78 protein-coding genes and 2 pseudogenes (1 of these 80 running past the window's edge) are annotated in these 115,343 nt (G+C 45.3%); 33 read left to right on the top strand and 47 right to left on the bottom strand.

The features are described 5' to 3' along the window. The first annotated feature begins 218 nt into the window (after window positions 1-218). Window positions 219-1,118, top strand: a complete 900-nt coding sequence (locus H6F98_RS21615; protein ID WP_192220782.1) for a LysR substrate-binding domain-containing protein — start codon at window positions 219-221, stop codon at window positions 1,116-1,118. On the opposite strand, the gene H6F98_RS21620 is transcribed toward H6F98_RS21615, so the two are convergent. The 3 genes from H6F98_RS21620 to H6F98_RS21630 all read right to left on the bottom strand — a co-directional run bounded on the left by H6F98_RS21620 (window position 1,087) and on the right by H6F98_RS21630 (window position 3,518). Then, window positions 1,087-1,728 carry a Uma2 family endonuclease gene (locus H6F98_RS21620; RefSeq protein WP_192220783.1) on the bottom strand — a complete coding sequence of 214 codons (642 nt, stop codon included), beginning with the start codon at window positions 1,726-1,728 and terminating at the stop codon, window positions 1,087-1,089. The two genes, H6F98_RS21615 and H6F98_RS21620, sit on opposite strands and share 32 nt — an antisense overlap. 100 nt (window positions 1,729-1,828) lie before the next feature. Next, the gene (locus H6F98_RS21625; protein WP_192220784.1) at window positions 1,829-2,602 is read right to left on the bottom strand and encodes an ABC transporter permease; all 774 of its coding nucleotides are present in this window, start codon (window positions 2,600-2,602) and stop codon (window positions 1,829-1,831) included. Continuing rightward, window positions 2,595-3,518, bottom strand: a complete 924-nt coding sequence (locus H6F98_RS21630) for an ABC transporter ATP-binding protein (protein ID WP_192220785.1) — start codon at window positions 3,516-3,518, stop codon at window positions 2,595-2,597. Before H6F98_RS21630 ends, H6F98_RS21625 begins: the two co-directional genes overlap by 8 nt. A 774-nt stretch (window positions 3,519-4,292) precedes the next feature. Between H6F98_RS21630 and H6F98_RS21635 the strand changes: the two genes are divergently transcribed. The 3 genes from H6F98_RS21635 to H6F98_RS21645 all read left to right on the top strand — a co-directional run bounded on the left by H6F98_RS21635 (window position 4,293) and on the right by H6F98_RS21645 (window position 8,321). Beyond that, window positions 4,293-7,376 carry a tetratricopeptide repeat protein gene (locus H6F98_RS21635; RefSeq protein ID WP_199348792.1) on the top strand — a complete coding sequence of 1,028 codons (3,084 nt, stop codon included), beginning with the start codon at window positions 4,293-4,295 and terminating at the stop codon, window positions 7,374-7,376. 220 nt (window positions 7,377-7,596) lie between these two features. Beyond that, on the top strand, window positions 7,597-7,842 hold the full coding sequence (locus tag H6F98_RS21640) for a UPF0175 family protein (protein WP_192220786.1): 246 nt from the start codon (window positions 7,597-7,599) through the stop codon (window positions 7,840-7,842). Then, complete coding sequence (locus H6F98_RS21645; protein WP_192220787.1) at window positions 7,839-8,321, top strand: DUF3368 domain-containing protein; 483 nt, start codon at window positions 7,839-7,841, stop codon at window positions 8,319-8,321. Before H6F98_RS21640 ends, H6F98_RS21645 begins: the two co-directional genes overlap by 4 nt. A 69-nt stretch (window positions 8,322-8,390) precedes the next feature. On the opposite strand, the gene H6F98_RS21650 is transcribed toward H6F98_RS21645, so the two are convergent. The 5 genes from H6F98_RS21650 to H6F98_RS21670 form a co-directional block, all read right to left on the bottom strand. After that, complete coding sequence (locus tag H6F98_RS21650) at window positions 8,391-9,170, bottom strand: Uma2 family endonuclease (protein ID WP_192220788.1); 780 nt, start codon at window positions 9,168-9,170, stop codon at window positions 8,391-8,393. Window positions 9,171-9,222: 52 nt separating this feature from the next. Further along, window positions 9,223-10,131 (bottom strand): alpha/beta fold hydrolase, encoded by a 909-nt coding sequence (locus H6F98_RS21655; RefSeq protein ID WP_192220789.1) that lies wholly within the window; start codon window positions 10,129-10,131, stop codon window positions 9,223-9,225. A gap of 67 nt (window positions 10,132-10,198) precedes the next feature. After that, the gene (locus H6F98_RS21660; RefSeq protein ID WP_192220790.1) at window positions 10,199-11,179 is read right to left on the bottom strand and encodes a DUF1517 domain-containing protein; all 981 of its coding nucleotides are present in this window, start codon (window positions 11,177-11,179) and stop codon (window positions 10,199-10,201) included. Window positions 11,180-11,428: 249 nt separating this feature from the next. After that, on the bottom strand, window positions 11,429-11,650 hold the full coding sequence (thiS, locus tag H6F98_RS21665) for a sulfur carrier protein ThiS (RefSeq protein ID WP_192220791.1): 222 nt from the start codon (window positions 11,648-11,650) through the stop codon (window positions 11,429-11,431). Continuing rightward, window positions 11,640-12,731, bottom strand: a complete 1,092-nt coding sequence (locus H6F98_RS21670; RefSeq protein ID WP_192220792.1) for a thiamine phosphate synthase — start codon at window positions 12,729-12,731, stop codon at window positions 11,640-11,642. Before H6F98_RS21670 ends, thiS begins: the two co-directional genes overlap by 11 nt. Window positions 12,732-13,659: 928 nt before the next feature. On the opposite strand from H6F98_RS21670, the gene H6F98_RS34495 reads away from it, so the two are divergent. From H6F98_RS34495 to H6F98_RS21700, 6 genes are all read left to right on the top strand, one after another. After that, window positions 13,660-14,820, top strand: coding sequence for a PleD family two-component system response regulator (locus H6F98_RS34495; RefSeq protein WP_192220793.1), 1,161 nt, complete (start codon window positions 13,660-13,662; stop codon window positions 14,818-14,820). A 153-nt stretch (window positions 14,821-14,973) separates the two neighbouring features. After that, window positions 14,974-16,098, top strand: a complete 1,125-nt coding sequence (locus tag H6F98_RS21680) for a chemotaxis protein CheW (RefSeq protein ID WP_192220794.1) — start codon at window positions 14,974-14,976, stop codon at window positions 16,096-16,098. A gap of 72 nt (window positions 16,099-16,170) precedes the next feature. After that, entirely contained in the window at window positions 16,171-17,523 is a 1,353-nt protein-coding gene (locus tag H6F98_RS21685) for a methyl-accepting chemotaxis protein (RefSeq protein ID WP_192220795.1), read from the top strand. A 184-nt stretch (window positions 17,524-17,707) separates the two neighbouring features. Further along, window positions 17,708-20,140 carry a hybrid sensor histidine kinase/response regulator gene (locus H6F98_RS21690; protein WP_396812870.1) on the top strand — a complete coding sequence of 811 codons (2,433 nt, stop codon included), beginning with the start codon at window positions 17,708-17,710 and terminating at the stop codon, window positions 20,138-20,140. Continuing rightward, window positions 20,141-21,202 (top strand): chemotaxis protein CheB, encoded by a 1,062-nt coding sequence (locus H6F98_RS21695; protein ID WP_192220796.1) that lies wholly within the window; start codon window positions 20,141-20,143, stop codon window positions 21,200-21,202. It abuts the gene before it with no gap. A 189-nt stretch (window positions 21,203-21,391) separates the two neighbouring features. Further along, the gene (locus tag H6F98_RS21700) at window positions 21,392-22,870 is read left to right on the top strand and encodes a CoA-acylating methylmalonate-semialdehyde dehydrogenase (RefSeq protein ID WP_192220797.1); all 1,479 of its coding nucleotides are present in this window, start codon (window positions 21,392-21,394) and stop codon (window positions 22,868-22,870) included. Here H6F98_RS21700 and H6F98_RS33665 read toward each other — a convergent pair. The 5 genes and pseudogenes from H6F98_RS33665 to urtA form a co-directional block, all read right to left on the bottom strand. Then, on the bottom strand, window positions 22,867-24,447 hold the full coding sequence (locus tag H6F98_RS33665) for a response regulator (protein ID WP_242058639.1): 1,581 nt from the start codon (window positions 24,445-24,447) through the stop codon (window positions 22,867-22,869). The genes H6F98_RS21700 and H6F98_RS33665 overlap by 4 nt on opposite strands. 91 nt (window positions 24,448-24,538) lie before the next feature. Continuing rightward, window positions 24,539-24,937 (bottom strand): Hpt domain-containing protein, encoded by a 399-nt coding sequence (locus tag H6F98_RS34650; protein ID WP_396812947.1) that lies wholly within the window; start codon window positions 24,935-24,937, stop codon window positions 24,539-24,541. Window positions 24,938-25,126: 189 nt separating this feature from the next. Further along, window positions 25,127-25,624 (bottom strand): annotated as a pseudogene (locus tag H6F98_RS34655) (response regulator); the annotation flags it as partial. 33 nt (window positions 25,625-25,657) lie between these two features. Next, a pseudogene (locus H6F98_RS33670) lies at window positions 25,658-29,986 on the bottom strand (PAS domain-containing protein); the annotation flags it as partial. Between the two features lie 572 nt (window positions 29,987-30,558). Next, the gene (gene urtA, locus H6F98_RS21720; protein ID WP_192220799.1) at window positions 30,559-33,342 is read right to left on the bottom strand and encodes an urea ABC transporter substrate-binding protein; all 2,784 of its coding nucleotides are present in this window, start codon (window positions 33,340-33,342) and stop codon (window positions 30,559-30,561) included. A gap of 649 nt (window positions 33,343-33,991) precedes the next feature. On the opposite strand from urtA, the gene H6F98_RS21725 reads away from it, so the two are divergent. Then, the gene (locus H6F98_RS21725) at window positions 33,992-34,681 is read left to right on the top strand and encodes a carbonic anhydrase (protein WP_192220800.1); all 690 of its coding nucleotides are present in this window, start codon (window positions 33,992-33,994) and stop codon (window positions 34,679-34,681) included. Window positions 34,682-34,780: 99 nt separating this feature from the next. Here H6F98_RS21725 and H6F98_RS21730 read toward each other — a convergent pair whose 3' ends face one another. From H6F98_RS21730 to sbcC, 3 genes are all read right to left on the bottom strand, one after another. Then, window positions 34,781-36,301 carry an ATP-binding protein gene (locus H6F98_RS21730; RefSeq protein ID WP_192220801.1) on the bottom strand — a complete coding sequence of 507 codons (1,521 nt, stop codon included), beginning with the start codon at window positions 36,299-36,301 and terminating at the stop codon, window positions 34,781-34,783. Between the two features lie 308 nt (window positions 36,302-36,609). Next, a complete protein-coding gene (locus H6F98_RS21735) occupies window positions 36,610-39,870 on the bottom strand; it encodes a PAS domain S-box protein (RefSeq protein ID WP_192220802.1) in 3,261 nt (1,086 codons plus the stop codon). 781 nt (window positions 39,871-40,651) lie between these two features. After that, on the bottom strand, window positions 40,652-43,672 hold the full coding sequence (gene sbcC, locus H6F98_RS21740) for an exonuclease subunit SbcC (protein ID WP_192220803.1): 3,021 nt from the start codon (window positions 43,670-43,672) through the stop codon (window positions 40,652-40,654). Between the two features lie 514 nt (window positions 43,673-44,186). Here sbcC and H6F98_RS21745 point away from each other — a divergent pair. Next, window positions 44,187-44,756 (top strand): general stress protein, encoded by a 570-nt coding sequence (locus tag H6F98_RS21745; protein ID WP_192220804.1) that lies wholly within the window; start codon window positions 44,187-44,189, stop codon window positions 44,754-44,756. A 336-nt stretch (window positions 44,757-45,092) separates the two neighbouring features. Here H6F98_RS21745 and arsS read toward each other — a convergent pair whose 3' ends face one another. The 7 genes from arsS to H6F98_RS21780 form a co-directional block, all read right to left on the bottom strand. After that, window positions 45,093-46,088 (bottom strand): arsenosugar biosynthesis radical SAM (seleno)protein ArsS, encoded by a 996-nt coding sequence (arsS, locus tag H6F98_RS21750; protein ID WP_192220805.1) that lies wholly within the window; start codon window positions 46,086-46,088, stop codon window positions 45,093-45,095. A gap of 44 nt (window positions 46,089-46,132) precedes the next feature. Continuing rightward, window positions 46,133-47,101: an arsenosugar biosynthesis arsenite methyltransferase ArsM gene (gene arsM / locus H6F98_RS21755; RefSeq protein WP_192220806.1), complete on the bottom strand. Its 969-nt coding sequence runs from the start codon at window positions 47,099-47,101 to the stop codon at window positions 46,133-46,135. A 286-nt stretch (window positions 47,102-47,387) separates the two neighbouring features. Beyond that, window positions 47,388-47,798: an arsenate reductase, glutathione/glutaredoxin type gene (gene arsC, locus H6F98_RS21760; RefSeq protein ID WP_192220807.1), complete on the bottom strand. Its 411-nt coding sequence runs from the start codon at window positions 47,796-47,798 to the stop codon at window positions 47,388-47,390. 77 nt (window positions 47,799-47,875) lie between these two features. After that, window positions 47,876-48,541, bottom strand: a complete 666-nt coding sequence (gene arsH / locus H6F98_RS21765; RefSeq protein ID WP_192220808.1) for an arsenical resistance protein ArsH — start codon at window positions 48,539-48,541, stop codon at window positions 47,876-47,878. A 73-nt stretch (window positions 48,542-48,614) separates the two neighbouring features. Further along, window positions 48,615-49,202, bottom strand: a complete 588-nt coding sequence (locus H6F98_RS21770; RefSeq protein ID WP_192220809.1) for a metal-dependent hydrolase — start codon at window positions 49,200-49,202, stop codon at window positions 48,615-48,617. 72 nt (window positions 49,203-49,274) lie between these two features. After that, window positions 49,275-50,429: an ACR3 family arsenite efflux transporter gene (arsB, locus tag H6F98_RS21775; protein ID WP_192220810.1), complete on the bottom strand. Its 1,155-nt coding sequence runs from the start codon at window positions 50,427-50,429 to the stop codon at window positions 49,275-49,277. Window positions 50,430-50,676: 247 nt separating this feature from the next. Next, window positions 50,677-51,006, bottom strand: coding sequence for a helix-turn-helix transcriptional regulator (locus tag H6F98_RS21780; RefSeq protein WP_192220811.1), 330 nt, complete (start codon window positions 51,004-51,006; stop codon window positions 50,677-50,679). Between the two features lie 83 nt (window positions 51,007-51,089). Here H6F98_RS21780 and H6F98_RS21785 point away from each other — a divergent pair, with 83 nt between their 5' ends. After that, window positions 51,090-51,416, top strand: a complete 327-nt coding sequence (locus tag H6F98_RS21785) for a ferredoxin (RefSeq protein WP_192220912.1) — start codon at window positions 51,090-51,092, stop codon at window positions 51,414-51,416. 84 nt (window positions 51,417-51,500) lie between these two features. Here the strand turns inward: H6F98_RS21785 and H6F98_RS21790 are convergent, their stop codons facing one another. Next, the gene (locus H6F98_RS21790; RefSeq protein ID WP_192220812.1) at window positions 51,501-51,842 is read right to left on the bottom strand and encodes a helix-turn-helix domain-containing protein; all 342 of its coding nucleotides are present in this window, start codon (window positions 51,840-51,842) and stop codon (window positions 51,501-51,503) included. 119 nt (window positions 51,843-51,961) lie between these two features. Between H6F98_RS21790 and H6F98_RS21795 the strand changes: the two genes are divergently transcribed. Together H6F98_RS21795 and H6F98_RS21800 are read left to right on the top strand one after the other, a co-directional pair. After that, window positions 51,962-52,696, top strand: a complete 735-nt coding sequence (locus tag H6F98_RS21795) for an SDR family oxidoreductase (RefSeq protein WP_192220813.1) — start codon at window positions 51,962-51,964, stop codon at window positions 52,694-52,696. A 198-nt stretch (window positions 52,697-52,894) separates the two neighbouring features. Beyond that, window positions 52,895-53,749, top strand: coding sequence for a M48 family metalloprotease (locus H6F98_RS21800; RefSeq protein WP_192220814.1), 855 nt, complete (start codon window positions 52,895-52,897; stop codon window positions 53,747-53,749). 252 nt (window positions 53,750-54,001) lie between these two features. On the opposite strand, the gene H6F98_RS21805 is transcribed toward H6F98_RS21800, so the two are convergent. Beyond that, a complete protein-coding gene (locus H6F98_RS21805) occupies window positions 54,002-54,436 on the bottom strand; it encodes a DUF4112 domain-containing protein (protein ID WP_192220815.1) in 435 nt (144 codons plus the stop codon). A gap of 139 nt (window positions 54,437-54,575) precedes the next feature. Then, entirely contained in the window at window positions 54,576-56,447 is a 1,872-nt protein-coding gene (locus tag H6F98_RS21810; protein WP_192220816.1) for an alpha/beta hydrolase, read from the bottom strand. Between the two features lie 379 nt (window positions 56,448-56,826). Between H6F98_RS21810 and H6F98_RS21815 the strand changes: the two genes are divergently transcribed. Both H6F98_RS21815 and H6F98_RS21820 read left to right on the top strand, forming a co-directional pair. Then, window positions 56,827-60,303: a PAS domain S-box protein gene (locus H6F98_RS21815; protein ID WP_192220817.1), complete on the top strand. Its 3,477-nt coding sequence runs from the start codon at window positions 56,827-56,829 to the stop codon at window positions 60,301-60,303. Window positions 60,304-60,452: 149 nt separating this feature from the next. Next, window positions 60,453-61,544, top strand: coding sequence for a hybrid sensor histidine kinase/response regulator (locus H6F98_RS21820; protein ID WP_192220818.1), 1,092 nt, complete (start codon window positions 60,453-60,455; stop codon window positions 61,542-61,544). 253 nt (window positions 61,545-61,797) lie between these two features. On the opposite strand, the gene H6F98_RS21825 is transcribed toward H6F98_RS21820, so the two are convergent. The 6 genes from H6F98_RS21825 to H6F98_RS21850 form a co-directional block, all read right to left on the bottom strand. After that, window positions 61,798-62,406, bottom strand: a complete 609-nt coding sequence (locus tag H6F98_RS21825) for an ABC transporter ATP-binding protein (RefSeq protein ID WP_192220819.1) — start codon at window positions 62,404-62,406, stop codon at window positions 61,798-61,800. Next, window positions 62,400-63,341, bottom strand: a complete 942-nt coding sequence (locus H6F98_RS21830; RefSeq protein ID WP_192220820.1) for an ABC transporter ATP-binding protein — start codon at window positions 63,339-63,341, stop codon at window positions 62,400-62,402. The genes H6F98_RS21825 and H6F98_RS21830 overlap by 7 nt, the downstream gene beginning before the upstream one ends. A 25-nt stretch (window positions 63,342-63,366) precedes the next feature. Then, window positions 63,367-64,248 carry an ABC transporter permease gene (locus H6F98_RS21835; protein WP_192220821.1) on the bottom strand — a complete coding sequence of 294 codons (882 nt, stop codon included), beginning with the start codon at window positions 64,246-64,248 and terminating at the stop codon, window positions 63,367-63,369. Beyond that, window positions 64,248-65,264, bottom strand: coding sequence for an ABC transporter permease (locus tag H6F98_RS21840; protein WP_192220822.1), 1,017 nt, complete (start codon window positions 65,262-65,264; stop codon window positions 64,248-64,250). Before H6F98_RS21840 ends, H6F98_RS21835 begins: the two co-directional genes overlap by 1 nt. Before the next feature lie 32 nt (window positions 65,265-65,296). Next, entirely contained in the window at window positions 65,297-66,922 is a 1,626-nt protein-coding gene (locus H6F98_RS21845; RefSeq protein ID WP_192220823.1) for an ABC transporter substrate-binding protein, read from the bottom strand. Between the two features lie 267 nt (window positions 66,923-67,189). Further along, on the bottom strand, window positions 67,190-68,011 hold the full coding sequence (locus tag H6F98_RS21850; protein ID WP_206759666.1) for a CPBP family intramembrane glutamic endopeptidase: 822 nt from the start codon (window positions 68,009-68,011) through the stop codon (window positions 67,190-67,192). Between the two features lie 156 nt (window positions 68,012-68,167). Here H6F98_RS21850 and H6F98_RS21855 point away from each other — a divergent pair, with 156 nt between their 5' ends. The 5 genes from H6F98_RS21855 (at window position 68,168) to H6F98_RS21875 (ending at window position 79,808) form a co-directional block, all read left to right on the top strand. Then, a complete protein-coding gene (locus H6F98_RS21855; RefSeq protein ID WP_192220825.1) occupies window positions 68,168-68,959 on the top strand; it encodes a class I SAM-dependent methyltransferase in 792 nt (263 codons plus the stop codon). Window positions 68,960-68,966: 7 nt separating this feature from the next. Continuing rightward, window positions 68,967-69,563, top strand: a complete 597-nt coding sequence (locus H6F98_RS21860) for an arsinothricin resistance N-acetyltransferase ArsN1 family B (RefSeq protein ID WP_192220826.1) — start codon at window positions 68,967-68,969, stop codon at window positions 69,561-69,563. Between the two features lie 233 nt (window positions 69,564-69,796). Then, entirely contained in the window at window positions 69,797-72,502 is a 2,706-nt protein-coding gene (locus H6F98_RS21865) for a response regulator (RefSeq protein ID WP_192220827.1), read from the top strand. A gap of 168 nt (window positions 72,503-72,670) precedes the next feature. Further along, complete coding sequence (locus H6F98_RS21870; RefSeq protein ID WP_192220828.1) at window positions 72,671-74,641, top strand: response regulator; 1,971 nt, start codon at window positions 72,671-72,673, stop codon at window positions 74,639-74,641. 22 nt (window positions 74,642-74,663) lie between these two features. Next, complete coding sequence (locus H6F98_RS21875; protein WP_192220829.1) at window positions 74,664-79,808, top strand: PAS domain S-box protein; 5,145 nt, start codon at window positions 74,664-74,666, stop codon at window positions 79,806-79,808. On the opposite strand, the gene H6F98_RS21880 is transcribed toward H6F98_RS21875, so the two are convergent. The 3 genes from H6F98_RS21880 to H6F98_RS21890 form a co-directional block, all read right to left on the bottom strand. Continuing rightward, a complete protein-coding gene (locus H6F98_RS21880; RefSeq protein WP_192220830.1) occupies window positions 79,794-81,365 on the bottom strand; it encodes a PAS domain-containing protein in 1,572 nt (523 codons plus the stop codon). The two genes, H6F98_RS21875 and H6F98_RS21880, sit on opposite strands and share 15 nt — an antisense overlap. Before the next feature lie 17 nt (window positions 81,366-81,382). Next, window positions 81,383-81,490 (bottom strand): helix-turn-helix domain-containing protein, encoded by a 108-nt coding sequence (locus H6F98_RS21885; protein WP_199348794.1) that lies wholly within the window; start codon window positions 81,488-81,490, stop codon window positions 81,383-81,385. A gap of 81 nt (window positions 81,491-81,571) precedes the next feature. Next, window positions 81,572-83,860, bottom strand: a complete 2,289-nt coding sequence (locus H6F98_RS21890) for a hypothetical protein (protein WP_192220831.1) — start codon at window positions 83,858-83,860, stop codon at window positions 81,572-81,574. A 108-nt stretch (window positions 83,861-83,968) separates the two neighbouring features. On the opposite strand from H6F98_RS21890, the gene H6F98_RS21895 reads away from it, so the two are divergent. After that, window positions 83,969-87,208: an alpha-mannosidase gene (locus H6F98_RS21895; RefSeq protein ID WP_192220832.1), complete on the top strand. Its 3,240-nt coding sequence runs from the start codon at window positions 83,969-83,971 to the stop codon at window positions 87,206-87,208. Between the two features lie 534 nt (window positions 87,209-87,742). After that, window positions 87,743-88,675 carry a glycosyltransferase gene (locus H6F98_RS21900; RefSeq protein ID WP_192220833.1) on the top strand — a complete coding sequence of 311 codons (933 nt, stop codon included), beginning with the start codon at window positions 87,743-87,745 and terminating at the stop codon, window positions 88,673-88,675. 161 nt (window positions 88,676-88,836) lie between these two features. Here the strand turns inward: H6F98_RS21900 and psbN are convergent, their stop codons facing one another. Continuing rightward, window positions 88,837-88,968, bottom strand: coding sequence for a photosystem II reaction center protein PsbN (gene psbN, locus H6F98_RS21905; RefSeq protein ID WP_192220834.1), 132 nt, complete (start codon window positions 88,966-88,968; stop codon window positions 88,837-88,839). An 84-nt stretch (window positions 88,969-89,052) separates the two neighbouring features. Between psbN and psbH the strand changes: the two genes are divergently transcribed. Beyond that, window positions 89,053-89,256: a photosystem II reaction center phosphoprotein PsbH gene (gene psbH / locus H6F98_RS21910; protein WP_192220835.1), complete on the top strand. Its 204-nt coding sequence runs from the start codon at window positions 89,053-89,055 to the stop codon at window positions 89,254-89,256. 122 nt (window positions 89,257-89,378) lie between these two features. Next, window positions 89,379-89,651 carry a TatA/E family twin arginine-targeting protein translocase gene (locus H6F98_RS21915; protein ID WP_192220836.1) on the top strand — a complete coding sequence of 91 codons (273 nt, stop codon included), beginning with the start codon at window positions 89,379-89,381 and terminating at the stop codon, window positions 89,649-89,651. Window positions 89,652-90,098: 447 nt separating this feature from the next. On the opposite strand, the gene H6F98_RS21920 is transcribed toward H6F98_RS21915, so the two are convergent. Beyond that, window positions 90,099-90,818, bottom strand: coding sequence for a response regulator transcription factor (locus H6F98_RS21920; RefSeq protein ID WP_199348810.1), 720 nt, complete (start codon window positions 90,816-90,818; stop codon window positions 90,099-90,101). A 410-nt stretch (window positions 90,819-91,228) separates the two neighbouring features. On the opposite strand from H6F98_RS21920, the gene H6F98_RS21925 reads away from it, so the two are divergent. Further along, the gene (locus H6F98_RS21925) at window positions 91,229-91,855 is read left to right on the top strand and encodes a CPP1-like family protein (RefSeq protein WP_192220838.1); all 627 of its coding nucleotides are present in this window, start codon (window positions 91,229-91,231) and stop codon (window positions 91,853-91,855) included. Window positions 91,856-92,030: 175 nt separating this feature from the next. Here the strand turns inward: H6F98_RS21925 and hppD are convergent, their stop codons facing one another. After that, entirely contained in the window at window positions 92,031-93,167 is a 1,137-nt protein-coding gene (gene hppD / locus H6F98_RS21930) for a 4-hydroxyphenylpyruvate dioxygenase (RefSeq protein WP_192220839.1), read from the bottom strand. Here hppD and H6F98_RS21935 point away from each other — a divergent pair. Next, on the top strand, window positions 93,166-93,360 hold the full coding sequence (locus tag H6F98_RS21935) for a hypothetical protein (protein ID WP_192220840.1): 195 nt from the start codon (window positions 93,166-93,168) through the stop codon (window positions 93,358-93,360). The two genes, hppD and H6F98_RS21935, sit on opposite strands and share 2 nt — an antisense overlap. Window positions 93,361-93,547: 187 nt before the next feature. Here the strand turns inward: H6F98_RS21935 and H6F98_RS21940 are convergent, their stop codons facing one another. The 8 genes from H6F98_RS21940 to H6F98_RS21975 all read right to left on the bottom strand — a co-directional run bounded on the left by H6F98_RS21940 (window position 93,548) and on the right by H6F98_RS21975 (window position 106,987). Next, complete coding sequence (locus tag H6F98_RS21940; protein ID WP_192220841.1) at window positions 93,548-96,382, bottom strand: response regulator; 2,835 nt, start codon at window positions 96,380-96,382, stop codon at window positions 93,548-93,550. 98 nt (window positions 96,383-96,480) lie between these two features. Continuing rightward, complete coding sequence (locus H6F98_RS21945; RefSeq protein WP_192220842.1) at window positions 96,481-97,509, bottom strand: chemotaxis response regulator protein-glutamate methylesterase; 1,029 nt, start codon at window positions 97,507-97,509, stop codon at window positions 96,481-96,483. 171 nt (window positions 97,510-97,680) lie between these two features. After that, on the bottom strand, window positions 97,681-100,137 hold the full coding sequence (locus H6F98_RS21950) for a hybrid sensor histidine kinase/response regulator (protein WP_242058644.1): 2,457 nt from the start codon (window positions 100,135-100,137) through the stop codon (window positions 97,681-97,683). A gap of 2 nt (window positions 100,138-100,139) precedes the next feature. Further along, on the bottom strand, window positions 100,140-100,793 hold the full coding sequence (locus H6F98_RS21955; RefSeq protein ID WP_192220843.1) for a chemotaxis protein CheW: 654 nt from the start codon (window positions 100,791-100,793) through the stop codon (window positions 100,140-100,142). A 125-nt stretch (window positions 100,794-100,918) separates the two neighbouring features. Beyond that, window positions 100,919-102,676 (bottom strand): methyl-accepting chemotaxis protein, encoded by a 1,758-nt coding sequence (locus tag H6F98_RS21960; protein WP_192220844.1) that lies wholly within the window; start codon window positions 102,674-102,676, stop codon window positions 100,919-100,921. Between the two features lie 54 nt (window positions 102,677-102,730). After that, on the bottom strand, window positions 102,731-104,107 hold the full coding sequence (locus tag H6F98_RS21965; protein ID WP_192220845.1) for a protein-glutamate O-methyltransferase CheR: 1,377 nt from the start codon (window positions 104,105-104,107) through the stop codon (window positions 102,731-102,733). A gap of 259 nt (window positions 104,108-104,366) precedes the next feature. Then, the gene (locus H6F98_RS21970; RefSeq protein WP_192220846.1) at window positions 104,367-104,822 is read right to left on the bottom strand and encodes a chemotaxis protein CheW; all 456 of its coding nucleotides are present in this window, start codon (window positions 104,820-104,822) and stop codon (window positions 104,367-104,369) included. A 356-nt stretch (window positions 104,823-105,178) separates the two neighbouring features. Beyond that, window positions 105,179-106,987 (bottom strand): M3 family oligoendopeptidase, encoded by a 1,809-nt coding sequence (locus H6F98_RS21975; RefSeq protein ID WP_192220847.1) that lies wholly within the window; start codon window positions 106,985-106,987, stop codon window positions 105,179-105,181. 792 nt (window positions 106,988-107,779) lie between these two features. Between H6F98_RS21975 and uvrC the strand changes: the two genes are divergently transcribed. From uvrC to H6F98_RS22000, 5 genes are all read left to right on the top strand, one after another. Further along, the gene (gene uvrC / locus H6F98_RS21980; protein WP_192220848.1) at window positions 107,780-109,657 is read left to right on the top strand and encodes an excinuclease ABC subunit UvrC; all 1,878 of its coding nucleotides are present in this window, start codon (window positions 107,780-107,782) and stop codon (window positions 109,655-109,657) included. After that, complete coding sequence (locus tag H6F98_RS21985) at window positions 109,654-110,358, top strand: hypothetical protein (RefSeq protein WP_192220849.1); 705 nt, start codon at window positions 109,654-109,656, stop codon at window positions 110,356-110,358. Before uvrC ends, H6F98_RS21985 begins: the two co-directional genes overlap by 4 nt. 122 nt (window positions 110,359-110,480) lie before the next feature. Continuing rightward, window positions 110,481-111,713, top strand: coding sequence for a DUF4336 domain-containing protein (locus tag H6F98_RS21990; RefSeq protein WP_313929917.1), 1,233 nt, complete (start codon window positions 110,481-110,483; stop codon window positions 111,711-111,713). Between the two features lie 153 nt (window positions 111,714-111,866). Continuing rightward, window positions 111,867-112,928 (top strand): mannose-1-phosphate guanylyltransferase, encoded by a 1,062-nt coding sequence (locus H6F98_RS21995; protein ID WP_192220850.1) that lies wholly within the window; start codon window positions 111,867-111,869, stop codon window positions 112,926-112,928. A gap of 297 nt (window positions 112,929-113,225) precedes the next feature. Then, window positions 113,226-114,875, top strand: coding sequence for an AarF/ABC1/UbiB kinase family protein (locus H6F98_RS22000; RefSeq protein ID WP_192220851.1), 1,650 nt, complete (start codon window positions 113,226-113,228; stop codon window positions 114,873-114,875). Between the two features lie 253 nt (window positions 114,876-115,128). Here H6F98_RS22000 and H6F98_RS22005 read toward each other — a convergent pair whose 3' ends face one another. Further along, window positions 115,129-115,343 carry the end of a S8 family peptidase gene (locus tag H6F98_RS22005; RefSeq protein ID WP_192220852.1) on the bottom strand. 2,380 nt of this gene lie beyond the right edge of the window, so the window shows 215 of its 2,595 coding nt (coding positions 2,381-2,595); the start codon falls outside the window, past its right edge — the gene reads right to left on this strand; its stop codon occupies window positions 115,129-115,131.

Here is a 115,343-nt window from a genome sequence, read left to right on the forward strand (position 1 = left end):
TGCTTCTTGAGGATGTGATTCGATTCTTTCCAAAGGACTTGTCATTACTAGATGCACGGAATTCTTAATTATTCTTTCATCATCCCACAGCTTTTCTATTAAGGATAGGTCTATTGAATCGAACTCTCAGCAGTTAGCAACTTACTTATCATGCTAAGAAGAAGCTTTGTGGATGTCCAACACACAATTGATCACCAATTAACACCTTAAAAGTTCAAATGGAATTGCGATATCTCCGTTACTTTGTCGCCGTAGCTGAGGAACTTCATTTTGGTCGGGCAGCACAACGACTTCACATGGCTCAGCAACCGCTCAGTCGTCAGATTCGTGATTTAGAGTCCCAAATCGGTGTAGAGTTGCTCCATCGCACGAAACGCACTGTACGTCTAACCCAAGCAGGGCAAGTCTTTCTCACAGAGGCAAGAAAAACACTCGCCTGTGCTGAACACGCTGTGCGATTAGCGCAACGTACAAGTCGAGGGGAAATTGGAGAATTTGCTGTCGGCTTTACGGGTCCAGCTTTAAATAGCGTGCTGCCTAAAATTGTTCGTTTGTTCAAAGAGCGATATCCACAAATCGATTTAGCACTGGAGAGGCTCCAAACAAATGAGCAAGTTGAAGCACTTGCCTCTGGTCAAATTCAGGCAGGGTTACTACATCCACCGATAGAGAATGACACGTTGATCTTAGAAACGATTCATCGAGAGGGTTTAGTTGCAGTTTTGCCGGATACCCATCCATTGGCTGAGGCTAGAACAGAACCCATCTCGATTAAAGAGCTATCGAATGAACCTTTCATTTTCTACCCACGTCATGTTGGTCCGGTTCTCTATGACCGCATGATTAGCTTATGTCAGCAAGCAGGCTTTAGCCCAAATATTGTGCAAGAGGTGATTCCTCAGCAAACCATTCTCGGTTTAGTTTCAGCGAACATTGGTATCTCCCTACTTCATGCATCTGCACAAGCCTTTGCACCCTCTGGAGTCGTCATTAGGCAATTATTAGAGCCAACGCCAGAATTGGAACTTGCTGTTGCTTGGTATCCCGATACTGTGAGTTCTGTTTTATCTTCTTTTTTAGAGATAGTTAGGGAAGTTGCGTTTTCACCCAAGCTCTAAACGCTTTCATGGCTTTATTTCTGCCTAGCGTTTTACTCTGATTCAGATATTGTGGGATTATCTCAACTAGAGGTAAGTTTAGGAAATTCGCGCTAACCTCAGACACAATGTATTTACCGTCTTGTAATACATTAATTTGCAACTCCCCTTTCTCAAAACGCCAAAGTTCAGGGACTCCTAGTGCTTCATAGATATTAGGATGAGTCCGAGAGGTTACATCAATTTCTAGTGCTAAATCGGGAGGTGGATCTACAGCTAAATCTATTCTGTCTTTCCCTCGAACTACGGCTTCATTTTGGATATAAAAACAGTTGTCAGGTTCTATCCCTTTAGTCATCTCCTGATTTTTGAATGTTGTCGAACCCAAGGGACAAAATTCAATATCTAGCTCTTCGAGGAGTGCTTTCACTAAATCGCCAATATTTTCTTTACTACGTTCATGAGCGGGTAGGGGAGTCATAATCTCCAACGTTCCATTGTCATAAGCAATTCGAGCAGTGCGGTGTTCTCCTAAATCCTCCAAAATCGTTTCAAATTCCTGCCAACTTACATCATGTAGCAGTACCCGTTGTCCTGGTGGTACACTGATGCGCTTGAGTTCTAATAACATTCCTCAGTTCCCACTACATCTAAAACCAAAAATCAACACGGTGCTGTTCTCTGTCACTACAATTCCTCTCAGTTGTAGTTCACACTAGTTGTTGCTTAGTTTAATATCCCCCAAGCATTCCTCGCCGTTTTGCCTGCCGCTCAGCGAAACGGAAAATCAGCAACCCTACAGTAAAATACCCAATCCCGTTCAGCAAAGCCAATCCAAACTGAGCAAGGTTCAACGCCTCACCCCGTGCCATCAAATCTCGCAGTAATCCAGCACCTGCTGTCATCGGTAGCAGCCATCTAAATACCTGCAATGAACCCGCCCAAGTTTCTGTAGGAGTTGCAATCAAAAACAACAGTCCAAACTGGATGATTCCGATTAGCTGCTGAACCCGCTTGAGCAGTAGCGCTAAAGAACCCATGATAAACGCTAGACCATATGCTCCTAGTAATACTGTAAATAGAGGAAGCAACAATGTTGGCGGAAATTCCAAGCGGCTTCCGGTAAGCGCCATAATAATCAGCACAATGCATACGATAATTGTCAATTGCAGCATTAAGCTGGCTAAGGTTCGCATCACAAAGACTTTTGGCGCACCAAACGGTGAGAGAAATAGCTGCTCTAGGGTGCCAGTCTGAGCTTCATATTGTAAGCCCCCAGCAATGTCGGTCATAATGAACAGCACCAGACTCCAAAGCACATACCCAACAACGATCGCATCAAGGCGATCGCCAAACTGCAATGAAGGACCCGCAATATAACGGGCGCTTAAAAATAATCCATAGAAAATAGATGTGGTAATTACCACTCCCCCAATCGCCTCAGTTGGGTAGCGAATAAACTGAATCCAGCTACGCCGCAACTCAGCAAGGAACAGTTCAAACATCACTTCCTTCTCGCACTAATTTCAAAAAGATTTCTGTGAGGTCGGCTGTGTCCTTTTTCACCTGTACTAGGGGTAAAGGCTTAAGAACATCTAGTACCAAATACAATCCTTCGGGACTACCTGTATAAACAACTTTCCCGGCTTGGACTGTTGCGCCAACTTCGCTAAGAGTTCTAACTCGTGAGGCGTTGAGTTCACCTTCTACCTCAATTGTGTAGGCTGTGCCGGAAAACTGTCGGATCAGGTCACGAGTGGGTGAAGAGGCAATGATTTCACCGTTTTGGATAATCGCTACTCGGTCTGAAAGTTCCTCTGCAATGTTCAGTTGATGAGTTGTGAGGAGGATGGCGCAACCTTCTTGTGCGATCGCTTTTACTAAGGCTTTGACATTCTGTGTCGCTTCCACATCCAGCCCCAAGGTTGGCTCATCTAAGAGTAGCAGTTTGGGTTGATGGATTAACGCAACTGCGATCGCAAGCTTCTGCTGCATTCCTCGCGAAAGCGCTTGAACCCTCGTCCGACGCTTGGCTAAGAGGTCAAATCGCTCTAAAAGTACCCTGCCACGCCGACGAACTTCAGCGCGATTCAGCCCTTTTAACACTCCAAAATATTCTAAGTTCTCCTCAGGTGATAGCCGCCAGTAGAGGTTACGATTACCTTCTAGCACAGCACCCACGAGGCGTAGGGTTTGTGGGTTATGGTGAGGGTCAAGTCCAGCAATTCGCACTCGACCAGCATCCGGTCGAATCAGCCCCGCAATCATTTTAATTGTGGTTGTCTTTCCTGCCCCATTGGGACCCAAAAACGCCAGAACTTCACCAGCCGCTAGGGTTAGGGAGACGGAACGCACAGCTTCAACAAGCTTGCCTCCGTATCGGTAAGTTTTTCTGAGGTTGTCAACCTCTAGTGCTTTCATGCCACCATTATCACTCGGAACTATTAAATAGTGTAAAGCTCTCTCAGGGTATGGAAGGCAAATGCAAGTAGATGGCTGTTGCTTCTACTAGTGCAGCACGGCGGAAATAACTATCCAGTTAAAAAAGGTTGAAAAGCTTACTGTGCAGGCTTTCTTCCCTTCTACCCTCTGCCTCCTATCTTCTGCCTTCTTGCACTAGTAGGGTTGGTACAAAATCTCTAATGCCCAAATCTAGGGCATTGCACAAATATCTGTTGAGAAGATAAAGATATTGATTCGTCTCTCCCAAGAAAGAGGTAGAGAACTCTTGAGTCGGTAAAAATTCAAGTAACATCTTGACATAAGAGGCTTGTTGTGTGGAATAAACAGGAGGCAAACTTTGGTAACGCCTTTATGTGGTCAGGCATTGATCCAAAGAAGGTTAAGCAAAGAATACAAATGATTACTAACCAGATTGAGGCGGTTCTACTTAAATTTGAAACTCAAGTTGACGATACCTCTAACAATCGTAAATAGCTATCTCTATGTTCGGGTGCATCTCCTCAATCGCATGAACGTAAGAATCTCTATTGATAGTAGGACTTGTTAGAAATAGGTTTACAAGTCTTGTCTGTTTGATACCTCATCTGTCCATTAGACTTACTGTTATAAGAAACTTTCCCTACCAAAATTCATCAGTTAGCTGGAAACGCAAAGATTTGAACTTATGCGGGGCAAAAATGCGATCGCACCCTCCCTCTTGAGCAACAATAAGAGCAAGCCTCAAGTAGCGCAATGACGGATACGCTGGGCAAAATCAAAGAATTCGTTAACTATGCTCGTTCCCTCAAAGGTTATGAAAAGGGTGAGGCACAGGTGTTTTGCGATCGCCTTTTCCAAGCGTTTGGTCATCGGGGATGCGTTGAGGCAGGAGCAAAGCTTGAATATCGGCTGAAGTCGAAAGGGAAGCACACAAAGTTTCCAGATTTAGTGTGGCGTCCAAGGCTTCTTCTAGAAATGAAGAGTCGTGGTGAGAAGCTTGAGGAACATATTCAACAAGCTAGGGAATACTGGGATGAGCTTAAACCCCAGCCTCGATATGTTGTTCTCTGCAACTTCGATGAATTCTGGATTTACGACACTACGCTTCAGCTTGAGGAACCCGTTAATCGGGTGAAGTTAGAAGAGTTACCCCAACGATATGCTGCGCTGAATTTTCTCTTCGCTGGAAATAGTGATGTTGATGAACACAGGGGTAATTATTACGAGAATATTCCTCCCAGTGGTGCAGTGCAGTTGTTCGGGCGCGAACAGGAACTTGGAAGGCTGCATCAGTTGTTGAATCCCTCTGCCCACCTTACCAAAGGGGGAGAACAACAGAATAAGCTGACGATTGCCGCAATTGTAGGCATGGGCGGCGTTGGCAAAACGGAACTGGCGATGCGATATGCGTGGCAGCATTTACAAGGTTTGGGTGATGGTGCAGGTGGTGTTTGCTGGGTAGATGCCAGAGATGGCGATGTTGGAATTCAACTGGTTAATTTTGCACGTAGTCTCTTGAACCTGAACCCGCCAGAAGATTGGGATTTATCAACTCAGTTGAAGTACTGCTGGCGAAATTGGCAACCGGGAGACTGGCTGATAGTTATCGATGATGTCACCAACTACAGGCAGCAGGTAAATCCTTATAAGCCGCCGGAATCATCCCAGTTTAAAGTGTTGCTCACAACGCGGGAAGAGTTGGGGCGACCTGTAGAACATTTAGCGCTCAATAAACTGCAACCAGAGGCAGCACTGGATTTATTAACATCGCTAGTTGGCGCGGAACAAATTCAAAAGGAAATAGATATTGCGGAACAACTCTGTCGTCAGTTGCTGGACTATTTGCCTTTGGGATTAGAACTGGTGGGACGCTATCTGGAGCGTGACCCAGATTTGTCGCTCAAGGCAATGCTGTCTCTACTGGAGAAAAAGCGGCTCAGACACAAATCAGTTCTCGAAGCTGGCTCAACGATGACTGCTCGACTGGGGGTTGCTGATGCCTTTGAATTGAGTTGGGAGCGATTAGAGGAAAATGCTCAATTTTTGGGCTGTCTACTAAGTTTGTTTGCCTCAGCTGATATTCCTTGGGATTTGGTGAAGCTGGCTTACAGCAATATGCCTTCCTCGGAAGATGAGGAGATTGATCTAGACATACTGGAAGAAGCTAGAGCTGATTTAGTGCATTTCAACCTGCTACAACGCATAGGTCAGGGAAGCTACCGCCTTCATCAGTTGATTCGGCAGTTTTTGCAGGAGAAACGAGAACAGTCAGCTAAGGTAAATACTTGCAAACAAGGGTTTGTATCGGCAATGGTGGCAGTAGCAAAGCGAGTTCCTGACTCGCCCACCCGTCAGCAACTTCAGGCAGTTGCTCCTGCTATACCTCATGTGGCAGAGGTAGCTAAAGACAGAGACTTAAGGGATTTGTTAAGCGACGAGGATTTAATTAAACCTTTCACAGGCTTAGGCAGCTTCTATGAAGGTAAAGGGTTGTACGACCAAGCAAAACCCTGGTTTGAGCAGTGCTTATTTTTCACTCAAGCCCGTTTTGGCTCAGACCATCATTGTGTAGCAACCAGCCAGAACAATCTGGCACTTCTCTACAATTCTCAGGGTCGCTATAGTGAAGCCGAACCCTTATTTTTGCAAGCTTTGGAACTCCACAAACGCTTGCTGGGAGAAAACCATCCCAATGTGGCAAACAACCTGAACAATCTAGCAACTCTCTACGAAAATCAGGGGCGCTACAGTGAAGCCGAACCCTTGTTTTTGCAAGCTTTGGATCTCACCCAACGTTTACAGGGAGAAGCGGCTCCTTTGGTAGCAGCCACTCTAAACAATCTGGTAAGTCTTTACGAAAATCAGGGACGCTACAGTGAAGCTGAACCCTTATTGGGGCGAGCATTAGAACTTGCCCAACGTTGGTTGGGAGAAACTCATCCCATAGTGTCCGTCAGCCTGAGCAATCTGGCAAAACTATATCATTCTCAAGAGCGCTACAGTGAAGCTGAATCCCTGTTCTTGCAAGCCCTGGAACTTTCTACACTCTTACGAGGAAAAGACCATCCTGATGTAGCAACCAACCTAAACAACCTAGCGAATCTCTACAATTTTCAGGGGCGCTACAGTGAAGCTGAACCCCTATTGTTACAAGCCATACAACTCGCCCAACAATTACTGGGAGAAGACCATCCTGATGTAGCAACCAACCTAAACAACCTAGCGAATCTCTACAATTTTCAGGGGCGCTACAGCGAAGCTGAACCCCTGTTTTTGCAAGCCTTGGAACTCACTAAACGCTTGTTGGGAGAAAATCATCCCAAAGTGGCAACCAGCCTGAATAATCTGGCAAGTCTATACAGTTTTCAGGAGCGCTACAGCGAAGCTGAACCCCTGTTTTTGCAAGCCTTGGAACTCACTAAACGCTTGCTAGGAGAAGACCATCCCCAGGTAGCAGCCAGTCTAACCAATCTAGCAAAACTGTACTGTTATCAAGGACGTTACAGTGAAGCTGAACCCCTGTTTTTGCAAGCCTTGGAACTCACCAATCGCTTGCGAGGAGAAGAGCATCCCGATTTGGCAGAAAACATGAGTAGTCTCGCCAACATCTGCTACCTTCAAGGGCGATACAGAGAAGCTGAACCTATGCTAGCAAAGGCTTTGGACATTTATCATCGATGCTTAGGGTCAGATCATCCTCAAACTGTTAGTTGTAGGGATAATCTTGCAATTCTTCATGATATTCTCAACTCCACAGCAATAAACTTGCCCAATTTTAATCAGAAAGTCAAGAAAAGCAATTCTAAGAAGAAGGGCAAAGGTTTTGGCAAAGGATAAGCACCTAAATGAAGAGGATTGAGAAGATTAGCACTGTAGGCGATCGCACATTCCCATCTCAGGTTAGAACTACGAAAATTGGTTAGTGAGGCGTTTTCCTAACTCTGGCTGGAATCTCAACAGTGGGATTTACCTGAATGCGATCGCACATCTTCTCTCCAGTAACGAAAAGAGCGATCGCCTATCCTAAATTTAGAACTATAGATAAGCCAAGACAACGATGACCCTTGTAATCTCCGACGAAGTTCTCCAAACCATCCAACTGTCCGAGAGCGAATTACTAACTGAAATTGCTATTCTGCTCTTTGAGCAAGAACGATTTACTCTCGGACAAGCCAGTCGTTTTGCCAAGATGAACCAACTTCAGTTTCAACGATTACTTGCCAGTCGCCAAATTCCGCTACACTATGATATTGCTGAACTCAGAGAGGATGTCAAAAGTTTAGAAGCCAACAACTGGCGATGATTGTTGTTAGCAATACATCCCCCATCAGTAACCTTGCTGCGATCGGACAGTTAGAGTTGTTGCAGCAACTTTATGGCAATATAATTATCCCACCTGCTGTCTATCAGGAACTCATTAACTCCGGTGACACAGATCCAGCGACACTCGCTGTTCAAACCTTAGACTGGATTCAAACTCAACCTGTTTCGGATCGAGTTCTGCTAGAAACCCTACAAACTAATTTAGATCCAGGTGAAGCAGAAGCAATTACTTTAGCAGTAGAGATTAATGCACAACGCCTAATTATTGACGAACGAAGAGGTAGAAATGAAGCCATTCGATTAGGGTTGCAAGTGACTGGGCTTTTGGGAATAGTTTTAGCTGCTAAACAACAAGGGCTAATTGCGTCAGTACAGCCTATTTTAGATGATTTAAGAGCAAATAATTTCTGGATTCGTGACGCTTTGTATGCAGAAGTCTTACGCTTAGCTGGAGAATAGTAGACCTGACTTGGACTGAGGAAAGTGATCGCACCTCCTCTCTTGGGCAACGAAAAGAGCGATCGCACCCTACTCTAACTCATCCGGGTCAATATTTAACTCACGCAGTTTTGCCGCAAGCCGTTCAGCTCGTTGCTCAGCTTGTGCGACTCTAGCTTGAGCAGTGGCGGCTTCCTCACTAGGAGTTAGAATCAACTCTCCTGAAGCCGTAAACCACCTTAACCACAAGCGTTCCACGTTTTCATAACGACCTTGCCATAAGCCTAAACGTAAGCCCAAGTGAGGAACGAGCAATCCTTCTTCCCCTACCTCTAAAGACTCGTATGCCCCCCCAACCAGTCGAAATGCCTGGAGTTCATTGGTATAACGACTGAAAACAAAATAGTAAGGAACCCGCAAAATCTGCTCGTACACTTGCCATTTAGTTGGTGGTTTCCCCAGTTGCCGTACAGTCCGTCCCAAATCCTCATCTTCTGTGCCTGGGGATAATAACTCAACCACCACAAACGGACTCACCAGTTCTTGCCACATCACATAACTATTACGCAGGTCGCGACCTTCATAAAGTCGGGAAACTCCCACCACGGCAAACCAATCTGGGCGTTTATACCAATTGAGATGGCGAAGATCGTAGTAAAGATTGATATCAGCTCCGATGAACACCTCATCTAGGTCACAATTAGTCGGCTTGAATGTGTGTCGTAATAGCAGTGGTTGGTATCCGTGATACTCGTCAGGCAAACCTGGCTCCTCTGGATCTTCGCTCTTGAGATCATACATGGTTGGTAAGGTTAGCCGAGGTGAAAGAGGCGGATCGGATTGAGGCGGTAGACTTTGGAAGCTAGTCATGATTAATCTCCAAAATCGAGGACTTTTAAGATGCTGTCTCTGGGTTATCTTCCTATTGTGAGTGAGATGACTCAGCAGAACACCCAAAGGCAAGAATGTGCTTCGCAATCACCTCTGGTTGCTCAAATTGCGGGGCGTGTCCGCAGCCTTTGAGTTCATGCAGAATGGAGTTAGCGATCGCGTTATTAAATTTCTCCCCATCACCCTTTCCTAGAAAGTTATCCAACTCCCCCCACAAAATCAGCGTTGGCTTGTCAATTTGGGTAATCTGTGACTCCTTTAAGCTGTAACCTCCCGTTTTTGTAAACGTGAGAATTGATTCATACCAACCTGGCATTTCTAGAGGCAACGTCGTACACAGCAAGGCATCCACATAGGCAGCATCTCGATTACGATCCACTTTCGCATTTGCCAACGTCTGAAGTTTCAGGAAGCGCCACCATTCCATTGCCAAAGTGTCAAAGGGAGGAAACAAAAATTGACCAATTGGAAAGCTCCCACTGAAGCCAACACTATTAATCAGAACCAGTTGCTTGACACAGTTTGGGTAAGTCAGGGTAAAGTCTATTGCGGTTGCTCCTCCCATTGATGCTCCTACCAGAATCACTGGCTGATTAATCAACGTTTTCCAGAAGCCGTAGAGATGCTTCTTGATTGCCAGAGGACTAAATGGTGTTCCCGTCAACCGCTCCGTAAAGCCGAAGCCTAATAAATCAACTGCCCACAACTCGTTATGAGCGGCAAGCAGTGGTATCAGGCGAAAGAACTCCAAAACAGAGCTATCAAAGCCGTGGAGTAAAAGAATTGGTGTTCCCCCGCTACCTTGCTGGATATAGCTTGTAGCAACGGGTTGCCCAAGAATAGGTGTTGCAATACTCTGACGCAGGAGACTTTGGGCAACTGCAATACAGGTAGAGTCTTTGAGTTGGGTAACAGATGATGGGAGAAAATCAGGAAACATAGACTAGACGACAAAAAAGGGCAGGTACAAGACCTACCCTTACGAGTATTGTGATGTTGTCAAACTGTTAGACCAGTTTCAGGTCTGGATACGCAGCCAAGATGTCATCAGTAGTTAGAGTGTCACCTTCAGCTTGTGGAGTCCAGAGAATTTCTACAGCCAATAAGCGATCGCTAGAAATGCTACCCATCTGACGAATCGCTTGACGTAGCTCATCGGAACTGTTGATGGTTGGGAGTTCTAGCTTGCCTTCAGTACCCACCAAAATCGTAACGATGATGTACTCACCTGGCGCGTCTGTTGCCACTAGCTGCCCACCACTACCCGGTAAAGCGGCTTTGGAAGTGCCTTCTCTAAGCTGATTGTTCACGTTCGAGAGGGTTTCTTCAGTGAACTTGCTGCGCTCAGCCAGTGCTAGTTGATTAAACTTTGCTTCAGCGGCTTCCAGTGCTGTTTGTTGGGATTGAGCCGCACCGTAGACCCAGTATTCAGGGTGACGTAGTAAAGCTAGAGTAGATTCTTGGAGAAGTTGCGCTCTACCTACCGCAGAACCTGTATCGGCACCAAGACCTATCTCATTGAGTTCTTTTTGAAGACCACGAGCATTGGCGAGTAAACCCACTTGCAGACGCGCTACCGAAATCTTAGGGTTGCTGTAACCGGGAACGTCATTGTCACCACCCTGACCCACGCGACGGAAAGTCTGCACCAGGAAATTGGCAAGCGCAAAGAAAATTAGGATACCAAACAAACCACCGAATCCGCCTCCAATGCCAAAGAAGGGAAACAGAAAGGGAAATCCAATTCCACCACCAGGATATCCATAGCCATATCCACCACCATATCCGCCACCAGGTGCGCGATAGCCACCACCAGGAGGCGAGTAGGTACGACTGCTAGGTGCCCGGAAGGAACCGCCACCCATCCGACCCCCAGTACGAGCCGCGAGGGCATTGCTAGCGTTGCCTAGTACTAGGGTAAATATAAGCCCAAAGACCAACAGGGATTTCAAAAGTGGTTTAAAGGCTGAAAAAAGTTTTTTACTCATAAGAAAATTGTTCCTGTCCAAGCTGAGTTATACTTTAGCGGCTCTGATCTCTTAAAACATCTTTCGACCGACAAGTCTTAAGGAAGGAAGCCGATTCAAGGGAGGGTAGTAAGAGTCTTAACCTCTCCTTCTTTAATTTAGCGCTACCCCTTATCCGCTCAACGTCACAGACTGGAGAGATTTCCGAAGATTGCCGTACTTAGGCGTGGGAATTGGGACTTGGGAATTGGACTTTCTCGCCTTGATGCACTAGCCGCCCCCAACAATTGTGACAATTTCAAGATTGTCGCCTTCCTGCATCTGAGTTTGCGACCAAAACTGTCGATGCAGAATCTCACCGTTGTATTCCACAGCAATCAAGCGTGGATTCAAGCCAAGCTGTTCTAGCAGTTGGGGTAAGTGAGTTTGTTGTGGGCAGGTACGGGATTCCCCGTTGACTTGAAGGGTAATTTGAGTAGTGTTATTCGACATGAGATTGAGAAACGCGGGCTTCAAGACTACGGAGAGTTTGTACGCGAGTGAGTTGGGAGAGAAAGTACTGGGTTACGAGAGTAGGCTGTTCTGCCTGCATAATTGCCCGGACAATTGCCACGCGCTGAGCACCCGCCCCTAAGACATCATTAATATTACTGGGGTCAATTCCCCCGATCGCAAACCAGGGAACGGAAGCGTGCTTCGCGGCATACTGTATGTACTCCAAACCCGCTGCCGCTTTACCAGCTTTTGTGGGTGTCTCGTACACGGGACCAACACCAATGTAATCTGCCCCTTCTGCGATCGCGCGTTGCATTTCATCTGGGTTAGTCGTAGAGCGACCGATAATACGCTGGGGTCCGAGTAGCTGCCGTGCTAATGCAACCGGGACATCCTGTTGTCCTAAATGAACGCCATCTGCATCAACCGCTATGGCTAAATCGACGCGATCGTTCATGATAAACAACGCCCCGTAGTGGTGGCACATTTGGCGCAGTTTTTGGGCATGAGAGAGTTTTATCGAGTCATCTGCCACTTTTTCGCGGTACTGTACCAGCGTTAGTCCCCCTTGGAGAGCCGCTTCTACAGTGAAAAACAATTGGTCTGAAGCCGAAGTGACTAGATAAAGACGCGATCGCTCTAATAACTGATGACGGCGGTAGGCAAGTAAATTGCTCTCTAGGATATAAACCTGATAGCGCATTTGCTTAAAAGCCGTACCCATATCCGGGTCATAAAGCTTGCCATATTCTTCCAAGACCCGTAACGCCTCTTCAACACGGCAAAGATTTGCCTGTAATAGATGCTGGATACTAGAACGTTGTTCTTCCCTAGGATGAGTCAACTCAGTACCTGGGTCGCCTGGGGTATCCCGCGAGGCTCGAAGTTCCTGACTATGCCAACTAGCTAGTTCCTGGCGCATTTGCTTACACTCAGCCGCCATTGAGGCGCTGTTTAGACCAAAACGACACCATTCTTCGACAATTCGTAAGCCTTCTCTGGCTCGGTCTAAATTGGCATCTAAAATACGGCAAATCGCTGGCTCTTGCAATCTACGACCGTTATACTGATCGCTCATCGCGAACTACTCCATGATTTTTAATCGTGACAGTGCTTCTCAAGAAGATTCTGACTAGGTTAGTTTGCCGCACTTCGTCGAGCCGATCAAACATCCCAAAGATGTTTGTGTACTACTGACGATACTCTTGAACTCGTTATTTTATACAACAGGAGAAAAAAAGACGACGGCAAATGATAAGTTTCATCGTACCCTCAAGGTCGATTAACCTTGCTCTGCACCCATGGCTTATATGAGAACAGTTGAGTTTCTGGAATAAAAATATAGTGTAGATGCTATTGGGGTATCAAACCGCTCTCGTGGAAAAACGCATCGGCTTTGGCTTAATTGCCTCCTGATACAGATCAGTGGAGAAGGTGGCGGTCAACTTTTACTATTCACAATCGCTTCTGAGCAATCACGTAAACAGCCTGTTTTTCTACGTTCAAACTATAAATACTTGATGAAAGTTGCTTAAACTTGTTGCTGATTTCCGCCGATTGAAATAACATCTATATCAGGTGTAATACGTGTCATACATTGTATGGCAAATTGAAAGGTATCGCAGGATGAAAGGAGTAGGCTGACAACCACAGTCTTCTTGATTCAGCCGTCCTACGGGTTGCATACACCAGGGTTATCTCTTTTTTTAGCTTCAATTTCATCAGTTATCTATTCGCTTAATTCTTCTCTAAATTTTCATTAATGAGAAAAGAAGTCTAAAGCGGTGTTTTGCTTAACTGATAAGCTTTTCATGCCAAAGCAGATCTACTACCCCCTTTTGCAGAAGCTAACAAAAACTGATAGACACATTCTTGTGTCTATTAGGGAAGCACAGCTATAAAGTTATATCCAAATCTAACTTGGAAGTAAATTCGCTCTTTTTTATCTAGGTAGTAGTCCTGTCAGCAAAAGCATTCCCACACACACCACGTAGAGAGTTCTAAGAATGCTAACAGCATCACAGTATCAAGCTGGGCAATTAGGGAATTTGCTCCGAGATTTACAACATGAGCGTGCTGGCGGCTCCATTTATATAGATACAACCGCCAATCCCGATCAAAAACCAAGGTCTCGTGTTCTAGTTTTGAAAAATGGTGAGATTGTTTATGGAGGCTTAAGGATTCCTGATAGTAATCAAGAATTTGTCCGAATGATTGGGGTAAAGTCCAGTTATAGCTGGGCTGACACTGCTATTAAATATACCGCGCAAAAGTTAGTAAATCCCTCATCCTTTCGAGAACTTTTAGACCGAATTGTGCGGATACGAGTATTCAAATGGGAGGATATTGAAACCGTTGTCCATGCTCAAGTTGTGCAAGTGCTAGAGCAATCATTGCCTCATCCTGGACAGTTACGGTTAGATTTTACGGTAGAGTTTGACCTTAGCTATGGCAAAGACGGTCATGGTTTGGACTGGTCTAGAGTCATGCAAGATGTCACTTCTCGTCAACAGGAATGGGCTGCACTTGCTCCTGTTGTCCCCTCAATGGATGCTGTTCCTCGACTTTCACCACGCGGTCTTTTTGTAGTTACAGACAGCAAGGTACAGCAGCATTTACAGCAGTGGGTGAACGGGGTGCGATCGCTAATTGATATTGCCGAGAAATTAGGCGAAGACCCTCTGGAGTTGGCGCGGTCTTATATGGCGTGGGCAGTATCAGGCTGGGTCGCCTTTGGGGAAGATGCACCTGTAACCCAAGAAATTGCTATAACCCAAGAGCAACGTCCGATTGTTCTGAGTGTTGATGACTCTCTTATCGTGCAAACCATGATCAAGCGGACTTTAAGCGATCGCTATCAGGTGTTGTTGGCAAGTAAAGCTGTAGATGCCCTGAAGGTAATTAATACTAATGCGATCGCGTTGCTATTGTTGGATGTCACGATGCCAGATATTGATGGCTTGGAATTCTGTCGCACGGTACGCAGCATTCCAAAATTCCAGAATCTGCCCATTATTATGCTCACGGCACGAGATAAATTCTCTGATAAACTCCGAGGTCAAATTGCTGGTGCAACTCACTATTTAACCAAGCCAGTTGAACCTAATCAATTAATCAAAATTGTAGATGAATGTGTTGGGAACAAAAACATTACTGTTTGCACTTAAATTTAGAACATCTTGAGCATATCTTCATTTGTCAAAGCCCTATCTTTATGTCTTCTAGTTCAACCAATAAATATACTATTTATAAGCTATTCATTTCAAACTACAATTTATTTTCAAGATTTACTCACTTCCTGAACACTTCAAAAACGCACCATGAAAAATAAGCAATACCTAACATTTCGCTTGCACAATCTGCAATACGGAATTGAGGCGGCGCTAGTTCAGGAAATCTTCCCACTTCCGGAACTGACACTCATTGACAAAGCTGTCACTAATATTATCGGAATTCTGAATTTTCGAGGGCAAATTGTCCCAATCCTGCATCTAGATTTACTCCGGCAGTATTCGGTAAAAAGTTGCCATCTTAGTGATTATATTATCGTTATGCAGTGGGAAGGATTACAGTTTGGTCTGGTAGTTCACCAAGTCAATGAAGTGCTAGACGTGAACACAGAGGCAATAGAAACTGAGCCTTTTTATGAATTACTATGTGATAGTGATGCTGAATTCATTGCTGAGGTTGCCAAGTTAGATTTAGGCAACATTGTACTGCTTGATCCTAAAACATTAACCAATCAACTCGATGATATACTTCCTTTAATCTGGGATGCACAAATGCAACTAGATATAACAACATCATCTTCAAATAGTGATGTCGTACAGCAGCTAGGACAGGATGTATTACAGCAGAATACAGAAATCCAAACTCATGAGACTTTTACTAGCTTCTACGACCTATACTGCTTTGAGGTAACTCCTGAAGAAAAAGCGATTTTCCGGCAGCGGTCTGATAAACTCAGACAGTCTGTTGAAAGCTTACAGGTAATAAATGAGCTAATACATTTAGCAGTAATTGGCTTTGAGAACGAATACTTTGGACTGAATTTAGAATTAGTCCGGGAGTTTATTGATATTGACAACTTGATACCAATTCCCTGTTGTCCGAACTATATAGTCGGCAACATGAATTTGCGAGGAGAAATTGTCACTTTAGTGGATATTCGCAATATTTTGAATCTTCCTACCCCTCCAGTCGGTATTGGTTCTCCGGCAGTGGTAGTTCAGGTTGACGATATTGTTACCGGATTGCCTGTAGATCGAGTTTTGGAGATGGTTGAGCTGAACTCTGCTGACATCACACCATTACCCACAACTATCTCCGATGTTGGTGAGCAGTATCTCCAAGGTACTGCTTTTTTTCAGGAGAAATTGCTAAGGGTTTTAGACTTACCCAAAATTTTTACAAAGGGGGAGTTAATAGTGGATGAAGAAGTCTAAGAGCAGGCTTCTGAAAGTAGATGCCAAAGAGAATCATTATTCAAACAGACAAAGAACATAGGAGAAGTTGCAATGAAAATTACTACACAATTACAGGCTACTGTTGTTGGAATCTTAATTCTAGGTGTTGGCAGTGTTGCCACTGCTTTTTTCACGACTACAGGTAAAGAAGGCACCGTAGTTAACCAGGCAGGTATTGTTAGAGGTGCTTCTCAAAGACTGGTGAAGTTAGAACTTAGAGGTAAAGAAAGTGATGAATTAATCCAAAGGATCGATAAGGTAATCAAGGGATTGATTAATGGCGACAAAGACTTAGACTTACCCAAAGCAACTAATAAAGAGTTTCTTGAGCAAATGAAGCAAGTTGAAACTAAATGGGTAGCTCTTAAAAGCACAATTGAGGAAGTTAGACAAGAACCAAAATCGCAGAATGAACTTTTTACACAAAGTGAAGATTTTTTCAAAACTACTGACGATGCAGTAGCAATAGCTGAAGGAATTACGAAGGAAAAAACGCAAAGCTTAAGAACAACGCAAATCGCTATTTTTGTCATAAACGTGCTGATTCTGGTCGCCGTCTGGCTGCTCGTTCGCAATATTACATCAACCTTGCAAAGCTTTGTTGGCACTATTGGTACCACATCAAATCAAATCGCCGTATCAGTTGCACAGCAGGCAAGCGCAGTTAGCGAACAGGCGACTTCAGTCCATGAAACCACGATAACAATAGAAGAACTAGGAGCTTCCTCATTGCAATCAGCAAACCAAGCTGAAGCGGCGGCTGAGGGAGCGCAGAAAGCCTTAAACTTTGCTGAGGAAGGAACTAGAACAGTTGGTTATACGATAGAGGGAATCGTTAATCTGAAAGACCAAGTAACAGCGATCGCTAACCAAATTATCCGCCTTAGCGAACAAACCGATAAAATCTCCACAGTTTCCGACCTAGTGGCAGATTTGGCGAACCAAACCAATATGCTAGCTCTTAACGCTGGTGTAGAAGCCGCCCGTGCGGGCGAACAGGGAAAAGGCTTTGCAGTGGTAGCTGGCGAAATTCGCAAACTGGCAGACCAAAGTAAGAAATCAGCCGATCAGATCAACTCTCTGGTTAATAAAGTGCAAGCGGCGATTAACTCAACGGTTATGGTAACCGATGAAGGCACGAAGAAAGCAACGGCAGGTATTGAACTGGCTGAAGAAACAGGTGATATGTTCGCAAGTATCGCCGATGCCGTTAACCAGGTGTTCCTCAACACTCAACAGATTGCTCAAACGGCTAAACATCAGGCTGTTGCTGTGCAGCAAGTTGTAGCCGCCATGAATGTTACCAACTTAGGAGCAAAAGAAACAGCCGTTGGCATTATCCAAGTGAAAGACGCGACCAACGACCTCAACCAAGCGGCTGAGAATCTTGAGGCTGTGGTTTAAACAAGCGAAGTTGTAAGCGAAGTTGTTTGGTTTGTTGTTAGAAACCCTACAGATGCTAATGATGTATTGCTCTAGGTTACTACGGGTTTGAAATAAGAATGCCCTACTTATTAGGAACGTTCGCGTCTCTCTCCACTTTGATGTTTTCTTTTTTTCATACTCAATTATCGGAGCCTGAAACTTAGTGTCGTTAGTTGTTAAAAAAGCCGCTCCTAACAACCAACAATCAGCAACTAACAACTACTTCCTGAAAGTCATGATGATAGAAGACGAAGAACTACGCAATCTTTATAAAGAAGCCAGTGCCGACCATATCCAGAAAATTGAAGCTGGATTAATTTATCTAGAAAAAAATCCTCTAGATCAAGCCAAACTGGAGCAATTACTGCGAGAAATGCACTCGCTCAAAGGTGATTCCCGGATGTTGGGTGTCAAAGATGCAGAAACCCTTACCCACCAAATGGAAGACATTCTAGGGGCGGTTAAGCGGAGTGAGCGAGTTTTAACCGCCCAAGTGATGAACTGTCTCTATCACGGACTGGATGCTATTCGTAAAATTGCCCAGGAAGCTGTCACGGGACAAGCGGCAGGAGTAAGTGTCTTTCATGTCTTAGCTCAACTCATGGGGGCTGACTCAGACGAGGCATTGCCGGAAATTCAGGAAACGGTTGCCCAATCCAATGTTGCTGCCACTACTCAGTCGATTGCGGAGCAACCTTTGGTGTTCGATGAGGCAGTCCAGGACAGTGAACCAGGGGAACCCACAGCAGAGGCTCTTGCTGTCTTGAGCGATTACCAGATTGACACCATCCGTGTTGAATCTCAAAAGCTCGATAAATTATTGACTCAAGCCAGCGAACTAGTCGTTACCAAAGGTCAAATTAGAGACCGAGTTGCTGAAATTGACCAAATCATGGCTCTCTGGGAAGAGTGGAAAGAGGAAGCATCTTTTAGCCGTTTGACATTTGACGAGTTGGAACGACAGTGGCAAGCTCCCGAACTGCAACCCCTGCAAAATTTCTACAACCTGGTTGAAACCCGTATGGATCAACTGGGAGTTTTGCTGAATCGACTCCGCGCGACAACATCTGAATATAACGCCAAACTGGAAACCGTCGCCAATGAACTAGAGTCGGGAATTCACTCTCTCAGACTGTTACCATTTTCGACGATTTTTAACCTCTTTCCCCGTACAGTAAGAGATTTAGCTAAGCAGCAAGGCAAAGAAGTCGATCTCCAACTCGAAGGTGGAGACCTCAGTGTAGATAAGCGGATTCTAGAAGAAATGAAAGACCCGTTGCTGCACCTACTTCGCAATGCGATCGATCATGGCATCGAAACACCCCAAGAGCGTCAGAGTCTTGGCAAACCTGCGATCGCAACAATTCGCCTCCGAGGTTATCAAGTTGGTAGCACCGTTGGCATTGAAATCATAGACGATGGGCGTGGTTTGGATGTCGAAGCCATTAAACGGGCGGCGGTGGAGCGTGGGATTCGTTCGGCTCAAGAACTGGCTCAAATGTCAGCGGCTGAAATTCAATCCTTAATTTTTGCCCCCGGATTTTCCACCCGCACGGCTGTCACTGAGATTTCTGGTAGGGGAGTAGGCTTAGATGTCGTGCGGGCAAACGTTGAACGCCTTAAGGGAAGCATTCAGGTGGAATTTACACCACTACAGGGATGTTTGTTCCGCATCATGCTCAATAGCTCTTTAGCTACTACGGATGCTTTGATTGTACAAGTCGAGCCTAATGCCTATGCCATTCCTGTGGCATTTGTGGAATCAATGCAGTTGGTGTCTCCTCAGGAAATCTTTACCACGGCTAGCGATAGCGAAGCGTTAGCGAGTCTTCGAGCGTCAGCGGTAGCGACGTTAGGAGCGTCAGGCAGCCAAACGCTTCCATTCCAGGGAGAGTCTGTCTCGGTTGCTTGGCTAGCCGATTTATTAGGCTTACCCGTAAAAGCGCCAACATCCACTAAAGCACTGCACGCTGCCTCAAAAACCTTACCCTGCATTATTTTACGGATTGGCTCCGAACGTTTGGCACTGCTGGTAGATGCAATCTTGGAGCAACAAGACATTGTATTGAAGCCTCAAAGTCAGTTGCTCAAGCGGATTCGCAACATTTCGGGGGCAACTATCCTGAGCACTGGAGAAGTTTGCATGGTGCTGAATCCGGCTGATTTATTCAAGTCAGCACAGAAGACAATTGTGTCTGTCACTGTTAAAGAGTTAGCCCAACAAGCACAAGTCAAACACAAGATTCTCCTGGTTGAAGATTCAATTCCCATCCGTACCCAGATGAAGCGGATTTTGGAAGGTGCTGGTTACGAGGTTACGGCGGCTGTAGACGGTGAAGATGGCTTCAACAAACTAAGAATGGGGAGTTTTGCGGCGGTTGTCTCAGATGTGCAAATGCCCAATCTGGATGGACTAGGACTCACCGCTAAACTTCGCCAATTCCAGGAGTACAAAGATTTGCCTGTCATTTTGGTAACAACCCTTGCCTCCGAGGAGGACAAACATCAGGGGCACCAAGCAGGCGCAAGCGCTTACATCACTAAGGGTGATTTTGAGCAAGGTGTTTTGTTAGATACATTAAGGAGATTGATTTAAATGGCAGCCAACAAAGTGGTTCTCGTTGAAGATTCCCCCATTGCTTTGGAAATTCTGCAACGCTTACTTAGTTCTTCAACAGAGGTTGATGTCGTCGGTACAGCACGCGATGGTGTTGAGGGTCTGGAGGTAATTACTAGGACGAAGCCGGATGTCATCTGTACAGACTTTCACATGGAAAATATGGATGGTCTGGAATTGACTAAGCGCGTCATGGCTGAAGACCCCCGACCCATTTTGGTCATTAGCAATTTTGTGCAAAAGACAGATATTGATAATGTCTTTCGCCTGCTGCAAGCCGGAGCTACAGATGTTTTTCCTAAACCTAGAACTGATTCCCCTACCGATTACGAGGGGCTTAAAAGTGCGCTGATTACCAAGATCAAAATCCTTTCCACAATGAAAGTGACCCAAAGACGGCAACAAACGGCTTCGCTGACTGCTCCTGCTAAGCCGATCGCATCTGGGGCGTTTTCAGGAATGCAACCGCTGATGACGAATGTCAGCTCCCGCGTTAAGGTGATCACGATTGGGGCTTCCACAGGTGGTCTGCCAGCCATCCAGAAGATTATCTGCCAACTGCCAGCGAATTTCCCATTGCCAATCATTTGTACGGCACACGTCAGTCAAGGTGTTTTGTCAGGAATGGTCAATTGGTTGTCTTCTGAGTGTGGGTTGAAGGTGAAAATTGCTGATGTGGGCGAGTCTCCTTCACCAGGAACCGTTTATTTTGCCTCAGAGAAAAACAATCTAGAATTAGACAATCGGGGCAAGTTCATCTATTCAGACTGTCCAGAAACCGATAAGCATTGTCCCTCTATCTCAGCGACGTTCCGATCAATCGCTAGGTTCTATGGCAAGGCAACGGCTGGCGTGTTATTAAACGGGATTGGTCGTGACGGTGCAGAAGGCTTACAGGCAATTGCTCAAGCCGGAGGCATCACAGTTGGTCAAGATGGGGGGTTTGGCATGGTCAAAGAAGCGATCGGTCTGAATGCTGTGCAACAGGTGCTGGCAATTGAAAAAATTGCCCCGTTCTTGCTGAAGACCATATCCGGATAATTAGGCGACTCGCTTGGGGGTCGTATCAAATCAGATTCCAACCTTTGTAATTGTCACAGTAGATATACTTTGACCCCCAAAGCAGCATTGAGCAAAATAAATAGCAACTTGGGTTAGACCCTCACCCACTGGATAAAGTCAGGCTTGGTAGCATTGAAAACATCTTTATCCTAAAAAAGGAAAATTGCTGTGTCTGCCAAAAACCCCTTGCTCAATTACATTAACGGAGAGTGGTGTACTTCTAAGGCGACTGAATTTCTAGATGTCGTAAATCCCGCTACGACTGAGGTTCTAAGCCAAGTTCCTTTATCGCCAAAAGAAGATGTAGAGGCGGCGACTGTTGCGGCGCAGACTGCCTTTACTAGTTGGCGGCGTGTCCCACCAACTGAACGAGTACAGTACTTGTTTAAACTGAAATTCCTCTTAGAGGAACATATTGATGAGTTATCGCGCACAATTACCTTGGAGTGTGGGAAAACTCTAGCGGAATCCAAAGGAGAGTGGCAACGTGCGATCGAGAATGTGGAAGTTGCCTGTGGGATTCCTACCTTGATGCAAGGTTACAACTTGGAAGATGTTGCTCGTGGGATTGACGAAATTATGATTCGTCAACCTGTGGGAGTCACAGCGATTATTGCGCCGTTCAATTTTCCGGGGATGATTCCCTTCTGGTTTTTGCCTTATGCGATCGCGTGTGGCAATACCTGTATTATCAAACCCTCAGAGAAAGTCCCTCTAACCCTGCAAAAAGTCTTCGAGTTACTTGAAAAGACTGGCTTACCTAAAGGTGTCGTTAATCTGGTTAATGGTGCTAAAGATGTTGTGGATGCCATCTTAGAACATCCAACGATCCGAGCGATTAGCTTTGTCGGTTCTTCCCCTGTCGCCCAGTATGTCTACGGGAAAGGTGCAAGTTTTGGGAAACGGATGCAATGTCAGGGAGGGGCAAAAAATCCGATTATCGTCCTCCCCGATGCCGATATGGAAATGACCACCCGAATTACTGCCGATAGTGCCTTTGGTTGTGCGGGACAACGCTGTTTAGCGGCTTCTGTAGCGGTGACAGTAGGAGAAGCCCGTCATCAGTTTACCGAGGCAATCACCAATGCGGCTCAAACACGAGTGGTTGGATATGGCTTAGATCAGGCGACACAAATGGGGCCCGTCATTACTTCACAAAGTAAAGCTCGAATTGAGCAGTTGATTCAACAAGGCGTAGATGAAGGTGCGGCTGTGCTAGTAGACGGACGCAGTCCAAAAGTTTCAGGTTACGAGCAGGGAAACTTTATCAGACCCACAATTCTGCAAAATGTCAACCCCAAAAGTGAATTAGCTCGCACAGAAATCTTTGGGCCTGTGTTGGGTTTAATGCACTTGGAAACCATTGAGGATGCGATCGCGTTAGTAAACAGCGGACAATGGGGCAACATGGCTTGCTTATTCACCAACAGTGGTGCAGCAGCGCGACAGTTTCGCTACGAAGCCGATGCAGGCAACATTGGCATCAATATTGGTGTCGCTGCGCCAATGGCATTCTTTCCCTTTAGCGGTTGGAAAGATAGCTTCTATGGAGATTTACACGGACAAGGACGACACGCCGTAGAGTTCTTTACTCAAACTAAAGTTGTTGTTGAGCGTTGGCCGAAAACTTGGTCACGTCAGTTCTAAAATAATTGAGGCTGCCGAATCGGAATTTTAACAAAAAAGTCTGTACCTCGTCCTAACTCAGACTTGTAATCGAGGTTGCCGCCATGATGCTGCACAACGATTTGGTAAGAAATAGACAACCCTAAACCTGTTCCCTCGCCGACTGGTTTAGTTGTAAAAAAGGGGTCAAACAAGTGTTTTTTAGCTAGCTCTGTCATACCTGATCCATTGTCACTAATTCTAATGACGACTTGGTCAATTGTTAGTTGTCCATTGTCCGTTCGTTGTTGGGACTGACTCCTAATAACCTGAGTGTGGATGGTAATACAAGGAACGTAGGACGATGCCAAAGATTTTGGTGCGTTGTAAGTGTTGAATGTTGACTCTTCGTCACCCTGGAGGGCTGCTGTTTGATCGCATACCTCCTCTGGAGATGAGTTGAAAGCTTCTAATGTGGCTACGGCTTCTTCCGTAGCCATTACGCTATTTTTCTGTGTGAAGGATTTCACATTAGCTAGCGTCTGCTTGGCATAGGATAATTCTTCTAAAGAAGTCTCTCCGCTAGAATTGGGCGTTTCAGTTTCCTCCACCAAGGTTCTTGTCTTTTCACTCGACGCTTGCAGTGTCATTCCTTTGTACTGGATCGCATCGATCGCATTATTCAGAATATTTAGAAACACTTGGTTCAACTGCCTGGGGTAACATTCTACCTGCGGCAAATCGCCGTATTCCTTAATCACCTGAATCCTAAGCTGCTGTCCCTTTGCCTGAAGGCGATGCTGCAACACTAAAAGCGTACTATCAAGACCTTCATGAAGATCAACAAGCTTCATCTCTGCTTCGTCCAACCGGGAGAAGTTCCGTAGACTAAGCACAATTGCATTAATTCGAGATGTTCCACTCCCCATAGATTCCAAAACTTTTGGGAAGTCTGATGCAATAAATTCGCAATCATTCTCCTCGGCATAATTCTCAATCTCTTCTCCTGGATTAGGGTAGTGGTTTTGATATAGCTGCATCAATCCTAAGAGGTGGGTTAGGTAATTGGTTGCATGGGCAAGGTTTCCCTCAATAATGCCAAGCGGATTGTTAATTTCATGCGCTACACCTGCCACCAACTGTCCAAGTGAGGACATTTTTTCACTTTGCACCAGTTGTACTTGAGTCCGTTTCAAATCACGTAGAGTCGAGTTGAGTTGTTGATTGGCTTCACTCAAATCCTGCTGGTACTGATACAAGCGCAAACCCGCACGGACTCGTGCCAATAACTCATTCAGGTTAACAGGCTTACTCAAAAAATCATCAGCACCCGCATCTAACCCTTCGACTCGATCTGCGATCGCCTCACGAACGGTCAGTAAGATAAAGAATATATTTGCCAGCTCCGGTGATGCTTTCACAGAACGACAGAGTTCCACTCCGTCCATCAATGGCATTACCCAATCACAGATAATTAAAGCTGGATGCAACTGCCTCGCTTGTTGTAGTCCTTCTTCCCCATTTTTGGCTACAGATACCTCATAGCCAGCCAAATGTAGCTCTCGTCTGAGGAGTAACCGCGTGACGGAATCATCTTCAACCAGGAGAATTTTTGACATAGTTGCAGCTTTCCAAATTGACAAAAAAAGGATGTCAGTACCTTTGACTTCTTCCCGATAAATTCAGCTTGCTAGTTAACTGTGCGATCGCTTAACTTTTGTCAATAAAGGCTTGAATTCGATCCAGAATCTGCTCTAACTCATTGACCAGCGTTGCTGCACCCACTAACTGGTTTTGTTTCGCCTGACTTTCTAGTTCGGCAGAGAGTTCTGGCATCTTGTAAATAGCGAGTGTAGCACTTGAACCTTTAAGCTGATGAGCACGACGAGCAACAGCGACACTATCTTCGGCTGATAGGGCTAGCTTAATTTCTGCTAAGTAAGTTACAGCATCTTCCATAAAAACCTGCAAGAGTTCTTGCTTAAACTCGACATCGCCTCTGGCTAGGTCATCCAGGTGTTCCAGATTTAAGGGCACCTCGTCAACGTTTCTAGGTGCAAAAGGGGAAGAGTTTGAAAACATAGAGAGGCGAGAGTTATGCAAGATCATCTGTTCTGAGTTTTGACTTTTCTCCAGCCACGGCTCGATGGCAGGTATACTGTACCGAGAGCTTAGGGGTAGCGAGTCATCGAAAGAGGATTGGGTCGTAGAAGGATGCGGAGCATTCACAGGTTGGTTTTTTAGCTCTGTTTCCCCAGAGAGGGTATAAATCCAGCGCTCTAAAACTAACTCTAATTCTTCTAAGGTTACTGGTTTACTAATATAATCATCCATACCCGCTGCCAGACACTTTTCGCGATCGCCTAGCAGGGCATGAGCTGTCATGGCAATAACGACAGTACGGTGAGATGTCCTTTCAAATTCCCGTAAGAGCCGTGTCGCTTCATAGCCATCAAGAACGGGCATCTGGCAATCCATCAAAACAATATCGTAGTGCGTAATCGAGGAAGAGGCGATCTTGTGTTCACTCACCCTCTCTTTCCAACTGCCAGCATTGCCTGTACGCCCCATCAACTGGTCAAGAGCTTCTTTCCCATTAACTGCACAATCAGCCTGATAACCTAGCACTTTGAGTTGATTGAGGATGACTTTCTGGTTAATCGGTGTATCTTCGACCAAGAGAATTTTCACCCTTGAGCGTTGGGCAATCGCGGCGAGGTTCATTGGTGAAGATTGACGCTGACTCAACGGCAGACTAGTAGAAACATCCGGGTTGGATACCTCATCATCAGGCATCAAGACTTGCCTCAAGCAACCTAGCAGCTTAGACGCTTTCAAGGGTTTAGTAATACAGCCACTAAACCCCAGATCCAAAAGGCGTAGGGTTTGCGATCGCTGATTGACAGCGTTCAAGATTACCCATTTCGGCTGCATCTGTGTAGAATCTGTGCAAATGAGTTGAGTCAGACTTTCAGAATCTCTCTCTAACAAACTAATATCAAGAATTGCTACATCAATATCCTGATGCTTATTCCTCGTAGACTGCAACGTGGAGTGTGCGTCCGCACTACTTGAGGCTTCCTCCACCTGCATCCCCCAGAAGCTTGCTAGGGACGTCACCACACGGCGAATCGTTTCGTTGCTACTGATAATCAAGAGTTTCCGTTCTGCCAACGCGAGACTCGATGTCATTAACGTTGGGACAGGGTTGGGAAGTTTTGCCAGGGGCACTGTAAACCAGAACGTTGCTCCTTGCTTGGCTAAAGGAGTAATTGATTCGTTACCTTGTTGAGATTTGTAGAAACGGCTCCCCAACGCTTCATCTCCCGATTCTCCCGGTACTGACCATCGACCCGGTACAAAGGCAGCACCTCGACTAGCAACGCCAATTTCACCCCCCATGAGTTCCACTAGCTGTTTGGAAATCGCTAAACCTAAACCAGTCCCTCCATCTTGCCGAGTTGATGAAGCATCCACTTGTGAAAAGGATTGGAACAATCTCTTCTGGTTTGCTGGTGCAATACCAACGCCTGTGTCGGTCACAGAAAACCGGATAGAGGCATAACTCGATGTCTCAAATTCAAGGGAAGCTTGGATAACAACTTCGCCACTGGGTGTGAATTTAATCGCATTGCCAACCAAATTGGTAAAAATCTGTCGTAGACGACCTGCATCCCCTTGTAGTTGGGTGGGGACATTTGGGTCAATCAAGACAGCCAGTTCAATCCCTTTATTCAAGGCTGATGTGGCGAGTAAATCAGCGACATCTTCCAGGCAACTGTTTAAATCAAATTGCTGGGTTTCTAGACGCATTTCCCCAGCTTCTAGTTTGGAAAAGTCCAGGATATCGTTGAGCAGCGTCAGCAGGTTCTGGGCGCTCACACGTAATGTTTGCACAAAGTCAAGTTGCTCATAGTTTAGGTCTGTTTTCAAGAGCAATTCAGTCATCCCTAGCACTCCATTCATGGGGGTGCGGATTTCGTGACTCATGTTCGCGAGGAATTGAGACTTAAGTCGAGAGTTTTCGAGTGCTGCTTCTCTAGCTTCCACCAACTCATTAATCCGCTCGGTGACAATCACAACGCCACCTACTGATTTTTCCGGTGTGTACCAGGGTTGTACCGCCCAACGGAGGTACATCGTAGAGCCGTCGGAGCGCTCCCACTTATCTTCTGGCTGAGATTGGACTTCTCCCTTAAGGGCGCGTTGCACAACGACTTGCCAATGTGGAGGGAAGTCAGAAAACCCATTAGACAAACGACCACCAATGATCGATCCCTCCAAGCCATAGTCTGTTAGCCATTTCTGAGAATGGGCAACATAACACAACTTCGTATCGAACATTGCCATCGCAACCGGGGCGTTGGTAATAATTTCCCGCAGTTGCTGACGCTCTCTATCTAGTGCTTGCTCAACTTGCTTGCGCTCGATACCCAAAGCAATTTCATCGGCAACAGAACCAAGTGTATTAAAGGTAGCTTCTGTCAAGGGATGGTGAGCGAACATCGTTATCACTCCCACAAGCTGATTTTCGACAATCAGAGGGTAACCTGCAAAGGCAACGAGTTCCTGCAAAAGTGACCATTCGAGAACGCTAAGTTGTGGGTCATCAAGCAGGTTATTACTAAGATGCGGCTGACGTTCTGCGGCGATGCGACCAACCTTGAAGCGCCCAATAGCAATACTTTGAGGCAGTTCGTCGAGGTGAGCAAACATCCCGGCACTGACTTGCAGCTCCAACATATTGTCAACTGGATTGAGCATCCAAATGCGTGCCAGGGAAGCGTCGAGGTGGCGCACGATCGCTTCTGTACAGTCTTGCAGCATGGTTGATAAGCTACTTCCCTGAGTGAGAGCAAGCCCGATGTCTGCCGCTAGTGCTGTCTGACGCGATCGCTCAATCAGTGCTGCCTCGGTCTGCTTGCGATCGCTGATATTGCGGAACGTTACAGCAAAGCCGTCACCTAATTTGACGGCAATATTCTGAAACCAGCTTTGTATGCCTTCATGTTCGTAATAAAATTCCTTTTCTAGCGGTTCACCCGTCTCAACGACTTGCACATACCCTTCAAACAACCCTTCTGTCCGATTTCCTGGCATCTCCTCTAGTAAATACTTACCAACGAGTTCCTGACTAGAGCGCCCAGTCATTTTTGCGGCGGCTGGATTAGCCAAAAGCCATTGAAAATCAACAATGTTTTTCTGGCTATCCCTGAGTGTCTGGAACGCCATAACCCCATCAAGAGAGCTATTCAACACCCCAGCTAGTAAAGACTGTGAATGTTGCAGTGCTTCTTGGACTTGCTGAGACGCGAGTGCGGCTTGCTTATGATCGCTAATATCTAAGATGAGACCATCTAGACAGGACACTGTCCCGTCATCCCCGTAAACAATCTGACCTTGTTCATAGACCCAACGGATACTGCCCGACTTGTCTATGATTCGGTATTCCAAATGGTAAGACGTACCAGCGACCAGAGCATCCTGAATCATTTGTTGCACGTTTGCAAGGTCTTCGGGATGGATAATACTGGCAAAGGTTCGCACCTGATTATTGACAAAATCGCTAGCAGGGTAACCACTAATATCTGCGATCGCCTCGCTAATGAACAACATTGTCCAATCTGAGTCGAGGATAGAGCGATAAACAGCACCAGGTATGTTATCGACTAAAGTCCGGAACCGTTGTTCACTAGCTTTGAGCGTCTCTTTGGTTGCAACACGCTCTTGCCACAGTGAAATCGCTGAAGCGGCTGCCTGTAGTAAAGCAACTTCTGAAGAGTCCCAGGTATAGGTTGTGGTGTAATTCTCAAACCCAATCAGCCCTCTAAACTCGCCCTTTACCATCAAGGGCAAAATCAAGATTGACAAAATGCCTTGCCGCTCTAAAATAATTTGCTCCGTCTCTGGAAAATCTGCAACCACTCCAGTAATAATCTCACCCCGTCCCAACAGTTCTAGCCAACGCCCAAAACAACCATCGGTAAGGCAAGGAAGAGTAGATTTATTTTTTCTGGAAGCGAGACTATCACTCCACCACTGGGCAGACTGACTCAGTTGTAACTGACCAGTTGCCGTGTGATCGGTGTTAAAGGCATAAACGTGGCTTGCACCCGTTGCTTTTCCCAAAATCTCTGAGATCGAGTGGTAACAACGATTTTTATCCTGGTCTGCCAGCAACCGTTGCTGCACGTCCACGAGTGCAGCAAGATAACTTTCGCGTTTAGCAATGTGTTCCTCAGCTTGTTTTAGCTGAGTGATATCAATACTTGACCCAGCAATTCGATAAGGTTTTCCCTTCTCATCCCGGAAGGCTGTTCCGCGTGAGAGTAGCCAGCGGTAACTGCCATCTTTATGCAGCAGCCGATGTTCAATTTCTAGATGGGAGGTTGAGCCTTCCAAATGAGCGATCGCCTCTATAACCAGTCTCTGCTGGTCATCAGGATGCACACACTCTAGCCAGTCGTCTGGAACAGTACCAATTTCATCTTCGGTATAGCCCAAGAATGTTTTCAGATTAGACCCAACATAAACCTCACGAGTCAGGAAGTTTACCTGCCAAACACCCACCTGGCTACCACTAATCGCCAGTGCGTAGCGTTCTTCGCTCTCCAGTAGCTTTTGCGACATTTGGGCGCGCTCGATCGCGTAACACAAAGCCCGAACCAGTAAAGGGCAGTCTACCTGGCTTTTGATGAGATAGTCTTGTGCGCCTGAGCGAATCGCTTGGATTGCTAGGTCTTCATCATCAAGACCCGACAGCACGACAATCGGTATTAAGGAAGTAGACGATTGCGTTCGGGAAGCGAGTCCATTAGTGGAACTCGCATAGCTTTGCTCATGAACTATGCTCTCAAGCTTTAGCTGCGATCGCAGCTGTTGTTCTGGGACTATTTCCAGGGAATTGTTGGGATTGCTCTCTCGAAGGGCAAAACATACACTCTCTAATGTTTGCAGTCCTTGGCTGTCTGGCAATGACAAATCCAACAAAATCACATCAAAGGTGTCTTGCCGCAACAGCTCAAGCGTTTTGTCAAGCCGTTGAACATGGCTCGTCTCAAAGCGAGTGGCTCTAGCTTCTGACAATAACTCTTTGAAGAGTTCAGCGTCTTTTAAGTTGTCCTCAACCAGAAGAACTTTGAGCAATTGAGCGTCCATGGTTGTGTTTATTATTTCCTTATCTTGAATCCGAACCCAGTAGCCTCTTCCCGACTAGAGCAACAGTTGTTGTCCAATTTAGAAGAAGATCTAGCTGTTGTTGTATGACAGTGCTTCCATTCCTTGCACGCCTGAGCTGTTGAGCAGCCACACGGATGAACTGGCGATCGCTTAGCTAGCTATCACTATCATCGTTGGTGTAATCATAATAACCAAGCCATATTTCAATCTCTGTTATCAGTTTAAGAAAAAATTCTGTAGTACAGCTAATTAATCAATCTGTATTACTCAACAGGTACTAAACCAACCTTGATTTCCTCTTATTTAAAATATCAAGTTGAACATTTAGTTCTTACTCATTTGTCGAATAATAAAATATGTTCGTTGAACGTTTGAATTTTACTTAATCCACAAACTTTTGCTATCCAGATTCCCGACTTCTTGAAGAAGTCGGGAATCTTAGCGTTTACGAAATGGATAGAGAAACTAGACCTAGTCCTTAATCGAAAGCGAAGAGTTATGTTTAGTTCTTTCTACTTACTTATGCTAAGTACAAGAAGTTTGTTTTTTGCTCAATTCACGGCTACAGATGCTGAGGCATTCACTTTGATATCACAGGTCTGTTTGACAGGAATCTCTATTGAAAACTCGGTTCCTTCTCCTGGAACTGATTCACACCCTAGGATGCCTTTATGCTTCTCTACTACAATCTTATAGCTAATGGATAACCCTAAGCCTGTACCTTTTCCTATGGGTTTTGTGGTAAAGAATGGGTCAAACAATTGTGTCTTGTCTTCTTCTTTGATGCCTGAGCCATTGTCTATAATACGCACAGCAATATGACTGGGAGATGAGTATTCTGTGCGAATCCGAATAACCGGAGAGAAGTTGGCTTGGGCGTTTTTGGAATTACCTCGTACTTCTTCTAGGGCATCAATGGCATTACTCAAAAGATTCATAAACACTTGATTGAGTTGGGAGGGATAGCACTCAATTAAGGGGAGTTCGCCATACTCTTTGATCACTCGAATACAAGGATGCTCACCATTGGCTTTTAGTCGGTGGTGCAAAATTAACAGCGTACTGTCTAGTCCCTCATGGATATCCACAGGTTGCACCTGTGCTTGGTCGAGACGCGAGAAGTTTCGTAAGCTAAGCACGAGATGGCGAATCCGTTCGGCTCCAGTTTCCATTGAGGAGAGTACTTTTGGCAAATCTTCAATGAGAAATTCCAGTTCAACCGATCTAGCGTATGCCTTAATTTCTGGGACAGGTTCGGGATAATGCCGTTTATAGAGGCGTACTAGTTCGAGTAAATCTTTGATGTATTCGTTGGCGTAGTGTAGGTTTCCGTAGATGAAACTTGTGGGGTTGTTGATTTCGTGAGCAATACCAGCAACCAGTGTTCCTAATGTAGACATCTTTTCGGTCTGCACAAGCTGGGTTTGGTAGGAATGCAGGTCATGCAATGCTGTTTTTAGTTGTTCAGCTTGAGCGGTTGCTAAGGCGGCAGCAGTACGGCTTTGAGCATACAGTTCAGCTTGATCAATTGCGATCGCTAATTGGTCAACAACGGTGTCAATTAATTCCACTTCGTGGTCATTCCAAGGACGGTGTTCTCGGAAGTGTTCACAAATAATCACACCCTTTTGGTGAGAGCGAGTTTGCACAGGAGCGACAATCAGTGCTTTTAGCCCCATCGCCAATAAGCGATCGCGACTATCCGCTTGCAGTTGCACATCGGTTGCAATGTCATCAATTCGGAGTAAATCTTGCTGTCCGATGGGGCGATCAATTGTTTTGACTTGCTCAATTGTATTGAGCGATCGCATTTCGCTTGGCAGCCCTTTGCAATATGCCAAATGCATTAATTCAAACCGAGGAGGCTCAACATCAGTTTGGTACCACAAGAATTGGCAGCGATCAATTTGCAATAGGGAACGCACTTCTTGAACAGCCGTGTTTACAATCGTGTCGAGTTCTAAAGAACTACGAATTTGGCTTGCTAAGCGACGTTTGAGCAGTTGTTCTCGTGCTTGTAGTTCTCGAAATCGCACTTCTGCTTCCAAAAGTTGGTCTTGGGTTCTTTGCAGTCGTTCATTAGTTGCGATCAATTGAGCCATTGTTGCCTCAACTTCACGGGACTTTTGCTCAAGCTGGCAGCTATATTGAATTGACTGCGATACCTCTGCCAACATATCAAAGACAACAGGTGAAACGTTCTGGCTTAATTCTTCTAGTCCTAACCAAGGCTGCGGTTTAATTAAACCCGGACTTGTGAAAACAATTTCAAATTGACCATTCGGTAAAACTTTACCAATGCGGCAATTCTTGGAGAGATGGTTGTTACTCTCAAGGCTGACTATACCTCCAGGTGCTTCAAACGTCTGTCCGTATGCGGTCTCTCGTAGTAAATCGACATCAAATGACCCAGCTTTTTCTGCCGCTTGTTTCCAAAGGTACACTTGGGAATAAGCCGCCTCAATTGGGTCACTTGTAACGCGATCGCGTCCATATCGCCGTTGAAAATTCTTAACGAAGGTTTGATTTTCAGGGGTGTCAATACTCTGGAAGTAGCTCCAACTCGCGTAGTGACCTGCAACAGTTGCACCACCAATCCGCCGCAGTTCTTCTTCCGCTACACTAATCGCCATGATTGGGATATCTTCGGCGCTAATCCCAGCATCTTTGTACTGTTGGTAGAATGCTAGATTGCTGTCACCGTTGAGAGTACTGAAGACAACATCAGGTTTGACTTGCTTGATTCTCTCAATTAACACCTGAAAATCTGTAGTTCCCAAGGCAACGTAGTCTTCCCCAGCTAAAGTACCACCTTTGCGTTTGAGTTGAGCTTTGATCAGTTTGTTAGCGGTACGGGGAAAAACGTAGTCAGAACCCAATAGATAAAAGCATTTCCCTTTATTTTGGAGTAACCAATCAACGGCTGGTCCAACTTGTTGGTTAGGACAGATGCCCGTGTAGAAAATGTTACGGGAGCATTCTAGCCCTTCATACTCAACGGGATACCACATCTGGGCATTGAGTTCTTCCAAGACGGGTAAGACGGCTTTACGACTGGCAGATGTCCAACCACCAAAAATTGTGGTGACCTTGTCCTGTTCAATGAGCAATCTTGCTTTGAAAGCAAAGGTGGCTGGATTAGATTCTCCGTCTTCAATGACGGGTTGGATGCGTCTTCCCAAAACACCGCCAGCTTGATTAATTTCTGCGATCGCCATCAGCTCAGCATCTTTCAATGATGCCTCACTAATTGCCATCGTTCCACTCAAGGAGTGTAGAATCCCGACGCGCACCGTTGAACTCGGTTTAACAAATGGCTTGCCTGTTTCACTCATTGCTAGACTGTTCCCGAATTGTTTGGCTCTTTGAACGTGCACCTCAACCTGCATTACCAATGAAAGGAAAAGACTAAGGCTATGGGAGGGAGTGGCTTTGCTCTTTGAAGGGAGCCGCTATCTCTCGCGGATTGAAGCCTAGGGATCAGGAGCGATCGCAGATTGTTTCCGATTCCTCAATTGATTTGATCTCTGCGGCTATAGCTATAGATCAAAAAACTCGATTGTTAAGTAATAAACAACTTAGTTTTAGAAAAATTTCATACTAATAAATTTATTTTGCCAAAGATTTTTCGGCGATTTTACCAAATGTTAACCAGTTTTATAAATGAGAATTGTAGTTATTTTTACGCTTAATGGAATGAAGGTGAAGGTGAGGGTGGATTTGGCAGAAAAAATTGTTCCAAATTGATGCTACTCAACTAAGTTAGCGGAAGCTAGAGCTAAACTGAGTTGAGTCGCAAGGGACATTTGATGAGATGAGGGATAACTACGGGTGAATCCTCGCTAAAACCCGTACTTCATTCAGCACAGCCTCGTAACCAGCACCAAATCCGAGAAATTTACCGACATCCCCCTCTTCCATTAGCGCTCGAAATCAATAAAAGTATAAAATTGTTTCCTTATCCTCTTTGGGAAACTTTGACCAATGAAGCGGCTGATTCAAGGTCTACATCAATTTCAGACCAATTACTTCACTGAACACCGAGACCTTTTTGAACTCCTGTCTCAGGGACAGCATCCAAGAGTACTCTTTATAACCTGCTCCGACTCCCGGATTGACCCAAACCTGATGACACAAGCTGAACCGGGTGAAATGTTCATCATCCGCAACGCGGGTAATATTATTCCGCCTTACAATGCCACAAATGGTGGGGAAGGTGCAGCCGTTGAGTATGCCATTCATGCTTTAGGCATTGAGGAGATTATTGTCTGCGGTCACTCCCATTGTGGGGCAATGAAGGGACTGCTCCAAATCGGCAAGTTAGCCGAAGAGATGCCAGCCGTTTACGAATGGCTCAAACACGCTGAAGCAACTCGTCGGGCGGTTAAAGAACACTATCAGGAATATGAGGGCGAAGAACTGCTGAATGCGACGATTAAGGAGAACGTCCTCACTCAGCTAGAAAACCTACGCACCTATCCAGTCATCTACTCGCGACTCAAAAGCGGTAAACTACAGATTCATGGCTGGTTCTACGAGATTGAAACAGGAGAGGTTTTAGAATATAACGCAGCTTTGAAAAAATATGTGCCACCGCAAACCCAATTCTCCAGGGCGGCTTGGATAACTCCGGAGCAGCAAGAGCGAATTTGCAAAGGTTCTAATAGAAGTTAGTTATTGGTTGTTGGTTGTTGTTAGGAGTGAAGAGGATAAAAATTCGTCTAGAAATAGAATTTGTTTGAGTTTTTGCTACAAACTAATAGCTTTCAAAGCCTATTTACTAACTCTACTGATTGCTGCTGGTTTTGATTCATGGGTGGGTAACCTCAATCTCGGTTGCAGCGGAAGTTCAATCCAAAACTCTGTTCCTTTTTCCGGTGCTGACTCACACTTGAGGATACCTCCATGCTTCTCTACCACCAGTTGATGACTGATTGATAGCCCCAGTCCATTGCCTTTATCAGGGGGCTTGGTCGTGAAAAATGCGTCAAATAGATGCCTTTTAACGTCTTGAGTCATGCCAAGACCATTATCAGCAATACAGATAACAACGCCAGTCTGTTCAGCATTGACACAGGTACGAATCTTGATGCGCCCAGCGTGATCGGGGATGTCTTCCATCGCATCGATCGCATTACTCAAAAGATTCATAAACACTTGATTAATTTGTCCAGCACAACACTTGATTGGGGGTAAATTGCCATACTCTTTTACTACTTCAATCGCTTGGCGATTGTAGCGAGCTTTGAGGCGATTTTGTAAGAGCAGTAGTGTACTGTCAATCCCCTCGTGAAGATCGACAGCTTCAACTACGGCTTGATCACTCCGAGAGAAGTTCCGCAGCGACAGGACAATCTGACGAATGCGATCGGCTCCAACTTGCATAGAACCTAAAACTTTTGGCAAGTCTTTGATGAGAAAATCAAGGTCGATCGCTTTTACTTTCGCTTGTATGGGCGGGTGTTGGTCTCCATAGGATTCTTGATAAAGATTCACTAAGTCTAATAAATCCCTAATATAGTCACTGGCATAGCGCAAATTCCCATAAATAAAGCTCACAGGATTATTAATTTCGTGAGCAATACCAGCAACCATTTGACCAATACTCGATAGTTTTTCAGTCTGAATGAGGTAGGATTGAGTGCGTTTTAAATCCTCCAATGTTTGCTCTAACTGTCGAGCGTGAGATTGAACACAAAGAGTCGCAATACAGAATTGTTGAACAAGCTCTGTCTGTTGAGTTTCGAGTTTTAGCTGAGCTGCATCACTTTCTTTTTGATATTGACTAACTAAAGCCTCCAAGGCTTCAAGAAGATTGGTAGTAGATGCTTGAAGAATGGCTTGTAAATGGGGGTTCTCTTGAGTCAGTTGAGTAGATTGCGCCAACGCTCGAACATGAGCAATGTAGCATCGAATTTGCTCATCAAGATAAAAGGGAGCATCAAAATAAATTGCCTTAATGGTTGAAGAAGGCTGACCTGGTAATTTCATCTGTGCATCACCCTGAATCAGCCCATTGTGTGACTTCTCCATCAACTCCATCAGGGCTAGCATTTCTTGTCGGAGCCTTACCTGTTCGCCATTCTCTTGAGTACAGACTAAGTTTAGGGCAAACAGAGCGGCGCGTTGGGACAACATCCGTTGACGTCCACTAATATTAATGACTGCTGCATTAATTTCTCGTGTCGTGCTGATCTCATCAAGATTAAAATAGTTTGCTAGCGCTGTTAGTGGGAGCAGTTCTAAATAGAAAAGATTTCCGACGATGTTAGCACGGGTCAAGGATTGAGGCATAACGCTTGTCTCTTGCTATTGCTATTTGACAGGCAAAAGATAATGGTTCAAAACGACTCTATAAGTTTGCAGTCGTTAAAAAATCACTTTTTGTTGCTATCACGTTGTAGATGACCTTGATTAAAAACCGCATTCCTACTTGTCTATGGCTCAAGGATTTTGGACGGCAAGATACGCAATTTCTGTCCTTACCTGTACAGGATAATATAGGTAAATGCTAGTCGAGTGCGAAAGTTATTGAAACTCAACCTTTTTTACAGAAAAAAGAGTAACAGGAGTGTATCTATATACACTATTTAACAAAAAAATCAGTGAATTTGCTGTATGGGAATCTCAATCCAAAACTGACTGCCTTGACCCGGTATAGAAGTACAGCTTAGAACACCGTGGTGGTGTTCTACAACAATTTGATAACTAATAGATAAACCCAAACCCGTGCCCTGTCCAAAGGGTTTAGCCGTGAAGAAGGGGTCAAAAATCCTTGCTTTAACAAAATCAGTCATTCCAGAACCATTATCCGTAATTTGAATTACAACGCTTCTCGTGTTTGGGACAGAGGGAGTATTGGGGTTTGTTAGGGTGTAGGAAGGTGACTCTGGAAGCTGAGAAAGAGTGTTCTGAGTAGAGTCCGAACGGTCGATAACACGGGTACGGATAGTAATGGTTGGCGAGGGCTGTTGCCGGATATCAGAGTCGGATTGCTCGAAGGCTTCAATGGCATTACTGAGAATATTGATAAAAACTTGATTGAGCTGTCCTGGATAGCATTCGATTCTAGGCAAATCTCCGTATTCTTTGACAATTTGAATCTCAGGATTGCGATCTTTAGGCTTTAATCGATGCTGCAAAATTAATAGCGTACTATCGATCCCTTCATGCAAATCTACTCGCTTCATTTCGGCTTCGTCTAGCCGTGAGAAGTTCCGCAGGCTCAGCACAATTGAGCGGATGCGATCGCTTCCCCGTTGCATCGAACTGAGGAGTTTAGGGAGATCTGTCGCAATAAAGCCAACATTAATGACTTCGGCTTGCTCCAAAATCACCTCTGTCGGATTGGGGTATTGTTCTTGGTAAAGACGTAACAAACTTAATAAATCGTAGAAGTAAGCACTGGCATAGGTGAGATTACCGTGAATGAAGTTGATGGGATTGTTAATTTCATGGGCAATCCCCGCAATCAGTTGTCCCAAGCTGGACATTTTGGCACTTTGTACGAGTTGTGCTTGGGTTGTTTTGAGTTGTTGGAGGGTAACCTCTAGTTGTTGGGTTTGCGCTTGGGCAATAAGGGCAGCTTGACGGGCTTGGGCATAAAGTTCTGCTTGGTCAATCGCGATCGCCAACTGTACCACGACCGCTTGTAGCAGTTCCACCTCACTCTCATCCCAAGGTCGGACACTTGTACAATGACCGCAGCAAATTACCCCAATCTGCCCCGCCTGAGTTTCAACCGGGATTGTCAAAATCGAGGTGTAGCCCATACTGAGTAAGAACTGTTGCACAGCAGCGTTGCTGATCGTTTCAACTTCATCGACTCGAATGATCTGTCGATGTAAAAGCTGATTCACAAACGGTTCAACCTGAGCCATTGCATATTGACCCAGATGGCTCGGTAAAAGCGGGTTTCTCGCTTCATTGACCACTTCCCAATACGGTTCACTCTCGTGGGTTCTGTACCAGAGGAAGTGGCAGCGGTCAATTTGTAATAGGGTTTGGATTGACTGGACAGCCGTTTCCAGGATGGTATCGAGTTCTAAAGAGTTACGGATTTGATTGGCTAGTCCGTACAGGAGGGATTCTCGACGGCTGAGGAGTTCTGAGCGTGCCCAAGCCCGATCAACAGCAACTGCGATCGCATTGGCAACCCAGCTAAGAGTTCCCTTTGCTTCTTCCGTAAGGGGGTGATTACTCAACAACGTGATCACCCCAATCAATCGCTTTTCCACAATCAGGGGGTAACCGGAGAGATGATTCGGAAGCAGGGAACAGTATAATCCTTCTAACTGCTCAAGGTTTAAGTCGGGTTGATAGTATTGAGTATCGGAACTGATCAGGTCAGGATTGAGAGGAGTTAGCTGACCCGCAAATGCCTGTTGTTCGATCTGTTGAGAGGTAGGATTTAAAGTCCATACTGCTGCGTTAGTGGCATCAAGTTGTTGCACGATTGCCTCTGTACAGCGTTGAAGAATTGCTAGTAACGTTCCACCACTAGCAAGCGCAACACCAACGTTTGCGGCTAGTGTCGAAAGACGCGATCGCTCAACCAGAGCCACCTCTGCCTGTTTGCGCTGAGTAATATCTTCAATGACGCTGATAAAGTACTTCGGTTCTCCCGTGAAATCCCGAACAACCGACACAGTTACCTTCACCCAGACCAGAGAACCCGTTTTGTGAATGTAGCGCTTCTCTAGATTCACTGTCTGCTTCTGGCTATCTGCAAATTGGTGCAGATACATCTGATTCACGGCTTGATCTTCTAGGAAGGTAATCTCCCAAATCGTTTTTGCTAGCAGTTCTTTTTGAGTGTACCCAGTGATCTCGCCAAGTTTTTGGTTAACTCGCAGGAACTGACCTTGTAGTCCTACCTGAGCAATAGCAATACCCGCGTGCTCAAACGTTGCTCTAAATAGCTCTTCACTTTCATACAACGCCGCCTCTGCTTGCTTACGCTCTGTGACGTCCATCACAACACCATCCCAGAGAATATCGCCATTCGCTTGTCGTTCCGGTCGAGACCCGGCTTGCAACCATTTGAGTTTTCCCGATTCCATAATAGACCGTCCCTCCCAGTTCCAAGGCTGTAATGTCTTGGCAGAGGCAGCAACGGAGTCCTCAAAACTTGCCCGGTCATCCGGGTGAATTAGATCAATAACAACTGCGGCATTTTGCTGGATAGCTGTCGGCTCTAGTTCATAGATTTCGCGTGCCCCACTACTGACAAAGGGGAATGATACAGAACCATCTGTCCGGAGCAGAAATTGGTAAATCATTCCCGGCACATTAGCCGCTAGCTTCTGAAGCTGACGTTCCCTCTGCCGTAGCGTTGCTTCTACCTGTTTTTGCTCACTAATATCACGAGAAACCGCAAGAATTTCTTCCACGAGACCGGTTTGGGGATCGTAGATCGGTGTCCTAGGGTACTCAGCGTTATCGTTATATAACCACGCCTTCCGATTTCCAGTCTCAGAAGTCTGGGGTTGGACAAGATGAAGGGATCTGGTACTTTCTGCTTTGGTCATGGCTAGTTTGCCTGAACTCCTTTTTGGCTTGCCTTTGGCGTGAGTAGCGCGTTGCCAGAGAATTCCTGCTAGTAATACTGTAGTAACCAAGTTAGTGAAGGAAATAGTGACCTCTTGCAGACCAAACCTTTGCGTTACCCAGATCACACTTGTGTAACCCACACCTCCAAGCAGCAGCCAGAGAATACGAAAAGAGGGTTTCTTTTGAATAGTAGGAACTTGTGCCACGAAGTAGACAGGGGTATAGCCAGTAATGAGGGCAATGACAATGCCGACACCATAGTTACACGCATTTTGAAGCGTGGTAAGGTGCAGGTTTTTAGTACTGGTCATTCGCATACTTGCTTCCTATACCTATATGGGAGTTTTAGACCCTGATCATCTCTACTCACACGCTGACACTGCTCCTAATTTTGCCTCTTATTGAACTTGGTTAACCTTACTGATAAGCAGCCATTTACATCGGCTTGAACAGTCGTTAAGGAAGAACGTTCCTGTTTCTCGCTGGCTTGTGACGGCTGATGAAGTTACAGCTTTCAGCAGTCAGCTTTCAGCGGTCAGCTTTCAGTCGAATCGGCTCCGGCTAGGGTGCATAGCCTCCCGTCGATGTCCTAACTTAAGTGGCTACTGCTATAGCTCCGACAAAGAGCCACTAGGCTCTTTATATGGTTATCTGGCGATACGAGCTTCCCTACATCGGTCAAGAGTTGATTGTTATTGCGTCAACAACTCTGATTGACAAGGAAACACATTGAACGCTTGAATTGTAAATCCCCTGATGCTCTACCCCAACTGTATTCGCTATCTCTTAACTACACTTAGAGTGCGTAGCGAAGAGACGAAATACACGTTTCTACCGTGTCACAGCTTTGATGCCGCTGAAATACGATTGGGTCATACTAAATACCATAATCGCTGCTGTCTTGGCAAATATCCGTGGAGATACGGATATTTTGTATAAATTTGTATTACATCTAAAGCCTTCAGTAGAAATTTTACTGAATTTAGTGAGCCTCAACCCCGCTTGGGAGCTATTCTTGAGGCTGATGAATGTCTGTAATCCTGCAATACACAAAAAGTTAAGATTCTAAGATGATTGAGATCAGTTTAAGACTTACACCGAGAGACTCAGGTGAGAACCTTGCTGATTTTTACGAACTTCAATCCTAGTCTGGAAGGCTTCTTTGAACTGAGGCATATGTGTCACGGTTAGGATACAGGAAAAGTCAGACGCGATCGCATTGATCGCCGCAATTAAGCGATCGCATCCGTCCGCATCCTGCGTCCCAAACCCTTCATCCACAATCAGCATTTGTAACGATGTGCCTGCGCGTTGTGCCAAGAGTCGCGCTAAAGCCAGACGAATCGAAAAATTAATCCGAAAGGCTTCACCACCCGAATACGTTTCATAAGGTCGTGTCCCACTCGCATCAGCAATCAGAATATCCAGCGTATCAATCAGTTTTGTCGTTTTCTTAGTAGCCCGACGCCCTGCTTTTTGAGTCACAATTTGGACGTGCAATTGATTCCCAGTGAGTCGGGAAAGAATGTTATTGGTTTCCGCCTCTAGTTGGGGCAATATATTCTCAATCATTAGCGCTTGGATGCCATTCTTACCAAACGCTGACGCTAATTCCTGATGAACACGATATTGTCGTTGGAGGTCTTGAAACTGTTTTTGCTGTTCCTCGTATTGCGTTTGTAGTGATTCGAGTTGGGTAAAGCGCTGTTGTAAACGCCCTTGCTGAGAAAGTTGTTCATCCAGTTGTCGCCGCCGCTGTTGTATCTGTTGTTCTAAAGCTTGGATTTCGTTGCTTGCGTCAGGACACTGTTCGAGTTGCTTGATAACAGTCTCTAGTTGTGAATTAATGGCTTCCTGATCAGAGCGTCGTTGCTCAAGGGTATGTTTTAAGGATTCCAAACGTTCGCAAAGTTGCGGATACTGCTGCTGGGCAGATACTAACTCCTGATGACGTAGCTGCCAGGACTGGGCTTGACGCAGCGAGGTTCGCAGGGTGTTGTGTTCAGTTAAGTTGTAGCCGATTTGTGCCATCTGCTGATCGAGGGCTTCAACACGCTTTTGCAGTTCAGACGTAGTTTGCAACTCATGAAGGGAAGCGTGGAGTGCATCAAGCTGGGCTTTGAGTTGTGGCTTTTGGGCATCAATTTTAGCCAGACGCTTGCTAGCTTCTTCAAGCTTGGCTTGTTTGATTTCTGCCCAACGCCAGCGATCTACTTCACCTCGTGTAAGGGCGTGGGTTTGTTCGCTGTAGTTGAGCTGTTGCAACTGGGCATCGAGTTGTCGCAGTTCTTCCTGTAACTCTGCGGCGTAAGCGCCAACACTAAGCGCTTTCTCAAGTTCTTCCTTTTCCTCCGAGAGTTCATAGAGTCTGTCATAAACTTCGTCAGTTGCTTCGAGTCGTGCTTCTAATTGTCCTCGTTGCTCCAACAACTTCTCATACGGAGCCATTTCCTGGGAGAGTTGAGAGTATTCTTGACGCAATACCTGAAGTTCGCGATCGCATACTGCCAGTTGCTCTCGCACAACCCAGAATTGTTCTTGTACTTCCTGTTGTTCAGCCGTGGTTTTCTGGATAACATGATGCGAGTGGGCTTCATCCAAGGGGCGATCGCACAATGGGCAAACGGCATTTTGCGCTTGCAGCATTTCGATTTTTTGCGTCAGTTCTGCCAACTGTTTTTCATAGCGGCGTTGGTTTTCTTGTAGACGTTCCTGAAAGCCCCGACGTTCGAGTCCTTTTTCCTGTACTCGCTGCTGATAAACACGCTTTTTCTCCAATTGCCCGATTTCTACACCCACTTGCAGCACGGTTTGCCTGAGTTGAGGAGTTGTTGAGATCTGAGCATTGAGCTGCTTCTCAGACGAGCGCAGTTCGTCTAATCTGGCACTGAGTCTGGCTTGGGCGCGATCGAGTTCTATTTGGATGGAGTGACGGCGTTGTAGAAGGGGAGATACCTGAAGCTGCAAACTATCCAGTTGATTGAGGCGGCGACGGGCACTATTGAGTTGCTCTAGTGCTTGGGTGACTTCTCCAGAACGGGAGAGAGTTTCCTGGATTTCTTGTTCTTGAGGTCGTAGGGCATCTAGTTGCGCTTGTGTCTGACGAATTTTTAGATTGAGTTCGTTAACTTGTGAGGAAAGCTGCTGTTGCAGTTGCTGTTTTTGTTGTTGGGCTTCCTGATAAGTCTGGAATTTTGAACTTAGGATTTCCTCTTGTTGTTGCAGGTTGATGTATTGGGAGTAACCTGTTTTGATGGAGTCTTCTTGATTGAGTAGGGTAGAAAGTTGTCGCTGTTGTGCTTCAGTGACAGCGATATCTTGAGTTAGGCGATCGCAATCTGAGCCAAGATTTTGATATTGTTGCTTAACAAACGTAGCTTGTTGTTGCCAGGTACTACGCTGGTGCTGAACGGCTTGGAGTTGTTGGAGTTGTTTTTGGTCAAGGTTTTGGGATTGTTGTAGCTGTTCCAACGTCGCACTTAATGTTGCTTGTTGTTGTGCGATCGCTTCTCGTTCTTGTAGCTGTTGTTGGATTGTCTCCAAACTCTGCTCTAGCTGTTCGGCTTGACCTTTAAACTGGCGTGATAAATCTTTAGCCTGTTCCGCTAAGACTTCGTACTGATTGAGCTTAAGTAAGTCGGCAAGAATTTGCTTGCGCTCACTTGGACGCCTCAGCATAAATTCATCTGCCCGACCTTGGCGCAGGTATGCCGAGTTAATAAATGTATCGTAATCGAGCTTGAGATGATGCAAAATCGACTGCTGAGTTGCCCGTACCCCTTTCTCTGTTAAAGATCGAAACCCTGTAGGTGTCTCAACTTGAAATTCCAGGGAACTACTTTGGCCCCGATGGCGAGTCCGAATCACCCGAAGAGTTTGGTGATTATTTTTAAAGATGAAATCGACTCGGACATCTTTTTCCCCAGCATTAATAATGTCATCCTCCGATGCCGCACGACTTTCCCCCCAGATTACCCAGGTAAGTGCTTCGAGAAGAGACGATTTACCCGCGCCATTGGGGCCACAGATACAGGCTGTATGCAGACCGCGAAAGTCTAGAGTCGCTTCACGGTAGCTGAGGAAGTTTTTTAGTGTTAGTTGTAGCGGAATCATTCAGGCTTTAATGCCTCACACCAATTCATTAGAAACTATCAGTACATCTGCACTGTTTGTTAGTGTATCTACGGAGTAATAGGGTTTTGACGCTTTAACGCTCTAGCTTTACAATTATTAATAAAAGCAACAACTACTAGTCAATACATAGTGCTATCTCTTGATCTAGAGTTGGAGCGACGCTGTCAGAATGCGTTAGCCTTGCGGAATGACAACAGTACTTTTCAAACACGCGCTTAGACAGTTAGGCGATCGCGTTTTAAGTCAAATTGTCTCTCAATTCTCTCAATCCCAAATAGCAACGGTATTTAGGATGTCTTCTTCGTAGCAGTCTTATAGAGCGATCGCTCCATCATTTCACCTATCTAATGACAGAAATCAAGCTTACCCTACAGACCGATGAATACCCACTTCACAATTACAAAAATGAAGCCGTAGTTAAAAGCACCAATAACTGTAAAGTTAATCCCTGGATTTTTGTAGGCTTGTGTGCTTAAGGAAAAAGAGGTAAAGCATGACTGTAGGAAAAACTCAACACGCTGTCGGCATTTTCTCTAACCGTCAAGATGCGGAACATGCACTCAATGAACTCAGAGATGCTGGCTTCAACATGGATAGAGTTTCTGTAATCGTCCAAAACGCTAACCGTAACGAGCAGATTGGCGGTGCTGACGTGAGTGATGGCAAGGGTGAGCAAATTGAAGGAGGCACCAAAGCTGGAGCCACAGCTGGGGCGGCGACGGGAGGAATCATTGGCTTAGTTGGCAGCTTAGGCGTATTGGCAATCCCTGGAGTTGGTGTTGCTGCTGAAGTAGGTCTTCTTTTAGCGAACACCCTTTTGGGCGGTGCAATTGGTGCCGCGACTGGTGCCCTTGCTGGTGCACTAATTGGTTGGGGTGTTCCCGAAGACAGAGCTAAGCATTATGAAGAGCGAGTCTCCGCAGGGGATTATCTAGTAGTAGTCCAGGGTACAGCAGAGGAAATCCTCAGTGCCGAAGCAATTCTTGAGAATCGGGGAGTACGTGATTGGGGAATCTATGATGCACCTTCAACGATGGCTGGAGGTCGAACAGGTCTAATTTAAGCTTTTTTGAGAAATGCCTTGATTAGCTTCACATACCTAAGGCATTCCTTTAGCATTAGCCTGTTGCTTCTATTGCTTAGAGTGACAGGCTATTTGTTAGTGACATTCCCCTTAAGTCGAATGGTACTGACTTAAGCCCTGAACTAAAGTACCCTACCCTTCGGGAACCCCTACGGGGAACGGGAACGCTACTCTTCGAGAACGCTTCGCGAACGCGAACGGGCTAAAAGCTAAAACCCGTTAAAACGGGTTGAAAGGCTGATGTAGTAAGCTAAAGCTTACTTCGGCTTTGAGCCGGAAATTTATTTCCAAGCTCTTAAGTCAGTATCATTCGTCCTAAACTAAAGCTCCACCGCAACTAGAACCACAACCAGCCGTACAACCATAGCAATAGGACGCTGTACGAATCTCATCAATTAAATCTAATGTTCCTGCTTCCAGAAGCTTACTAACCGTCAACATTCCCCCTGTACGAGACTTCGCTGCAACATTCTCCATCTGGTTAAAGTCACAATCATAAACATTACCCAGATAATCAATTGAGAGTTCATCACGACACATTAAATGCTCCACTGTACCTGCATTAAAATTGTTCTCCAAAAACTCTAGATAGGGAGCATACAGCTTAGTTCGTTGCAAATGAAATTTACTTCTTCCAACAGGCAAATTTGTGATGGTGAACAATTGATTAAAAGTAATATCAAAATGTTCTTTAAGGAACATTTTATAATCCTGTTCTAACTTATCCTGCCTAGGAGTTAAAGAAAACTTTTCAGTAAGTGGTAGCGGGGGATTATACACCAAGTCAAGTATCAAACTAGGGTCTTTTCCATAACCCATTTGATTAAGCCATTGAATGGCACGAACTGAGCCATCATAGACCCCTCGACCGCGCATTTTATCAACATTATCCTCCAGATAGCAAGGCAACGAGGCAACCACTCTCAACTGATGCTTTGCAAAGTATTCTGGAAGATACTCAAACCCAGGCTCAAAATAAATTGTTAAGTTTGACCGAACAATTACCTGCTTTCCTGTAGCTCGTGCTGCCTCAACTAACGGCTTAAATCCATAGTTCATCTCCGGGGCACCGCCAGTCAAATCAACAATTTTGATTTGGGGAAATCGATGAATGACTTCAATTAATTGGTCACAAACTTCTGGGGAAAGTTCTTCTGTCCGATGAGGACTCGCTTCTACATGACAGTGAGTACAAGCAAGGTTGCAGCGCTTCCCCAGATTAATTTGTAAAACCTTAATTGGGTCTTTCGGTAAGGGTCTATTCAGTTTTTTTCTAAACGGTGTTACTGCGGATGCTTCTGTCTGAGTCATTTTTAACAGTTTTCTAAATCTTATCGTTCTTCGCCGAGATTTTCCTAACAGCAACCACCACCAGTGTAGTGCCAGGTAGAATTTGTGATTAACACGTTTTCTGAAATTAACGCTGCGAACTTAGCTGCCGTTTTATCGCAGACGGCGGCTGGTACACCACGCTGAAGAATGTGTCCTGCGGAATCATCAAAAACCTCTTGTTCCCCGGTATAGATTGCTGTCTTACCTGTGAAAATGCAAGCACCATCTTCCGGAATCAGAACCTTGAAAGAAACGGAATCAAGACTTTCTAAAAGCAAATCTTCTTCCAGTCGATAGCTTCTTTGATCCAAGAGTCGGTAAGGACGACGAGCGCGGATTTCTACTTGACCAAAGCCAGCATCAACAATTCGTTGGATGTACTCTTCATAAGTGAAAGCACCAGAGAGACACATCGCTCTTAAACGTTCATCTTGTTGCAGATGCATTGGGATTGGTCGAGTAGCAATTGGATCGCTCATTTGCAAGCGTCCACCGGGTTTCAAAACCCGAAATGCTTCTTTCAGCGCTTTGGACAAGTCAGCAGGTTCAAAAATATTGAATAGGCAATTCTGGGCAACGACATCTACAGAGGCATCGGGGACTGGTAGCGCAAAGGCATCTCCTTCCCGAATTTCCACAAAACTTGGCTCGAACCAGGGATTTTCGTTAGCCGCCATCTCCAAGTTACGGGTAGCTGCTTCACGCATCGCACTGACTGGCTCAACAGCAATTACACCAGCAGAACGCCTGGAAAAATAAGCAAACTGTAAAGCTTCCAAGCCACCACCAACACCCACATACAGCACAGTCGGCTCGTTAATTAGTTCAGCCGGATGAACAGTTGTACCGCAACCGTAGTTCATCTGCTGCATCTGGTATGGAACCTTCAGTCCTGGTAGTTGTAAGGGACTGCTTTGGACACAACACAACCCAACTTGCGGCGTTTGGGCAACTTCGCTGTAGAACTTTGCTGTGGTCTCAAGATAACTCATCTAAATCCTATGCTCTTCAAGGGTATTCAGGCTATGACAGACAAAGGAAAACCTGAACCCGTAAATTTTGGCTTTCTCTTTGATGCTACAGAAAAAATTCGTTTACTGACCTTAAGCGCACGTTTTTTTAAATCTCAAGCTTAATGACCCGTACTAGGCTCAATTGCCTTTGTTCGGCAATCACCCTAAGGATTATGTCAATAAAAAAGTAGAGTGAACCGTGCCACTCTACTACTTGCTTTGATTAAACTTGGTACTCCGCCTTAGAAGTGCGATCGCCTTTTAACTAACGAGTCTTCGATAAGGCAACCGACTCTATCAATGTTTCCACCCGTTCCTTGATTTCATCCCGAACTCGATGAAACGTTTCTATTGGTTGGTCAGCAGGGTCATCTAGCTGCCAATCTTGAAATACCTCTCGCAGTACCCAAGCCTCCGGTAAATTGACACCGCAACCACAGAGGGAAATCACAATATCATAGTCTTGAGGCTGAAAATCACTTAATGGCTTAGACGTTTGGCTACTAATATCAATGCCAATTTCTGACATCACCTCAACCGCCGTAGAATTCACTTCACTTGCCTCTAATCCCGAACTGGTTACAGAAATCTTGCCTTCTCCCAGGTGACGGGCGAATCCTTCTGCCATTTGGGAACGGCAAGAGTTTTTCTTACAAACAAACATGACTCGTTTCATAACAGTAGTTAGTAATTGGACAACTGAAAACTTGGTACGCTAGTACAACGATCTGCTTCTAGGTCAGATAAAAACATTTAGGTGCTTTTACTATTAACCTCAAGGGCAGTATTCGCAATTTGGATGGTTTGCTGAGCCGCTTTTTCCTTACGTTCGCTATAGCGGTCTGTCAAGTAATCAACCTTGTCACGCAATAGCAGAGTGAACTTGTAAAGTTCTTCCATAACATCAATAACGCGATCGCGATAAGGCGAATCCTTCATCGTCCCGTCCTCATTAAACTCCTGATAAGCTTTAGCAACAGAGGATTGATTCGGGATGGTAAACATCCGCATCCAGCGCCCTAGAATTCGCAGGGTATTCACCGCATTGAACGACTGCGAACCCCCGCTTACTTGCATAACTGCTAGAGTTCTGCCTTGAGTCGGTCTAACTGCCCCAATGCTCAAGGGAATCCAGTCGATCTGGTTTTTCATAATGCCAGTAATATTGCCGTGCATCTCTGGACTTGACCACACTTGTCCTTCAGACCATAAACTCAACTCCCGTAACTCCTGAACTTTGGGATGAGTATCGGGTACACTGCCGTGAATCGGTAACTCACGAGGGTCAAAAAACCGCACTTCGGCTCCAAACTCCTCAATAATGCGGGCGGCTTCTTCAGCTAAAAGGCGACTATAAGAGCGATCGCGTAATGAACCATACAAAAATAAGATTCGCGGCTTGTGATTAAACGTCGTCATTATCTAGCACTAGTAACAAGTATTTGATTGATTCAGACAGAGGTGTCTAATTGAGCAATAGTGAAGTAGATACTCAGGAATTGGGAGAGTAGGACGGCATTAGGTTACGCAAATAGCGGCAAAGCCGAGGACTAAATAGATAAATCAACAACACAGCATTCAATATCCGTTCAAAAACTTGAAACTCTCTACCGTAGTATTGAGGGTCCCAATAACTAATTGGGCTGTGAAAGCGAATAGTCCACTCTAAAGGGAAAAATAACAAGGGGCCATCATTAACATGAGTGAAAATGTCTACGAAACTGTGCAACAGACAGGCAACCACAAACCAGAAAACCCATCGAGATCGAGAACCGATATGGCGGCGTGACTGCCACAAAAAACCCAGTGCCAGCAGTAGCAAAATTGGTGAGTGGAGGAAATTATGCGAGGCAATCCAGAAAGGATTGTGGAAATATAGCTCGTCAAAGATATAGTTAAACGTTTCTCTAAGGCTCCAACCTTGGATGAAATGGTAGTAACTGATGCTACTAATTGACAAAATCCACAATGGTAAATCAGGAGCAACAGAGCCAAGTAAAAAAGCACGTTTAACAATTGGGATTCTGCGTAAGCTCTTGTCCAGAGCAGCTGTCATCAGAAAGTGAGAATATGTGTTCATTGAACATCACCTATTGCGCGTGATTTAGACACATCAAGTCAAACATAACTTCTGGACAAAGAAGCTCATTTATCACTTGTAAGCACTAACACAACGGGGGTCGCGTAGTGTCGCCTTTTCTGGTTCGCGGGGAAACCACATGGCAGTGCGCTTGCATACCTCTACCAACATCAACATCACTGGTACTTCAATTAACACACCAACGACAGTCGCCAGTGCTGCACCAGAATTTAAGCCAAAGAGCATTACAGCCGTAGCGATCGCAACTTCAAAATGATTACTCGCCCCAATCAGTGCTGCTGGTGCTGCATCTTCATAAGACAGATTCATTTTCAACGCCGCCACGTAGCTAATTAGGAAAATAAAGTTGGTTTGGATAAACAGTGGCACTGCAATCAGGAGAATGTGCAGCGGATTGTTGACAATCAATTCTCCCTTAAACGCAAACAGCAATACTAAAGTAATCAAGAGGGCTGCGATCGCAATTGGGCTGAGATACTTGAGAAACCGCCGCTCAAACCATTCTTTCCCTTTGTGCTTGAGAATCCAGTAACGGCTGTACATCCCTGCTGCTAAGGGCAACCCCACATAAATTAGCACTGACAACACAATCGTCTGCCAAGGCACTGTTAAATCATTCGCCGCCAGCAACCATCTTCCCAACGGTGCGTACAAAAACAGCATTGCCAGCGAATTTACCGCCACCATTACCAAGGTATGTCCTTGATTGCTGTAGGAAAGATACCCCCACATCAACACCATCGCTGTGCAAGGAGCAATTCCTAATAAAATCGTACCCGCAATGTAAGAGTTGAAGAGAGTTACCTCACTGCCGCGAATCAACTCCGTTCCTGTCAGCAAGGGGCGAAACAGCCAACCCAGGAAAAATTGAGCAAATGCCACCATTGTGAATGGTTTAATTAACCAGTTCACTACCAAGGTGAGGATGACGGGTTTAGGTGTTCTGAGTGCATTTGCCGCCTGAGTGAAGTCAATCTTCACCATGATCGGATACATCATGAAAAACAGGCAGACGGCGATTGGGATCGATACTTGATAAATACTCATGGCATCGAGTGCAACAGCTACACCGGGAAACACTCGACCCAAGGCGATGCCTACGAAGATGCACAAGAATACCCAAACGGTGAGATATTTTTCAAAAAAACTGAGACTACTACCAGCAATCGGGGGTGATGCAGTTGCTTGACGATTGTTTGTACTCATCAGGATTAGTCCGAGGTCAAAAGCTAAGGGCAAATAGCCAGAATGCTTCCTTCTGTAACAACTCTTCGATTTTTAGGTTCAGCTGAGACTGTCCAGCGAAAACCGTGAGTTTAATATGGAATTAATACCACTATTTCAAAAAAAATTGATTTGTCAAGCAAGATTTTGGTAAGGGATTCTGCTGAGTCCTCTGTAGAGCAGCTATCAGCGCATTGATAAATCAGTTTTTATTAAAATAAGTTGATGATTAAGGGGTGTCTGAGCAGGAACGGGCTGGTAAGATGGGGCTGAAACGGCGGAATTCTGCGAGGTACTGCTCCAGAATCACAAATTGGGATAGATTGAGGCTGTAGTAAATCCAGCGACCTTCCTGACGCGATCGCACTAAATCTGCTTCTTTCAAGTTTTTTAGATGAAACGAGAGCTTGGACTGTGTTACCCCCAAGTGTTCGCACAGTTCGCAAACACACAACTCTTGCGATCGCAATAACTCCAAGACTTGAATCCTGATTGGGTCAGATAGGGCATGGAAGCCAGCAACAAGACTATCGGGAGCAATGGTGGATACTTTACCCATCAACCTTTATTGAAACGACAACTTGATTCTAATACCCCTGGTTAAGATAGGAGCGTAGCCATCAATAGTACGCAGCTAAACCAATAGTGGAAACTAATTCCGAAAAAAAGAACTCACACCCACAGGAGCGTTCTGTTTTAGTTTGTCAACATACCTCTTGTACAGCCGCAGGTTCAGCCGCAGTACTGGCAGCTTTTGAAGCGGCACAAGTGGACGGTTTTACAGTTACAGGCACAGGTTGTCAGGGACAATGCAGTTCTGGCCCAACAGTACGGGTTCTTCCAGAAGAGACTTGGTACTGTCGAGTGCAACAAGCTGATGTTCCAGTGATTGTGGAGCAACATCTTAAGGGAGGTAAGCCAGTAGAAGAGAAGCTTCACCCTCGTATACATATGCGTTTTAGCTTTTGAGATTAGCTGTCTATCAGGGAGGGCATCGGCGATTTGCTGGCATTGGGATGCACCCAACTTCTGGAAGATGAGAGCAGCACAAATCTAGTCAATCCCATTAAACTTTCCTCGCTCCAAATGTTCTTGACCCCATTCACAGAGAGCTTTCAATACAGGTTCGAGACTTTTACCATAATTCGTGAACGAGTACTCAACTTTAGGAGGCACATCGGAATAGACTTTCCGATTCACAATTCCATCTTTTTCCAGTTCTCGGAGTTGTTGTATCAGCATTTTTTCAGTAATCTCAGGCATTCGTCGCTTCAATTCACTAAATCGTCTCGCTTCATCTTTCAAATGCCACAAAATTAGAATCTTCCACTTGCCGCCCAAAATTTTGAGCGTAGTTTGTACAAATATCGTCCCCTCAGTCTGCTCTTGTGACATTTGTAGTTATCTCCTGACAAGCTTACAGAAGCTTACAAAAAAGTAAGTACTTCCGAAAAAGTTAGTAGGACTGTACCTTGGTAAGCGTTCAATCATTATTGCTATCAGGAAAGAACACGATGTCATCGTTGAAAGGGAAAGTAGCGATTGTGACTGGTTCGTCGCGTGGAATTGGAAGAGCGCTCGCAGAACACTTGGGAAAGGAAGGTGCAAACGTCGTCGTGACGTATGTTGGCAACCGGGACAAAGCGCTTGAAGTCGTCGCAGCCATCAAAGCAAGTGGTTCGGATGCGATCGCAATACAGGTTGATATGAGAAATATTGCCGAAATTCGTAGCTTGTTCCAAAAAACCCTCGAACACTTTGGCAAGTTAGATATCCTCGTCAATAATGCCGCAGGGAAAAACATCTTCAAGTTAACGACCCAGATGACCGAAGAAGAGTATGACGCTATGTTTGAGATCACTAAAGGTGTCTACTTTGCACTTCAGCAGGCAGCACAGCACATAGCAGACGGAGGACGCATTGTCAGTTTATCCACCAGTGGTACAGTCATGCCAATTCCAACGGGTGGGGCATATTCAGGCTGCAAGGCAGCAATTGAACAGTTCAGTACCTGTCTGGCAAAAGAAGTGGGTGGACGCGGCATCACGGTTAACACCATTTCTCCGGGTGTAACAGAGACTGATGGGTTGGTGCTCAATCAAGAGCAAGTTAATCAACTCATTGCTCAAACCCCATTGGGACGATTGGGTAAACCAAATGATGTTGCCAGTGCTGTTGCATTGTTAGTTTCTGACGAGGCTCATTGGATTACGGGTCAGATGATACGAGCTAACGGTGGAATTGTATAGCCTGAAATGGTTGAATATCAGTGCAGTGGACGGACAATCATTCTGCCTTGTTTCAAGAACATCTCCGCCACTGACCTTCACCCTAAGACTACCGTATCTAGGTAATTAGGAAATTCGGAAATTAAACAGTATCCTTCCGACTGATGCTAGATGGAAGTATAAGATGGTATCCTCTTCGCCAGCCGTTGGGGAAAACAAGTGCAGAGACTATTACTTCGTCTAGGGATTGGAATTTTGTTCGCGTTGTTTGGGCTAATTAGCTACTGTACCAACGTTGTAGAAAATCCAGTGACTGGAGAACGGCAACGGGTACAGCTTTCTCCCCAACAGGAAGTAGTAATTGGGCGACAAGCTACTCAAAAGATGGCAGCACAGCACGGAGGTCTTTATCCTGACCAAGCTCTTCAAGCCTATATTGACCAAGTGGGAGGGCGGATTGTGCAGAACTCAGGAGCATCTGAATTACCCTATCCCTACGAATTTCATCTACTCAAAGACCCCCAAACGATCAATGCCTTTGCCCTACCAGGGGGACAGGTTTTTATTACAGCAGGTTTGCTCAGGCGCCTCAGAACAGAAGCGCAACTAGCAGGCGTACTGGGGCATGAGGTCGGGCATGTTGTAGCACGACATGGTGCTGAGCATCTCGCCAAGCAGCAACTTGGTTCGGCGTTAGTGAATGCTGTTGGAATTGCCGCGAGTGATTCGCCGGAAGGTGCGCGTCAAGCTGCACTTGTAGCCCAGGCAGTTAATCAATTGGTTAGCCTACGCTATGGACGTGAAGATGAATTAGAAAGTGACCAACTGGGTTTTCGGTTTATGACACAAGCAGGCTATAACCCGAAAGGAATTGTCGAACTGATGCAGGTGCTGGCTTCTGCTAGACAAGGTGGACAATCCCCAGAATTTTTCAGCACCCATCCTAACCCCGACAATCGAATTGAACGACTGCAGAGTTTAATTACCGAAAACTTTCCTAATGGTATTCCTGCCAATCTTGAGGAGGGACAGGAAAAATTTGCTCGAACTGTGCAGCCTCGCTTGCCTGGTTAGAGTTGATATAGCTCTTCAGCCGTCAGCTCTCAGCGGTCAGCTTTCAGCAAAATAGCTCTGGCTAAGGGTTATAGCCTCCGTTGTGCCTTAATCTATACTTCGATTGCTATACCAAGCACATTCTGCTGTGTTAAATCGATAGGCAATAGGGCAAAGAAAGGAGTGATTTATTCCTTTTCTTACTGTTGAGTTCATCCAAAGTTCAGCATTCTCCTGAACTTCTGAACTTCTGTGTTTTTCTTGTTCAACTATTCAAATCTGTGGGGCTTTCTCGCGAGTTTTCGGTAAGTTTGGCTCTCTAGATTCGGCGCGAACTGAGGCAAGCTCTTCAATTTCTGGTTCTGTCGCTTGCAGATGTTGCTCCAAAATTGCCAAGTTGCGAATGTTGGACTTGTAGTAAGCGTCAAATAAATCACCGACTAAAGGTACGGTGCCAACAGCAGCCTCTAGACCAATGTTGAAAATCATTTGTCTGAGGTCTTTGGCTGGTATACCAAAGTGGGTAGCTAGATAGATGATGTAAGCAGAAAATCCTGTACTTACTATGTCTCCAGCCCCAGGAATTAAACCAATAATAGGGTCTATTCCAATCCGAAAACGTGTCCCAGGAATACCAATAGCTGTATCCATCAAACGACTAAGTTTGCGGATGCGATTGAGTGTAGCGAGGCGTTCAGCTGTATTCATCGGGGTAGGCATGACAGGAGAGACTATTCGAGCCTTGGGTATTCTTACGTTTTATAGTGACATAGTGAACTAGACCAGGCTTATATCCTGAGACTGAATCAGCAAACTTCCTGCCTTCTTGCACTAGGTTGCCTGCGCTTTAGCCAAAACTGCTCGGTGGCTGGTAATTATCTAGAATATCTGTAAAAACTTGATTGAGTTGTCCTGCACAACAATCTGCTTGCGACAACATGCTTGTAGAAGTTAAGAAGTAGGATTTAATCGCGCTGATTAACCAGTTGTTGACATCGGGCAGACGAATGGCAATTTGCTGATGACTAACGGCTTGAACTTGAAACCAAGTCGCCATTGTTGCGGGTAACTCTGTACTGAAACGGAGTGAGAGTGTTGGGGTTGAGAGCGACTGAGCATAAGCAGGGGTCAAAAAGGGTTCGTAGAGCTTCGCTTCTGGTGTTAGCTGTTTGACGAAGGCGAGACTCACACCTCGGATGAGTTCTCGTAGTGGGTCAACTTCTTGACCAATACGCTCTTTGACGAGTGTGCTGCGGGCGAGGGCATCATTGAGATTGGCTCGGTCAGTTACACTCAAGTGTGTACCACCGATCGCACTGACAAGATACTTGGTGCCGCCTAATTGAGCAAAGGGCCGCAGTTGATGATCGAGTGATGGTGTAATCGCATCGTCTGTTCCTGTCAAGATTAAGGTTGGGACACTCACCTGCTGCAAACCCTTACTGCCAAATAAGCGTCCAGTTACAGTATTGAGCGCAATCACCTGGGCGATTCGATCATCCCGTAATTGCATTCGGTTGTTGGGCAAGTCAGCTGCAGAACACTGAAACCAATCGGCTGGTGACCGTCCGATGGGGCTACGGTTTTTACAATACCGTCGTACTTCCTCTAAGTTCAGTTCCCCTCCAGCAAGCGCGAGTGCAGTGTAGCCCCCCAAAGAGTGACCAATCATCGTGACTTGTTCAGTGTTTAATTTACGATACCACTGACCGTATTCCTGATTTCGCTCAGCGAGTTCGTCTAGGACGAAGCTGACATCCTTAGGACGGTTAACAAACTCTGAGGGAGCTAATAAATTATCAGGGACACCTCCCAGAGAAACCCCATTCAGCCAAGTGAAGTTACTACCTGGATGCTCTAGAGAGGCAACAGTAAAGCCGTGGGATGCTAAATGACGCGCTAAGTACGTTAAAAATTTGCGATCGGAACCGAACCCGTGAGAAAGAATGACCAGTGGGCCTTCACTCTTGTATGCCCAGTAGAGGTCTACAAGGATTGTACGATCGCGTAGTCGGTCTCGCAGTGACAATGTCCGCTCTTGGATATATTGTTGACCAGGGGCAGCTGGGTTAAAGGTAGGGAGGACGTTGCTTGTATCAGTGACTTCTAGTTCTTGCTTCAAGAGAGGCCCTATTGCTTGGCTTTGCCAGTAGGAGGTATTGAGTTGGAGAGCGATCGCGATCGCAGAAGAGGCATCAATTGTTACACTCTCCTCTGGATAAGCTCGTAAAAAACCTAGCACCGATAAACCATCAGCTTGCCTTGCCGCTAAATACAACGCTGCCTGCAATTGCTCAACACTGCTAGTGGGGAGTGCCAGACCAATTTGTTCGAGCAATCTTGCACCATCGGAAGAGCGAAGCAGGTCTTGGATAAATTTATCAGTCATGTTGGGGTCAATTTGCAGGTGCCGGGTCAGCAATTGCCGTACCTGTGGCGTTAGCACCATGCGGAACGGTTTGAGTTCGGGTGAGAGTTCCCCAGTCAAAGCATAGTTTTCTAAATCAGCGATCGCAACCGATTGCTCAAATGGTCCTAAGCGCAAGGTGAGGCGTTCAGCGGCCCCAGCGGGTGCGGCGAACCACCAAGACAGTGCAACAAAGATCGAAAAAAAAGCACCTTGCCGGATTGCCTTGATTTGAGGCAGCAAACCGACAAGTTTTCTGTTATGAGAATTCTGAAATGTCCTGCCACCAGACCAATTGAGCTGAAACTTCATAAGAGTGATTTGACTGCGATGTGTGTGGAGCGATTAACAATTTTGTTCAAAGCGACCCAAGTGAAGCTCTACAAGTTTCCCATGCCTGTTTCCCTCATAACATTCATTGCTAGAGTGATGCGTATTTCACCCGCTTGCCTTATAAGCAAACGTTAGTCCGTTAGATAGCTGGTGCTGGCTGTGCTTAACGACCTCTCCTCTTTAAGATATGTGGCTTACATTATCAATGTGAACATCTAACAAATCATTTTCCTCTAAACCCTTTCTGGATTGGAAGTCCCTAAAACCTACCGCCTACGCGCCTTAACCTTGATAGGGGTAATAGTCATACCCTAGAGCCGACTGAGTTGAGTTTTTATGCCTCGAATCTACTCTCACCATGAAAACCGATCCAACCAAAAATCAGCAATCTCGCTGGCTCAAATCGCTGGTTCGTCAGCGAGGGCAGTTTATCCTCGCGATTCCGGTATCTTGTCTTGTCGCCTCTGTGTCAGCCTTTGGTTGGCTACACTTCAAGACAGTAAAAGCTGAAAACAGGGTACAACACACCCAGCAAGTCCGCCTGGAAGGCAAACGCTTACTCACGGCACTGCTGGATGCAGAAACAGGAGCGCGGGGTTATGAAATTACCCAAGACCAAGAATTCCTCACAGGCTATCAAGCTGCGATCGCTTTTATTCCCAATTCCCTCGATCAACTGACTCAGTTAGTTGCTGATAATCCCTCTCAAACCCAACAAGTTCAACAAATTCGAGTCTTAGTCAATACTAGACTTACTCTCTTAGAGCGTCTTCGGGAGTTGACTAGTAAGGAATCCCCCAATACTCTAATTCGCTCACCCGACTTTGCCGCTCAGGTAATTGAAAGCAAGCGAGCGATGGATCGCACAAGAGCGCAAATTAATGAGTTTTTAGCAGAAGAGGAACGCCTACAGGTTGAACGCGACAGGCAGTTAAACCAACAGCGACAACGAACCTGGTTGATACTGGGTTTGTCAGCAGGTATTGGCATTGGGGGTTCTGTTGTTGCCGCTTACCTGTTGAACCGTCTGAACCAAAAACTAACTGAACGCGATCGCTATCTCCAAGACAGTGAAGCACGCTACCGTCAGCTAGTAGAATTATGCCCTGATGGAATCTTTATCCAAAGTCAGGGCAAGTTTGTCTTTGTCAACCCCGCTGCTATAAAACTTTATGGTGCAACTAATGCTGAAGAACTTATCGGAAAATCGGTAGTGGATTTCATCCATCCAGACGATCGAGAAATTGCCAAGGAACGCATCCGACAACTTCGAGACGACAAACATCAGGTTCCCCTCATCGAAGAAAAGTGGTTCCAGTTGGATGGAACAGTTTTCAATGCAGAAGTAACAGCTATTCCCTTCACTTATCAAAATGAACCAGCCGCTCAAGTCGTCCTGCGTGACATTACTGAGCGTAAGCTAGCAGAGAAACAACTCTATGACAGCGAAGCCAAATTTCGTGCTTTTTTGGAATCTGCTTCAGAATCAATTATTGTCACCAACGCTAAGGGCGAAGTTGTTATATTCAACGCCAAAGCAGAGGAATTATTTGGATATGACCATACTGAAGTTTTAGGTCAAACCGTTGAGTTTTTGATGCCGAAACGATTTCACCACAGTCATGTTGCATATCGCCATGGCTATCGAGAACAGCCAACCAAACGCTCAATGAGCAAAACGAGAAACTTATTTGCTCGACGCAAGAATGGAACAGAGTTTCCAATTGAAGCCGGACTGAGTCCGATTCAAACAAAAGACGGCACATTTGTAATGACGTTCATAACGGACATTACAGAGCGTAAGCAAGCAGAAGAAGAGATTAAACGACTTAATACAAGCCTGGAACATCGTGCCCGCGAAAGTGAGACACGATACCAACAAATTGTTGAACTGGCTGAGGAAGGAATTTGGGTCGTAGACAGTGAAGCCAAGACAACGTATGTTAATCAGGCAATGGCGAGGATGCTTGGCTACACTGAAGCCGAACTGCTGGGACGACAAATTTTTGACTTTATCTCCGAAGCCGATCGAGCCTTAGCGAGGCTAAATCTAGAGCGTCGAAAATCAGGTACGGGTGACAAATATGAAATTCAACTCACAACAAAAAATGGCAAAACGGTTTGGACTTATATGTCTACAAGTCCAGTATTCGATGAAAACGGGAAAATGTTATGGTCTTGTGCTTTAGTCTATGACATTACTGAACATAAACTAGCCGATGAACAACTGCGTCAAAGTAGTGAAAGAATTAGTCTTGCGAATGCGGAGTTAGCGAGAGCTACACGTCTTAAGGATGAGTTTCTCGCGAATATGAGTCACGAATTGCGAACGCCTCTCAATGCAATTCTTGGTCTTTCAGAGGCGTTACAGGAAGAAGTATATGGTTCTCTAACTGATAAGCAGCGCAAGTCAATGACAACCATTGAGAGCAGTGGTAGACATTTGCTCGAACTCATTAATGATATTCTCGACCTCTCAAAGATTGAATCTGGCAAAATGCAGCTACAGACTGCCCCAGTTGATGTTCATGACCTCTGTGAGTCCAGCTTGACGTTTGTCAAACAGCTAGCACATCAGAAACAGATTAAACTCAGTTCCAAGATTAGTGAGGGATTAGGGGAGATAGAAGTCGATGAGCGCCGCATCCGGCAGGTTTTAATTAATCTGTTGAGCAATGCTGTGAAATTTACGCCAGAAGGGGGTGAGGTTTGCCTGGAAATTGAAAGGAATTTATCAAGTGAAACGCTGCAATTTAGCGTCATAGATACCGGAATTGGGATTGCTCCCGAAAGTATTGATAAGATGTTCAAACCGTTTGTGCAGTTAGATAGCAGTCTCTCCCGTCGTTATGCAGGCACGGGTTTGGGTTTGGCGCTGGTGCGACGGATTGTTGAGTTGCATCGTGGCAGTATTGCGTTGGAGAGTGAGGTGGGTAAGGGTAGTCGCTTCACCGTTACTCTCCCCTGGAACGAGGCAACCCAGACAGTTCAAAGCGTTCAGGAACGAGAAGAGGCACTTGGAGATTTGCCGAACATTCACCAAGCTTTAATCGTTGAAGACTCAGAGACGGCAGCGAAGCAGGTAGCGCGTTACTTGGCAGAAATTGGTTCAGCTGCATTTATTTACTCTCAGGGTGAAGGTGCAGTAGATGCAGTGAAGCGATTTGACCCGGAAGTGATTATTCTGGATTTGTTGCTACCTGGCTTATCGGGCTGGGAAGTTCTGGCTCAATTAAAAGCGAATCCGGCAACGCAGGACATTCCAGTGTTGGTTGTCTCGGTGATGGATGAGCGATCGCGTGCTTTAGCCTTGGGAGCATCTGGGTATTTGGTTAAACCGATCTCCCGACAGCAGTTACAGTCGGCGTTGAGTAGAATTTTCTCTGAAGCTTCTCCTAAACATCTAGCTCATACGGCTTTAGTCGTGATGCCAGAACAGGAGCAACACTCACCCTTAATCCTACTGGCTGAGGACAATGAAGCAAATATTTCGACGTTGATGGATTACTTACAGATTCAGGAGTTTCGAGTAAGCTTGGCAAGAAATGGGATTGAAGCGGTTCAGATGGCAAAACAACAAAAACCAGATTTAATCCTGATGGATATTCAAATGCCAGAGATGGACGGTTTGGAGGCAACTCGCCAGATTCATGCGGATGCTGAACTCGCTTCTATTCCAATCATTGCCCTCACGGCACTAGCCATGCCAGGAGACAGGGAACGATGTTTGGCGGCGGGTGCAAAGGATTATCTGACGAAACCCGTTAATCTCAAAACGCTGGTGAACCTCATTACGCAATATATTAGTCACAGCTCAGGGGCATCTGGGCAATAGAGAACAGGCAACGGGTGATAAGTGAGAGGCATTGTCTTCCCACACTTATACCCTTGTCGGTTATGGCGCAATTATTTCAATTACTGATAGGCGTATGGATGTCTTCAACTTCCTAACGTCCCTATCTCAATTCTCTAGGTTTAGCTGATATGGATGAGAAGTATTCTGTACTGGTTGTAGATGATGAGCCACATGGGTTTGATGTTATCGAAGCGCATTTATATCGGGAGGGTTATGAATTACACTATGCTGCTAGTGGCATGGAAGCATTGAGTTCAATAGATTCCTTTGAGCCTGATGTCATCTTGCTGGATGTAATGATGCCCCAAATGGATGGTATTGAGGTTTGCCGCCTCATCAAATCCGACACCTACTGGAAACATATTCCCATCATCATGGTGACAGCACTAAGCTCTAAAGAGGATTTAGCGCGATCGCTTGATGCTGGGGCTGATGATTTTTTGACCAAACCCGTAAGCGGTATAGAACTACGCGCCCGTGTCCGCTCCATGTTACGCATCAAGCAGCAGTATGATGCTTTAGAAGCGACACTGCGCCTGAGAGAAGACCTCTCCAACATGATTGTCCATGACTTGAGAAACCCGCTCACAAGCATTCTCATGAGTGGCAGCTTACTAATGGATAGTGGTTTGAAAGGAAAAGATTTAGAGCGAGTTGAACTGATTCTTTCATCAGGGCGTCAACTCAATTCAATGATTAATGACTTGTTGATACTGGCAAAGATGCAATCTGGAAAGATGATTCTTAATCTTGCCGAGGTCGAACTCAGCGACCTAGCAACAAAAGCTTTGTCACAATTTTCTGGTGTAGCTGCCTCAAAAAAACTTCGACTGAGAAGCCAGCTCAAAAAGCTCGATCATCCTGTCTCTGTTGATGCCAATTTGTTATATCGTGTCCTCGATAACTTGCTATCCAATGCTATTAAATTCTCCCCACCTGATAGTACAATTACCTTAGAAGTGGACGATCCAAGTGATTTAGTCACTGATGAAACTGCATCCCATCAAGCAACTATTCGAGTCGCTGATGAAGGAATTGGCGTTAGTGAAGAACTACAGCAACGTATTTTTGATAAATACGAAGTAGGAAGCCCGATCAATAGTGTTCCTCAATTTGGTCTAGGCTTAGCCTTTTGCAAGATGGTAGTTGAAGCGCATAAAGGCAGGATATTTGTAGAAGAAAATAAGCCCAATGGGTCAATCTTTACTGTAGTTCTTTAAAATCAAGTTCTGCTTAAAAATGTATTTAAATTTCAATTATATTGAAAGTCATCTTTAGTACATCACGGTGGAAATGAGCCTACCATCTGAAAACTTGCTCAAAAGTCTAGAAATAAAGCTTTTTGACTTTTGATACCAATTCTGTATGAAGCTTCACTAAATGCAAACCCTTGTAGGGGCGCACAGCTGTGCGCCCCTACCCAAAATTCAATGCAATATCATAGGAAATTGGTATGACTTCCACCAAGCGGTACTAGTTTCTAGTTTTCGTTAAGTCAATCAAGCGCGAACACAACCGCTTCAATAGAGGTGCTTCATGGCTAATCACCAAAAGACCAAGATTATGCTGATGTGCATAGGTTGTCACGGCTTGCCAAATCAAAGCTTGCGTATTGGCATCCAACATCGCTGTCATCTCATCCGCAATTAAATATTGAGTGCGTGAGCCTAAAGAACGAGCGACGGCAATGCGCTGCAACTCACCACCACTTAGTTCATGAGGCCAGCGAGTGAGCCAGTTATTGTGGATACTGAGCGCTTTGAGTAAGTCATTCGACGGAGGAAGCCCTTCATTCAGGATTTTCCCAATCCGCCAGCGAGGATTGACAGCGAGTTCCGGATTTTGGAAAATTAGCTGCACCGCCGAGTAACCCCGATTGGGTAAAGGCTGACTATTGAGCGTCACTTTCCCTTGTGTGGGGGTAAGATAGCCTGCGAGAAGTTTCCCAAGCGTTGTCTTCCCAAAACCGCTAGGGGCACTCAAGCCAACAATTTCTCCGGGAGCCACTTCAATGTCAACGTCTTGTAAAATCCAGGGCTGACCATCGTTGTAGCGAAACGAAAGATTTTCTCCTCTTAGCATAGATGTTCCTCATCAGCATGGATACACCGAACAGGAGCGCCCCGTACTTCCCGAAATTGAGGACGTGCTTCACGGCAAGACTCAGTAACCCAAGGACAGCGTTCTGCAAACAAACAACCAGTAGGCAAAGCATCCGGGCTAGGTTGCGTACCGGGAATGGGAATAAATTCGTTTTGTGGAAGACTTCGCCATAAAGCTTGGGTGTAGGGGTGGCGTATGGTTCCATTCGGGAAATCTTTAGCTGCCGCAATTTCCACCGTCGTTCCAGCATAGAAAACAGCAACTTTATCCGCAACTTGTAGCGCAGCTTCAATGTCGTGGGTAATTAATATTACAGCTTTACCTTCATTTGCCAATCCTCGCAGGTGGTTGAGCGTTTCCTTCACGACATCAGGGTGTAAACCGGGAGTTGGTTCGTCAGCAATGATTAACTGAGCTTTTCCGACAGCCGCCGTAGAAACCAATACTCGTCGTGCCATACCTCCAGAAAGTTGGAATGGAAAGAAGCGTTTGACTACTGAGGCTAATCCATAGCGGTTGAAGGTTTGTTCAACGGCAACTTGGGTGACTTGTCCCGATAGTCCACTCAACTGTGCTGCCCGATTAACTTGTGAACCCACCCGCATTAATGGGTCAAGGTAGCCCACTGACTGAGGAATTAAGGCAATTTCCTTTCCCCGCAACGCTTCAGAACGCTCTGGGGTGAGTGGTGAGCCTTTAAATAGAATTTCACCATCGACTTGGGCATTCTTCGGCAGAATACCTAGTACCGCATGAGCGAGAAGACTCTTACCGGAACCACTCGCTCCAACAACAGCCACGACTTCACCTGAGCTTACCTCCAAATCAAGCTCGGTAATCACCGTAAGCTGTCTTTGGGTCAAGCCTTGGTCGTACATTGTGAAGGTGACGCTCAAATTTTGAACAGATAGCATTTAGGGAAGTGATGAGTATGAAACGTTATCCTTGGCTGGTTTTTGGGTCAATCAACGCCCTTATGTTTTCACCCAAAATGTCAAAGGCTTTCACAGCAATCAGTAAAGCGGCTCCCGGTAGTACTCCTAACCACCAGTAGCCAGTTGATAAGTGACGCATCGACTCAGCGAGAATAATTCCGATCGCAGGTGTATGAGGCGACAAACCAATCCCGATAAAGGTAAGGGCAGCTTCATGCAAGATTGCATGGGGAAATAGGAGAATTAACCCTACGAGTAGCTGGGGAATAACGTGGGGTAGCATGTGGTGACGGGCAACCCACAAGGGCGTATGCCCTAGTTTGTAGGAGAGTTGAACATAGTCGGAGGTGTTGACTTGCAGCACTTCAGCCCGGATAATCCTTGCCAAACTTGTCCAGTGGGTGAGGGCAACGGCGATAATTACTCCCTGAGTGCCACCACCAACAGCAAAGGCAATCATAATCAGTAAAACTAGGTGCGGCAGACTGAAGAAAACATCAATAATCCAAGTAATCACAGCATCTACCTTGCCGCCGATTGTGCCGGAAAGGATACCAAGGATGGTGCCAATCACTGCACTACAACCCGCAGCGAGTAAGCCGATACATAAACTTAAGGAAAGTCCGTGCAGAGTGCGCGTCAACATATCACGCCCCAACCAGTCAGTCCCAAAGGGGTGAGCGAAGGAAGGGGATTCGTTACGCGATCGCAACGCTGGCTCAAGTCCTGCATCCCCCAGCCATTGACTACTCAAAATTACAACCGCTAGAAACAGTACACACACGGCAATTGTCCATAACGTGCGTTGGCGACGATTCCCTCGTTTTAGAGGTCGTTTTCGTGGAATTTCAGATGCTACAGGCTGTGGGGCAGTCAAAGGCTTCATTATGCCGTTCTTCCAATGCGAATACGTGGGTCAACAATTTGGTAAGTGATATCTGCGATCGTGTTTCCGGTATAGACAAAGATGGCGCTGAAAAAAACAATGCCAATCAGCAGTGGTACATCACCGCGTAGTGCCGATTGGACGGTTGCTTGTCCTAAACCGGGGTAGGCAAACACTTGCTCGGCTAATACCGAACCACCGAACAACTCGCTGAGTGAAGCAAACTGTAAGGTAATCGCAGGTAGTGCAATATTTCGTAAACCGTGGTGCCGAATCAAGCCCCAAGTTGTTTCGCCTTGCGCCCTAGCAAACAGTGCATAATCGCTGTTGAGAACTTCAATTAATTTCTGCCGAGTATGCAGCGCGATGCTAGCTACGCCAATCAAGCTCAAGGTTAGGGCAGGTAGTAGTAAATGGTGGAGGCGCTGCCAGATTGTGACATCTTCGAGCAAAACTCCGGGAGGGGCAGCACAACAAATTGGTGTGACTCGGAGTGTAACGGAGAAGAAAATCAACAGCAACAGTGCCACCCAGAAGGTAGGACTGGAAGCTAGGGTGTAGGCATAGAAGCGAATCCCTCGGTCGAGGAGTGAGCCTTCCTTTGCCCCTGCAAGGACACCTAGAATTAGACCAAAAAGACCAGAAAGTAACCAAGCGGCTGCCATCATCTGGAGCGAAGCGTTGAAGCGATTAGCAATAACAGTGGTGACAGGTTGGTTGAAAATCATTGAGGTGCCAAGGTTGCCCTGGAGACATTGCTTTAACCAGAGGAAGAAGCGTGTTGTCATTGGCTCATTTAAGCCCCAGCGCTCGGCAATTAAGTCTCGTTGCTCTGGGCTAATTTGTAAAACATCAGCTCCAATGTAGGCCTCTACAGGGTCAATAGGTGAGAGACTAACTAAGACAAAGCTAAATACGGAAACGGCTGCCAAGAGCAGAATTAGCCGAAGCAGTTTCCGCAGGATGAATTGCGTGATGAAGGGTAGGATATCTCGATTAGCGATCGCATGAGTCATTGGTCAGTTTTCATCTATTGTTATTGGAATTCTCAATTACAAGTCCACTTCCACTGGTTGATATTGGTAGTAATTGGCCAACCGTGTCCGTGCGGTTCAATTTGGGGCTTGCCAATGTCGAGGCAGTTGCTGACGAAGTAGGTGTGATCTAAATTGACCAACCATGCCCAAGTTGCATCACCTTTTGTGGTGTAACCTTTTTGTCCATCCCATTGCGCCGCTTTCCAGAATGCGATCGCTTCCGCTTCTGTCGGTGCGCCCATTGCTAGGTCAAGGGTTGTGTCTATGGCAGGATTAGCATAATACCCTGCGTTATTAAACTCTCCTTTTGCTGATGAGCTGTGATAGAGGTTATACATCTCCGTCTGGTCATGACTACCCCAACCAAAAAGAATTACGTTGCTGTGCGCCAAGGGTTCGATCTCATCCCAACTCTTTCCCTCAACATTTGCCTGGATGCCAATGGCTTTAATCATCTCAGCGGCAGATAGCGCCAACGCTTGACGGGTACTATCACTGGCTGGATAGAGAATCGTAAACTCTGCCTTTAAGCCATTTTTTTCAACAACGCCATCCCCATTCGTGTCTTTCCATCCAGCATCCGCCAAAATTTTCTTAGCTTGCTCAGGTTGTGCGTCTTGAATATTCGCTTGTGGTTCTTCCCAAGCCAAGCCAGTCACGGGGCCATAAGCCGGAGAACCATAGCCTTCCAACACCCCGTCCACCAAGGCTTTCCGGTCGATTGCGAAGTTAACGGCTTGACGAATCGCTAAGTCGGCTGTGACATCATTGCCAACTGGATTGCCTTTGGGAGTCTTTTTCCCCTCCTTAGCTGGGATGTAAGGAAACATCAAGCCGCGATTATCAACACTCTTAACGTCGTACAACTTCATCCCATCAATTTTCTGGACAGCTAAAGACTGAGGCACAGCAGCTACTTGTGCTTGTCCTGCCTTAGCGGCGGCAAAGGCAGCGTCTTCTTCCGTAAACAGGAACACCAGGCGCTTGAACTGCGGTTTTTCACCGTAGTAGTCAGGGTTAGCTTCAACGATTAGCTGTTGCCCCTCGTCCCACTGCACAAACTTGTAAGGGCCAGAACCCATAGGCTTACGTGCATAATTTTTGTCATGGGCGTGTTTGGGGACAATTCCTAGGGTAATGAGGCGGTTGACAAACGTACTCTGTGGCTTTTTCAGACGTAATTCAACCTCGTAATTCCCTGTAGCTACGGCTTGATCGAGTACGGTTACATCAGTCAACCCGGCACTTTTCGCCGCTTGGTTGAAGGTGTAGGCGACATCCTCTGCTGTAACTGGCTTACCGTCAGTAAACTTAGCATCCTCACGAATTTTTACCGTCCAGACTTTTTTGTCTGCACTGACGCTATAGCTTTGGGCTAAATCGTTGACAATCTGAAGATTTTCGTCGCGGCGGAGTAGCGTACTCTGGAACAAAGGAGAGCCATAGCGTCCCCAACCGAGAGTCGGGTCATAGCCCTCGTCCGCCTCTCCACCAATTGCTAAGACAATTTGCTCTTTAGAACCAGAACCCGTTGGTGTTGATTGATTTGATTGATTAGCCTGTGGGGGAGACCCAGATGGACCACAAGCCGCTAGTAGCTGTGCAAGTAGTAAGAACCCTAATGACCAACGCGGCATAAACACGCTTATGACTTCCTTCGTAGAGCGATCGCTTCAACGTTTTAGTAAAGCGATAAACAGAATCAGATTCAATGCCCTGTAGGGGCATCAAAAGGGATTCAACTGCTCCTAATGCACGAAGAGTCTTTGTTTTCGGGAATTGGGTGACGCTGGCATCCGGAGGTTCCCTCCGGATGAGGAAGCGCACCCGCAGGGAATGGGAAATAGGCAAGAAACTTAGATGTACTTCACTCTCAACGAGAATTGCTATAAGTTGATTTTCAATTATTTCACAATGGCATCTGTATCGGTAAAATATGGCATGGCTGAAGACTGTTTGGGCCAGCTTTTATAAATGAACATAAACAGCCAAGGAGCTGCTAAAGCTACATAGATAATGCCAACCCACCAATACCTCTGAAGTTGCGTCAAAGTATCAACAGTTTCAGTTGTGCTAGAACTCCTTGAGGCTAATTCCAACCCGATTGCTGCAAGATTGTTTAGCGAATGGCAAATAATCGGGACGATGAGTGTGCGAGTCTTGATGTAAAGTAGCGCCATCATTAACCCAAAAACAAATAGTCCAACAATATTCGCGTGTAGAAGTCCAAATAAAATTGACGAAATAATCAGTGCGGGTGTGATTCCCCATTTTGTTGTCCAGCGATGCAACAAGATTCCTCGAAAGAGAAATTCTTCAGTTACAGGAGCTACAACAAGAAATGTAAAAACCATCAGTAAGTTGTACAGTACAGGTGAAAAAGTTTCCGATCCAGAGTAGAACGTTTTTTGATTGAGGAGTGACTCGACTAAGCTGGGATTAAGCAATGACAAGGCGTAATAAAAAAGTTGTCCTGAACCCAATGAAAAGAGCAAGATGGCAATGACAATCCCAAGGGTAGGTAGCCAGGGGTAGCGATTTGGGAATTGACCGATCAGCCGCTTGAGGTCGAGTTTCAAGTACCGTAATCGTTTTATTGCCCAAGCCGATAGCAAAATAAATGTCAGATTGTAGATTAATGGAACAAAGATTGGATCTTTAGGATTAAAGCTGCTAAAGCCAGCAAACAGACCCAAGACAAAGCCAATTGCTAAAGAAATTAACAAACAACTAATGATGAGGCTGCGAGCCTTGAATTTTAAAAATGGGTTCTCAGGGTTCGTTTTAGGATCAGTGTTCATCAGTTGTTGAGTGGCAATTACTTTGTAGGAGAATAGATTTTCATGAACTCATTACACAACTCAGGTGGAGTCAAAAGGGACATGAAAATTAACAATCCATCCCTGCCGTTACGTGTAATTGTCATTATCTGTTTTATCTTGCTTTGGCTGTTGCTCACTGGCTTTGGTGCGCTACAACCTAATGCCCTTGCGGAATCGGGAACAGTATATCAGGAGCGATCGCGTCACAGTTCTGATGGCATTGGCAAATTCTACATGGGCAGAGAAATCGCTAAGGTAATGGGACATACAGAAGCGCTTTGGCTAGAACGCCCCAGTCGGGAGGTGACTGAACAGCCGCAACAAGTCGTGGAGGCGCTTGACTTAAAACCAACCCATGTTGTTGCTGATATTGGCGCGGGTACTGGCTACTTCAGCTTTCGCATGAGTCCCTTGGTACCAGAGGGGAAGGTTCTGGCGGTGGATATTCAGCCGGAGATGATTGATATCCTTAACTTCCTGAAACAGGAAAACAACATTACTAATGTTGAGCCTATTTTAGCCAGTGCCACCGACCCTAATCTACCAGATGAGAGTGTTGACTTAGCGTTGATGGTGGATGCCTACCATGAGTTTGAGTATCCGAAAGAAGTCATGGAAGGAGTTGTGAAGTCGCTTAAACCCGGCGGACGTGTGGTTCTCGTTGAGTATCGCCGTGAAAATCCCCTTATCCTCATCAAAGCGCTCCACAAGATGACGCAGAAGCAAGTGCGTAAAGAAATGCAGACGGTAGGGTTGCAATGGTTAGAAACTAAACACTTTCTACCGCAGCAGCATTTGATGGTGTTTGAGAAGCCAAAGGAACAACAAATAGCAGCAAGACAAGAGGTGTAAAGCCGTCATGAATGCAATTCGGCTAGCCAACGAGGGCGATGCCCAACAATGTTTGTCAATTTATGCTCCAATTGTGCGCGAAACGGTGATTTCCTTTGAACTAACACCACCCATTGAAGAGGAATTTCGACAGCGTATCCTCAGTAATCTAGAACAGATGCCTTGGCTAGTTTGTGAAATTGACGGGGAAGTCTGGGGTTATGCCTATGCGAGTAAACATCGCCAACGTGCTGCTTATCAATGGTCTGTTGAGTCATCGGTCTATGTCAATGCCGCCTACAGAAGGAAAAGGGCGGGCAAAGCCTTATATACATCCCTGATGAAGCTGCTGCAACTGCAAGGTTTCTACAACGTCTATGCAGGAGTTACCTTACCAAACCCAGCAAGCGTTGCACTACATGAGGCTGTTGGTTTTGTGCCAGTGGGTGTCTACCGTTTGACTGGCTATAAATTTGGAACTTGGCATGATGTGGGTTGGTGGCAACTCTCGCTACAACGCGATCGCACTTCGCCTGTGCAGCCACCCTTGCTACTAAACGAGGTTCAAAATTCAGCGCACTGGCAGAAGGCGTTAAGCAGTGGACTCTCTCTACTGCAAGTTTGAGTACGTCTTACGGTGTTATTAGGGAAAAGGTTAAAGGGGAAGGGAAAAGGGAACTTTACTACCTTTCCCTTTTTCCTCCAACTTCCGAAAGCTATAGTGCATACTGACAGAATAAACAGATTAGGTGGCAATTGAACGAACCTATCAGGATGCCAATTTTCCTTGCTACCAACAAGCGCCTTAGAACAATACAACATTAATCGAAACCCTCAAATCTGGGTTGGAGGGAAAGAATGGTTAAACCAACAATTATCTGTGTGGATGATGAAAGAGTTGTACTCGTTAGTCTTAGAGATCAACTCATTCAACACTTGGGTAATGATTATGAAATTGAACTGGCAGAAAGTAGTCAGGAAGCCCTAGAGATTTGTGCCGAATTAAAAGAAGAGGAAATTGAAATTCCGCTGATTATCTCTGACCAAATCATGCCAGGGATGAAAGGAGATGAACTCTTGATACAGATTCATACTCACTATCCCAAAACGTTGAAGATACTATTGACTGGACAAACCAGTGTCGAAGCGGTAGCTAATGCCGTCAATTTTGCTAACCTCTATCGTTACATTGCTAAGCCGTGGGACTCTACCGACCTCAATTTGACGGTTACAGAAGCTTTGCGCTGCTATGCTCAGAGGCAACAATTAGCACAAGCTAATGAAACCCTTAAAAAAATCAATACTGAACTTGAACAATTAAACACAGCCCTAGAACAAAAAGTTGCTGAACGCACTGCTGAATTAGCACAAGCTGAGGCAGAAATGCGGGGTATCTTTGCTGCAATGACAGAATTAATCTTCGTTTTTGATGCCCAAGGACGACATCTAAAAATTGCTTCTAGTAATCCAGCAATTCTCTACAAACCTGCTGATACTAGAATCGGTAAAACCTTGCACGAAGTATTTGAAAAAGAGCAAGCCGATATCTTTCTGGGGTATATCCAACAAGCACTAAACACTCGGCAAACTATAAACGTTGAGTACAGCCTGATCATTGAAGGGAAAGAAGTATGGTCTAGTGCTAGTATTTCACCCATTGAGGATAATGCCGTAATTTGGGTAGCGCGTGACACTACCGATCGCTATTTACTTGAGGAAAAACTACGCCAGTCTGAAGAGAAAATCCGCGCCATCTTTGAAGCGATGACTGATGTTGTACTCGTGGTTGATGAGCAAGGCGCAATCGAAGTTGCTCCAACTAACCCAAGCCGCTTGTACAATGCTGACACTGACTTAATCAGCCTCACTATTGAACAATTTTTTCTTCCAGAAACAAGCGAGACGTGGTTTAGCAAAGTTCGGCAAGCGATTGAGACACAACAGATTGTCAACTTTGACTACAGGCTACCCCTAGCAGACGAGCAGTTGTGGTTCTCTGCCAGCATCTCACCTATGCCGCACGATTCCGCAATCTGGGTAGCACGAAACATTAGCACTCGTAAGCTTGCCGAAGCGGCATTACAAGAAGCAAAAGAAGCCGCCGAAGCTGCCAACCGAGCAAAAAGCACTTTTCTTGCAAATATGAGCCATGAACTTCGCTCCCCCCTCAACGCAATTCTTGGCTTTTCACAACTCTTAACTCGCAGCCACAGCCTGAATCCTGAACAACAGGAAAATGTCAGCATCATTAACCGCAGTGGCGAACACCTGCTTACCCTAATCAACAATGTTCTAGATTTGTCCAAAATTGAAGCCGGACGAATTACCCTCAACGAAAGTAACTTTGACTTATATCAATTACTGGATGACTTGGAAGATATGTTTCAAGTCAAAGCGGATGCACAAGATTTACAGTTGGTTGTTGAGTGCAATGCCAATGTTCCCCAATACATTCGCACTGATCAAGTCAAACTACGACAAGTTTTGATTAACTTACTCAATAATGCTCTCAAGTTTACGCAAGAAGGCGCAGTGTGGGTAAGGGTGGGAATGGGAAATTGGGAATTGGGAATTGGGGAATCGGGAATCGGGAATGGACAAGAGAAGTCTTCAACCCCGTACTCCCTACTTTTCGAGGTTGAAGATACGGGAATAGGCATTGCTCCAGAGGAATTAGAGAGTATTTTTGAAGCCTTTGTGCAAAGCCAAGCTGGGATAGAGTCCCAAGAGGGTACTGGCTTAGGGTTATCAATTGCTCGGCAATTTGTTCAATTGATGGGGGGAGAGATTCAGACTAGGAGTGAACTGGGACGCGGTACAACCTTCAAATTTGACATCAAAATCAGCATAGTCACGGCTACAGATATTATTGAAGACAAACAACCAACACGCCGTGTTGTTGCCTTAGCACCTAACCAACAGAGTTACCGTATCCTGATTGTTGATGACAAATGGAGCAATCGCCAACTGTTGCTGAGATTGCTCAATCCCCTTGGTTTTGAAACAAAAGAAGCGAGTAATGGCAAAGAAGCGATCGCAATTTGGGAACGCTTTGAACCGCATCTGATTTGGATGGATATGCGGATGCCTGTGATGGATGGCTATGAAGCGACAAAACATATTAAAGCCCATTTAAAAGGTCAGGCGACAGCAATTATTGCCCTAACAGCCAGTATCTTAGAAGAAGAACGCGCTGTTATTTTATCCGCAGGCTGTGACGATTTTGTCCGCAAGCCTTTTCGCGAAGCTGTCATCTTTGACAAAATGGCTCAATACTTAGGTGTGAGCTATGTTTATGAAGAATTATCATCTCCCTTGCAAGAAATAAAGACTGGTGCATCATTGCCGGAATCTCTCACTACAATGCCAACGGAATGGGTCAGCAAACTTTATCAAGCCGCTGATTTGATTGATAATGAACAGATTTTTCAACTTCTTGAACAAATTCCCTCAAATCATACTTTTTTACGCGAAACTCTAATCGATTGGGTTAATAGCTTTCGTTGCGACCAAATTATTCAGTTAATTGAAGATACTAACAATAAAGCCGTAGAGGATGTCTGAGAAGTGTCAAAAGTTGATTTAGATCCCCCCCAGCCCTCCTTTTTAAGAGGGGAGATCTTCTCAAAGTCCCCCTTAAAAAGGGGGATTTAGGGGGAGCGCTACCGTTTAAGCGTTTCGATTATGACTTTTCAGACATTCTCTTAGCTCAAATCAACCGAAAAGCGAGAAATGAACAGTAACAAAGGAAATATTTTAATTGTTGATGACACGTTAGAAAATCTTCAACTCTTGTCCCATACTTTATCTGAGCAAGGATATAAAGTTCGAGGTGCAGCTAAAGGTCAAATGGCAATTAGAACAGCACGCTCATCTCCACCTGATTTGATTCTGCTTGACATCAAAATGCCAGAAATGGATGGCTATGAGGTTTGTGAACGCTTGAAAGCAGATGAGCAAACTCGTGACGTTCCGGTAATTTTTATCAGTGCCCTAGATGAAGTAATCGATAAAGTGCGAGCCTTTCAAGTTGGTGGTGTAGATTACATCACTAAACCTTTTCATGTTGAAGAGGTTTTAGCTCGGATTGAACACCAACTAATGATTCAGCGGCTCTCTACACAACTCCAAGAAAAACAAAATCAACTTCAAGAACAAAATAAACAGCTACACAAAGAAATCCAAGAACGACAGAAAGCTGAACAAGCTGCCGCTGCTGCTAATCAGGCTAAAAGTGAATTCCTTGCGAATATGAGCCATGAACTCCGTACCCCTCTCAATGCCATCCTGGGGTTTACTCAATTAATGAACCGGAACTCTCAACTAACCGCTGAACAGCGTGAGTTTCTAGAAATTATTAATGGGAGTGGTGAGCATTTACTAGAATTAATTGATGATATTTTAGACTTGTCTAAAATTGAGGCAGGGCTAATTGACCTCAATCAAAAGAGTTTTGATTTATACCGTCTTCTTGACAATATTGAAGACCTTTTTCAAATTCAAACTGAACAAAAGAATTTAGATTTTATAGTTATTGTCTCCCCTAATGTTCCCCAGTACATCAGAACTGACGAACAAAAGCTACGAAGCTGCTTACTTAATCTCCTCTCAAATGCTATCAAATTTACTAACTATGGTGGTGTTACTCTTACTGTAGACAAGAGTAAGAAATCAGAATCCTCGCTTCAGTTTTCAGTTAACGATACAGGTCTAGGAATTGCTCCAGAAGAAATTGACACTTTATTTGATGCATTTGTGCAAACTTCAGCAGGTCGGGCAACTGCTGGAGGAACTGGCTTAGGTTTAGCAATCACCAAAAACTTTGTCGAGTTAATGGGGGGAGAGATTCGGGTTAGCAGTGTTTTGGGTGAGGGAACAACGTTTCAATTTACTATTAAATTATCTGAGGCAGATTTGTCTCAAGTCACAAGTCAACCCCGTCAGCGAGTAATTGGCTTAGAACCCGGTCGAGAAATGTATCGAATTCTTGTAGTTGATGATACTAAGGCTAACCGTTTACTGTTAATCAAGCTGCTCGAACCCTTAAGTTTTGAAGTGCGTGAAGCGACGAATGGTTTAGAAGGACTTACTATTTGGGAAAGTTGGCAACCTCACCTGGTTTTTATGGATACACGGATGCCTGTCATGAGTGGGTTAGAGGCAATAAGACAGATACGAGCCAAGGAGAAGGCACTTATAGATTGTTGGGATACAGCAAGATATACTGAAGAATCCATATCTTCCAATAGCCAATTCCGTCAGGCTACGATTATCATTGTCGTCACAGCTAGCGTCTTTGAAGAGAAGCGAGGAGAAATTTTAGCCACTGGTGCCGACGATTTGGTGCATAAACCATTTAGTGAAGAAATAATTTTTGAAAAAATTAGTCAACATCTGGAAGTTCTATATCTTTATGAAAATCTGCATCAATCAATAACAGCACCTCGAAAATTCAATGCTGGAAGAAAACAGGATTCCTTTTTCTTAAATAAATTAGCAGAGATGCCCCCCGACTGGATAGCCAGTCTATATCAGGCAGCGAATACACTTAGAGAAGAGACTGTTCTGGAGCTAATCGAGCAAATTCCAGAGACTTCTGCACCTTTAGCTGAAGCTCTAAATGATTTAGCTAATGATTTTCGTTTTGATGAGATCGTCCGTTTAGCTCAATCCGTTATGGATTCATTGAATTCTAGTCGTTAAAGATTGAGGATTAATAGGATTTATGGATAATCAAGAAATAAAAATATTAATTGTCGATGACAAGTCGAGTAACCTGCACTTTTTATCCAAAATCCTAACCAACCGAGGGTATAAAGTTCAACGAGCCATTTCTGGACAACTGGCTTTGAATGCGGCGATGGATGCTCTTCCAGATTTGATTTTGCTGGATATTATCATGCCTCAAATGGATGGCTATGAAGTTTGTCAAAAGTTGAAAGCCATCCCTCAAACTCGCGAAATCCCCGTAATTTTTTTGAGCGCTCTCCACGAAGAATTCAATAAAGTTAAAGCGTTTGCTATTGGAGGTGTAGATTACATCACCAAACCGTTTCAGGCCCAAGAAGTTCTCGCCCGTATAGAAACTCAACTCACCCTGCAAAGGCTCCCGAAGCTTCTTAAAGAGCAAAATATCCAACTGCAACAGGAAATAGAGGTTCGCAAACAAACAGAGTCCTCGCTGCGGGAGAGCGAGAGGAAATTTCGAGCTATTTTTAACAATACCTTTCAGTTTACCGGGCTACTATTACCAGACGGCACAATAATAGAAATCAACCAAACAGCATTAGATTTTGGTGGGATTGGGCAGGGTGATGTTGCTGGCAAGCCGTTTTGGGAAGCTCGGTGGTGGACACTTTCACAAGAAACACGGAATCAATTAAAGCACGCGATCGCATCCGCTGCTCAAGGTGAGTTTGTGCGTTATGAAGTGGATGTTAGGGGGGCAGGAGATAGAGTTGCGACAATTGACTTCTCTCTAAAACCCGTATTCGATGAAACAGGCAACGTTGTCCTACTGATTCCAGAAGGACGAGATATCACTGAACGGAAGCAGACACTTGAACGTTTACAACTTCTAGAAAGAGCGATCGCAGCCTCGAACAACGGCATTATCATTAGCGATGCCCAAGTGCATGATAATCCAGTGATTTATGTTAATTCTGGGTTTGAGCAGATGACGGGCTACCAATGCGAGGAAGTACTTGGCACAAGCTGTCGTTTCTTGCAGGGAATAGATACAAACCAACCCGCGCTTGAAGAACTACGAAGTGCAATTGCTGAAGGTAGAGAAGGTCAATTTATTCTGCGTAACTATCGTAAAGATGGCACCCTGTTCTGGAATGAATTTGGGATTACCCCAGTTCGAGATGCAACTGGCGGCTTGACGAACTTCATTGGTGTTCAGACTGATATTACCGAACGCAAGCAAGCAGAAAACGAGCTTCAAATCGTAACTGAACGTTTAAAATCCCTGCTCATCTCCAGCCCAGCAATCATTTATAGTTGTCAGTCATCAGGGAATTATAGAGCAACTTGGATCAGTGATAACGTTACCTCAGTAACAGGCTACGAGGCAAAGGAATTCCTTGAAGATTCCGGATTCTGGTTAAACCACATCCATCCTGAAGATGTTGAGCGCGTCCTGGCAGAACTCTCACATCTATTTGAAAAAGGATATCACTCCCATGAATACCGCTTTTTGCACAAAGACGGCACCTATCGCTGGCTCTATGATGAGCTGAAACTCGTCTATGACGATGCAGGCAACCCTATTGAGGGTGTAGGGTATTGGGTCGATATTACCCAGCGCAAACAGGCAGAGATTGAACTCGCGACGGCAAAAGCCGACCTTGAACGGCAAATCCAGCGAGAGTTATTGCTGAGTCACATTACTCAAGAAATCCGCTCTAGCTTGAATCCAGAGCAAATCTTTCAAACGGCTGCTACCCAAATTGGTGAGGCTTTCCGGGTCAATCGTTGCCTGATTCATACCTATATTGAAAACCCAAGTCCTCAAATCCCTTTGGTCGCTGAGTACAAGCAACCCAGCTTAGACTCAATGCTCAGTATTGAAATTCCGGTGATTGGTAATCCCCATGTTGAGCTGATGTTAGCTCAAGACGAGAGCGTCGCATCTGATGATGTCGCGAACGACCCTCTCTTAGCCGCCGCTGCCCCTTTGTGTCGTCAGTTAGGTTTAAAGTCGATGCTGGCAGTCCGGACTTCCTATCATGGGAAACCGAATGGTGCGATTGGTATTCATCAGTATGATCGCTTCCGCCACTGGACAAAGGAGGAGATTGGACTATTAGAGGCAGTTGCCGCTCAAATGGGAATTGCGATCGCACAAGCCAATCTCCTCGAACAGGAGACACAACGACGGATTGAACTGGATCGGCAAAATCAGCAGTTACAAGCAGAAATCCGAGTTCGCCAACAAGCCGAATCGGCACTTAAGAAAAGTGAAGAACGTTGGCAATTAGCGCTTGAGGGCAACAATGACGGGATTTGGGACTGGAACATCAGCACGGGTGAATGCTTCTTCTCTAGCCGATGGAAGGAAATGCTGGGCTATCAAGACGCTGAAATTAGTCCCCACATTGACGAATGGCAGACTCGTGTACATCCAGATGATCTTGACCGGGTGATCGACTGCTTGCAGGCTTACCTCGATAAAAAGTCTCACCAGTACCTTATTGAGTATCGCCTACGCTGTGCTGACGGCAGCTATAAATGGATTTTGGCAAGAGGACAAGCACTCTGGGATGAAGCTGGCAACCCTGTGCGAATGGTTGGTTCTCATCAAGACATTAGCGATCGCAAGTTTGCTGAAGAACTCCTGCGATCTCAACAGCAAAAACTCTCCTTTTTAGTCCAAAATACTCTCCTTGCTGTTATTGAATGGGATACCAAGGGAGAAATCGTTTCCTGGAACCAAGCGGCTGAAGCAATATTTGGCTACAAGGCAACAGAAGCGATCGGCAAGCACGGGGGGCAACTCCTCGTCCCGAAACCTAATAGAGGGGAAATCAAGAGGCTCTACGAGCAACTTCTGACCGGGCAAGGCGGTTTTCATAGCATTACCGAAAACCTCACGGCATCCGGTCGAACGATCATCTGTGAGTGGTACAACACACTGCTCTTAGATGAGAATGGTGCCGTTATTGGACTAGCTTCGATGGCAGTGGATATCACTGAGCGTCAGCAAAGACAGTTGTTGGAGAAGACCCAGAACACAGTCCTGAAGATGGTCACACAAGGCAGATCATTGCAGGACATTTTGCTGGAATTAACAACCCAGATTGATGAACTCACTCCAAAGCTTCGCTCCTCAATCTGTTTGGCTTCCGAAGACGGTAAGTATTTGCGTCCTTATGTCGGTCCAAAGCTTCCCGAAGCTTGGGTAAAAGCGATCAATCCACTACCTATAGGGGCAAATATAGGTTCCTGTGGCACGGCTGCTTATTTTGCCAAACCTGTAATTGTTGAAGATATCGCGACCAATCCCTTGTGGGCTGCTTTTAAAGATTGTGCCTTATCTTATGGTTTCAGAGCTTGCTGGTCTGAGCCAATTTTGTCCGATACAGGTAAGGTTTTAGGGACATTTGCCATGTATTTTACCGAAGTGCGATCGCCTGACAAACGAGAATTGGAAGTAATTGAGTCCCTAGCAAGGCTCGCCTCCCTAATCATCCAGCGCAAGCAAGCAGAAGCAGAACTCAAAGCACAGCAAGAATTTTTGCGTCAGGTTATTGACGTTGTTCCTTCTTCTATCTTTGTGAAAGACAAAAAAGGACACTTCCTAACCATCAACCAAGCCGGTGCCGCCATCTATGACAAAACGGTTGAGGAAATGTTGGGCAAGCGAGATAGCGACTTTAATAGCAATCCCGCTCAGTCCAAAGAATTCCTGATGAATAATCAGGAAGTAATGACGACTCTCCAACCCAAAATCATCCCTGCCGAAGCAATTACCAACTGCCAAGGTGAAACCCGATGGTACCAAACGATTATTAGCCCATTCATCAACACAGACGGTCAAGTCCAAGGTATTGTAGGCTCCTCAACAGACATTACTTACCTTAAGGAAACAGAGGAAGAACTACGACAAGCAAAAGAAGCCGCAGAAGTTGCCAACCGTGCCAAAAGTGCTTTCCTCGCCTCCATGAGTCACGAACTGCGAACTCCTCTCAATGCCATCCTAGGCTTTAGCCAAATACTGGCTCATAACAATTCTTTGGAACCAGAACAGCGAGAACATTTAGGAATCATTAATCGGAGTGGGGAACATTTGCTAACCCTGATTAATGACATTCTTTCAATGTCCAAAATTGAAGCAGGTCAGGTGACTTTAAATGAAAACAGCTTTGATTTGTATGGGCTACTCAACTCAATTGAACAGATGCTACAACTTAAAGCCCAATCTAAAGGATTGCAGCTCACCTTTTTGTGTTCTAACGATATTCCCCAACACGTTCAAACCGATGAAAGCAAACTCCGTCAAATCCTGATTAACCTGCTAGGCAACGCCATTAAATTTACTCAACAAGGTAGCGTCACACTGCGCGTGCGATTAGGGACTAGAGACTGGCGACAAGCAAGATTTTCTAATGCCTCCCCCACCTCCCCTACCTCCAATTCCCAATCCCTCCTCTTTGAGATCGAAGACACAGGACAAGGTATTGCCTCATCAGAACTCGATTCCTTATTTGACCCCTTTGTGCAAACCCGGACAGGACACGAGTCTATGGAAGGAACTGGCTTGGGGTTACCCATTAGCCGAGAATTTGTCCGATTAATGGGGGGCGATATTAACGTTAGTAGTCAACCAGGTAGAGGGTCAATTTTTAGCTTCGATATCAAAGTTCGTGCAGTAAACGTAATAGATGTAAAGACAAGCGTTCCTCGACAGCGAGTAATCGGTTTGGTGCCAAATCAACTGAGTTATCGAATTTTGATCGTTGAGGATTCAAGAGTAAACCGCCTCCTACTTGTGAAACTACTCCAACCCTTAGGCTTTGAAGTTCGTGAAGTCGTTGATGGTCAAGAAGCTGTAGCTGTATGGCAAAGTTGGCAACCCCATCTAATCTTGATGGATATTCAAATGCCAGTGATGGATGGCTATGAGGCAACTCAAATAATTAAGCAAATGCCAAATGGTCAAGAGACTGTCATTATTGCCCTAACAGCCAGTGCCTTTAACGAACAGCGAGAAGCCATCTTAAAAGCAGGTTGTGATGACTTCATTCGTAAACCATTCCAAGAAGAAATCCTGTTTGCAAAGATTGCTGAACACCTGGGAGTTCGTTACATCTACAGCGAAGATTCATCACTTACCTTACCCAAAAATGACTTAAAAAGTTGTTGAGTGATCTAAAATTGCTTGTAACTTTGCCTCGGTCTCTCGCAACGCTCTTTCAATCTGCTTGTATTCTGTGATATTGCGCCCTTCAGAAATCAGGAGGATGACGTTGCCGTTTTCATCTTTTACAGGCTTTATTGAGAAGTCGAGGATAGCTGTTGTCTCTCCAAAACCTGGGTGTTCAACTTCGTAACGGACAAACTCCCCTATAGCGGCGCGTGCGATCGCATCTTGTAAACGTTGCTGAGCTTCTACTGAGTACGTCCACCACGGTGTTTCCCAGAACGGATGTCCAATTACGTCCTCTGCCTCAAAGTTTCCAAACTCTAAAGCCATTTGATTGGCTTCTAGGAGAATGCCCTCTGGTGTCAGTAGTCCAGAAAACTGAAACGATTGGTTAAAAACAGCACGAAAGCGTCTTTCTTGAGCTTTCTTTAGTTCCTCTTCTGCTTGCTTTCCTTGGGTAATATCTTTTGCGATCGTAAGCACGATTCGTCTTTCATCCAGTAATGTACCTAGGGGAGCGCAACTGAAGCTCCAGATTCGACGACTACCGTCCTTAGCGGTAATGGTAACTTCCCCGTCTTCCAGTCGCTCATTGAGTTCATATAATCGAGCAATGAACGCCCGCACATCTTCCTTGTGTTCCCCATAAGCGCGTTCCGTCCACTCAGTAATCGTCGGAATTTCCTCATGAGTGTAGCCTGTCAGTTCAGTCCAGACTTGGTTAATTTGTAAAATTTCCCCATCTTCTGCATGAATAATTATCGGGAAAGGAGCATTGACAATCGCCCGACGAAATCGTTCTTCGCTCTCTTGCAGTTTCCTGCTTAACTGCTGCAACTTGATAACCTGATTGGCTAATTCGGCTTCTCGGTTCTGGCGTTCTTCTTTGAATCGTGTGTTGTAGTTTTGAAAGAATTTTGCGAGGTTCGGTTCTTCCTCAAGCAGTGGAGCCAAATGTAACTGAGCGCGTTTATCGGCTTCAAAGCATAGCTCAGGATAGCTCTCTACCCACTGGTGGCAGAATTTGACGTAACTGAGAAAAGCGACTAAGTGAGCGTACATCACATCCCCCAGAAGCTGACGCAGTTGGGCACGACACTCTTGCGCTTGGGACGGCTGAAGAAACACAAAAACTGAACAGCGCCATAGGCTTTGCTCGACAGACGAATCCGATGCGAGATCATTTGATGCATCAGAATCAGGTTTGTAAAGAGGAATCGGCTGCTGGCTAAGTGTTTCTAATTCTGTATCTAGATCTTGCGGTGTCTTTGGTGGTGGCTGTGCAATCAACTTCAGCACATCCTTACCCAGTATTCCCAACGGTCGCAACGCACAAGAATGGCAGACAATGCAGTAAGGAACCGAGCAATAGCGCGATAGGTAAGCAAACAGCGTTTCTTTGAAAATCGCTGGTAGGGGATTGTTGACATAGGCAGAGAGAGTCTGCTGCCAGAGGTTTTCCAATACATCTGGAGTGGAAAGAGCTGGCTCAAAGAAGGGAGGAAAAAAGCCAAATCGCTCTTCAATCTCTGCCTTAATTTGTGTGCTGGTTCGCATAGGTAGGAGTGTATAGGCTATAGGGCAAAATTCCAGACTTTCCGACACACCGTTAGGGTGTGTTCGATAAGCTGAACCTGCTCAGGTGTTGGAATTGCTTTGAACTCGTAAGTAAGATTTAACACGCTTGCTTGCCTCCTAGGAAATCATGCCTAATTTTCAAGGAGTTTCGGAAACGAAAGGATAAATCCTTTTACTGGATAACTTTAGGGCAAAAGTCGCTTGACCCAGCCCCAAACTTTTACCATGAAATCTTCTATCCGAAGTATGGCAACGTCTAACCACCCTAGTAATTGCTCAAGCGGGTGCTTGACGTAGCCGACGGGTCTTGACTTTGCTTCAATCCAGTCAGGCGCTGGATCAAGATGGCTCTCTGGAGTAGGAGCGGAAGACGTAGTAATAGCAGTGGGTTCTGCTGTTGTCTGCAAGTCATTGGGACGACGAGAATGGGCAGCAGAGAGGGAAGAGGATTTAGCTTTTTTCTGTGTAGTGTCTCTATGTCTCTCCTGAGATTGCAGGAGTGTTCCCTTTGCGCTGGCTTTGACTTTTGCCGTTTGGACAATTGATGGCAGATGTTCGCTCTGCTCTCTTGTAGTGGGTGCCGAAAGCTTTCCTGGTCTTTGCTTGGGGCTTAGGTAGCGCTTGATAGCGCCAAAAACAGAGTTTTTCGGCATCACAGGTGTTTGGCTGTTCGCCCTAGGAAGTTGTGCTTGGGAATCTGAACGCCTCTTCCCAGAAGAACGTGTAGCTGGGGTAGAGGTTTGGGTTAAATCTGGGAATTGTGAGTCATCATATAAATCGTCCCAGGTTAGCCAAGGATCAGGTTCACTGACACCTGCAAGTTCTATGTTAGGAGGAGCGGCAACTGGAGGTAGGGAAGTAGAATTACGTCCCGATAGTTGAGGGGTTTCACCTTGGGCATTAGCAAGACTTTTCGGTTGTGCTTGGGAAGCTGTCCCTGGTAAATGGGAGCGATGTCTACCAAAAAAGTAATCAACCGCCGCGTAAATTAAAGCTTGAACCCGAAATGTATTCGTCTGAGATGCTTCTGTCGTCAGCGAGGTGTTTGGATTGAGGGAATTGATGGCAGATGAAGATGGAGTTTCACTGATGACAATCTGGTTACTTGAGGGCACAGTGGGAGCAGAAAGTTTTCCTGATAACGGTTTGCCGTTCAGGTAACGCTTGAGGACACCCCAAACCGACTTTTCTGGTGTCACAGATGTCTGTCTGTTGCGAGCCTCAGGTAGCTGAGTTTGGGCTTCTGGATTACTCCCAGTTACCAAAGGGACGTAAGAGATAGAATCATGCCCTGATAGTTGATGAGCTTCCGCTTGGACACGGGAATCGGTTTGAGGGAGAGTTGAGCCGCGTCTGCCAAAAAAGTAGTCAACAGCAGCATAAATTAAGGCTTGAATCCGAGAGTTGTTAGGTTGAGATGCCTCCAAAGATTCAGCATCTCTAGGTGTTATGAAGGGGGTTTGTAACTGTTGACGCAGTTTTTGACTCCGTTCTCGCAGGACACTTGTCGCGCGATCGCCCAACGTTACCACGACTTCTGATCCAGGTACCAATTGGTGGGATTCTAGTTCAGCAACAGTACGATCAAGGAACGCTAAAGCTGGATGCGGTGTAATTACTGCTGAGTTAGATGCTGCTAGCTGCTTGTGACGACGGTGTTGCGGTTGACTGGGTTGGGATGCAGGATGATAGACAAGAGTTGCTTCCTGAAAGACATTTGCTGCGATCGCAACAGGACTACTCTGCACCCACGCCATTAGATTCCAGAAAAGTCTGACAGGTAGAAAAACACGGGGTTGATCTAAGTTAGCTAGGCGTTGAGGAGTGTGACTCTTTGATGCGATCGCTAAACGCCACTGACGCAATAAATCAGCGACTTCCCAGCTAATTCTAGAGGCGAGTTTTTGCTGCTGCTGGGGTGTCAAAATATCGAAAATTTGATTTTGTACCGTAACGAGTACTAGAGTGCGCGTCTCCAACTGTGTCGCTACTCCCTGAATCATGCCACACTCACCACTCAGAGGCTGAGCGGCTATTGCAGCAGTCAGTTGTTCGTTCTCTGTTGTTGGTTGTTTGTCTGTCTTAGCTAGCTCCTGAGTGCTAGTTACTGACAAAAAACTCGGTGATGATGCGAGTAACTCATCAGGTTCTGACTCAAACAGGGTATTGACTTCACAGAGTACTCGCTGAATCGGTGTATCAGCGGCTGGGGGAGTCTCTTGCTTGGGCTGAGATTGAGTAAGAGCTTTGATCTGAGGAAATCCCGCTTGTGCCGCTGATGAAAGTTGACGCCCCGCCGATAAACCGCTTTGCACCGCTAGGTAGAGCGGATAAAGCACGATTTGCGCTCCCCAGACAGCAGTGACTTTCAGCTGCCGTACTGCGCGATCGCATTGAGCCGTAAACTTGATAGATTGCCGATTCAGAAAATTGAATAATCGACTTTGATAACGACCTGGATGAGCGGGGGGCATGGTTATGAGTGGCTAAGCGTAAAAATTGGCAGCTAAATATTAAGTGGCTAAGCGTAAAAATCGACAGCTAAAAATAACAATAGTAGGTGCCCTGATTTTATCGAAAAGATGACTGACCCTGTGACTTCACCAGTTGGGACGCACCTCATTAATGATGCCATTGAAAGACTGCGGTTCTTAACTCAAGTTGATGTTCAGAACGGCTGGCGATGTTGTGCTCAAGACTTATCAGTGACTGTTGCTACTCAGTCTCAAGATTGGAATGATTGGTCGATTGCTGAACTTAACCCAAAAGAATACATTGTTTGGTCGGTGGGACGGCAAGTGATGTGGTTGAGCCAACGCTTGGTGATTCCCCAGGATTTACAGGGTTATCCTTTACCGGGGTTAGCATTACGGCTGGTTCTGACTTGGTGGGCAGAATCGGCTCAAATCTTTGTTAATGGACAGCTAGTACAAGAGGGAGATTTATTTGATTCTTCCGCTAGGGTACTGCTAAGTTCTGCTGTGGTGCCGGGGGACGAGATTGAGGTAGCCTTACGACTTGTCAGTCCGGGTCATGATATTGGGGCACTGATGCGTTCAATAGTTGTCTATGAGGCGACTGAGGACATCGATCCAGGTTTTGTTGCTAATGAATTGGCGGTATTGCAGAAGTATGTCGAAGCCTTTGAACCCGCACAACTCAATACACTTGCAGAAGCTATTGCTGAGATTAATTGGGAGTTGGTGTCTCAGAAGGAAGAATTTACGCGATCACTTTCTAGATTACGCCAAAATCTCCAATCCTTTGTAAACGCAAGCAACCCCTTACCCATACTAAAACAACGCCAAATCCAAATGCTAGGTCATGCTCACCTCGACCTCGCTTGGCTATGGACAGTCAGTGAAACCTGGGAGGTTGCTCAACGCACCTTTGAATCTGTCTTGAAGTTACAGCAGGAGTTTCCTGAGCTTACATTTTGCCATTCCACACCCGCACTCTACGCCTGGATAGAACAGCATCGTCCTGACCTATTTACTGCTATCAAACAACAAATAGCCACTGGTCGTTGGGAAGTTGTCGGTGGGATGTGGGTCGAGCCAGAATTAAACCTAATCAATGGTGAATCCATTGTCCGGCAAGTACTCTACGGACAGCGTTACGTCCAAGAGAAGTTTGGCGAACTGACACGGGTTGCCTGGGTACCTGATAGCTTTGGTTTCTGTTGGCAACTGCCACAAATTCTGAAACAGGGTGGGATGGAATACTTCGTCACCCAAAAACTGCACTGGAACGATACAACAAAGTTTCCCTATGGTGCTTTCTGGTGGCAGTCACCGGATGGCACCCAAATCTTTAGCCTGATGTCTCCCCCCAACACCACAGGGGTAATGGATACTAATCCGCTCACGATTGCCGCCTATGCGGTTGATTGGGAAACTCAAACTCGTCTAAAAGAGGCTTTCTGGCTTCCTGGTGTGGGAGATCATGGTGGTGGCCCGACCCGCGATATGTTACAGGTAGCCAAGCGCTGGGAGCGATCGCCTTTTTTCCCTCGCCTAGAATTTACGACAGCGTTGAGTTATTTGTCATTGATTAGTAGACAAGAGTTAGTTGGTAACACCGAGATTAACAAGAAACCAACAACCAACAACGGACAACCGACAAATGAAATTCCCATTTGGAATGATGAACTGTATCTAGAATTCCATCGCGGTTGCTACACCACCCACGCCGACCAAAAGCGTTGGAATCGTCGTTGTGAAGACTTGTTGTACCAGGCAGAACTCTTTGCCTCTTTAGCAACAATTACCACTAGCTGTCGCTATCCCAAGCTTCAGTTGGAACAGGCTTGGAAAAAGGTGCTGTTTAACCAGTTTCACGATATTTTACCAGGGACATCAATTCCAGAAGTATTTGTGGAGGCAAACCAAGCTTGGCAGGATGTGGAGCAAGTTGGCTTAGAGATAGTAGAAGCGTCATTGAATGCGATCGCTTCTCAAATCACTCTCCCACCCCCACCCCAACCAGACGCGCAACCTGTTATTGTCTTTAACTCCCTCAACTGGCAACGTTCAGAACTCATTGCTGTTTCCTTACCCCAGTCATCTGAGACGACTTGGGATGTTTACGACCTTTCAGGAGACAAGCTACTATCCCAGCGTCGTGATGTCTCAACACTTCTGTTTTTGGCAAAGGATATCCCTTCTATTGGGTATCGGGTTTTTTGGCTGTGTCGTGGTGATGACCAACCCCATAAGAACGCAGGACTTTGCGCCCCTACCTTCCGGGAGAATTGGGTTCTAGAAAATGAAATGTTGCGGGTTGTAGTTGACCCCAGCACCGGAGATTTAAGTAGCGTCTTCGATAAAGTCCATCAGCGAGAAGTACTCAGTGGTTCTGGCAATCAGTTGCAAGCCTTTGAAGATAGTGGTCAATACTGGGATGCCTGGAACATCGACCCCAACTATACTCAGCGTCCCTTACCGCCAACCCTGCTGAAATCCATCAAGTGGTTAGAACGAGGGATAGTGCGATCGCGTCTGTGTGTTGTCCGCCAGTTGGGACAATCCCAGTTTTGTCAGGAGTATGTACTAGAAGCTGAATCCCCGATTCTCAAAATTGTCACAACTGTAGACTGGCAGGAACGCCATGTTTTAGTAAAAGCCGCTTTTCCCCTAAACCTGGAAGCTGATTATGCCACCTATGAGATTGCTTGTGGTGCTATCCAACGTCCAACTCGACCTAAAACTCCTGCTGAGCAAGCAAAATGGGAAGTTCCCGCCCTACGTTGGGCAGATCTCAGTGAGGGCGACTATGGTGTCAGTTTGCTCAATGATTGTAAATACGGCTATGATGCCCAACCCTCTGTGTTACGCCTAACGCTCCTACGGAGTCCCAATTGGCCTGATCCAGAAGCTGACAGGGGCATTCATCACTTCACCTATGCCCTTTATCCTCACAGTGGCAGTTGGCACTCAGCAGGTACAGTACGACGAGCTTATGAACTAAATTTACCGCTTCAGGTACTCAATAACCCTTCTGTAGGGACGTATGGCAGTACACTTCTACAACCAATTGGTCAATTGTTGAATCTCCAAGCTGAGAATCTCATCTTAATGGCTCTGAAGCTGTCAGAAGATGATGCTAATCAATGGATTCTGCGCTGTTACGAATGTTACGGTGAGTTAGCTGAATTAGCACTCAAGAGTGATTTAGATTTAGCGATCGCTCAGCCTGTCAATTTATTAGAGCAACCTGTCCAACTCCCTGAACACTCATCTAATCAGCAAGCTTTCCCACTACAGCCTTGGAAAATTGCTAGTTTTACATTGGTACCTACGGCGAACCTCAAGAGGAAGTAATTCAGACCTCCATGAATGAATAGTTAAATCAGAAACATTTGCCTTGATGCACTAGCTACTTTACTGTTTTAGGGTGGCTAGAACCGTTAATACGCCGTTACAAGTTAAGCTCAAAGTCCAGTTATCCTTGATTTATTGAGTTTCATCTGCCTAAAGATAGATATTGTTGTTACAGTGAAATGTACTTGGATTACTCTAACAGTTAGAGTTAATGTAAAAAGGTAAAAGCTTAGCAGCAATTGGCAGAATATTTAAAAAGCTTTCTTAAAGAAATAAGCACAAATAAATTTCTAAAAGATATGCTAAAGTTGTCTGCATAAATCAGCTAATTCTTTCTCTGTTAAAGAAGTCTTGTTGCTTCATAACAGCTTCTAAACTTAAGCAAAAATTTAAGATAAACCTCAATAGGCAGAGCGTCATTAGTTAAAATCGCCAGTTCTGATATACGTCTCTAACCTGGCAAAACTTTTAACCTACAACAATGACCTGTTAACAACGTCAACGTCTTCATAAGGCAGTTAGATTGAGCAAACTATGAGTGCAAATACAGTTTCTGTTATTATTCCTTGCTACAACGCAGCAAAGTTCTTGGAAGAAGCGATCGAGAGTGTTCTGGCGCAGACCTACCGACAGTTCGAGATCATTCTGGTCAACGACGGCTCAACCGACAATACCGAGGAGGTAGCGACCCGTTACCCAGAGGTGAGATACATTTATCAGAAGAACCAAGGCATTGCTGCTGCACGCAACACGGGACTGGTTGAGAGTTGTGGTGAGTATGTGGTTTTTCACAATCCAGATGACATCATGAGGTCAAATGCACTGGAAATTGGTGTGAACAGCCTGAAAGCTCATCCTAATTGTGGCTTTGCTTTTGGTCTGTGCAAGTGCGTTAGAAACGATGGATTAGCGTTTGATTCAAGTTTAGAACCCCAGGAGATGTCTTTAGACATCTATCAACTGCTGCTGCGTAGTAGATGCTTTGTACCACCTTCGACAGTCCTCTTCCGCCATATTGTTTTTGAAGCTGTTGGTAATTTTGACCGGACGCTTGTTGTCTCAAATGACTATGACGTGTTTCTACGAGTGGCAAGAGCATTTCCAGGCTACTGCCACAATCAGGTTGTTGTTGATTATCGTCAACACAGCAGCAACGTATCAATTACAGGTAAACCTTCACGGATGCTGTACTATACCCTAAAGTCTCTTGGTAAACAGTGGAAGTCTGTTAAGGGAAATCAGGAGTACGAAGCCGCTTTTAGGAGTGGAAAACAGCATTGGATAAGTCTTTTTGGTTCCGACATGGCGTATGAAGTTGCTGCCAATCTCAAGGCACAGAAATTCGCCTCTGCTGCACAAGTCATGGGTTTACTGTTACGGTACTACCCTCAGGGTTTGGTCAAGTATGCTATTGAGCGGTGGTTCAAGTTGTGGTCAAAGCTTCTAGTGACCAGTTCAGCAAGCTAAGGAACATGAAGTGAAGCTAAATAGACGATGCTAACAGGGTTCTAGCGAACCAGATAGCATCGCCCTAAAGTGCTTTTGGAGATGGCTGAACAATGCTCGTGCCCAGCAACTTTTAGCTGAACTCATTTTTCAGATAACCTAAATAAGGCACTAGAAAAAGCTTAGTCTTCGTGATCTTCAAAAGGATCATCCAATTGGGCAGAAGGTGGCCCAAAAGCCGTGTAAATTGAGAAGCCAGTGATAGCGATAACAAAAGCAGCGATAGATATACTAAGAACTGTTGCGGGTTCCATGATTTAGATAAATTATGAGTTCTATTCCTCTATAATATTACGGAACGTTACAAAAAATCTATTGAGATTAATCATAGGTGACCCATGGCACAACGGACGCGGCTAGGAGAAATCCTCAAACCTCTAAACTCGGAGTATGGTAAGGTGGCTCCAGGTTGGGGGACTACGCCATTGATGGCAGTCTTCATGCTGTTATTCTTCGTCTTTTTGTTGATTATTTTGCAGCTCTACAATTCCTCTCTGCTGCTTGAGGGCATCAATGTTGACTGGAGAAGCTTAGGTCAGTAATCTCCTAGCTTCACGCCTTCAATCACAATCAAGATTTAACATCCCGGCTTGTCCGGGTTTTTTGTAGGTCATAATACGGAAGACTAGGACTCTTCCCTTAAGACAGCACAGGAGGTCATCACATGAATGTTTTTGGTATTGGTTTGCCGGAGATGGCACTAATTATGGTTATTGCCTTATTGGTATTTGGTCCCAAAAAGTTGCCAGAAATTGGTCGGAGTATGGGCAAAGCAATTCGAGGCTTTCAAGATGCCTCCAAAGAGTTTGAAGCTGAGTTCAAGCATGAGGCTCAGCAGATAGAGCAAGCGGTAAAGACACCAGCACTACCCGAATCTAAGAAAACTGTCACTCAAGAAACTGCCGCTGCTGAATCGAATAATCACGCAGCTACTTGATCTCAACGAAAGTTCAAACCTGCTATGATTGCTTTTTTAGCCCGCTCAGGCGGGCTTTAAACGTTTTCTAGTTTGGAGACAAGGTTTTCTTTCTCCAGGGTGGCTTTAGCTATTTTCCAGATGGTGATTGGGTTATGGGACTATTGGCTAGATGTTTCCAGTGGGCAGTTCTATGTCAGATAGCTTTGCCAACTTAAGTGCTGTAAGCCGCAGAGTCACCATGACCAATGAACCAAGGTTGAGGAATAACAAGTCTAGGTCACCAGCAAGTGTTGATTTTCCTAAGCCTCTATCTACTTCTCAAATGTACTAAGGAACATATCAATAGGGGCACCCTGTTCAATTTGCTGTTATGACACACTGGAAGAATTTGAAAACTGACCAAACACCTTGTGGTTGGCAGTAAGTCCCTTATCGAAACCAAGCTAACCGTTGCTTCAAGTCGTTTTAAGACTCTGGCTTTCCATTCTTTTGACCGGAAGGAGCCTCAAACTTGTAACCAACACCCCGAACAGTTTGAATAAGTGACGGCTGACTAGAGTCAAGTTCAATTTTTTTGCGAATTTGACCGATATGCACGTCAACGACTCGTTGGTCTCCTACATAGTCATACTCCCAGACTTCCTGGATTAGCTCAGAGCGACGCAGTACCCGACCGGGATGACAAGCTAGAAAATGCAGTAAGTCAAATTCTAGAGCGGTTAAAGGGACAATTTCGTCGTTGAGAGTCACCTCTCGGCGTCCGGGATCGATAACTAACTGGTTGAAGACGAGACGTTGTTGTTCAGTCGCCGTAACTTCCCGCTTGCGTTTTAAAATTGCCCCGACTCGGTTTTCCAGTTCTTGTAAATCGAAAGGCTTCGTAAGGTAGTCATCACCACCGAGTTTAAAGCCTTTGTCTTTGTCAGCAGCATCTGCCCTACTGGTAAGAAACAGAACAAAGACATCGGTACGGCTTTGCATCTCTTGACATAGGGTATAGCCAAGAGCATCAGGCAAATTCACATCTAGAATTACTAGATCGGGATTGAATTGCCCAAACAGTGCAAGAGCCGTCTTCCCATCATGAGCAGACTGCATTTGGTAGTTCTTCTGGCTTAAAAAGCGAAGAATTAAATTTCGGATTGCCGGGTCGTCATCCACGACAAGAATCTTGGCGGAGGACATGGTCATAACTTTCCACGGAGAACAGGGTTCAGGGATCAACACGCAGGACTTTTTACACCAATGGTGTAATGAGCATTTTAGACAATTATCGTCGTAGAATTAAGGGATGCCAATAGCTTTTGACATCATACCGAAGTTGCATAGTAAAGAAACTTAGCAAGAGCATGAGCAATGAAGGCAGTTGATGAATTGTTTTTCACTGATTGAACGTGTTTGTCGGGATAGAGTGCGCTTGTATTTGGGGATCAGGCTAAACTAGCTTGCAGGGGGGTGCATGACACTCGATAAGGTCTAACTGTTACCCTGTTGGTAGCAAGAGAATTATTGAGCGTTATCGGTGCCTTATATATTAATCCAGTGTAGAGTTGCTGTTATACGAGTGAAAAGAAGGGATGTCTCGGAGGTTTTGAATGAGTGATCAAAATCCCTACGAAAAGCTTGGGGTTACTGAAGACGCTTCTTTTGATGAAATTCAGGATGCTAAAGGGCGCTTGATGCAGCAGCATCGTGGTGATCAAAAGCTTGTAGAGTCTGTCGAGGCTGCCTATGATGCAATCATCATGGATCGTCTCAGAATGCGCCAAGAAGGGAAAATCAAGGTTCCTGAACGTATTCGCTTTCCGGAAAAGCTGTCTCCGGCACCACCGACTTTTCCCCAAACGCCAGCCAGTCGCTCTCCGGCATGGCTGCAAAGACTGTTAGATACCCCGTCTCCGGGAGAACTGCTCGGACCCGCTATTGCGTTTTCGGTGTTGGGTGCTTTGACTATTTTTTATCCAGCTCCGGATGAATCAATCCTACCGTTAGCTCTGGCGTTGGGCTTCTGCTGTAATATTTACTTTCTCAATCGTAAGGAACGACAATTTGGTCGTGCATTTTTGTTGACACTGGCAGGTTTGCTTATAGGGGTTGGGTTGGGAACGTTGCTGGGTGGTCTAATTGAGTCACAAATTGCTGGCTTCGGTTTGGCAACAGAGAAATTTGCTACGTTGGTATCATTTTTCGTTCTCTGGCTGATTAGTAGCTTCCTCCGCTGAAATACATCTTCACCCGTTAAGTGTGTTCCTAGACTGAACATTGGCAAGTTTTGCCTATTGTTTGTCGGCTGTTGCAACTGACGACCGACAAAACGTTGATTTGACTTGGAGGTAATCCGGCTCGTCTCATCAAAGTCCGTAAGCACTTTTAACATTGAGCAATAAATATTAATTTTTATTTGGCTTCACCCAAGGGGAAGCTACCTCGCTTCATCTGCTCTCGTTCAATCGCTTCAAACAAAGCCCGAAAATTCCCTTCTCCAAATCCTTCGGCTTCCTGGCGGCGTTCTATCAGTTCAAAGAAAAAGGTAGGCTGCTCAAAAATTGGTTGAGTGAAGGTCTGAAGTAGCAAGGCACGTCTTGATTTATCCTGCCAATCTACCAGAATTTCTTGGGCAGCAATTTCCTCGAATTCTGCTGCCGATAAGGGAAGTCCAGGATAGTTCAGCCGTAGCTGGGTGTAGTAGGTAGGAGGAATAGAGAGAAAAGATAAGCCTAGATTACGGAGTTGTGCGATCGCTTGTACAATCTGAGGGGTCTCTAAAGCAATGTGTTGGATACCTGGCCCCTGGTTGACATCCAGAAACTCCTGAATTTGAGAATTCGCTGATGCTGGTTCATTGATAGGAAGTTGCAAACCACTTTTGGGGTGAACCATCACCTGAGAGCGAAGTCCTGAATTATCCGTTTGAATCGTAAACCGCTGCTGCCGTCGGAATCCCAAAACATTTTCATACCAATCAAGAGCAAGTTCTAGGTCACCAGCACCAACATTTAACACAACGTGATCGATACCAGCAAATAGTTCAGAGTTCCTGATCAACTGTAAGGGTAATCTTTCTGGAGTTGCCTTTGGCTCAGTAGAGGGGAAAGATTTAGTGGTAAATTCTGAGGCGAGAAATGCTGGTAACAAAGGAGTATTGCCAATACGCTCAGTTAGCGTATGACTCAAGGAACCCCAAGCCGCAATTTTCGCCCATTTCCAGCCGCCTTGAGCAAGCAACTGCTGTTGAACAGGTTCTAAGACTTTTGCCCCGTTAGCAACAGCCTTCTCCATCAAACCTTCCAAATCTGAAACGACAAAGGCAATATCAGCAACACCGGGAGGATGGAGACGTAAAAACTGGGCAACGGGACTTTCTGAGGTAAGAGGGGAAGATAGAACGATGTAAACTACATTACTTTTTACTGCTGTTGTGAGAGTATGGCGGCTTACACTAGATGCCAAGGCTTGAAAGCCCATGTGCTTCACAAACCAGTCGCGGGAGGCGCTGGCATCTTCTACATAGAAGTGAATGTGATCAATTTTCATGCCTTATTCCATCAGAGGGCTTGCCTGCTTGTCAATTTTGCCGTTTTTTGAAGATTTACAGGTCATTCCCAAGAAAGAAGGAACTTTGTTCCCCCTACGCATTACCCAAAGCTTGAGTGAGGACATGCTACACAAACGCTATCGTCACATGAGAAAAATAACAGAAGTTACGCAGTTAATCGTAAAAGCCTGATTCTCTCTTAGCGACTTTATCCGGCATTTTATTTTACATTTCTTTACTACTTACTCATCTTATTCATAAATGACCAGGAGTTACGCAGTTAATCAGTGAAAGCCTGATTTTGCCGTAGGACTTGGTATTGCCAAGCCCTACAGCGTGTTGAAGTGCGTCAGTACTGTTCAATTAAATGCGAGAGTAGCTAATTTTTAACAAACGCTTGTACTCGTTCCATAACCTGCCACAAGGACGCTACCATCTCTTTTGCCCCATCCAATGACTGTTGTCGTGCCATTCCCTCTAGTTCTCTTGCGATCGCAGACATTGCCGGAACACCGATATTAGCAGCGGAGCCTTTGAGACGATGAGCATAATGTTCAACGAGAGAAGAATCGATCTCTAAAATTGCACGTTCTAGTGCCTCTAAATCTTTAGGTGTTGTCTCTAGAAAAATCTGTAGCAGTCGCTGTTGGATAGCCACTTTGCCGCGAGATATTCTCTCTAAACGAGCTAAATCAATGGGAGGAGAAGAATCTTGTCGGTCAGTTACATCTTGGCTTGCATCTAAGAGTTCACTCGGATGAGTCGCCTGTTCCTCATTACTAGTTCCGCCTTCCACTGGCGACGGTAGCCAACGCTGAATTACCCTAGCTAAATCTTCCTGTTCAAGCGGCTTACTGAGATAGTCATCCATGCCTACCTCCAAACATTTATCACGATCAGCCAACATTGCATTAGCGGTTAGGGCAATCACAACTGTATGTCGTTTATTTCCTTCGTGGTGACGTAGTTCTTGGGTTGTTGTGTAGCCGTCCATAACAGGCATTTGGCAGTCCATTAGCACCAGATCATAATCTTGCTTCTTGAGCAACTCTAAGGCTTCCACACCATTAGTGACACAATCAGCTTCATAACCCAGCATTTGCAATTGGTTCAAAATTACCGCTTGATTAATTGAATTGTCTTCTGCTACCAAAATTTTTAGATTCTCTTTTCCAGTAGATTTAAGGTTAACGACGGCTAATTCCTGGGGCTTACACTCTAAAATTTTTGCTGTCTGGAATTCGGATATAGGTGTAGCCGCTACCTGTTTATCAAACTCGATTTGGAACCAAAACGTTGAACCTTTGTCAACCACACTTTCAGCCCCAATCTTCCCTTCCATGAGTGACACAAGCTGTTGACAAATGGCTAATCCTAAACCAGTACCTCCATACTCTCGGCTAGTTGAAGCATCGACTTGGGAAAAAGATTGAAAGAGTTTTTGCATTCCCTCATCAGGAATGCCAATACCAGTATCAATAATAGCGAAATGAATAATAGCTGTTTTATCGGTTTCTGATTGTAATGTAGTTTTTATCTTAACGTTTCCTGTAAGGGTAAACTTAATCGCGTTACTCAGTAGATTTAATAATATTTGGCGCAATCGCCCTGAGTCACCTTGTAGTATTTTTGGTAATTTATCGTCAAACTCTATAATTAGTTCTATCTCTTTAGCATCGGCTTGAGGCGTAAGTAAATCTACGACTTCTTCAATACATTTATAAAGGTCAAACTCTAATATTTCTAAGTGCATTTCTCCGGCTTCAAGTTTCGAGAAGTCGAGAATGTCATTAATGATGCTGAGCAAATGCTTAGCACTTGTGCGGATGGTTTGAGCGTATTCGAGTTGTTGGGCGCTGAGGTCTGTTTGCAGGAGTAAGCCGGCCATCCCTAGTACCCCATTCATGGGAGTACGAATTTCATGGCTCATATTTGCCAAAAATTGCGATTTGACCTGCGCTGCTTCTAGAGCAGCTTCTCGTGCTTTTACCAAGTCATCTATGCGGTCATCAACGATAATAATGCCACCAATTTGATTATCTGAGGTATACCAAGGTTGGACTGCCCAACGAGAATAGAAAAGTGAGCCATCGTTTCGTTCCCATTTATCTTCAGAACGAGAAACAAATTGTCCTTGTAAACCTTGCTGATGGGCAACTTTCCACTCTTCTTTTAGGTCTGGAAAAATATCATAATGACACTGCCCTAAGACTGAGTGATTTTCTACTCCTAAATCAGTTAGCCACTTGTGACTGTAGGCGAGATAGCACATGTGCGTATCAAACATCGCTATAGCTATCGGGGCATTTTTAATCACTTGTCGCAGTTGTTCGCGTTCTCGTTCTACGGTAAGTTCGGCTTGCTTACGTTGGGTAATGTCTACCCCCATACCCCATCCTGCCCAACCTGGAATAGGAAAGCGATCGCTAATATTTGACCAGACTACTGTTTTGAGGTTACCGTCTTTACAAGGGATTTCCCATTCGCGATCGCGGTAGTTATTTTCTTGAGATTCTACTTCTACAATTGCGGCGCTACTTTCTCCTGTTGGATCACGACTCTCTAAACGATATCCCCTTCGTCCTTTCTCCCCCACCCCTCCATAAAATAATTCTCTAGCCTGGGGAAGTGCAGTAATTTCCTCTTTGGTATATCCTGTAACTCTTTCACATTCACGATTCCAGACGATGATGTTGCCGTTTGTGTCAAATGCTGCCATCATCACTGGCATATTCTCTAGCACTGTGCGGAGACGTTGTTCACTTTCTTGGATAACATTGGAGGCTTCATCTCTTTGCAACTGGTTAATATAAGCTTTGGAATGGTAGCGAATGCGGGCAACAAGTTCAACTTGCTCAGGCAATTTCACTAAGTAATCATTAGCCCCCGCAGCAAAGGCTTCGGCTTTTAAATTTGCCTCTTCCTTGGCTGATAGGACAATCATTGGAATCTCGCGGGTTGCTGCATTCGCTCGAAAGAAACGCAGTAATAATAATCCATCAATTTCAGGCATGACTAAATCTTGTAGGATTACTGTTGGTGCAATCTCTGTTGCCTGTTGCACAGCTTGAATTGGATCACTACAGTAGTGGAAAATAATATCCTCTTCAGTGGCTAACATCCGGCGCACCGCCTCCCCAATTAGAGGCTGATCATCAATGAGTAAGACTGTAATTGGGTGTTCCTTTAAAAATGAATGAGGTAGGGTCGCCATATCAACACAAATATTAAGGATTAAACGTTGAAAATAAATAGCTGGATGATACTATTAATTAGTCTATTAATTTTGACCAATTTTCTTCCATCCAGGATTTAGACTTTAATATCTGAAATTTTTTTGACAAGAGCAGAAGCGATCGCCTCAACTGGCAAAACCTCTGTGACTGCCCCCAACTCCACTGCTGCTTTTGGCATCCCATAAACGACACAACTACTTTGATTTTGGGCAATCGTATGCCAACCCGCAGAGCGCAACAAGCCTAAACCCATGGCACCATCTCGTCCCATACCCGTCAGCAGTACCCCAACTCCCTTTCCTCGCCAGTGCTTAGCCGCGCTTTTGAAAAAAACATCCACTGAGGGACGGTAAGCATAATTACGGGGTTCTTTAATGTAGTTGAGCGTTAGATCGGACTGCAAAACTAGGTGGTCGTTGGTTCTAGCTACCAAAACTTTACCGACCTCTGGCTGACAAAGCGCCATAGCCACTTGAACAGGTAAGGCAGATTGAGCATTTAACCATTCCGCTAATCCCGGCGCAAATTGCTCATCAACGTGCTGAATAATGACAACAGCCGCAGGAAAATCTTTGCTAAGGCGAGTAAGGATAGCTGCGATCGCTTGGGGGCCACCTGTAGAAGCGCCAATCACTACTAGAGGAGGGCTTCGTTTGGGTTGAGAACTGAATTCCAACATCGATCGCCTTTGAGACGACCTTGCTGGTGATTTACCAATCAATTTGCTGATTGTGGCAATTTTCGCTAGCAAACTCGCCCCACCTTCAGGGTAGCCGCTAGTCCCCAAAATAGGAGTATTGACTACATCTAGCGCCCCATACCCCATCGCTTCAAACACTTTAGACGAATGACCCATCACTGTAGAAGTCACAATTAAAATCGCGCAGGGAGAGTGACTCATAATCCGGCGTGTCGCCTCAACCCCATCCATCACTGGCATAATCAAATCCATCAAAATTAAGTCTGGGGTATCTTTGGCGCATTTCATGACAGCTTGCGCCCCATCACGGGCACTCCAAGCAATTACATAGTTTGGAACAGTCCTTATGATGCGCCGCAGGGCTTCTGTGGCGATTAATGTATCGTTAACAATAGCAATTCGCATTATTGGTTTTTGGTTTTTAGTTTTTGGCTAGAAGCTTTGTTAAGGGGTTTTAGAAGGGCGTTTAGTTTGGGTGACAGGTTCTCAATACTTGCTCGGTGTGTTTATTTTCTCACTTGCTAATAACCCTTGCTAAAAACTAGTAACCAACAACCAACAACCAACAACTAACGACTAATTCCTCCCTTCACCAATTAAATCAATTACAGCTTCCAACAGTGTATCATCGTGAAAACTGCTCTTTGTTAAATAATAATTTGCCCCGACATCTAATCCTCTAATAAAGTCTTCTTCACGGTCTTTATAGGAAACAATAATTACAGGTAATGAATTAAGACTAGAATTTTGTTTAATCTGACTGACTAGTTCAATGCCATTCATCCGTGGCATATCAATATCCGTGATTACCAAATCATAATGATTTATGCGAATGGCATTCCAGGCATCCATGCCGTTAACAGCTACTTCAACTTCATACCCTTGATTCTCTAAGAGCTTGCGTTCAACCTCTCGCACCGTAATTGAGTCATCAACAACTAGAATACGAAGGGGTTGTTTGGGTTGAGTTGTAGAAGTTTGTGCAATCTTACTAAGCTCTCTGGCTACTAGCAGTTTATCAATGGAACGTACTAAATCATCAACATCCACAATTAAGACAACAGAACCATCTTCCATTAAGGCTGCCGCATTAATATCCTGTACTTTTCCTAGACGGGGGTCTAAAGGTCTAACAACTAAATCTTGGGCGCCTAAAAATCGATCGACAACTACACCATAACGGTTTGAGCGAGGCGATCGCGATATGGCTAGCGCTTCGTTGTCACTATCGTGGCTGTTTCCGGCAGAGGTTGCCACTGAGTAAGGTTGTACACTATCGCTAATTACAACAACCGGAAAAACCTCTAGTTTTGCTTGCTCTGAATTTGTAGTTAAATCTAAAACCTGATGAGCGGTAATCAAGCCAATATTTTGCTCATCAATTCTTGTAAACTGACGATTCTCAACCGTAAATATATCCGTTTGAGGAACCATTAAAAGGCGATCAATTCGTGTCAGGGGGAAAGCATAAGCCTCCTTTGAGATTTCCACGACTAAGGTACGGATAACAGATAATGTCAGTGGTAATTGCAAGTAAAAGTTCATGCCCCTTGAGGCACCCGATGTCGCTCTCAGGACACCACCTACCTGCTGTACCATACTTTGAACAATATCTAACCCCACACCACGCCCAGAAATTTCTGTGATTGTGTTAGCTGTTGAAAATCCCGGTAGAAACAAAAAATCTATGAGTTCGGCTTCTGTAAGCTGTTCAGCTATCTTGGTACTCACCATTCCCTTACTTACAACTTTTTGGCGTAGCTGTTCTAAGTTCACCCCTCGACCATCATCAGAAGCTGTGATTAATAACATCCCAGCTTGATGCCTTGCTTCAAGGCGGATGGTTCCCGTTTCAGGTTTTCCTAGACGCGATCGCTCTTCAGGTGACTCGATGCCATGATCGATCGCATTACGCAAGATATGAGTCAGTGGAGCCTCTAATTTTTCTAAAATATCTCGGTCTATCTGTGTCGATTTACCCAAAATTTCAAAATTAATTTGCTTGCCGAGTTGTCTAGCTAAATCCCGAACCATCCGAGGAAATCCCTCAACCCCATCGGCAAACGGTCGCATTTGGGTAGCGATGACTTCACGATACAGTCGATCTGAAAGATTGGCAGAACGACGTGCAAAAAGTTCTAATTCATCCAGACGTTCTGTCAGAATCTGATAGCATTCATTAGCCTTTTGGTGAGTTGTATTTAGCTGTGAATCAAGGCGTTGATTAAGTGGTAAATCTGCCAACATCACCTGAAGCTTTTCCACGTCCTTCGATAGTGAGTTTTGATGCCGCCTGAGTTTCTGCAAGGAATCTCTAAAAGGTAGCAACCAGTTGGCCTCGACTAAAGATTCACCCGCCAAACCCATGAGGCGGTTTAAGTTTTCCCCACTGACTCGTACTCCTCGCTCTGTGCTATGAGAGGATTTAGAGTTTGGGACGTGAGGATCGGCAGTTTCCTCCAACCTTAAGTAACGTCCAGGACGTTGGACTGGGGATTGTTCCTCTTGTGCTGAGTGTTGAGTACTGAGTGCGGAGGACTTCTCTTCTATCGAAGCTGGCTTTTGTTGAACAGTTATCCCTTGTCCTGAACGCTGATTTTCATCCGTCTCTACAACTTTGCTTGCCTGGACAAGCATCGCCTGAATCACAGCGACTACAATTTCAACTTCGGCTTGCTGTGCGGATAACCAATTCTCCGAATCGGTATCGGGAACTTGAGCAATGCGAAGAAGTAAATCAACCCCTTGCAACAAACTATCAATTTGATCTGATGAAAGAGCAATGCTTCCTTGTTGAGCGGCGACAAAGCAGTCTTCCATGACATGAGCGACTTTCACCGCTGGCTCAACTTGAACAATCCGAGCTGCACCCTTGATTGAATGAGCCGCACGCATCAGAGCGCTAAGGGCTTCCGTCGGATCTGGCTGGGTTTCCAGTGCCAAAAGGTTATCATTTAGTGCGGCAGCTTGTGTTTCCACCTCCATGCGGAATAAATCCAGCATGGAGAAATTGCTTAAATCCTGATTTGTCATGCTCACAAGAGTTTCTTGTTGAGAGTGTAAAACAATAACTCATCGTCTAGGTAACTCACACTTGTGTTCTGCCAGTTAATGATGGCAGTGGTGTAAGTACCTGCGGTTTTAGAAACAGTTGCAGGGACATTTTGTAATTCATCTAAGTGAACGCGGTGAATTCCATAGATCTCATCAACTGGAAACACCCAGCGATCGCCTTCTTTTTGGACTACAACCATCCGTTGATAGATAATTGGGTTAATCGTTTGGCTAGAGGCAGTGGCTTCTAGTCCCAGAAATTCACTTAGGGAAATGCAAATATGAATTTCACCCCGGATGCTTACAACACCGAGAAGAACGTTGTTGCTGCGGTGGGGTAGGGTATGAATCGCGGAAGGTTCTGTGATTTCTGTGAAGGTATAGGCGGGGAGAGCTAACCATTCTCCTTTTAGGCGAAAGATGCCTATAGAGATTGTATCAACTGCCTGTTCGTCCTTTTCCTGGGTGAGTGAGTGAGTTAACTCATCCCGATAGCCTGCTGGCGCTTCACGTTCGAGTAATCTGCGTCCGGCGGTGGCATAGGCGGGACAGTTGTGACAATGAGAATAGGCTAGGAGTTCTGGACAATTGCGATCGCCCCAAACCCCAATTTGATTCCAGCAATCAGGGTTCATTGGTTGTTGGTTGTTAGTTGTTAGTTATTCGTTGTTGGTTGTTAAGTACAGGACTTATGCTTTCTCCACCTTTCTTACCTATTCCCAAAAACCCAGAACTTTGTGCCTCACAAGTATGAGAAGTGCTATATCATCTGATTACTAACTTTAAAGCTTGATGTTTCTTGGCGTAAGTTTTGTGCCGCATCATCGAGTTGCTCAAGGGCGTTATTCGTCTCCCGTAAAGCATCAGCCGTTTGTAATGAAGCTTCTCTTAGTTGAATCATTGCTTCACTTATTTGTTGTGCGCTTTGAGACTGTGTATTCATACCCTGACCAACGAGTTCAAAACGTGGAGTTAAGGACTGTACTTGCTCGATAATCTGCCCAAGCTGTGAACCAATATTTCCTACATCCTCAACACCTCGTTGAACTTCTTTTGTGAATTTATCCATTTCCATCACTCCTGTGGAAACGGCTGATTGCATTTCCTTAACCATGCTCTCGATATCTAGAGTAGCCACTGCTGTCTGGTCAGCAAGTCGGCGAATTTCTCTAGCAACAACAGCAAATCCTAAGCCATATTCTCTAGCTTTTTCCGCTTCAATCGCTGCATTCAGGGAGAGCAAGTTGGTCTGATCGGCTACCTTGGTGATAGTTGAAACAATGCTGTTGATATTATTGGCTTTTTCACTAATTACCCCCAATCTTGCAGAAATAGATGTAGTCGCTTCTGCAAGTTTACGCATTGTTGATTGCATCCGGATTAAGTCTTTTTGTCCTCGACTAGCTGCATTAGCAGTAGATTGTGAGAGGTCAGTTACCTCATCCATCGTTTTCACAAGTTCATCGGAATTTATTGCAATCTCACGCGCTGTGGCAACAACTTCATTGGTTGAAGCAAGCTGTTCCGTGATGGCTGCTTCTAGTTCCTTACCACTAGCTGCAATTTGGGTAGTAGACGTGGTGATTTGAATACCAGACTGCTGCACTTGGCGAATTAATGAATTCAAGTTTTGCGTCATGACATGAAAGGCAGCTAGCAATTTTCCGATCTCATCTCGCTCGCTAGCCAACTCGACTTGGCTTGTCAGGTCACCTTCTGAGATTCTTTCAGCAACTTCCACTACTCCTGTAATTTTTTTACCTAATGGTCTAGCAATGGTATTGCTAAAGTAAATCCCAAAAAGTATAGCTGTCAGAGGACCAATCAATATACCAAGGATTACCCAGAATGTAATTTGACTAACATCTTGAAATGCTAATTTTCTTGCTCTTATTCCTAGGTTTTGATTAAGGTTAATTAATTCATCAAGTGATGCTTTGACAGCATTATATGCTGGCTCTTTCTGAATAAGGGTTTGATCGACCATGCGATCGACAAGTTGGCTTGCTGCTGCTGCCGCAGCAAATTCTGGAGAATTTTCTCGTCCTTGAGTTAGCAAATTAATTTGTGTTTTGAAAGGGCTAACGGTTCTAGAGCGCTCAAATTCAGTATTCAGTTGCCGAAACTCTTCTGAGGTTTGCTGCCAACGCTCCCAATTTCGCAGAAAGCTTTTGTAGAGTCGATCTTCTTCGGAACTGCGGGGAAGCGCTTCGTAGGCTTCAAAATTTGTGTTAACTTGCTGTTGAGCTGTCTCAATTGCAGTAGCTAAAGCGTCTCTTTGCTCTCGATCTAAGCGGGTATTAAGCAATCCTCGTTCAGCGGATTGGATTTCTGTTTGTCCGGTATCGATATGCAATAGTGCGATCGCGCTTGGCATTGCATTGTCTCCAATTGTCTGGATATGCCTAGTCAGCCGCGAAGTCCCACTCCAACCGATTAAAGCAATAACTAATACAATCAGACCCATAAATAGGAAGGCACTGAACAATTGCCTTTTTAAGGTCATTCCTTGAAACATTTGTCTACTGCCCGTTATCTCTTTTGACGTTAACGATTCACTTTAACAATCACCCTACTCTTTCAATCGTTGAATTCGCTGTCGTAGGATTGCAGCACCTTTGGTATCTCCTTGGTGTTCTTTGAGTAAAGCTAGAAGGATGAGTGCTTCATAGTAATTAGGTTTTAGGTAAATCGCTTTTTGCAAACACTCAAGTGCTTGCGCCTGATTACCTGCTGCCTGACGTACCTGTCCTAAGAGTAGATAAGCCTCGGCACTGGTACGGTTTTGACTCAGGTAAGTTTCGCATAGCGCGGCAGCTTCATTCAACTGCCCTTGATCGGCTAAAGTCTTTGCTCTTTCTATTGTTGGTTGTTGGTTACCTGTGGTTACAGATGTCTGAGAAGTCGTAGGGTTTTTCGGTTCAAGTGCGACATCTTGATTACCCCCAACCTTAATGCTATTGGGATGGGGTAGATCTAAGCGGCATTCCCTACCAGGAAACAGGGGAACTGGACTTTCCTCTCCACCCTTCTCATTCTCCCCTAAGAGGGGAGAGGACAGAGGACGAAGCCTTTTATTCGCGAGAGGGGTTGGGGAAGAGGTTAATCGAGAGGACGTATTAGAGGAATCTTTTGTCGAGGACTGAGGTAATGGTGTGACAGCTTTCCGGAAGGCAAAGGCTAAGGGATGACGAACTCGAATAAAGCGGGATAGTGAGACTTGTTGGGTTTCTGAATGCCCAACAAACAATAACCCGTTTTCAGTTAATAGCTGGTACAAAACCTGAATTGTTCGTTCCCTTGCTGGTTGAGCTAAGTAAATCAGAACATTACGGCAAAAAATGATTTGATACGGTGCTCTTTCAAAAAAAAACTGAGGTTCTAGTAGGTTGCCGTGAAAGAAGTGAACGGCACAGCGAATTGCCTCAGATAGTTCATAGCTATTTCCAGTTTGAGTAAAATAGCTCTTACGTAGGGAGAGGGTGTCGCCTCGGAAAGAATTCTGGCTGTAAATGCCACGTTTGGCACGGCATAATGATTTTTGACTAATGTCAACAGCATCGATGCTGAAATGTTTTGAAGATAACCCAGCTTCTAAAAGAGCGATCGCAATTGAATAAGGTTCCTCTCCCGTTGAGCAAGGGACACTCAATACACGTAGTATGCTGTTTGGGTTGGTTGGTTGCCACTGGGTCTTGACATATTGACGCAAAAACGCAAAGCTTTCGCGATCGCGGAAAAACCAGGTTTCCGGTACGACGATGCTTTCAATGAGAGCCTCTAATTCCTGGGTTGAGGTCTGCAATCGAGCTAGATAAGTTGTTGGATTAGACAAACCACAATCTACCATGCGTTGATTCACGGCTCTAGAGATTGTGTTAGAGCCAATTGCTCCAGCCTCCAAGCCGATTTTCTGTTTGAGTAACGCTTCAATCGCTGCCTGTGACACTGAGTTGTTGGTTGTTGGTTGTTGGTTGTTAGGGGGTGCATCCCCGTATAGGAACCTTGTTGGGGTTGAATCGCTATTCTCATTCCTCCCAGTTCCCAGTCCCCATGAAAGGGATGTTCCTAACTGCCAAAGAAATTTTATCTTTTATAGCAGTTCTCAGATGAATGAGATACACGTTAGGGCTGTGAAACCTAGACAAAACAAGGAAAACAAAAAAGCTGATAGCTGATAGCTGACGGCTGACGGCTTTCTGCTATAACTACTCTAATTGTGGCAGTAAATATCTTTGTTGGGATTCTGATAGCAGCGATTCGACTTGAATACATTGAATCATTCCTTGCTCATCTATGAGAATTCCTCCAAGATAAGCGCCTGTACTAGCTTTAATATCTGGCTCAATTAAATCCGTTTCTTGCAGATTTAAGGTTTCCGTCACCCGTTCAGCAATCACTCCTAACAGGGATGATTTCTCTTCATCAAATGCGTAGTTAACTATGATAATTCGGGTACTTAAATAAGGTTGATATGAACTCCCTGAAAGTAATTGACATAAATCAATTACTGGTATGATTTTGCCCCGATAGTTCAGTAAGCCAGCAAGATATTTAGGCGATCGTGCTAGCTTTTTTAAGTCTACTAAAGAAATGACTTCTACAACCTGTCTAGCAGCAAGGGCATAGCGGTCATCACCGATATAGAAAAGTAACATCAACATTGACAGGAACCAGGGTAAGTAGGCGCAAAGATTAAACTTGATATAATTCTTTCTGTGACTGCACTAATGGATTTTAAAAACGAGTTTCTAGTTGTATGTCCAAAATGTGGTGCCTGTGCGCGAGTTCTGCCTATTGACCCTGAAAACTAAAGCGATCGCTCGAACAATACCTTTCAGTCGTATTATCGAATGCAGACATAATTTCGTCTTTTAAACTCAATCAGTGAGTACCCGAACGTAAAACATTATGACTTGTGAGCGTACCAAGCCCCTTCGCTCAACGCGGAGTCTCAATACCGTCAAACTCAGCTAGATAATTGCAGCAAGGGAGCCAGTGGCTCCCTTGTTTCTCACCCTTAAAGCGTTTTCTGTAACTGCTCGATCAGACCTTCAACATAATCCAGCGCACTATGAATAATTGAGTAATCGTCAATGTCTACACCAACATACTGAGACAGCGCATCCACCTGATCCAGGCTTCCCCCAGATGAAAGTAAATCCAGATAGCCACGAATGAAGTCTTTGCCAGTTTGTTGGTATTTTTGGTAACAAGCCAGACTGACAATATTGGAAGCTGTGTGCTGATAGCTAGAGAACGGCTTACAGAAAATTGAATTAATTCGTGCCCAGTCGTATTGGTGTTCTGGTAGCACTTCTACAACACCACCACAGAGTTCTCGATAAAACTCCATCCACTGTTCATTGACAAAGTTGTGGTCAAAACTGCCTTGGGAGGCGCGTTCGTGAATGGCAAGTTCCAAGCGACTAATCGTACTTTGACAAAACAGTCGGTTGAGTTGTTGTTCTAGTTGTTGTGTCAGCAAGACTTGGCGGAGGTGCTTGTCATCACCAGCTTTTTTGAGAAGATAGTCCAGCAACAACAGTTCATTGAAGCTTGAGGCAACTTCTGCCAACATCGCTGGTGGTTTGCTGTTGAAATACGTTTGGCGATCGCTTGTTAAGGCAAAGTGTAATCCATGCCCAACACCATGCGCCAGAGCAAACATCGACTTGTAATCTTCCGTATAAGAAAGCGATAGATAATTGTGCTTCCCGTAGGTAGGAAACTCACACTCACCACGGCGCTTCCCAGCACGCACCTTGGCATCAACCCAACCGTGGGCAAAAAATTCCTCTGCACGGTTGGCATAGAAGACATCGAACTGTCTGAGTGTTTCTAGTAGTGTCTCGACAGCAGTTCTATAGTCTATCGACGGTAGTCGCTCATTACTCGTTGTCCAAGGTGCGTAGAGATCACAAGTCCGAACGTTTTGTCCAATTGCTTCTCCCTTCAACTGGTAATAGCGTTGGAATAAGCCAAAGCGATCACTTGTGCCTTGCATGATGGCACGGAATAGTCCCTCTGATACTTCATCCACCACGAGATACTTCTGCAACGTTGAGGGGTAACCCCGCATCTGGTTCTCAAAATGGTGGTCTTGGGCAATTGTATTGAGAATAAAGCCATACAGGGTGTTGTGCTGCTGCATTACTTGCCGCACTGAACGATAAGCGTCGTAACGAACATCGGCTTCTGGGTGATAAAGCAGCGCCTCCAGTTCAGCCTCAGTCTTCACAATCTTGCCATCAGATGTTTTGACAGGTTCATAGTCCTGTTCACACAGATGAACTGAATGCAGTTGAATCAACGCCTGCCGTCCTGTCAGGTTGTCACGCTTCCGGGTTTGCTCTACCTCTTCAGAAAGCATGTGAGGGCGAGACTGAGCAATGCGGTTGAGGTAGCGATTGTATTTGCTTAAACTCGGTGACGCGAGTAATTTGTCAAACTCAACACTGCCTAAGTTCTGCAATTCCAACTCAAAGAACAGCAGTTGGTTATCAATGCGGGTAAGCGCTACCTTCATGTCGTTGAGGAATTGCTTCGCCTCACTGTTACGGCTATCTTTACAGAAGACAAGGCTAGGGAAGGCAAGGAGATGGTCTGCTTTCGTGGATATCGCCTCTAGCTGTTGTAGGCACCGAGCAAAGGCTTCTGGTGCCAGTTGGCTGACTTTACCTCGGTAATTTTGGCGAAATTCTGCGGTTTTCTGCTGGAGTGCTTGTAAATCCTGCTTGAGTTGTGGGTCGTCAAAGCCTCTGTAGAGGTCTGAAAGGTTCCATTCCTGAGGGACATCTAGTCTGGTACGAACGGATAATTGAGTCAAGGCACCGCTCCTTTTTTGTGTAGAAGAATTGTAAATGCTGACCCAGCGCTTAGAGGCGCAGTAGTACGAACACACCCTGACTAGTGGCTTTTAATCCACTAACTCGATTTGAAAGAGTAACAAAGGGTTTACCCTTTTTGCAAAGACTGAATAAACCCAAACTGGAGGCTACTCTTCTCACTCCTATTCAACGACAATTAGAGAAAAGTCCTTATCGAAGTAGAAAATTCTTTCCTCACTATTTATTTTTAACTGATTTTGTCACTTTCAGAACCATCCGAAGGAAGAATAAATTCTTCTAGCTTATTCAAATGGATTAAGCTCTTGGGTATAGTTAAACTTCATTAACATTTAGGGATCATGACTTTCCTCAGCTTTTTCCATTTCTTTACCCTGTCCTAACAGATGATTTGTAAAGTAAATATTAAGATATTGCCTCACCAAATCCAGCCGCAATCCTTCCTAGCTTCCTGTAAAAACAGCCGAATTACTTCATTAAGGAGTAACAAGTATAGCAGTCCTATTTGATTTCTAAACAAGACTGACAAGGGAGAGGTATTTGCATCTCATTTAGGATTGCTATATTTTCACTGACCGGTTTCAGGCAAATAGTATGCTGAACTACGAAAGGTATTACTGTGAGCTTGGAGTTTGGAATCAGTTGTAGTAGAGCGTCAACTGCTGTCTCCTTGTGACGGTTTACCGCCTCTTGAACGGTTGGGAAGCTCAACCACAAAATAAGGCTGCCTTTTCTATCATTAGAGATAGACCAAAAAATCTAAGTAGTACCTCGTGACGACCTCTGCAAAGACACTGACGCTCGTCAAAAATTCAGACCGCTTAGAAAAACGCCTCAAAGAGATTCCCCAAGAACCGGGGGTTTATCTAATGCGGGATTCAAGCGATCGCATTCTCTATATCGGCAAATCCAAAAAACTTCGCTCAAGGGTTCGTTCCTATTTCCGGGAGTCCCAGAAATTAAGCGATCGCATTGCGATGATGGTGCGACAAGTCGTTGAGATTGAGTTCATCGTCACCGACACCGAAGCCGAAGCCTTGGCACTCGAAGCGAATCTGGTCAAACAGCATCAGCCTTACTTCAACGTCCTGCTCAAGGATGATAAAAAGTATCCCTACGTCCTCGTTACCTGGTCAGAAGAATATCCCAGAATATTCATCACCCGCAATCGGCGTATCGCAAAGGAGAAAGACAAATACTACGGCCCCTTTGTTGATGCAGGTTTACTCCGAACAACCCTGCGCCTTGCCAAACGCCTCTTCCCGATGCGCCAGCGTCCACAACCGCTATTTAAAGACCGTCCTTGCCTGAACTATGATATGGGACGTTGCCCTGGTGTGTGTCAAAAGCTGGTTTCAACAGAAGAATACCGTAAGACCATCCAAAAGATTGCCATGGTCTTCCAAGGTCGAACCGGAGAATTGATTGATGTTCTAAAAGAGAACATGAATCAGGCGGCTGAGTCCCTGAACTTTGAAGCGGCGGCACGGATTCGTGACCAAATTGCCGGGATTAAATCGTTAGGGGCTGACCAAAAAGTTTCTTTACCCGATGATACAGTCTCGCGAGATGCGATCGCACTTGCGGCTGATAACCAACATGCTTGCATTCAGCTATTCCAGATTCGTGCAGGTCGTTTGGTTGGACGTTTGGGATTTTTCGCGGATGCTCAATCCGGGACTCCAGGTGCAATTTTACAACGGGTATTAGAGGAGCATTACCAAGCCGCTGACTCAGTGGAAATTCCCGCTGAAGTGTTGGTGCAGCATGAGTTGCCAGAAATGGACATGTTAGCGGAATATTTAAGCGATCGCAAAGGTCGCAAAGTCAGCATCCTCGCACCCCAACGGCAAACCAAAGCCGAACTCATTGAAATGGTCGAGCGCAATGCTAACTATGAACTAGAGCGTACCCAACGCTTTGCCGATCGCAATACCCAGGCAATGCAAGATTTAGCCGATATTGTGGACTTACCTGACTTACCGCACCGGATTGAAGGGTACGATATTTCTCATATCCAAGGGTCTAATGCTGTTGCCTCTCAAGTCGTCTTCGTTGACGGGACACCAGCAAAACAGCACTATCGCCACTACAAGATTAAAAACCCAGAGGTGCGATCGGGTCACTCAGATGACTTTGCCAGTCTTGCCGAAGTCATCCGTCGCCGCTTCCGTAAGTACGCGGAAGACCCACAATTGCAGCGAGTTGGAAATTCTGATTGGCCGGATTTAGTGATGATTGACGGTGGGAAAGGTCAGTTATCATCAGTGGTCGAAGTCTTGCAAGATATGAACTTGATGGAAGACTTGCGCGTTGTGAGTTTAGCCAAGCAGCGTGAGGAAATCTTCCTTCCTGGTGAATCATCACCACTACCAACTGAAGCCGAGCAACCGGGAGTGCAGTTGTTAAGGCGTTTACGAGATGAGGCACATCGTTTTGCTGTGACATTCCACCGTCAACAACGAAGTGATAAACTACGTCGTTCTCGTTTAGATGAAATTCCTGGCTTAGGTTTCCACCGACAAAAACTACTGTTGGCGCATTTTCGCTCAATTGATTATATTCGAGAGGCATCTCCAAAACAGTTGGCTGAGGTTTCGGGTATTGGCCCACGTTTAGCTCAAGAAATTTACGATTATTTCCACCCATGAAATTTAAACCAAGAGCGGTTCAAGAGGTTGGTACTTCACTGCTCTTGGTTTTGGTTTTGCTAGAAGTATTACTCACACTGATTTATCTTGCTGGGGTATTCCTCACGGGGAAAGCGTATCCCCTATTTGATATGGATGGATTAATGACCATTCCATCTTTATTCCAAGCATTTCAACTACTTCTGGTTGGCTTGATTGCACTAAGTTTGTTGATAATTCAGTCTCACTCATTCAAGCACCTCTCTCGATTATTTTTGTTGACTGTTGCTATCCTATTTATCTACGGAGCAATTGATGAAGTATTTAAAATCCATCTTCAGCTTCATAATCTGTTTCACACACCCAATAATCGAGACTGGTTGCCGTTTTATCTGGGTATCGGTGTAACAACAATCGTGATTTTTTACCGCGATTTTGTTGCAATCTGGCGATTTCACCAAAAGGCGATCGCATTTATCGCTCTCGGTATGGGAATATTTATTTTGGGTGGATTCGGCGCAGAGCTTTTAAAGCATGAGTTAGTCCACACAGTAGTTAGTCAAATTTCTCGGCAGGATGAGTTAATTCCGATCTTGGTGGAGAAGTTGAGGGTAGCTGTTGAGGAGTTTTCAGAACTGCTGGGTGAGAGTATTACGCTCTATGGTATTTTTCTATATGTTGCGAAGCGGCTGTCTGTAAATAATTATGAAGCCGCTAAATAAATCTGTGTAAGCCGTTTCAACATCAAACGAATCGTGTAAATTTCAACTATTAAATAAACTCCAGCTTTGGGAATTTAGCGCAAAATAGTGTGAGTGTTGGGAAGTAGGGAGGGCATCGTGGCGTGGAGAAAACCACGATAAATACGCAGGAAATACAGGGACAACAGAGCATTCATCCGAGAGACTTATCATGGTCTTTCTGGCTTGCTGTGCCGCTCTATCCCTACGGTATCCGGCGGACACTTCGCAAAGAAGTGGTTAAGGACACAGTCTGGACGTTTGACCAAATTCAAGGCATCCTTTACGTCGTCGTGCCAATTCGCATGACGGTTATTAAGCTCGAAGCGGGGGGGCTTCTCATCTATGCACCTGTTGCACCAACGCAAGAGTGTATACGTCTTGTCAATGAGTTAGTAGCACAGCACGGCGATGTCAAGTACATCATCCTGCCAACAATCTCTGGAATAGAACACAAAGTCTTCGTTGGCCCTTTTGCAAGACGTTTTCCGAATGCACAGGTTTTCGTAGCCCCGAACCAGTGGAGTTTCCCACTAAACCTCCCCTTGAGCTGGCTTGGCTTCCCGAAGAAACGCACTCACGTACTCCCGGAAGACAGTACCCAAACCCCTTTTGCCGATGAGTTTGACTACGCAATACTTGGTCCCATCGAACTTGGGCCAGGACGGTTTGAGGAAGTTGCTTTCTTTCATAAGCGATCGCGTACACTACTCGTGACAGACTCTGTGCTTTGTGTGCCAGAGGAGCCACCCGCAATTGTTCAACTTGACCCATACCCCTTACTGTTCCACGCAAAGGACAATGCATTCGATGTCGTAGAGGATAGTGAAGCAAGCCGCCGTAAGGGATGGCAGCGCATCTCACTATTTGCGTTTTACTTCCAACCGAGTGCGATCGGGGCGATTGAACTGGGACAATCGATTCGTGATGCTCTCAAAGCTCCAAATCGGACAAGGAAAGCGTATTTCGGTTGGTTTCCCTTCAAATGGAAGGAAGATTGGAAGCGATCGTTTGACGCACTGCGAGGAGGTGGGCGTCTGTTCGTTGCACCAATTCTGCAAACACTCATTCTCAACCGAGCGCCGAGGGAAACCATCAACTGGGCTGACAAGGTAGCAAGTTGGGATTTTCAACAAATTGTTCCCTGCCACTTTGACTCACCGATTGAGGCAAACCCACGTCAGTTTCGGCAAGCATTTGCCTTCCTTGAGAAACAGCCTTTTGGAAGTGAAAGTAAAAGTAACTCCCTACCTGAGGAGGATTTTGAACTTCTAAGAGAAATCGATCAAGGTCTGAGCAAGCTCCGGATCACGCCACCACCGAAGGACAAAGTTTAAGGTTACTTGGTTGTTAGTGATTGGTTGTTGGTTTTTTAAAGAACAGTTTAATTTCTCGCAATATGTCTGTGGTGGAATACGAACAACAACTAACAACCAACCAACAACCAACAGTTAGGATATAGCAGAAAAATAAGTAGGCAGAAGCAAGCTATGGACAAATCCCTAATACCCGTGATTCTTGCTGGTGGAAAAGGGGAGCGTTTTTGGCCGTTGAGCCGTAAACACAGACCGAAGCAATTCTTAAGTTTGGATGGGAGTGGCAAGAGCCTGTTGCAGGCAACGGCTGACCGATTGAGTGAATTGGCTGGGAGTCCAGAGAAGTTGTGGGTCGTAACGTCTGCTTTACTCGCGCAAGGGGTTCAAGAACAGCTACCTCAGCTAAAGTCGCAAAATTTGCTGGCGGAACCAGAGGGACGGGATACAGCACCAGCCGTTGCCTGGGCAACACTTGAGATTGCCCGGACGTATGGAGAAGATGCTGTAGTGGGCTTTTTTCCGGCTGACCACTGGATTGAAGACCAAGTCGCTTTTCAACAAACAATCAGCGCAGCGGCTCAACTAGCATCCTCAGAGGCAGCAATTGTAACGCTGGGGATTACTCCAGGCTATCCTTCCACAGGTTACGGCTACATTGAACAAGGCGAACAGACAGGGACATTTGGTGGATTGCCAGTTTACAAAGTCAGCCGATTTACTGAAAAGCCTGATCGTGAGACGGCTGAATCATTTTTGGCAACGGGACGATTCAGTTGGAATAGTGGGATGTTCATTTTTCGGGCTGGGGTAGTTTTAGATGAACTCCGCACTCACGCACCAGAAATCATGGGTGCATTAGAAGAAAAGGGTGTAGCGGCTTATCCTGAACTTGCGAAAAAGAGCATCGACTACGCCTTGATGGAGAAGACACAACTTGCTTATGTTCTTCCTGCGTCCTTTGGTTGGGATGATTTGGGCGATTGGAATGCGATCGAACGTTTACTCAAAGGGGATGCCAAAAATGTGGAACTAGCTCGTCATGTCGGGCTAGATACTCAAGGCGCGATTCTTTACGCCACAGGTGAGGATGAGGTGATTGTGACGATTGGGTTAGAGGATGTTGTGGTGGTACGCGATCGCAACGTCACCTTGATTGTGAAAAAAGACCGAACCCAAGAGATTAAACAAGTCGTCAAAATGCTCCAAGAAGACTCACAGCTAAAAGACTTGTTGTAGAAGGTCAACCCAACAATATCAGGTTGCTAAAGAGTGTGGTATGTAGAAATGCTGCACTCTTGTTTTTTCTTTTCTCTTTTTGTCTTTGGACTTGCTTCGGCCGCCTATTAAAGAGAAACTCAGCAGCATAATCTTCTACCCCAGGTACATTGGCAGGTACTACGGTTTAGCGTTAGAACATTCAGTGACAGCGCCAACTCAACTAGCTGGCTCCTCGCAACGGTCTAAAGGCGAAAATATTTCTGCTTTTTGCCTTAACTTTTTACGTCTTACGTTTCACCTTCTTATCTCCGAAGTATGTTTGCTTTAACTCAAACCAGTTCCCGGCAACGCGAAATTCTTGAAGTCGTCTTCCGCAACGGCTGGGATTATATGCGAGGACTTCTGACGGGGAGCAAGACTGACGAACCAAATCTGCCACCTCCTGCTGTCCTCCGTAACATCCTGATCGATCTAGGGCCTGTCTACGTCAAACTAGGACAGTTGCTCAGTACCCGTCCTGACTTATTACCAGGAGAATATGTTGAAGCCCTAACCGACTTGCAAGCCAATGTACCACCAGTGCCGTGGAGTCAAGTAGAAATCCTGATTCGGCAACAGCTAAAACAGCCCTTGGAGGAAGCGTTTGCCGCCATCAATCCTCAAGCGGTTGCTGCGGGTTCGATTGCCCAAACTCACCGGGCAACTTTAAAGAGTGGTCAGGAAGTCGCTCTAAAGGTGCAGCGTCCCGGCATTGAGGCGATAGTTGCTCAGGATATTGCTCTGATTCGGAGTCTGGCAGAGTTGGTCTCTCGCACTACTTTTGGGCAAGATTATGACACCGTGGGGCTAGCGGAGGAGTTTGTCACTGCCCTACAAGCAGAACTAGATTTCAACCAAGAAGCTAGCTTCACCGACCAGCTACGCCGCAACTTATCAACTAGCCGTTGGTTTGACCCAAAGCAGTTGGTGGTGCCAGAGATTTATTGGGATTTGACTACCAAAAAGCTCATGGTGATGGAGTGGCTAGATGGTGTGCCACTCCTCTTAGCCAGTTTACCTGCGATGCGGGATGGCAAGGATGCTGACACTCAGCGCCAAGAAATCACGAAGCTTTTATTTCGCGCATTCTTGCAGCAGTTGTACATCGACGGTTTTTTCCATGCTGACCCCCATCCCGGAAATTTGTTTTATCTGAGTGATGGTCGCCTTGCACTTTTAGACTGTGGGATGGTCGGTCGCTTAGACCCGCGCACACAGCAAATTTTGACGGAGATGTTATTGGCGATTGTAGATTTAGATGCCCAGCGATGCGCTCAACTAACTTTGGAGTTGGCTGAGTCGGGTCAGCCTGTAAGTTTGTCAGGGCTGACAAATGACTACGATCGCATGTTACGAAAGTATTACAACATCAGCCTGTCGCAAATCAACTTTAGCCAGGTATTTTATGAGGTGCTACAAATCGCCCGTAACAACAAAATCCGCTTGCCCAGCAACATGGGTTTATATGCAAAAACGCTAGCCAATTTGGAAGGTGTAGCCCGGAGTTTTGACCCAGAGATTAACCTCTTAGACCAAATTAAGCCGCTGATGACCGATTTGTTTAGGCGTCAGCTACTAGGAGATAATCCTTTGCAAACCGCTCTAAGAACCGCCCTTGACATCAAAAGCCTCTCTTTGCAAACTCCACGTCAGCTAGAGCTGTTGTTAGACCGGGTGACTTCAGAAACGTTAAGGTGGAATCTAACAATACCAGACCTCGATCCCTTACGACGCAGTATGGATGATTCGGCTAACCGACTCTCGTTTAGTGTTGTAGTTGGCTCGTTGATTATTGGAGCGGCAATTATTTCCACTAACGCGCAGACAAGTCAACTGTCTCTTATTAGTAATGTTCTATTCGCCACCGCTAGTTTTTTGGGTCTTTGGTTAATTGTTAGTATTTTGCGATCGGGACGTTTACGGTGATGGGTATAGCAGTTGGTGTAAAAGGAGAATAATTAGCTGAACTAGAGAATAATTAGCTGAACTAGAGAATAATTAGCTGAACTGAGCTGAAGGTTCATTAAAATCGCTCGAAGTTCACTCTTAAGAAAGGCGATCGCTTGAACCATAAAAATATACAAGTTCAAGCTGATCGCCTGAGTTTTTGAAAGGCAAACTAGCTGACGAAACCAGCTTCCAACCCTGAGCGATCGCCTAAGCTGCAACCAGTTGTTGATTAAATTTCTATCTGCTGCTCAACCTCTATTTCGACTTGAGCTTCAACAAGTGGCGCATAAATCGGGATATTAGCTTCTACAGCCTCAAAACTGACAACCAGAGAGTAGGGAGCTGTAGCATCTGGATCGTTGTTCCAACCTTCATGCCCAACTACTGCTATGCAGAAAGCTTCCGTAAGTTCAAAGGATTTGACAACAGTCCAATCCTTTTGGA

It is taken from the genome of Microcoleus sp. FACHB-SPT15, from assembly GCF_014849525.1.
Taxonomy (GTDB): Bacteria; Cyanobacteriota; Cyanobacteriia; order Cyanobacteriales; family Coleofasciculaceae; genus Symplocastrum; species Symplocastrum torsivum.

Coding starts and splice junctions, on each gene's coding strand:
- H6F98_RS21770 (WP_192220809.1), bottom strand. CDS start 49,202: ATGAACACATATTCTCACTTTCTGATGACAGCTGCTCTGGACAAGAGC.
- arsH (WP_192220808.1), bottom strand. CDS start 48,541: ATGACGACGTTTAATCACAAGCCGCGAATCTTATTTTTGTATGGTTCA.
- H6F98_RS21745 (WP_192220804.1), top strand. CDS start 44,187: ATGACTGTAGGAAAAACTCAACACGCTGTCGGCATTTTCTCTAACCGT.
- H6F98_RS21650 (WP_192220788.1), bottom strand. CDS start 9,170: ATGACTAGCTTCCAAAGTCTACCGCCTCAATCCGATCCGCCTCTTTCA.
- H6F98_RS21945 (WP_192220842.1), bottom strand. CDS start 97,509: ATGCGAATTGCTATTGTTAACGATACATTAATCGCCACAGAAGCCCTG.
- H6F98_RS21960 (WP_192220844.1), bottom strand. CDS start 102,676: ATGTTTCAAGGAATGACCTTAAAAAGGCAATTGTTCAGTGCCTTCCTA.
- H6F98_RS21995 (WP_192220850.1), top strand. CDS start 111,867: ATGGACAAATCCCTAATACCCGTGATTCTTGCTGGTGGAAAAGGGGAG.
- H6F98_RS21870 (WP_192220828.1), top strand. CDS start 72,671: ATGAACAGTAACAAAGGAAATATTTTAATTGTTGATGACACGTTAGAA.
- H6F98_RS21900 (WP_192220833.1), top strand. CDS start 87,743: ATGAGTGCAAATACAGTTTCTGTTATTATTCCTTGCTACAACGCAGCA.
- urtA (WP_192220799.1), bottom strand. CDS start 33,342: ATGAGTGAAACAGGCAAGCCATTTGTTAAACCGAGTTCAACGGTGCGC.
- sbcC (WP_192220803.1), bottom strand. CDS start 43,672: ATGATTCCGCTACAACTAACACTAAAAAACTTCCTCAGCTACCGTGAA.
- H6F98_RS21825 (WP_192220819.1), bottom strand. CDS start 62,406: ATGCTAAGAGGAGAAAATCTTTCGTTTCGCTACAACGATGGTCAGCCC.
- H6F98_RS21970 (WP_192220846.1), bottom strand. CDS start 104,822: ATGTTGATGTTACTTTTCTATATCGGTGATGACCGCTATGCCCTTGCT.
- thiS (WP_192220791.1), bottom strand. CDS start 11,650: ATGTCGAATAACACTACTCAAATTACCCTTCAAGTCAACGGGGAATCC.
- H6F98_RS21820 (WP_192220818.1), top strand. CDS start 60,453: ATGGATGAGAAGTATTCTGTACTGGTTGTAGATGATGAGCCACATGGG.
- H6F98_RS21880 (WP_192220830.1), bottom strand. CDS start 81,365: ATGCGAACCAGCACACAAATTAAGGCAGAGATTGAAGAGCGATTTGGC.
- H6F98_RS21845 (WP_192220823.1), bottom strand. CDS start 66,922: ATGCCGCGTTGGTCATTAGGGTTCTTACTACTTGCACAGCTACTAGCG.
- H6F98_RS21950 (WP_242058644.1), bottom strand. CDS start 100,137: ATGACAAATCAGGATTTAAGCAATTTCTCCATGCTGGATTTATTCCGC.
- H6F98_RS21830 (WP_192220820.1), bottom strand. CDS start 63,341: ATGCTATCTGTTCAAAATTTGAGCGTCACCTTCACAATGTACGACCAA.
- arsB (WP_192220810.1), bottom strand. CDS start 50,429: ATGAGTACAAACAATCGTCAAGCAACTGCATCACCCCCGATTGCTGGT.
- arsC (WP_192220807.1), bottom strand. CDS start 47,798: ATGAAACGAGTCATGTTTGTTTGTAAGAAAAACTCTTGCCGTTCCCAA.
- H6F98_RS21735 (WP_192220802.1), bottom strand. CDS start 39,870: ATGACCAGTACTAAAAACCTGCACCTTACCACGCTTCAAAATGCGTGT.
- H6F98_RS21630 (WP_192220785.1), bottom strand. CDS start 3,518: ATGAAAGCACTAGAGGTTGACAACCTCAGAAAAACTTACCGATACGGA.
- H6F98_RS21955 (WP_192220843.1), bottom strand. CDS start 100,793: ATGAACCCTGATTGCTGGAATCAAATTGGGGTTTGGGGCGATCGCAAT.
- H6F98_RS21810 (WP_192220816.1), bottom strand. CDS start 56,447: ATGAAGTTTCAGCTCAATTGGTCTGGTGGCAGGACATTTCAGAATTCT.
- H6F98_RS21620 (WP_192220783.1), bottom strand. CDS start 1,728: ATGTTATTAGAACTCAAGCGCATCAGTGTACCACCAGGACAACGGGTA.
- H6F98_RS21635 (WP_199348792.1), top strand. CDS start 4,293: ATGACGGATACGCTGGGCAAAATCAAAGAATTCGTTAACTATGCTCGT.
- psbN (WP_192220834.1), bottom strand. CDS start 88,968: ATGGAACCCGCAACAGTTCTTAGTATATCTATCGCTGCTTTTGTTATC.
- H6F98_RS21895 (WP_192220832.1), top strand. CDS start 83,969: ATGACTGACCCTGTGACTTCACCAGTTGGGACGCACCTCATTAATGAT.
- H6F98_RS21625 (WP_192220784.1), bottom strand. CDS start 2,602: ATGTTTGAACTGTTCCTTGCTGAGTTGCGGCGTAGCTGGATTCAGTTT.
- H6F98_RS21940 (WP_192220841.1), bottom strand. CDS start 96,382: ATGGCGACCCTACCTCATTCATTTTTAAAGGAACACCCAATTACAGTC.
- H6F98_RS21730 (WP_192220801.1), bottom strand. CDS start 36,301: ATGCCTCAATCCTTGACCCGTGCTAACATCGTCGGAAATCTTTTCTAT.
- H6F98_RS21790 (WP_192220812.1), bottom strand. CDS start 51,842: ATGTCACAAGAGCAGACTGAGGGGACGATATTTGTACAAACTACGCTC.
- H6F98_RS33665 (WP_242058639.1), bottom strand. CDS start 24,447: ATGTCAAAAATTCTCCTGGTTGAAGATGATTCCGTCACGCGGTTACTC.
- H6F98_RS21780 (WP_192220811.1), bottom strand. CDS start 51,006: ATGGGTAAAGTATCCACCATTGCTCCCGATAGTCTTGTTGCTGGCTTC.
- H6F98_RS21685 (WP_192220795.1), top strand. CDS start 16,171: ATGAAAATTACTACACAATTACAGGCTACTGTTGTTGGAATCTTAATT.
- H6F98_RS21815 (WP_192220817.1), top strand. CDS start 56,827: ATGAAAACCGATCCAACCAAAAATCAGCAATCTCGCTGGCTCAAATCG.
- H6F98_RS21865 (WP_192220827.1), top strand. CDS start 69,797: ATGGTTAAACCAACAATTATCTGTGTGGATGATGAAAGAGTTGTACTC.
- H6F98_RS21840 (WP_192220822.1), bottom strand. CDS start 65,264: ATGACTCATGCGATCGCTAATCGAGATATCCTACCCTTCATCACGCAA.
- H6F98_RS21795 (WP_192220813.1), top strand. CDS start 51,962: ATGTCATCGTTGAAAGGGAAAGTAGCGATTGTGACTGGTTCGTCGCGT.
- H6F98_RS21985 (WP_192220849.1), top strand. CDS start 109,654: ATGAAATTTAAACCAAGAGCGGTTCAAGAGGTTGGTACTTCACTGCTC.
- psbH (WP_192220835.1), top strand. CDS start 89,053: ATGGCACAACGGACGCGGCTAGGAGAAATCCTCAAACCTCTAAACTCG.
- H6F98_RS21925 (WP_192220838.1), top strand. CDS start 91,229: ATGAGTGATCAAAATCCCTACGAAAAGCTTGGGGTTACTGAAGACGCT.
- arsM (WP_192220806.1), bottom strand. CDS start 47,101: ATGAGTTATCTTGAGACCACAGCAAAGTTCTACAGCGAAGTTGCCCAA.
- H6F98_RS21695 (WP_192220796.1), top strand. CDS start 20,141: ATGGCAGCCAACAAAGTGGTTCTCGTTGAAGATTCCCCCATTGCTTTG.
- H6F98_RS21875 (WP_192220829.1), top strand. CDS start 74,664: ATGGATAATCAAGAAATAAAAATATTAATTGTCGATGACAAGTCGAGT.
- H6F98_RS21655 (WP_192220789.1), bottom strand. CDS start 10,131: ATGTTTCCTGATTTTCTCCCATCATCTGTTACCCAACTCAAAGACTCT.
- hppD (WP_192220839.1), bottom strand. CDS start 93,167: ATGAAAATTGATCACATTCACTTCTATGTAGAAGATGCCAGCGCCTCC.
- H6F98_RS21680 (WP_192220794.1), top strand. CDS start 14,974: ATGAAAAATAAGCAATACCTAACATTTCGCTTGCACAATCTGCAATAC.
- H6F98_RS21860 (WP_192220826.1), top strand. CDS start 68,967: ATGAATGCAATTCGGCTAGCCAACGAGGGCGATGCCCAACAATGTTTG.
- H6F98_RS34495 (WP_192220793.1), top strand. CDS start 13,660: ATGCTAACAGCATCACAGTATCAAGCTGGGCAATTAGGGAATTTGCTC.
- H6F98_RS21890 (WP_192220831.1), bottom strand. CDS start 83,860: ATGCCCCCCGCTCATCCAGGTCGTTATCAAAGTCGATTATTCAATTTT.
- H6F98_RS21855 (WP_192220825.1), top strand. CDS start 68,168: ATGAAAATTAACAATCCATCCCTGCCGTTACGTGTAATTGTCATTATC.
- H6F98_RS21615 (WP_192220782.1), top strand. CDS start 219: ATGGAATTGCGATATCTCCGTTACTTTGTCGCCGTAGCTGAGGAACTT.
- H6F98_RS21640 (WP_192220786.1), top strand. CDS start 7,597: ATGACCCTTGTAATCTCCGACGAAGTTCTCCAAACCATCCAACTGTCC.
- H6F98_RS34650 (WP_396812947.1), bottom strand. CDS start 24,937: ATGATCTTGCATAACTCTCGCCTCTCTATGTTTTCAAACTCTTCCCCT.
- H6F98_RS21725 (WP_192220800.1), top strand. CDS start 33,992: ATGAAGCGGCTGATTCAAGGTCTACATCAATTTCAGACCAATTACTTC.
- H6F98_RS22000 (WP_192220851.1), top strand. CDS start 113,226: ATGTTTGCTTTAACTCAAACCAGTTCCCGGCAACGCGAAATTCTTGAA.
- H6F98_RS21935 (WP_192220840.1), top strand. CDS start 93,166: ATGCCTTATTCCATCAGAGGGCTTGCCTGCTTGTCAATTTTGCCGTTT.
- H6F98_RS21645 (WP_192220787.1), top strand. CDS start 7,839: ATGATTGTTGTTAGCAATACATCCCCCATCAGTAACCTTGCTGCGATC.
- H6F98_RS21835 (WP_192220821.1), bottom strand. CDS start 64,248: ATGAAGCCTTTGACTGCCCCACAGCCTGTAGCATCTGAAATTCCACGA.
- H6F98_RS21915 (WP_192220836.1), top strand. CDS start 89,379: ATGAATGTTTTTGGTATTGGTTTGCCGGAGATGGCACTAATTATGGTT.
- H6F98_RS21920 (WP_199348810.1), bottom strand. CDS start 90,818: ATGTCCTCCGCCAAGATTCTTGTCGTGGATGACGACCCGGCAATCCGA.
- H6F98_RS21805 (WP_192220815.1), bottom strand. CDS start 54,436: ATGAATACAGCTGAACGCCTCGCTACACTCAATCGCATCCGCAAACTT.
- arsS (WP_192220805.1), bottom strand. CDS start 46,088: ATGACTCAGACAGAAGCATCCGCAGTAACACCGTTTAGAAAAAAACTG.
- H6F98_RS21660 (WP_192220790.1), bottom strand. CDS start 11,179: ATGAGTAAAAAACTTTTTTCAGCCTTTAAACCACTTTTGAAATCCCTG.
- H6F98_RS21670 (WP_192220792.1), bottom strand. CDS start 12,731: ATGAGCGATCAGTATAACGGTCGTAGATTGCAAGAGCCAGCGATTTGC.